Origin of the sequence: Streptomyces sp. NPDC079020 (genome assembly GCF_044542225.1) — a bacterium.
GTDB lineage: Bacteria > Actinomycetota > Actinomycetes > Streptomycetales > Streptomycetaceae > Streptomyces.
On record NZ_JBITUB010000006.1, the window covers coordinates 338,269 to 452,588 of the forward strand.

Here is a 114,320-nt window from a genome sequence, read left to right on the forward strand (position 1 = left end):
CCGCCGTCAGCCGCCGAAGGCGATCATGGTCAGCATCGCCTTCTCCTCCTCGTCGGTCACGCCGCTGACGGTGGCGTGCATGAGCAGGGAGCGCCCGTCCCCGTAGGCCACCAGCGGGTCGGAGAAGCCGCGTTCCACCTGGGCGGCGGACGCCGGATGCCGCAGGACCGGCAGCAGCGCGCCGCCCGTCGGCGCGAGCGCCATGATGCCGCCGCCCCGGCCCTTGGTCGCGCTCAGATACATCAGCACCCTGCCGCCCTCGACCCGCAGCGGCATCAGGGTCTGTCCGGCGGGCGCGGCGGCCCTCCACTTCGACTTGCCGGTGTTCAGGTCGAAGGCCACCACGGCGTTGGTCATGTCCGTGTCGACGTACTCGGGCTTCGTCGCCATGTAGAAGGTGTCCGCCTCGGCCGCGACCCCCACGCAGTTGTCGAGGTTCCTGCCCTGGGAGCGCTGTTCCTTCGTGCAGCGCGGCTCGTAGTCGTCGGTGCCACCGACGAGTTGGGAGCGGTAGGTCCCGTCCGCGTTGAGCACCGCGATGGCCCACTCCTCCTCCCCCTTCTTCAGGGAGACCACGAGCGGGCTGACGGAGTAGAACTGGTCGAGCTGCCAGCCCTTCTTGATCTTGTACGTCCACCGGACCCTGCCGGTGGCCGGGTCGATCCGCTGTACCTGCTGCTCCTTGTGGTCGTCGGCAGCCGTCTGGCAGCTGGTGGCGGCGATCGGGATGTCGCCGCTGACGAAGCCGTACGGCTGGCAGTTGCCGGGCAGCTTGCCCCACAGCACCTTGCCGTCACTGATCCGGTAGGCGTCCGTGCGGCTGGTCCGGCCCACGGTCACGACGTCCCCGTTGATCGCCATGGTGACGTCGGAGAGCCCGTCCCAGGCGCCGGGCCGCGCGTAGCCCTTGCGCCAGCCGGCCTTGCCGGTGGTGAGGTCGATCATCTGGAGGTGGTCGCAGTAGGCGTCCTCGCTGGCGCTGTTGTTGACCCCGATGACGATCTTTCCGTCGTCGGCGGCGCGCGTCGGGGCGGCGCAGACGCTGGACGCCAGGCGCAGACTCCACTTCCGCCTGCCGTCGGCGAGCGAATAGGCGGACACCGTGCGGTACATGGCCTTCACCACGGTGTCGCCCACGATCCAGGGCCCTTGCGCGTCGGCGCCGTTGCGCGGCAGGTCGACACCGTTCTGCTGGACCCAGAGGACCTTGCCCTCACCGGCCTTGCGCCCCGCGTTGAGCGAGTCGGGAGCGGGAGCCGGGCTCACACCGTCCGTGGTCGGGTCGCCCGACGACTCCTCGCCGTTGCCCTTGCCGTCGGTGGGCTTCCCCGTGACGGACTTCCCCGGCCGGCCGTCATCGCCCGACACGGCGAACCAGACTCCGCCGCCGACGGCCAGGACTCCGGCGAGCACGGCGGCGACGAGGGCCCTGGTCCTGCCCCGGGACGGTCCGCCGGGACCGGGGGCACCGGAACCCGGGGGCTGCGACGGGAGCGTCGGGGGCTGCGGGTACGCCGGAGGCTGCGGCTGACCGTACGACTGCTGCGGCTGCTGCGGCTGCTGCGGCTGCTGCGGCTGCTGCGGCTGCTGCGGCTGCTGCGGCTGCTGCGGCTGCTGCGGCTGACCGTACGGCGAGTGGGCCGCGGGAGGCTGCGGGGCCGGTGCGGCCTGCGGGGCCGCGGGGGCCGCGGGGGCTGACCGTACAGGCCGGGCGGCGGATCGTACGGTGCCCCGAAGCCTCCCTGCGGCGGTTGCTGGCCGGGCGGCTGAGTCATCGGTACGTCCCCCTCGTGCGGTCCCGGACCGCGGGGTTCACGTCAACCCCGGGCGGGGCTTCTTTCTACCACCCGCCCCACCCGCACCTTCCGTACCACTGGCCCCGTCTTCACCGGCCCGTCACACCATGGCCGTCAGGCGTCCTCGGCCAGCTCCAGCCAGCGCATCTCCAGCTCATCGCGCTCCGTGACCAGTTCGCGCAGCTCGGCGTCGAGCTTGGCGACCTTCTCGAAGTCGGTGGCATTGTCGGCGATCTGCTTGTGCAGGGCCGTCTCGCGCGTCGACATCTTGTCGAGCTGCCGCTCGACCTTCTGGAGCTCCTTCTTCGCCGCCCGCGCCTCCTGCGGCGACACGGCCGGGGCCGGGGCGGACGTCCCGCCGGACGGGGCGGGCGCGGCGGCGGACGGGGTGGCCGTCTCCTCCATCCGCTGCCTGCGCTCCAGGTACTCGTCGATCCCGCGCGGCAGCATCCGCAGGGTGCGGTCGCCGAGCAGCGCCATCACGCGGTCCGTGGTCCGCTCGACGAAGAACCGGTCGTGGGAGATCACGATCATCGACCCGGGCCAGCCGTCGAGCAGGTCCTCCAGCTGGGTCAGGGTCTCGATGTCCAGGTCGTTGGTCGGCTCGTCGAGGAACAGGACGTTGGGCTCGTCCATCAGCAGCCGCAGGATCTGGAGCCGGCGCCGCTCACCGCCGGAGAGGTCGCCGACCGGGGTCCACTGCTTCTCCTTCGAGAAGCCGAACTGCTCGCAGAGCTGGCCCGCGGTCATCTCGCGGCCCTTGCCCAGGTCGACCCGGTCGCGCACCTGCTGGACGGCTTCCAGCACCCGCAGGTTCGGGGGCAGCTCGCTGACCTCCTGGGAGAGGTAGGCCAGCCGGACGGTCTTGCCGACCACGATCCGGCCGGCGGCCGGCTGCTCCTCGCCCTGCGTGCGGGAGGCCTCGGCCAGCGCCCGCAGCAGCGAGGTCTTGCCGGCGCCGTTGACCCCGACCAGACCGATCCGGTCGCCCGGACCGAGCTGCCAGGTGAGGTGGGTGAGCAGCGTCTTGGGCCCGGCCTGGACGGTCACGTCCTCCAGGTCGAAGACGGTCTTGCCGAGGCGGGCGTTGGCGAACTTCATCAGCTCGCTGGTGTCGCGCGGCGGCGGCACATCGGCGATCAGCTCGTTGGCGGCCTCGATGCGGTAGCGCGGCTTGGACGTACGGGCCGGGGCGCCCCGGCGCAGCCAGGCCAGCTCCTTGCGCATCAGGTTCTGCCGCTTGGACTCCTCGGTCGCGGCGATCCGTTCCCGTTCGGCGCGGGCGAAGACGTAGTCGCTGTAGCCGCCCTCGTACTCGTGGACCGTGCCGCGCTGGACGTCCCACATGCGGGTGCAGACCTGGTCGAGGAACCACCGGTCGTGCGTGACGCAGACGAGCGCGGAGCGGCGGGCCCGCAGATGTCCGGCCAGCCAGGAGATGCCCTCGACGTCGAGGTGGTTGGTGGGCTCGTCCAGGACGATCAGGTCCGGTTCGCCGATGAGCAGCTTGGCGAGCGCGATACGGCGGCGCTCACCGCCGGAGAGCGGGGCGATGACGGTGTCCAGGCCGTGCTCGAAGCCGGGCAGGGCGAGCCCGCCGAACAGGCCGGTGAGCACATCGCGGATCTTGGCGCTGCCCGCCCACTCGTGGTCGGCGAGATCGCCGATGACCTCGTGGCGGATCGTCGCCGACGGGTCGAGGGAGTCGTGCTGGGTGAGGACCCCGAGCCGCAGCCCGCCGTTGTGCGTGACGCGGCCGGTGTCCGCCTCCTCCAGCTTGGCGAGCATCCGGATGAGGGTCGTCTTGCCGTCGCCGTTGCGGCCGACGACACCGATCCGGTCCCCCTCGGACACCCCGAGGGATACGCCGTCGAGCAGGGCACGGGTGCCGTACACCTTGGTGACCTGCTCGACATTGACCAGATTGACGGCCATTTCACTCCTGTCCAGGGGTTCGTTCGACGTTCCCAGGGTACGGCGCGGCGGGAACCCCGAAGCCCCCGTCCCGGGCGGGGGCCGCGCTCACCTGCCCGCCCGTTCCACCAGGAACCAGCCGCCCAGTGCCATCGCGACGGCGGCCGGGGCGCTGACCCGTACCGCGATGAGCAGCGCCGTGTGACCTTCCAGCAGGCCGCCGAAGCCGACCATGGACAGGCCGAGCACACCGAGCAGGCAGAGGGTCGCGCCGAGCGCCGAGACGGCGCCGGAGCCCTTGCCGGGCACGGCGGAGACCGGCCGTTCGAAGGTACGGAAGACGGCGACGAGCCCGGCGGTGAGGGCCGCCGCCGCGGCGAGCCGGAGCGGGACCTGGGCCCACCAGGCGCCGGTGGCCGGTTCGGGCAGCGGGACGTCGAGGGCGAGCATCGCGCCGTACACCCCGAGCATCGCGGTGAGGTGCCACAGGAACGCGGTCATCGCCACCCCGTTGGCGGCGACGACGGTGCGCCAGACCCGGGGGCGGGCGACGAGGCGGGCGCCGGGTCCGCGCAGCAGCTCGACCGCGCCGACCAGCCAGAGGCCGTGGCAGAGCAGGGCGAGGGTGGGCGGGGCCATGTTGCTGACCTTCTCGCCGGGCATGCCGACCATCGACAGGGGGTACGGGCCCAGCGCCACCAGCACCGCGGCCGAGGCCGCCCCGGCACCGGCGAGCAGGGCGGGGCGGCGGATCCGGCCGTCGGCGCGCAGGAACCCGAGCTGGTGGACCGCGAGCCAGACGAAGGCGAAGTTCAGGAACGGGACGTACGGGACCGAGGCGGCGAACCGCAGGACGTCGACGGCGGCCGCGGCACCGGCGAGCGCGGCGAAGGCGCCCCAGCCGTAGCGCTCGTGCAGCCTCAGCAGCGGCGGGGTGAACGCCACCATGGCGAGGTAGATCCCGATGAACCAGAGCGGCTGGGTCACCAGCCGCAGCGTGACCCCGGTCAGCCCGCCGCCCCCGCCGAGCAGCTGGACGATCAGCGCGACCGCGCCCCAGACCAGAATGAAGACCATGGTGGGCCGCAGCAGCCGCTGGAGCCGGGCGCGCAGGAACGCGGAGTAGACGGAGTCCGTGGAGCCCTCGGGGCGCTTGCGGAGCAGCGAGCGGTAGGACAGGGCGTGCGAGAAGCCGCCGACGAAGAAGAACACCGGCATGATCTGGAGCACCCAGGTCAGCAGCTGGAGACCGGGGACGACGGCGAGCAGATTGCCGACGCCGTCGGAGGTGACGGCCGCCATCAGCCAGTGGCCGAGGACGACCGTGCCGAGCGAGGCGACGCGCAGCAGGTCGATGTAGCGGTCCCGGGTGGCGGGCGTCGCCCCGGCCAGGTCACGGACGCTTGATCCCGCACGAACACTTGATCCCATACGGGTACGGTCGCGCCGATCGCCCGGGGGCGGCAGCGCGGCCGTACTCAGTTCCGGTCTGAGTACCCGGTGTCAGAGGACGGTGGCACCGGGCGCGGGGGACACCGCGATCCGCGCGTTCCGGCAGGTGCCGGAGCCGAGCAGGGCGTCGGCCACCTTGCGGGCCGCGCCCTCGTCCGCCACCAGGAACGCGGTGGTCGGCCCGGAGCCGGAGACCAGCGCGGCCAGGGCGCCCGCCCCGGTGCCCGCGGCCAGGGTGCCGGCCAGCGAGGGGCGCAGGGAGAGCGCGGCGGCCTGGAGGTCATTGCTCAGGGCCACCGCGAGTGCGCCGGAGTCGCCGGAGCGCAGGGCGTCCAGCAGCGCCTGGGACGCGGCGGGGGCGGGGACGTCCGTACCGGCGGTGAGCCGGTCGAACTCGCCGTACACCGCCGGTGTGGAGAGCCCCCCGTCGGCAACCGCGAAGACCCAGTGGAAGGTGCCGCCGACCTCGACGGGGGTGAGCTGTTCACCGCGCCCGACGCCGAGGGCCGCCCCGCCGACCAGGCTGAACGGGACGTCGCTGCCGAGCTCGGCGCAGATGCCGAGCAGTTCCTCGCGGGTGGCGCGGGTGCCCCACAGGGTGTCGCAGGCCAGCAGGGCGGCGGCCCCGTCGGCGCTGCCGCCCGCCATGCCGCCCGCGACGGGGATGTCCTTGTCGATGTGCAGGTGTACGCCGGGGGCGATGCCGTGCCGTTCGGCCAGTGCGAGCGCGGCGCGGGCGGCGAGGTTGGTGGTGTCCAGCGGAACCTGGGCGGCGTCCGGGCCCGAGCAGGTGACGGTCAGCTCGTCGGCCGGGGTGGCGGTCACCTCGTCGTACAGGCCGACGGCGAGGAAGACATTGGCCAGGTCGTGGAAGCCGTCGGGGCGCGCGGCACCCACGGCGAGCTGCGCGTTGACCTTGGCCGGTACGCGGACGGTGACGCTCCGGGCCGCCGTACCGACAGTGCCGCTCATGCGTCGCTCCCGGCGTTCGGGGAGGGCGTGCCCTCGGCGGACCTGTCCTCGGAGGACCCGCTCCCGGCGGGCTTGTTCTCGGCGATGGCGGCGAACTCCTCGACGGTCAGCGCCTCGCCCCGGGCCTGCGGGGAGATCCCGGCGGCGACCAGCGCGGCCTCGGCGGCGGGTGCGGACCCGGCCCACCCGGACAGGGCCGCGCGCAGCGTCTTGCGGCGCTGGGCGAAGGCCGCGTCGACGACGGCGAAGACCTCCCGCCGGCTCGCGGTGGTCCTGATCGGTTCGGTGCGCCGGACCAGCGAGACGAGCCCCGAGTCGACGTTCGGCGCGGGCCAGAACACCGTGCGGCCGATGGACCCGGCGCGCTTGACGTCCGCGTACCAGTTGGCCTTCACCGACGGCACGCCGTAGACCTTGTTGCCCGGCCGGGCGGCGAGCCGGTCGGCGACCTCGGCCTGGACCATGACGAGGGTCCGCTCGATGCTCGGGAAGCGCTCCAGCATGGTGAGCAGGACCGGCACCGCCACGTTGTACGGCAGGTTCGCGACGAGCGCGGTGGGCGCCGGGCCGGGCAGCTCGGTCACCAGCATCGCGTCGGAGTGGACCAGGGCGAACCGGTCGGCGCGCTCCGGCATCCGGGCGGCGACGGTGGCCGGGAGGGCGGCGGCGAGCGTGTCGTCGATCTCCACGGCGACGACCCGGTCGGCCGCCTCCAGCAGGGCCAGGGTCAGCGAGCCGAGCCCCGGGCCGACCTCGACGACCACGTCGTCCGGGCGGACCTCCGCGGTGCGCACGATCCTGCGGACCGTGTTGGCGTCGATGACGAAGTTCTGACCCCGCTGCTTGGTGGGGCGTACGCCCAGCTTCGCGGCCAGGTCGCGGATGTCTGCGGGGCCCAGGAGGGCGTCGGGCTCTGTGCTGCTCACCCGGTAAGCCTACGGCCGCGGCGCGGTGCCGCCGTGCCGGTGCGCCCGCGGTGCCGCCGTGCCGTGTTCCGCGGGGCCGCCCGTGCCGTGTGCGGCGGCGCCGCCGTGCCGTGGGTCAGAAGTCGAAGGCCCGAGCGGTGTTGTCGTAGACCGCCGCCGCCAGCGTGTCCTCGTCGAGGCCCTTCACCTCCGCCATGGCGCGCAGGGTGACCGGGATGAGATACGGCGCGTTGGGCCGCCCCCGGTAGGGGGCCGGGGTCAGGAAGGGGGCGTCCGTCTCGACCAGGACCAGCTCGGTCGGCGCGACGGCCAGCGCGTCGCGCAGCGGCTGGGCGTTCTTGAAGGTGACGTTGCCCGCGAAGGACATGAAGTACCCGGCGTCCGCGCAGGTCCGGGCCATGTCGGCGTCGCCGGAGTAGCAGTGGAAGACCGTCCGCTCGGGGGCGCCCGCGTCGGCGAGGACGCGCAGCACATCCGCGTGCGCCTCGCGGTCGTGGATGACGAGCGCCTTGCCGTGGCGCTTGGCGATCTCGATGTGGGCCCGGAAGGACTCCTCCTGGGCGGCCATGCCCTCGGGACCCGTACGGAAGTGGTCGAGACCGGTCTCGCCGACGCCGCGTACGTGGCCGAGGGCGGCCAGCGCGTCGATCTCGGCGAGCGCCTCGTCGAGGGCCGCCCTGCCGCCCGGCGGCCTGACTCCGTGGTGCGACCGGCCGTCGGGGTCGCCGTGCACGATGCGCGGCGCCTCGTTGGGGTGCAGGGCGACCGAGGCGTGCACGGCCGGGTGCGCGGCGGCGGTCTCGGCGGCCCATCGCGAGCCCGCGACGTCGCAGCCCACCTGGACGACCGTGGTGACGTTGACCGCGGCGGCCCTGGCCAGGCCCTCCTCGACCGTTCCGTCCTGCATGTCCAGGTGGGTGTGCGAATCGGCGACCGGAACCCGCAGGGGTTCGGGCAGCGGCGGGGCTTCGGTACGGCTCATGCCCACGATCGTACGAGGGCACGGGCGTACCGGAGCACGGGCCGCGGGCTCACCGGCGGTGGAAGGGGTGCAGCAGGTCGGACAGATGCCAGTGGTGCGATGTCCGCGGGGCGCCGACGGCCACGGCGGCCACCTCGTCCTCCTCGGCGGGCTCCGGGGGCTTGGGGCTCTGCTGGCGCTGGAGCAGTTGCTGAACGGTGGAGACCCGGCCGGCCCGCATGATCCGGACCACGTGTCCACCGCAGTTCGTGCAGGTAGGAGTGGACAGCGGTGAAGGCACGCGCTCCCCGTCCGCCTTGTACACCACGAAGGCATGGCCGGAACCGTCGACGTGGTGCTCTATCTCGTAGGCCTGTTCCCAGCCGTATCCACACCTCATGCAGGCGAAGGCGTACGCCTCATGCACGGTGGTTGCTGCGATCTCGCTCATACCTGCTCCTCTTGTCCGCCGGACAAGCACTCCGGGGATTGCCCGTCACCTTCCAGTGGACACCTCCGTATGGGCGGACGCACCAGCTCAGGGCCAGCATTGATGCGTTCTTGGCCTCCTTTGGCAGCCCTTTGCCCCCGCATGGCCCCGGGCAGGTACGCCCGTGACCGGCCACGCACCGACCGCTCGTGAGCGCCCTCCGCACCGGGCCGAATGCGCCCCGCGCACCACCCACCGTTCGCGTGAACGGAATATGCGTTGCCCCAGGCCATTGCCTTACCGGGAGCCATAGGAATTCATCATTCAATTGAATGAAGAAATTCCATGGCCAATCCGTCCGATTTGCGGCTTTACATTTCCTGTATTTCACTCGGACCGTACGCAGCACCCCACGTCCCGAAGGACGGGGAAACACCCGTGTTCACGACCGAATCCACTGCCACCGACATCGAGCTCGACCTCGACGCGGCCCTCAACCCGGGCGAGGCCGAAGGCTTCTACCGGGACTCGCGCGAGTGCGCGTACCTCGCCCTCCTCGGCGGCGGCTCGTTCCTGCTGCTCGCGCCGCCGACCCCCCGCCCGAAGAAGGGCTAGTCGGTAGCACATGGACCAGTCACATGCCTCGTCCCCGCTCGCGGGTGCCGTGCATGACCTGGCAACAGAGGTGGTCCTCGCTCTTCGGAGCGAGGACCACCTCGCCACGGTATGCGGCGCCGCCGGAATCGACGAGGACAACCGGACAGGAATCGCCGCGGTGCGGGTCATCGGGGCCGATCCGCTGCTTCCCAGTGTTCTGCACGGGCGCAATCCGCATCCCGGCGACATCGCCGTGCTCCACCGTGCCGTGCGGGAATTCCCGCCCCGGCCCGACGCCTCCGACGCGGCGGCCTGGAGCCACTGGGGCATGATGTCCGCCCTGCGCCGGACGGAACCGGCCACCACCGCGCCCGGACAGCCGCCGGCCGCCGCCGGACCCGGCGCCGACGAGCCGGACGCGGCGTGGCTCGAAGGGGCCCCTGGCAGGCCTTCACCCATCAGCTCTCCGTACTGGCGCCGCTTGCCGTCCCGGCCGCCTCGTCGGCCGTGCACCGCGCCGCCGCGCACCGGGTCGTGGACCTGTCCCGGGGATTCGTGCGCGCGGTGCGGCGGCGCAACTGGCTCCAGGCGGCGGGGGCCGGCCGCTGGCTGGCCGCGCTGGAGGGCCGGCCCGAGACCCTGGGCCTGGAACGCGGACTCGACTTCGTCGAGCTCATGGGCGGCCCGGACCCCCGGGTCACGCTGCACGTACGGGCGGCCCGGCTCATGGCCGGGGGGCGGGCGCGGTGACGGCGGCGACGGCCGCCGGTCCCGGCACCCAGCACGGCGGCACGACGGGCGCGGCGCTGTCCGTCCTGCCCCGCGTACTGCGCCAGGCGCTCGGCTGGGCCGACGCCCACCGCTCGGGCTTCGTCCTCCCCCAGGACGTGCTGGAGCCCCACACCCAGGTCAACCACACGCTCAAGCCGCTGGGCGAGCTGGCCCAGCTCTGCGCCACGATCCACCGCAGCACCGTCCCGGGCACCCCGGAGCACGGGACGGCCGGGGAACTCATCGCCTTCGCCTGGGAGCAGCTGCACACCGGCGACCTGCTGCTGGAACTGCTGCGCGGCGAACCCTTCGCCGCCTACCCGTACGAGATCTACGCCGCCTTCGCCGGACACGGGCTGCGCCACGAGGGCTTCGAGCGCCTGGCCGGGACCCTCTCCGCGACCAGGGGCTGGGCCCACACCGAGCAGCACGCCAACCGGGAGCTGGGGCTGATCAACTCGGAGCGGCGGGTCGGCACCGCCCCGCACACCGACCCGGGTCCGGTCCTCGCGCGCACCTGGCTGGGCGGGCTGTCCGAGCCCTGGATGTTCGAGGGGCCCTCCGGCTACGCGCTGACCCACACGGTCTTCCACATCACGGACTGGTGCTGCGTCCCCGAGCGGATGCCCGCCGACATCGACGCCTATCTGCGGGCCTGGCTGCCCCCCTGGATCGACGGCTGCCTGGAGAGCCGGCAGTGGGACCTGACCGGCGAACTGCTCGCGGTCGCCGCCGCCCTGCCGGGCCCGCCGCCCTCGGCCCTGCTGGACGCGGCCTGGCCCGCGCTCGCCGCCGCGCAGGCCGCGGGCGGCGCCGTACCGGAGACGGGTCCGCCGGCCGTCTCCGGGGACGGGGACGGGGACCCGTACCCCTTCCTCGCCTGCTACCACTCCACGCTGGTGACCGCATTCGCCGCCGCGCTGTGCCTGAAGCGGCTCATGGACCACCGTACGAAAGGAGCTGCCGCATGAGCGGCATCCAGCAGATCCATGACGTGGGCGCGCGGGCCCTGGGATGGCTCTACGACCACCGGGCGGGCTTCCGGCTGGACGACGACCCGCCCCCCGAGGTGGGTGTCCTGGACCGGTTCAAGCCGCTCGGTGAGCTGGCGATGATCAGCAAGGTCATCTTCCGGGAGGGGGTCGCCGGTTCCCGGCAGGCCGATCTGGCGCGCAAGCTCCTCGACCACGCCTGGCACGACCTGCTCGGCTCCGGAAGCCGGCTGGTCGACGGCCAGCGGCGCGAACCGCTCTGCCCCATTCCCATGGAGGTCTACGTACCGTTCCGGGAGCTGGGGTTCCGGGCGCCGGAGCTGGAGGCCGCCGTCCGGCTGAACCACCGGCTGACGAGCTGGGGCGCTCTGGAGGTCCAGCCCGCGCGCCGGCTGGGACTCAGCACCGTGGAGCGCCGCTTCGGGCTGGAGCCGAACGTGCCGGTCGACGAGGCGTTCCGGCGCACCTGGCTGTCCCGGCGGCCCGAGCCCTGGACCGTCGAGGGCAACATCGGCTACGACATCACCCACACCGTCTTCCATCTGACGGACTGGGGCGCGAATCCGGCCGGGCTGCCCGCCGAGGTGGCGGACTACCTCGCCCTCTGGCTGCCGGTGTGGCTGGACGACTGGCTCGACCTGGGCCGCTGGGACCTGCTGGGCGAACTGCTCGTCGTCGATGCCTGCCTGCCGGAGCCGACCCTGGACCCGGCCGCCTGGGCGGGATTCGCCGGGGCCCAGACGCCGGACGGGGCGATGCCCGTGATGAAGGCCATGCCGATGCCGGAGGGCGACGAGGAGTCGGTCTTCGACCTCCTCTACCACCCCACGCTGGTGGCCGCCTTCGCCTCGGCGCTGGCACTGTCCCGCGCCCTGTCGGACCTCGCCGCCCCGGCCCCCGCGTGACGGCCCGGCAGGACGTGCGCCGGGCCCCCGCCGGCCGTCCTTCCCAGGACCACGGCGAGCGGGCCCGGCTGCTGGACGGGGCCGCCCGGACCATCGGCTCGCCCGGCCTCGTGATCGCGCTCAGCCACCGGGGCCACCGCACCTTCCGGTTCGGCGGCGCGGAGCCCCGCGACGCGCCCCGCGACCGGCTCCACCACGAGCTCGGCTCCGCGTCGAAGCCCTTCACCGGGCTGCTGCTGGCCTCGCTCGTCGCGGCGGGCCGGCTGCGGTACGAGGACTCGGCGGCCGAGCTGCTGGCCCCGGGGCACCCGGTGCGTCCCGCCGTGCGCGCCATCACCCTGCGCCATCTGATCACCCACACCTCGGGCCTCCCCGGGCTGCCGGCCGACTTCTACCCGCAGGCGCTGCCCCGGTGGTCCACCGCCCCGTACGGCCACTACCCGGCCGACCGGGTCGTCCGGGCCTTCCTCCGCGCCCGCCCGCGCCACCGGCCGGGCACCCGCTGGCACTACTCGAACTTCGCGGTCTCCGTGCTCGGGCACACCCTCGCCGCCGCCACCGGCACACCCTGGGAGGTCCTGCTCCAGCGGGAGGTCCTGGGCCCGCTCGGTCTGGACGGCACGCGCGTGCGACCGGGTCCGCCGGGCAGCGATGCCGTGGGGCACCGACGCGACGGCAGGACGCTGCCCGCGCTGGACACCGGCGGATTCGCCGCCGCCGGGGCGGTGCGGGCGACGCCGCCGGACCTGCTCACGTTCCTGGAGGCGCATCTTCCGCCGGCCCTCGCGCCCACCCGCCCGCTGGCCGCCGCGCTCGCGGACGTACGGCGGCCGCTGCTGCGGCGCGGACTGCGGCACGCCCATACGCACACGCTGACCTGGTTCCGCCATCCGTCACCGCGCGGACCGGTCTGCTTCCATGCCGGAGCCACGCTCGGACAGCAGACGTTCCTCGGCTTCCGCCCGGACACCGGCACCGCCCTGGCCGCCGTGGTCGACCGGCGGGTGAGCAGGGCCGACCCGTTCATCGCGACCATCCACGAACTGCTGACGGAAAAGCTCTGACGGAAAGGCTCCGACGGAACGCCTCCGCCCGGCGCGCTCCGCCCGCACCGACCGGCGCGCCGCGCCCGGAGCGGTCAGGGCTTCGGGGGCCGGGCGGCGTTCTTGGCCGCGACGACCGCGTCGAACACCTCGCGCTTGGGCAGCCCGGCGGCCGCCGCGACCGCCGCGATGGCCTCCTTGCGCCGCTCCCCCGCCTCCTCGCGCACCTGGACCCTGCGGACGAGCTCCTCGGGGTCCAGGTCCTCGTTGCCGGAGTCCGTGGCTCCCTCGACGACCACGGTGATCTCACCGCGTACGCCCTCCGCCGCCCACACGGCGAGATCGCCCAGCGGGCCGCGCTTCACTTCCTCGTACGTCTTGGTCAGCTCCCGGCACACGGCGGCCCGGCGGTCCGCGCCGAACACCTCGGCCATCGCGGCCAGGGTGTCGTCGAGCCGGTGCGGGGCCTCGAAGAAGACCATCGTGCGGCGCTCGTCGGCGACCTCCCGGAGCTTGCCGAGACGCTCGCCCGCCTTGCGGGGCAGGAAGCCCTCGAAGCAGAACCGGTCCACCGGCAGCCCGGACAGGGCGAGCGCCGTCAGCACCGCCGACGGGCCCGGCACCGCCGTGACCCGGATGTCCTTCTCGACGGCCGCGGCGACGAGCCGGTAGCCGGGGTCGGAGACCGACGGCATCCCGGCGTCCGTGACCAGCAGCACCCGGGCACCGCCCGTCAGCGCCTCGACGAGCTCCGGCGTGCGGGCCGACTCGTTGCCCTCGAAGTAGGAGACGACACGCCCCGTGGTGTGGATGCCGAGCGCCTGGGTGAGGCGGCGCAGCCGCCGGGTGTCCTCGGCGGCGACGACGTCGGCCCGCTCCAGCTCGGCGGCGAGCCGTGGCGGGGCGTCCGCCACATCGCCGATGGGGGTCCCTGCGAGTACCAGCGTTCCAGTCGTTCCAGTCACAACAACCATCCTCCCAGCCCGGGAGCGCGCCTCGCACAGATGCGTTCCCTACGATGGCGCGGTGACGAGTACTGCGCCCGAAGCCCAGCAGGGCCAAGACGCCGGGGACCAGCACGGCGAAGAGCCGCATTCCTGGCAGCGGCGGCTGCGCCGCTTCGGCCATTCGCCCCGGCCGGGGATCGGGCTGCGCGAGCGGCTGGTGCCGCCGTACACCCGCCCGGGAGCCCGGCTGTGGGCGGTGCTCGGCGTGCCTCCGACGCTCGCGGACCGGCTGGTGCGCTGGTCGGCCTGGGGCGGGCCGCTGCTGGTGGCGCTGGTCGCCGGGCTGCTGCGGTTCCACAACCTGGGCGAGCCGGACGCGGTGATATTCGATGAGACGTACTACGCCAAGGACGCCTGGGCCCTGGTCAACCAGGGGTACGAGGGGGCGTGGCCCAAGGACATCGACAAGCTGATCCTGAAGAACCCCTCCGCGGTGGAGATCCCCGTCGAGCCCGGCTATGTCGTGCATCCGCCGGTCGGCAAGTGGATCATCGGGCTCGGTGAGCAGATGTTCGGCTTCACACCGTTCGGCTGGCGCTTCATGGTCGCGCTGCTCGGCACGGCGTCCGTCCTGATGCTGTGCCGGATCGGCCGGCGGCTGTTCCGGTCCACGTTCCTGGGCTGTCTGGCGGGCCTGCTCCTCGCGGTGGACGGTCTGCACTTCGTGATGAGCCGCACCGCGCTGCTCGACCTGATCCTGATGTTCTTCGTGCTGGCCGCCTTCGGGTGTCTGGTGATCGACCGCGACTGGGCGCGCCGGAAACTCGTCGCCGCGCTGCCCTACGACGAGGCGGAGGGGGTGCTGCGCCCGGACGCGCACATCGCCGAGAACCTGCGCCTGGGCTGGCGGCCGTGGCGGATCGCCGCCGGTCTGATGCTGGGGCTGGCGTTCGCCACGAAGTGGAACGGCCTCTACATCCTGGCCGCGTTCGGCGTGATGGCGGTGCTGTGGGACGTGGCCGGGCGACGCACGGCGGGCGCGGTGCGGCCCTACCGGGCGGTGGTCCGGCGCGATCTGGTGCCCGCGTTCGTCTCCACGGTGCCGGTCGCGATCGGCACGTACGTGGTCTCGTGGACCGGCTGGATCGTCACGGACAAGGGCTACTACCGCAACTGGGCGGCGACCGAGGGCAGCGGCGGCAGCTGGACCTGGCTGCCGGACTGGCTGCGCAGCCTGTGGCACTACGAGAACCAGGTGTACGACTTCCACGTCGGCCTGACCTCCGGCCACACGTACGAGTCCAACCCCTGGAGCTGGATCGTCCTGGGCCGCCCCGTCTCGTACTTCTACGAGGAGACGAGCGGCTGCAAGGAGTCCTCGACCGGCAAGTGCGCCAGCGAGGTGCTCGCCATCGGTACCCCGCTGCTCTGGTGGGCCGCGTGCTTCGCGCTGCTGTACGTGCTGTGGCGCTGGTTCTTCCGGCGCGACTGGCGGGCGGGCGCGATCGCCTGCGGTGTGGCGGCGGGCTGGCTGCCCTGGTTCTTCTACCAGGAGCGCACGATCTTCCTCTTCTACGCGGTCGTGTTCGTCCCGTTCCTGTGCCTGGCCGTGTCGATGATGGTCGGCGCGCTGCTGGGGCCCGCGGCGGGCACGGGGGCGAAAGCGGAACTGGGCCTGGCGTCCGACGACCCCGGCGGCGAGAGACGCCGGACGCTGGGCGCGGTCGCGGCGGGCGTGCTGATCCTGCTGATCGTGTGGAACTTCATCTACTTCTGGCCGCTGTACACGGGGACGTCGATCCCCGAGGACGCCTGGCGCGACCGGATGTGGCTGGACACCTGGGTGTAGCCACCACCGGACAGCATTCCGGTCCGGTAACAACACACTCACCAGCCGTCACCACCCCTTATCGTTCCTGACAGCTCCCCCTTGAACACGTTCAAGGGGGACTCCTGGGGAGGGGGACTGCACAGATGCGCAGTGGAGCGAAGGTCGCCGTGGTCGGCGGAGTGTTCGTGCTGGCGGCCGGAGGGGTCGGCTACGGGGCGTACAGCATGGTCGGGGGTGGCGACGGCGGTACGGATTCCGGGGCCGCCTCGTCCAGGAGCGCGTCGCGGGAAGTGAAGACGGGACCGCTCAGCGAGGCGGAGATCACCGGGACGTCGAAGGACTTCCTCACGGCGTGGGCGGCCGGGGACGCGGCGGACGCGGCCGCTCTCACGAACAACGAGTCGGCCGCCGAGCCGCTGCTCGCCGGATTCGCCGAGGACGCCCATGTCGGCAGGGCCGTGATCACTCCCGGCCCGGCGGTCGGCTCGAAGGTGCCGTTCACGGTGAAGGCGACCGTCTCCTACAAGGGGAAGACCAAGCCCTGGTCGTACGCCTCGGAGCTGACCGTGGTGCGGGGTGTGACCACCGGAAAGGCCCTGGTCGACTGGGAGCCCTCCGTCGTCCATCCGCAGCTGACGGAGGGTGCGACGCTGAGGACGGGCGAGTCCTCCGTCGCGCGGATCGAGGCGGTGGACCGCAACGGCAAGGTGCTGACCAAGGAGAAGTACCCGTCGCTCGGGCCGGTCCTGGCAACCCTGCGCACCAAGTACGGCTCCACGGCCGGTGGCACGCCCGGCATCGAGACCTGGATCGAGGACGCCGACGCGAACGCCCCGGACCGGACCCTGCTGACCGTGGCCGAGGGCAGGCCCGGCAAACTCCGGACCACCCTGGACGCCGGTGCCCAGGCGGCGGCCGAACAGGCGGTCAAGAAGTTCGGCCAGGCGTCGGTGGTCGCGGTCAAGCCCTCCACCGGCGCGATCCGCGCGGTGGCCAACAATCCGGTGACCGAGTTCAACGTGGCGCTCCAGGGCGAGCAGGCGCCCGGCTCCACGATGAAGATCATGACCGCCGCGCTGCTGATCGAGAAGGGCCTCGCCACCGCGAACGGCGCGGCCGAGTGCCCCAAGGACGTGATGTACCAGGGGAATTCGTTCCACAACCTGAAGTACTTCGACCTGCCGGACGGCAGCACCTTCACCCAGAGCTTCGCCCGGTCCTGCAACACGGCCTTCATCAAGCTGATCGACGACGTGAAGGACGACGCCGCCCTCGCCAAGGAGGCCCGGGACGTCTTCGGGATCGGCCTGGACTGGAAGACCGGCGTCGTCACCACGGACGGCAGCGTCCCGGAGGAGACCGGCGGCGTGGCCGCGGCCCAGTACATAGGCCAGGGCACCGTCCAGATGAACGTCCTCAACATGGCGTCCATCACGGCGACCGCCCGCACCGGCACCTTCCGCCAGCCCGTCATCGTCCCGCAGTCGCTGGACAACCGTCAGCTCGCCACGGCCTCCCGCTCCCTGCCCGCGCACGTGTCCCAGCAGCTCACCACGATGATGCGGGCCACCGCCGCCTGGGGTACGGCCCGGGACGCCATGGCCTCGGTCGGCGGCGACAAGGGCGCCAAGACGGGCTCGGCCGAGGTCGACGGACAGGGCACGTCCAACAGCTGGTTCACCGGCTTCAGCAACGACCTCGCGGCGGCGGCGGTCGTCCAGTCCGGCGGCCACGGCGGCGACGCGGCGGGCCCGGTGGTGGCGGACGTGCTGCGCGCGGGCGGCTGACCCGGCAGGCCCGTCCCCCCGCTCCGGCCGGCCGGCCCGTCCGGTCTCAGCCCCGCGGTTCCGGCGGGCCCCCCGCGTCCCCCGGGTCCCGCGGGTCCGGCCAGTCACCCCGCCCCGCCACATCGAGCACCAGGGCGGCGATGTTCCACGCGTCGTCGTCGCCCCGGTGGTGACGGCCCTCCAGCGGGAGGCCGGCGGTCTGCAGCGCCTGGGCCATGCCGGGACGCCTGCGCAGCCCGTACGAAGAGGTGAAGGCGACCTTCGCGTTGGCGTGCCGGTGACCGAAGGGGTACTCGGTGCCCGTGTGGCGGCACTGGCGGGTGAACTGGTTGCGGTCGTAGTCGCCCCAGCTGGCCCACGGGAGCGCGCCGGTCCGGTGCTCGGCGGCCAGCAGACGGCAGGCCTCGGCGAAGGGCAGGCCCGCGTCCACCTCGGCCTGCGTCAGCCCGGTCAGCTCGGTGCAGAACGGACTGACCCGGGACCTGGCTGGCCGGACCAGCAGCCGGTGCTTGGCCAGGCGTTCGCCCGCGCGGAGATCGACGACGGTGAGCCCGATCTCGATGATCTCGCTCACCTGGCCGGGCGGCGGCTGCCCGTCCCAGCAGGTCGCCTCGACATCGACGACGTTCAGCAGTGTCTCCCCAAAGGTCATGGGGGCGAGGGTAGAAACCCCTCGCCCCCACGTCACCCCGTTTTCACCGCCGGGCGGTGAACCGACCCGCTACGCGGAGAGCTTGATCGAGTTGATCGGGGTCAGGTCCACGTCGATGAACTGCCCCGGAAAGCCCTTGGTACCGCAGTCGCCGCCGTCGTACTTCTTGCAGAGCTGCACGGACGCTCCGCCGGTCTGGTTGTTGAAGACCCGGTGCATCCCGGTGTGGTTGACCAGGTTGTGGGCGCCGTACGTGAAGAACTCAAGCTCCGGATCGTCGCCGTTCCACGACGCCTTCGGGTAGACGCAGACGTACCCGGACCGGCACCCGTGCACCGTGACGGCCTGCGTGCCGGCGTCGGCGGCCTGCGCACCCGCCCCCGTCACCAGTACGGCCCCCGCCGCGAACGTGAGTGCCGCTGCCGCTCGTACGAACCTACGCATGTCGTTCCTTCCCTGTGCCGTGTCCGGTGGACACGGCACTTCCCTGTGGAATCACTGTCGGACCGCCGGACGCCCTCCCCGCAACGCTTCCGTTGCCGTGACGCCCGGCATGGAAAGAGCTTGGCCCCGCAGCCGCTCCGGGCGCCGCACGCTTTCATCCGGATGAAAGCGTCGGGAGAACGGGCGCCGTATCAGGGCCCCGGATCGACGCCCAGGTCGGGTCAGGACCCGCACCGAGACCCGGATCGAGGCCAGGGTCAGGGGCTGGTCGTTTCGAGCAGCGTCAGGCCCAGCGGCGAGGGAATGTGCAGGACGAACCGGCCCTCCCGGCGGCTGGAGGCCAGCCCGGCCTCGCGCAGAATCGCCAGCTGCTGGCTGGTGTTGGGCAGCGACGAGCCGACGGCTTCGGCCAGTTCGGACGTCGTGGCGCAGCCGCGCGCCGCCACCTCGCGCAGCAGCGCGGCCCGCGTCGGCCCGAGCAGCTTGACCAGGGAGGACACGGACCCCGCCCCCTCCGGACCGGCGGGCCTGTCGACGGGCCGCTCGACGGACTTGGCCACCGGGTAGACCAGCATCGGCATCAGCGCGTCGTCGACCAGGGTGATCGGCATGCGCCAGCAGAAGTAGGACGGCACCAGGAGCAGGCCGCGCCCGTCGAGGTACAGGTCCCTCTCGACCGGATACTCCACCTCCAGCACCGGCGGGCTCCACCGGGCCATGGGCCGGAAGGTGCCCAGCAGCGCCCTGGTCCCGCCCGCCGACAGCTCCCGGGACCGCCAGGCGACGTCGAGCGCCACCGCCTCGTCGATCCGGTGCCGGAACGGTGCGACGAACACCTCGTCGTAGGAGCTCAGGAGTCCGCCCAGTGCGCGCAGCGCCGTGGTGTCGCCCCGGGCCAGCTCCGCCCCGGCGAACGGCCGCACCCGCACCCCCGCGACCGCGCTCTCCCCGCCTTCCGCCAGCAGCACCAGCTCGTCGCGCAGACGGCGTCGCGGCGTCGAGAGCACTCCTTCGATGCCCTGCCGGAGGTCGGTGGTGCCACCGTCCACGGCGGGCGTCAGGAAGTCCGGGAAGTACGGGCCGAACGGCACCAGGCTGCGCAGGGCGAGCGCGGCACCGCGCGCGGCGGCGTCACCCTTCAGGCGCGGGGCGACCGCACGCCGCCACGGGCCGAACACGAGCGGCCCTTCCTTGGTCTGTAATCGGCAGACGCTGCAGACGATCTCCCACAGCGGGTCGGGTCGGCGGGCGATGCGGATGTACTCCAGGTCCCGGCCGGTGAAATGGACGCGCAACAAGATTTCCCCCCTTGTCGTACTTCCCCATAGGCCCTTACCCACCGACGCCGGGTCAGGGAGCCTCGGTTGGCACAGGCACCCATCCGGCCACGTTTTGACCGGAAGTCACCGACATCATCCGGAGTGCGGCACTCCGGAAACCGTCTGGTGCCCGCCCGGCACGGTTCAGTAGCGTGCGGCACATGAGCACCCCCGAAACCGCGCCCGAAACCGCCGCGCGGCCCTTACCGGCGTGCTGAACAGCTGATGCCGTGACTCCCCCGCACTTGTCACCGCACCAGGGCGGCGGGGCGGGGGCCTTTCGTCATGTGCCCGCTGCCGGGCACGGACTACCCGAGGGCAGCCAGGGCGGACGCCACGCGAGCACGCGCGACGGCCCCCCGCACCGCACCCTGCGACAGGCGCCCGAAGGCCCTTGCGTACAGGTCCACTTGGCTCGGCTCCGTGAGGGTGGAAGCGGCGTCCAGACTATCCGCGTGCACCCTGGCATCGTCGAACATCGTGAACGTCGGCATGGGCCACACCGCTCGTCGGGCCGAGAACGGCAGGATTCCCACGGCCACGTTCTGGAGATCCATGACCCCCAGCAGATGGCCCAGCTGCGCGGCCATGGTCTCGACCGTGCACAGCCGATAGTGCAGGACCGATTCCTCCAGAACGAACGAGAACCGGTGTGCACCATTGGTCAGCACCGCGTTTCGCCTCATGCGGACCTTGACGGCATCGGTCACATCGTCGGGTGCCCCTCGGAACTCCGCGATGGAAGACAGCAGGGCGGTGGCGTACCCGGGCGTCTGGAGGAATCCGGGGATCACGTCGGAGACGTAGACCCGGAACAGACGGGTTCGCCGGTACAGGCTCTCAGCGGACTCCTGCACCCGGCGGAGGCCGGTGCGCTGGAGTCGCCTCCACTCGATGTGGGAGTCCGCGGATTGCCTGTTCGCAGCGATCAGGTCCGGCGCCTGGCTGTCGGCGTCGCAGGCTCGGCACCATGCCCGGATGTCCGCGTCGGACGGTGGCGTTCTGGCGTTTCCGATGCGGGATGCCTTCGCATCCGACCAGCCGCACCGGACGGCCAGCTCCCGCCCGCTGATTCCGGCATCCCTACGGAGATCGCGCAGCCGGCCCGCCAGTTCTTCGCGGGCCTGCTGAACGCTCGATGAAGGGTGCGGGGGCATGGAGCCGGCTCTCGTCAGATCGCGTACAAGTGGTGCGGAACCGCTCGCTCCCAGACGGCTTCGAAGGCCGACGAGCAGAGCTTCACGGTCTCCTCGTCCGAGGTGATCTCATCCTCGACCACCGCGCCGTCCCCTGAGAAGTGGTGCACCCGCAGGAGCTCACCGTCGAAGAGCCAGAAGTCGTTTCCCGGGAGGGCAATGTCCGTGGCCCGTCGTCGCGGTAGCCATCGGACCTCCTCCCCCGCCGTCACGTTCGCGTGGGTCACGTAATGCTCCCAGCGGATGTACTCCGTCACCGGCTCGGAGACGATGCGTGCCCGACGGATCGACACACCCCGCGCCACGGAGTCCGTGATCAACTGGTCGTACGGGGGCCACCAGGACTGCCGGTCTTCCCAGTTGATCCGCACGCCGCGCTGCCACGCGTCGAACCGGTCGGTGGACGCGTACGAGTCGCGCATCTCCAGGTGGACGGCCGACCGCTCGCACCGGCCGAGCAGCTCAGCGAAGCCGGGCGCGCTCGACGGCATCGCAGGCCTCCCTGATCATCGGAATCATGCGGGCGGGAAGCCGCACGATGGCCTCGCCCTCAGGGACCGACCCGTTCGCCGGGCTGGTCGCCTCGCACTGGGCCTGAGCCCTGCCGCCCGGCTTCCATCCTTGCAACAGAATCTCCTGAGCTTCTGTGCCCGCCCACACCGTCGGGCAGTGATCCCGATCGGTGTTCGGATCGATGCCGACGAACTCTACGGCCATGACCGGCTCCCTGGTCCACGTACGTGCTCGGGTTTGCTCGGGCTTGCACAAGCTTCGCCGAGCAGCAGGAACAGCGTCAATATCAGTCTCAGCCAGGTGAGTTGATGTGCAAACTCGTGCAAGTTCGTAGTGCCCCGGACGGGCGTCCTTCTAGCGTCGACTCGCATCGTCGGCCCCGACCCCCGGTGAGAATCTGCCACCAGTGGCCCCGGCCGGCCGTGGGCCGGGGGCATGCCCCCGCGCACCCCAAGGCTTCCGAGACTCCGCAGAAAGTCCGTAATCGACAAGAGGAGCGATGGCATGGGATGGGGAACGGGAAAGGGCGGAAGCGGTGGCAGCGGGCAGCACTCCGGGGGAAAGGACCCGGGCACGTCCAAGCCGTCGAGCGACACGGTCAAGCCGAAGGACCCGCCGAAGCACAAGAAGGACGAGTAGGTGACGACACCGAATCTCGCAGCGTCCGAGCAGATCGCCATCCGTGACCTGCTCGGCGCAGTGAACAACGACATGGATACGCCGTTGCGCCCTGAGTGGGAGCGAGCGGCATGGTCCATCACCCGGTCCGCCTTCATTCCTGAACGTGTCTATCTGGGTGACCAGTTGGTGCCCTGCGACCGCGCAGGCGCTCCGGAGGCGTGGCTTCGGGCGGTGTACGTCGATGACTCCGTGGTGACACAGATCAACGACGGCGAGGAGCCCACGGACGGAGATCGGTGGGCATCGTCATCCGCTTCGGCTCCGTCCATCGTGTTCCGGATGCTGCACATGCTCGATGTGGCGCCGGAACAAAGAGTCCTGGAGATCGGCACCGGAACAGGGTGGAACGCGGGTCTCTTGGCCTACGTCGCCGGCTCGGAGAACGTGACGACCGTCGAAGTGGACCCCTTGTTGGCGTCCAGAGCGCGGGCCTGTCTGCGGAAGTCGGGGCTCGGCGTGGAAGTCATCGCCGGGGACGGCGCTATGGGACACGCGGACGGCGCGCCGTACGACCGGCTCGTGGCCACGTGTTCCGTGCGGTCCGTCCCTCGCCCGTGGCTCACGCAGGTGAGGCCCGGGGGCATCATCCTCGCTCCGTGGGAGTCGCCGTGGATCTGTTACGGACTGCTGCGCCTGACCGTGGACGACGGTGGGACGGCTTCGGGCCGGTTCTCTCCGCACAGTGCGTTCATGCTCATGCGGCAGCAGCGGACCAACCTGCGGATTTTCCGGGACGTGGTGCGCGACGACCATCAGCCCGACGAGTCGACCACCATCCTGCCGCCGTGGCAGGTGGCCGGGGAAGAACTCGCCGCACGGTTCGCCATGGGGCTGCAGCTCCGTGACGTGTGGTGGACGTGGCACGACAACCCGGACGTGGAAGGGGTGGCATCCCGCCTGTGGCTCGCCACGACCGATGCCACGTCGTGGGCTGCCGTGGACTGGGACGGCAAGTCCGACACCCGGTGGACGGTGTGGCAGCACGGCCGCCGTCGGCTCTGGAACGAGGTGGAAGCGGCGCACGACTGGTGGGCGCTGCATGACCGTCCCGGCCCGGAACGATTCGGTCTGACGGTCACAGCCACAGGAGAGACTCCGTGGCTGGACACCCCTGAACGGCACGTCCCCACAAGTGGCTGATCAGCGAGACCGCCCCGTCCGTGCGCTTCTGCCCGAGGCGTCGGACGGGGCTTGTCGGGGAGGACGGCCCTGCTGATCCGCGCGGTGGCCGCACTGTGGAGCGCTCGCCGGCCCGGATCGACACGGGCACCCATCCGGCCACGTTTTGACCGGAAGTCACCGACATCATCCGGAGTGCGGCACTCCAGAATCCGTCTGGTGCCCGCCCGGCACGGTTCAGTAGCGTGCAGCACATGAGCACCCCCGAAACCGCGCCCGAAACCACGCCCGCGACCGCCGCCTCCCCGTCCGCCGCCGCTTCCGATGCCCACCCCCGGTTCGCCGAAGCGCTGCGCGAGCTGGGCCTCCAGGTGGAGGTACGCCGGTTCCCGGACGCCACCCGCACCGCCGCCGAGGCCGCCGCGGCAATCGGCTGCGAGCTCAGCGAGATCGTCAAGTCGCTGATCTTCGAGGCGGACGGCGTACCGGTCCTGGTCCTGATGGACGGGTCCTCGCGCGTCGATGTGGAGCTCGTACGGAAGGAGCTGGGCGCCGGGAAGGTCAAGCGCGCCGGAGCCGACCTGGTCCGCGAGACCACGGGGTACGCGATCGGCGGCGTACCGCCCTTCGGCCATGTGACGAAGACCCGCGTGCTGGCGGACCGCGGACTGCTGGACCACGCGGTGGTGTGGGCGGCGGCGGGCACCCCGCACACGGTGTTCCCGCTCGACCCCAAGACGCTGATCGCCCACGCGGGCGCCACGGTGGCCGATCTGCGCGAGCAGACCAAGTGACCCCTCTGGTCGCGTTCGCGGTCCTCATGGCCGCGATCACACACGCCTCGTGGAACGCCATCGCGCACGCCATAAAGGACCAGCTCGTCTCCTTCACCCTGATATCCGGGGGCGGCCTGCTGATCGGCGCGGTGGCCGCCCTGTTCGTCCCGTTCCCGGCCGCGGAGGCCTGGCCGTACCTCTTCGTCTCGGCCGCGCTGCACGTGGCGTACATGCTGCTGCTGATGCGCTCGTTCACCCTGGGCGACTTCGGCCAGATGTACCCGATCGCCCGGGGCACGGCCCCGCTCGTGGTGACGGTCCTGGCCGCGGTCTTCGTCGGCGAACGCCCCGACGCCTGGGCCACGGCGGGCGTCGCGGTCGCCTCGGCCGGACTCGTCGGCCTCGCCCTGTGGGGCATCCGCGGCTCCGGGAAACGCCCTCACTGGCCGGCGATCCTGGCAGCCCTCGGCACGGGCCTGGCCATCGCCGGGTACACCACGGTGGACGGTGTCGGCGTACGCGCCTCGGGCACCCCGGTCGGCTACATCGCCTGGCTGATGATCCTGGAGGGCCTGGTCATCCCGGCGTACGCACTCTGGCGCCACCGCGCCGAACTCCTGCCGCAGCTACGGCCGTACGCGGCCCGGGGCCTGCTCGGCGCGGCCCTCTCGGTCTCCGCGTACGGCCTGGTCCTGTGGGCCCAGACAAAGGCCCCGCTCGCCCCGATCGCGGCGTTGCGGGAGTCCTCGATCATCGTGGGCGCGGCGATAGGCACCCTGTTCTTCAAGGAACGTTTCGGCGCCCCGCGCATCGCCGCCGCCGGGCTGATGGTGGTCGGCATCGGGCTGATGCTGCACACGAGTTGACGCACGGCCCGGCACTGCGGTCACCTGCGGAGCCCGATGCTGCGCGCCCCACAGTTCACCCGCCCTCCCTGACGAGCGGATCCCAGCCGAGACCGTGCGGGTCGTCGCCGGTGAAGACGTGCTGGGCGTCGGGGGTCACGTACAGCCCGAAGTCGAACATGCCGGGTCCCCCGCGCCGCTCCCATTCCCGCCAGGCCCGCGCGACCTCCCCGGCGAGGTCCCGCGGACCGCCCCGGCGCCCCTCCACCGCCGCACCGCCCTGGTCGAGCGTGGCCCAGGACGAGCGGCCGTCGCTGAGCCAGGCCCGCGGGGCGCCGGAGCCGGGACGGGTGTCGATCTGCACATCGGGAAGCAGCACACGCAGCGCGAACCGCACGTCTGGATGGTCCAAGCACCGTACGGGCCGGGGGAATTCGACCGGGTCGCCCGCGTGCCCGCCCCGGACCTGCTCGAAAGGGGTACGCGGCGCGGCGCCGCGAGTGGGCATGAAACGGGCGGGTGCCTGTATCCAGCCGACCGCCGAGGCGCCGTCCGGCGCGACGGTGAGCGCCACACACCCCGTGTGCCCCCACGGTGTGACGATCCGGCCGCCGGGACGGGTCTGCTCGACCCATTTCCACGGCACGCTCTCCACAGCGTACGTGGCAATCACCCGGTCGAAGGGCGCGCCGTCCGGCAGCCCCCTGTTGCCGTCACCGACCGCTACACGTACCCGGCGCCCCGCATCCCCGATCCGGCGGCGGGCGCGTGCGGCGAGTTCCGCATCGACCTCGACGCTGGTCACCTCCCCGGCGCGTTCGGCGATCAGAGCAGCGTTCCACCCGGTCCCGGTGCCCAGTTCGAGCACCCGGTGCCCGGACTCCAGGACCAGGGAGTCCAGCATGGTCGCCACGATCGCCGTGCACGAAATGCTGGACGTGGGCATGCCGTCGGTGACCTGCGTGACCGTGGAGCCGTACGGGCCGGGATGGACCGCGGCCGCCCACGCCTCCGGTACCTCGGAACGGCGTACCGCTTCGTAGCGCCCACCCGCCCAGACCCAGACGACCGGAGGGGCGAACAGGTCCCGGGGCAGGGATTCCATGGCCTCACGGACCCAGGGCGAGTCTGCGGGCCACAAGGCCCCGCTGTCCATGTCCATCGCGGTCAGCGAGGACTGCCGGTGGTCTTCCAGCACGAGCCGCTACTTCCGGCGGGTACCGGTCGGCGGAGGAGAGGGCGGAACCTGCCCGTCACTGTTCCCGGGCGGCGGCTTCCCCTGCGACGGATCGGGGCTCGGCTTGCCGTGCGTACCCATGATGACCTCCTGATCACGTTGTGCGAACTGACCCGATTTTCTCGTGAACCGTGTCCTCGTCCGGTCGGGTCCGGGAGGTTGGCCAGAACCAGTCCATGGCAACGTCCGGGGAGCGCAACCAGCGTGGGTCCGGCAGCCGCACACTGCCCCCGCGCTGGGTCCGCCAGGCATACCGTCGTCACATCACGATCTCGGCACCCAGTGGAGCGATACCGACCTCGTAGGCGCCCTGCGCGCATTCGCCGAGGCCACCGGCCTCGCCTCACTGCACGGCGCCGACCAATAGCCCTCGGACGACGACGTGTTCCACGGCATCGCACTGGCCGGCGATCCTGGCGGCCCTCGGCACGGGCCTGGCCATCGCCGGGTACACCACGGTGGACGGAGTCGGCGTACGCGCCTCGGGCACCCCGCTCGGCTACATCGCCTGGCTGATGATCCTGGAGGGCCTGGTCATCCCGGCGTACGCACTCTGGCGCCACCGCGCCGAACTCCTGCCGCAGCTACGGCCGTACGCGGCCCGGGGCCTCCTCGGCGCGGCCCTCTCGGTCTCCGCGTACGGCCTGGTCCTGTGGGCCCAGACAAAGGCCCCGCCCGCCCCGATCGCGGCGTTGCGGGAATCCTCGATCATCGTGGGCGCGGCGATAGGCACCCTGTTCCTCAAGGAACGCTTCGGCGCCCCGCGCATCGCCGCCGCCGGGCTGATGGTGGTCGGCATCGGGCTGATGCTGCACACGAGTTGAGCACACCGCCGTAAAAAGGGTGGGCCGGCGGGACCGATGAGTTCCGCTCCTTTGTGTGGTCAACATCGGTGAAGCAAGCGGACAGACGGGAAGAGCACATGGGACAGCTGGTCGTAGTCAACTTCGTATCGCTGGACGGCGTCATGCAGTCGGTCCTCTCGGCCGACGAGGACCGGGACGGCGGGTTCGATCAAGGCGGTTGGGTGCTGCCTTATGTCGACGAGGTGGTCGAGCGGTTCATGAGCGAGGCCACGGCCAGTGCCGGGGCCCTGCTCCTGGGCCGCAGGACGTATGAGATCTTCGCCGCCACGTGGCCGCATGCCGACATGAACGACCCAGCCGTGGCCGCGATGAACGCGATGCCAAAGTACGTGGCTTCCCGCACGCTCAGGGATCCGAAGTGGGCGAACTCCACTCTCCTCGGCGCTGACCCGGCGGAGGAGGTCACCCGTATCAAGGCCGCGTCCGAGGCCGAGACGGTGGTACTGGGCAGCGGAGGGCTGCTCGGAACCCTGATCGAGCACGACCTCGTCGACGAGTACCGGCTGCTGGTCTTTCCCCTCATCCTGGGAAGTGGGAAGCGGCTCTTCGCCGATGGCAGGACCCCTCGCCGCCTGACGCTCACCGCCACGCGGCCGACACCGTCCGGGGTCCTGATCAACACGTACCGCACCCGCGCCGAAGGCTAGCTTCGCCGTTTCGGCCGGGATGAGGCCGGAAGCGGGGAGGAACGACGAAAGTGCCTTCTGAGCTGGGACGATAAACCTTGTCGAGGGGTTCGGTCGGTCCGAGCGGAAGGCACTTTCTGCGCGCGGGGTATCGGTTCTCGTCCCAAGTTCCGCCTCTCCACCGACGGTTCGGGACTGGTCGGGCGCGCGGGCACCACCCCCGATGGGTCCGCTACCGTGCGTCGCGCATCCCGAGAATGTACGCGGCGGTATGAGCGACGGCACAGTCTTCGTCATGTTGACAGATCTGCGAGGGCACGTGAGGCCGTGATTCCGGGAATATCCGCGAGCGCCTGTGCCAGCCGGCGACGTGCGGACGATTCAACGGTGCCGTGGGCGAGGCGATCAACGAGCCCGGTGGCGATCCGGTCCGCCGACGTGGGACGGCTCTCACGCCGCGAGATCACCGGGCGGACGGTTCCACTGCGCGGAGTCCCACCCGCCTGCCTCGGCCTGCCCGCCAGGAGTAGCGACGGACAGACCGGGGCGGGATCATGAGGTACGGGCTACCCCGGCGGCGGGATACAGCTACACCTCTCCATCACGCGCCGCCCCCTCCTCGTGGCCGCCGGAGACTCGGACGAAGTCCGTGACGATCCGCCGGAAACCTGTGTGCCCGGTCCGCGCCGCGTGATCGACGCACCACACAGGCTGGGCGGACATCGACGGGGACGGCTCGCAGAACTCGCCGCACGAGGCGCACTCGGCCGCGACGACCGACGGTGAACCGGACGCGTCCGCACATACCGCCCAATCCGCCATGCACAGCCCACCCGGCTTCCGCCCGGGCAACGGTCCCGGGTCCGCCGGGGCGGCCACCAGCACCATGGACGCCGCAGGAACCCGGAGCGGGTAGGCCGCCAGGAAGTCCAGGACCACGGCCATACCGCCGGTCGCGTAGCGTTCGAGGCGATTACCCATCACCTCCTGCCACTTCCCCCACACGCACACCTGGTCGCCGCGCCGCACCCGCACGGCGGGCACCTGACGCTCACCGCGCACGACCCGCCTCCTCGGCCACCACATGGGCCCAGACGAACTTCCCCGGCCCGTTCCGCTCCCCGATACCCCAACTCCGCGCCAGCGCCGACACAATGAGAAGCCCCCGCCCGCCCGTGGAATCCGGCGCGGCATGACGCGTGACGGGCGGAGCCTCCGATGCGTCGTGCACCTCGATACGGACCCCACCCCCGACCGGGATGCTCCTGCCGGGCCCTCTATCGTGAAGGGATGACCTCACCTGACCGTAGCTCAGCCGAACGCGAGGCGGCGGAGGCAATCACCTATCGCGTGGCGGAGAGCGAGAGAGACAAGTCCGCCGTCATCACGGGTGAGTTCAGCTCGGATACCGTCTTCGAAGTGGTCGGTTCCGAGGGCGGGTTCACCTTTCGGCCCGTCCGGCTGGACCCGCCGATTCACAAGGTCTTCCCCGACGACGGGCCCGAGGCCGCCGATGAGACATCGGAGGGCAAGCGGCGGTTTGTCGCGCTGGATGGCGAACTCGTATGCGGCTATGCCGATACGGAGTATGAGCCCTGGAACCGGCGGCTGACTATTGCCGATATCGAGGTGGCTGGGCCGTACCAGCGCCGGGGAATCGGGCGGACACTCATGAGTTACGCCATCGGCTGGGCCCGGGAATGCAGTGCCGGGCACGTGTGGCTGGAAGTGACGAACATCAACGCTCCGGCCATCCGCGCCTATCAGCGGATGGGGTTCACCTTCTGCGGTCTGGACACTTCCCTCTACCGCGGTACCGAGTCCGAGGGGGAGACGGCACTGTACATGAGCCTCTTCCTCGACTGATCCGCTGGCCGGTAGCCGGTCCAGCGCTTGGACATGGAGACGCGGATGTCCTCTGAGCTGGGACGATGGGACTTCCTACGGTTCCACGTCCGCAGAGCAAGAGGACACCCGGAAGAGCTGGGCAGACCAGCGGATTCCTCCTACCCGCATCAAGCCCCAACCCCCGACCCCCTGCCCCAACAGCCCCAACAGCCCCGGAAGATCACTTCGAGATCCGGCCGGTGGATCGAGGCTTAGACGTGCTGGATTCCGGTGGGGGCTTTGGGTCAACTCCCCTTGCCCTCGTCGGCAGTCGGAACATGGAGCACCCGGGTGTACGGCAAGTCGGCCGCCGACAGAAAGCGGCGTCCCGTGCCGTTACGAGTGATAGAGCGCGCGGGCGCGGTCGGTGTCGGCCGGTCCGTCCTCCCCGACGGGGAGGCAGTGGTTCAGCTGCCGGGTCTGCGTTCTGCCCGCCTGGCGGTTCGTCGTCGTCGCCCACGGCGGGTAGACGCGGAACCCGCGCTTTCCGCCCGCACCGTTCCTCGACATGATGTCCCGTTCGCCGAGCACCTGGCGCGGGAAGACGAACTGCCCGAAGTGCCCGCCCTGGCCTTATCCGAACCCGCCACGGTCTGTCTCACGAGTCCGGCGACCCCACCGGAGCGGTCCTCCGCACCACACCCGCCGTCTGGGCCACCCTCGTACGCACCCTCAAGGAGAGCGACCACCATGGCTGATGCCCTCTCAAGGGCGCGGCCCCGGAGCGCCTGCTCCAGGTGCGGTGGGCAGTTCGACTCGGACGGTGAGGCCACCGCCGGGACGGGGGGTGGCGATGACTTCGCCGTGGTGGGTCAGGGTGATCGCCCGGACCACGGCCAGTCCTAGCCCGGATCCGTCGCTGCGGTGTTCCCGGCCGCGCTGGAACGGTGCGAAGAGGGCGGGGATTTCGTCCTGGTGCAGCACCGGGCCGGTGTTGCCGACCTCGATGAAGGAAAGGGTGCCGATGGTGCCGGTGGTGACCGTCGCCGTGCCGTCACGGTGGTTGTGCCGCACGGCGTTGGCCAGCAGGTTCAGTGCGATCTGACGGAGCAGTGAGGGGTCGCCCGCGACCGGGGCAGACTCCGGGGCCGCGGTGATCCGGATGCCGGCTGTCCGGGCCTCGTCGGCCAGGTCCGCCAGGGCGTCCCTGGCGGCGTGCCCGAGGTCGACGGGATGCGGCGTCAGCTGTCCGCTCTCGCCGCGTGCCAGTGTGAGCAGAGCCGCGATCAGGCGTTCACTGCGGGCGTTGGCGTCCAGTGCCCGCTGGACGGCGGGCCTCAGGTCGTCCGGGACCCGGCCTTGGGCGAGTGGGATTTCCAGGGCGGTGCGCTGGAGGGTGAGCGGGGTGCGCAGTTCGTGCGAGGCGTGGGAGGTGAAACGGCGCTGGGCGGTGAGGCTGCGGTCCAGGCGGTCGAGCATGACGTCGAAGGTGTCGCCGAGTTCACGGACTTCGTCGTGCGGGCCGGTCAGGCCGAGCCGTTCGTCCAGGGTGCTGCCGGTGCCGATCCGCCGGGCCGCAGCAGTGACCTGGCTGAGGCGGTGCAGTGAGCGGCTGCTGCCCCACCAGGCGAGCAGTCCGGCAAGCGCGGTGAAGACGGCGAGCAACAGCATGGAGCGCAGCAGCAGATCGCTGAGGACGGTGTACTGAAAGTCCTCGAAGCGCTGGGCGGGAGTGGCGAGCGCGGCGGGTATCGAGGGGCCTTGCGGCGCGGTTGTGGGGATCGGCGCCGTCTGGGCGGGAGCCATTTCGCTCGTGGGGACAACGCGGTAGCGGTTGTCCTTCAGGAACTGGCGGGCGCTCAGCCAGTTCAGCAGGAGCAGTCCGCCGCCCAGGGTCGCGAAGACCGCCGTGGTCATCAGGGTCAGCCGGCCGCGCAGGGGCAGCCCGCGCAGCGAGAAGCGACGACCGGTCCGGGCCCGGTTCACAGCCGGTACCCGTAGCCGGGGTCGTTGGTGATCAGTGGCGGTTTGCCGAGCTTGCGGCGCAGCGAGTGGACGGTGACCCGGACGGCGGTGGTGGCCGGGTCCAGCGCCGCGTCCCACAGGCTGTCCCGCAGCTGGTCGGTGTCGACCGGGGCGCCGTCCGCGGCCAGCAGCAGTTCCAGTACTCCGAGTTCCTTGGGTGTCAGTTTCAGTGGCCGGCCGTCGCGTTCGGCGATCCTGCGTACGGTGTCCAGGTTGACGCCGTGCCTGCTCAGCACAGTGGCGCTGCTGCCGGCGGGGGAGCGGCGGCCCAGCGCGCGCAGCCGCGCGACCAGCTCCAGGTACGAGAAGGGTTTGGCCAGGTAGTCGTCGGCGCCCTGGCCGAGGCCGTCGACCAGGTCGGCGAGGGCGCCGGCGGCGGTGAGCATCAGGATTCTGGCCGGGTAGCCGGCGGTGTTCAGGGCCCGGCAGACGGCGTCCCCGCTCAGGGTGGGCAGGTTCCGGTCCAGGAGCAGGACGTCATATTCCGCGGCGGCCGCCATCTCCAGCGCGCGGGCGCCGTCGTGGGCGACCTCGCAGACCATGCCCTCGGCGCGCAGGCCCTCGGCGAGCATCGCGGCCAGGTCCACCTCGTCCTCGACTATCAGCACTCGCATTCTCATCCATTCCACTCGCCGCGCTCCGCGTTCCGCGCCGTCGGGATCTGCCCTGCTCGTGCCAACGATGCCTCGGCGGGTGTTAGCCGGCGGTTAGGCACTCACTCACCCACGCGTAACTCGTCGGTCCGTAGACATGGCGGAGGCAGATACCGACGTCCAGCAGGGAGAGCAAACATGCGTACCAAGACTGTACGGACCGTACTGGCGGCGGCCGCCGTGACGGCGGCGCTGGTGATGACCGGCTGCTCCTCACAGGAATCCGCGCCCAGCGTGGCCGGGGGTGACGGCGCGGGAAAGGGTAAGCCGCAGGACGACGAAGCGGTCCGGCGGGCCTGGGTGGACTGCATGCACAAGCAGGGGCAGACCAGCGTCGAGCAGGACAAGGACGGCAACATCACCTTCCCGGCCACCGGTGTCGACAGTCCCGGCTCGGCCAACGGCCTCGACGCGGCGAGCAAGGTCTGCGACGCCAAGGTCCCCGGCATCCACCAGGTCCAGCAGAAGGGCAACGAGAAAGCCGTCGAGCAAGCGCGCGCCTTTGTCGCGTGCGCGCGGAAGAACGGCTACGCGGACATTCCTGACCCCGACCCCAAGAGCGGCATCCTCAACTTCACGGCGAAATCGTTCAACTCCGCCGCGTGGGACGCCATCCAGCCGGCCTGCGGCAAGCTCCCGATGCCCGGCTACTCGATCGGCCAGTGATCATGAGCCAAACGGTGGAGACCACCACCCCCTCCGGAACCTCGCCCGCCCCCGCGCGAAAGAAGCGCCGCAGGATCGTCGTCCCGCTCGTCCTGATCGCCGTGCTCGGCGGTTCGGGTGCGCTGGCCGTGACGCGCCCCTGGGAGCAGGGCGGCACCGCCTCCCCGCAGCCGGCCGTCAGCCACGGCACCGTCGCGGTGCAGAAGGGCTCGCTGTCCACCGGCATCCAGGTCGGCGGCAAACTCAGCTACAACACCCCGACACCCGTCATCGCCTCCGGCCAGGGAACCATCACCGCCCTGCCGGCCGTCGGTGCCGTCGTCAAGGCGGGGGCGAAGTTCTTCGAGGTCGACGGACGGCCCGTGGTACTGCTCACCGGGGACCGGCCGATGTGGCGCGACCTCGGCCCCGGGGTCAGTGAAGGACCCGACGTCGGACAGCTCAAACGCAACCTGATCAAGCTCGGCCACGCCGACGGACTCGGCCTGACAGCCGACCAGAAGTTCACCCCTGGGACCGTCACCGCCGTCAAGCGCTGGCAGAAGGACCTCGGTGTGAAACAGACGGGGACGGTCACGCGCGGCAGCGTCGTCATGCTGCCCCAGGCGACCGTGCGCGTGCAGCAGCTCGGCGCACAGCTCGGCTCGGCCCTCGGGGCCACCGCCGTCATGACCGTGACCGGCACCGACCTGATAGCCACCGCACAGCCCGCCGACAACCAGCTCTCCCAGTTCAAGCCCAACGGCCGGGTGACGGTGAAACTGACCAACGGCAGCACCATCAACGGACGCATCCGCTCAATGGTCCGCGGCGGTACCGGCAACGACGGGGACAGCGGCTCGGACGACTCCGGCGGCGCGGACAAGACCACTGTCACCATCGCGCTGGACCACCAGCGCCAGGCCAAGCAGGCCGGGCCCTCCTCCGCGACCGTCACCGTCGTCGGCGAGAGCATCAGCGACGCACTCATCGTCCCCGTCACCGCGCTGCTCGCCCTGGACGGCGGCGGCTACGGAGTCCAGGTCGTCAGCGGTACCACCACCCGGCTCGTCAGGATCCAGCTGGGACTCGTCGCCGACGCCAAGGCGCAGATCACCGGGGACATCCGAGCCGGAGCCCAGGTGGTGATCCCGAAGTGACGCCCAGGCAGCCATCCGACAAGGCACCCGTACTGGAACTCTCCGGCATCACCAAGGAATACCCGGGATCACCACCACTGCGCATCCTGCACGACATCGACCTCACCATCGAAGCCGGAGAACTCCTCGCCGTCGTCGGCCCCTCCGGCTCCGGAAAATCCACCCTCCTCGCCCTGCTCGGCTCCCTCGACCGGCCCACCGCAGGGAAGCTGCACTTCGAAGGACGCGACCTGTCCGCACTCTCCGACCCCGAACTGGCCGCCCTGCGCGCCCACCGCATCGGCTTCGTCTTCCAGCAGTTCTTCCTGCTGTCCGGCCTCACCACGGTCGAGAACGTCGCCACCGGCCTCCTCTACAGCGGCGCCCCCGCCTCACGCCGACGCGCCGACGCTACCGAAGCCCTGCACGAGGTGGGCCTCGGGCACCGACTCCACCACCACCCCGACCAACTCTCCGGCGGCGAGAAACAGCGCGTCGCCATCGCCCGCGCCCTCGTCGGCAACCCCGCACTCCTGCTCGCCGACGAACCCACCGGAGCCCTGGACAGCGTCTCCGGCGCCGCCGTCGTCGAGCTGCTGCGCACCCTGAACACCAACGGCACCACAGTCGTCGTCATCACCCACGACCGCGAGCTGGCCGCCTCCTTCCCCCGGCGAATCGCCCTCCACGACGGCCGCATCGACATCGACGAACGCGGCCCGCACCCCGCAGGAGCTGGCCGATGACACCACCCCTGCGACGCACCCGGCTGCGCCCGACCGACACACTGCGCCTCGGCATGATCGGACCACGCACGCGCAAGATGCGCTCCGCCCTGTCCGCGCTCGGCATCTCCCTGGGCATCGCCGCCGTCATCGCCGTGACCGGGATCTCCGCCTCCAACCAGGCGCACCTGCTGGAGCGCCTGGACCGGCTCGGCTCCAACCTGATCACCGTCGCCCCCGGCAGCGGCGCCGACCAGAAGCCGGTGCCACTGCCTCCCACGGCCGAGAAGATGCTCGCCAACATCGCCCCCGTGCAACAAGTCACCGCGACCGGGGCCACCAAAGCCCAGGTCTACCGCAACGACCTCGTCCCACCACAGCAGACCAACAGCCTCACCGTGCTGGCCGCCCGCCTCAACCTGCTCGAAGTCCTGCACGCCACACTGCAGAGCGGGAACTGGCTGGACAAGGCGAGCGAGAACCTCCCGGTGACCGTCCTCGGCGACAAGGCCGCACTCCGGCTCGGCGTCACCGCGCCCGGCGAGCGGGTCTGGCTGGGCGGACAGTGGTTCATCGTCACCGGAATACTGGCCCCGAACGAACTCGCACCCGAACTCGGCACCGCCGCACTGGTCGGCTGGCCCCAGGCCACCGCCCACCTGGGCGCGGACGGCACCGCCGCCATGGCCTACCTCAGGGCCCACCCCGAACGCGTCCCCGACGTACAGTCCGTTGCCGGAGCCACCGCCGACCCCTCCAGCCCGAGCACGGTCGCCGTCAGCCGCCCCTCCGACCTGTACACGGCACGGGCCGAGACCAAGAACTCCCTCACCGGACTCGTCCTCGCCCTCGCCGCGGTCGCCCTGCTCGTGGGCGGCGTCGGCATCGCCAACACCATGGTCGTGGGAGTGATGGAACGCCGCGGCGAGGTCGGACTGCGCCGAGCGCTGGGCGCCCGAGGCGGACAGATCGCCCTTCAGTTCCTCATCGAAGCCGTACTGATGGGCTTTGTCGGAGGAGTCGGAGGACTGCTCGTGGGCGGCCTGACGGTCTACGGCTACGCCCTCGCACAGGGCTGGCCCGCCGCCATCCCGCTCTACACGGTCATCGCCGGCCCCCTGGTATCGGTACTGGTAGCGGCCGTCGCCGGAATCTACCCGGCACTGCGCGCGGCCAGGGTGTCCCCGACAGACGCCCTGCGCTCGGCCTGACCGACGACGCCGAAATCGTCTGCTGGGCCTGACCACACAGCGGCAAACGGGACGGGCGGATTCGCCAACGCCCGTCCCGTCCCGTCCCGGCCACCCGTCCCGTCCCATCCGCCCGTCCCGTCCCGGCCACCCGTCCCGCCCCATCCGCCCGTCCCGTCCCCGGCCTGTTCCTCCGCCCTACCCCTCCGAGAGCGCCCTCCGGAAACCCGTGTTCACGGCCAGCAGCCCGCCGTCCACGCGCAGGGTCGTCCCCGTGATCCAGGACGCTTCGTGCGAGGCGAGGAAGGCGACGGCGGACGCGATGTCGTCGGGTTCACCGACGCGGCCCAGGGGGTAGAGGGTGGCGATCCGGTCCAGGTCGGCTTCGCGGCCCGCCCAGGCGGGGGTGCGGATCGTGCCGGGGGCGACCAGGTTGACGCGGACGCCCCGGGGGCCCGCGTGGCCCGCCAGGGTGCGGGTCAGGCTGGCCAGGCCCGCCTTGGCCGCGCTGTAGGCGTGGCCGCCGAAGTCCTGTTCGCCGTTGACCGAGCCGATGTTGACGATCGCGCCCCGGCCCGAGGCCACCAGATGCGGCAGGGCGGCGCGCGAGCAGCGGTACGGGCCGGTGAGCGTGACATCCAGGTCCCGCTGCCAGACCTCGTCCGTCTCGTCCTCGAAGAGCGGGGTGTCCGCACCGGCCGAGAAGGCGTTGTTGACCAGCACGTCCAGCCCGCCGAAGGCGGTGACGGCGTGGGCGACGGCCGCCTCGACGGCCCGGCGGTCGCCGACGTCGCAGGGCAGGGACTCGGCGGTGCCGCCCGCCGCGCGTATCCCCTCGGCGGTGTTCTCCGCGCGGGCGGCGTCCAGGTCGGTGACGAGTACGGCGGCGCCCTCGGCGGCCAGGCGGCGGGCGGTCGCCGCGCCGATGCCCTGGCCGGCGCCGGTGATGAGGACACGGTGACCGTCGAAGCGGGAAGGAGTCATAGGGCCGACCGTACTGCTCTGACCAGTGCCTGAGCACGGGGATCGGCGGTGACTCCCTTCTGCAGACCGTTCGTCACATAGCCGAGGGCGATGCCGGATTCGGGGTCGGCGAACCCGAGCGAGCCGCCCCGGCCCGGGTGTCCGAAGGAGCCGGGGGCCAGCAGCGGGGCGGCCGGGCCGTGCAGCATGTAGCCGAGGCCGAAGCGGGTGCTGACGACCAGCACCCGGTCCGGGCCCGCGGATTCCTCGGTACGGGCGAGGGTGAGCGTGGCCGGGGCGAACAGCCGGTGGCCGTCGACCTCGCCGATCATCGCGGCATAACAGCGGGCCAGGGCACGGGCGGTGGCGATGCCGTTGGAGGCGGGGAGTTCGGCGGCCCGGTAGGCGGCATCGTTCTCGTCGGGGAACGGGGCGATGGCGCCGAAGGCCCGGCGGGTGAGGGATTCCGGGTCGCGGTAGGCCTCGGTGACACTGCGTTTGGGGCGCACGCGCAAAATGCCGCCCTCGGTCGGGGCGGGCGGCGGTTCGACCGCGCCGATCCGGCCGACGCGGTGCGCCTCCTCGACGGGGAGCCCGAACCAGAAGTCCAGGCCGAGCGGGCGGGCGATCTCCTCGGCGATCCAGCGGCCGATGGTCCGCCCGGTGGCCCGGCGGACCAGTTCGCCGATGAGCCAGCTGTAGGTCTGGGCGTGGTAGCCGTGGTCGGTGCCGGGCTCCCACTGCGGGCGCTGGGCGGCGACGGCCCGCGCCCCGCTGACCCCGTCGGCGGCCTCCGCGGGGGTCAGGACACGGTCCAGCGCGGGCACTCCGGCCCGGTGGGCGAGGAGGTGGCGGACGAGGACGCGTTCCTTGCCGTTCGCCTTGAACTCCGGCCAGTACGTGCCGACCGGGGCGTCCAGGTCGACCTGCCCGCGCTGGTGCAGCATCAGCGGTACGGCGGCGGCGATGCCCTTTCCGGCCGAGCGGACGACCTGCACGGTGTCGACGGCCCACGGTTCGGTGCCGTCGACATCCTTCGTACCGGCCCACAGGTCCACGACCTTGCGCCCGTGGCGGTAGACCGTGACGGCCGCACCGCGCTCCCCGCGCCGCTCGAAGTTGCGGACGAAAGCGTCCCCAACCGGTTCGAATCCGGGTGCCACCGTGCCCCGTACGTCCACGCCTGCTCCTGCGCTCCCGCTCATACCCCCCATGGTGCATCGCGTGGCGGGCCGGACGCGTGGCGGGTCACCCCCCGTTGACGGATACGGAGCGCGGATCGAAGCCGAAGGGCAGCTCCAGCCGGTGCGCGCGCATCAGTTCCCCGTCGCTGAGCAGATCCCGCGTACGGTCGTCGGCGGCGATGACGCCCTCGCTGAGGATGACGGCGCGCGGGCACAGTTCCAGGGCGTACGGCAGGTCGTGCGTGACCATGAGCACGGTGACGTCCAAGGAGCGCAGGATGTCGGCGAGTTCACGGCGCGAGGCGGGGTCGAGGTTGGACGAGGGTTCGTCCAGGACGAGGATCTCCGGCCGCATGGCGAGGACGGTGGCCACGGCGACGCGGCGGCGCTGCCCGAACGACAGATGGTGCGGCGGTCTGTCCGCATACTCCTCCATGCCGACCTGCTTGAGCGCGAAGAGGACCCGCTCCTCCAGTTCGGGGCCGCGCAGCCCGGCCGCCGCGGGCCCGAAGGCGACGTCCTCCCGGACGGTCGGCATGAACAGCTGGTCGTCGGGGTCCTGGAAGACGATGCCGACCCGGCGGCGGATCTCGGCGAGGTTCCGCTTCGCCACGGGGAGCCCGGCGACCCGCACGGTGCCCGCGCCCGCGTCGAGGATGCCGTTGAGGTGGAGTACGAGGGTGGTCTTGCCCGCCCCGTTGGGCCCGAGGAGGGCGACCCGTTCGCCGCGGGCCACGGTGAGGTCGACGCCGAACAGGGCCTGGTGGCCGTCGGGATAGGCGTACGCGAGACCGCTGACCTCCAGCGAGAGGGTGGGGGAGGGGTCCGCGGGCGGGGGGCTGTTCATAGGGACCATCCCAGCAGACAGATGACGAGGGCGAGCACGGGGAGCGCCGAGGCGTGGGCCCACTGGGTGCGGGTGGCCGTCACCTCGTCGATGACCGGCATGGTGCCGGTGTAGCCGCGGCTGACCATCGCGAGGTGGACGCGTTCGCCGCGCTCGTAGGACCGGATGAACAGGGCCCCCGCCGATGTGGCGAGGACACTCCAATGGCGTACGCCGCGCGCCTCGAAGCCCCGGGAGCGCCGGGCGATCGACATCCGCCGCATCTCGTCGGTGATGACGTCCCCGTACCGGATCATGAAGGACGCGATCTGGACGAGCAGGGGCGGCATTCTGAGCCGCTGGAGGCCCAGCAGCAGGGACCGCAGCTCGGTGGTGGACGCGAGGATCACGGACGCGGCGACGCCGAGGGTGCCCTTGGCGAGGACGTTCCAGGCGCCCCAGAGGCCGGGGACGCTGACGGAGAGCCCGAGGACATGGGTCTGCTCACCGGGCACCACGAACGGCATGAGCAGCGCGAACGCGACGAACGGCACCTCGACGACCAGCCGCTTCAGCAGCAATCCGGCGGGGATGCGGGCCGCGGCGGCGACGGCGCCGAGCAGGGCCGCGTACAGCGCGAAGGCCCACATCGCCTCGCGCGGGGTGGTGACGACCACGACGACGAAGCAGAGGACGGCGACGAGCTTGCAGTGCGGGGGCAGACCGTGGACGGGTGAGTGCCCGTGCCGGTAGAGCTTGTGGGCGTGGCCGGCGCCCATGTCAGACGTTCTCCCCGGTGCGGTGGGAGCTGTCGTCGGCCCGGTCGGCGCGCCGTCTGCGTACGGCCCGGAAGACGCCGCTGCCGACGACAATCGTGGCGCTCACGCCGATCACTCCGGCGAGGCCCCCGGAGATCCGGGCGTCGGTGACGTTCCTGACGCCGTAGTCGGCGAGCGGGGAGTCCGCGGCGGCGTGCTCCTCGGCCTTCTTGTCGATGCCCTTGTCGGCGGCGACCTTCTCCAGGCCGTCGGGGCTGGCGGAGGCGTAGTAGGAGACGAAGCCCGCGAGGAGCAGGGCGGTGACCAGCCCGGCGGCCCGGATCCCGCGCGTGGAGCGGGTGGCCGTCGGGGCGGGCGCGGCGGAGGAGCCGGAGGTGACGGGGGCGTCGATCAGCTCGCCGTCGACGCGGAGCTTGAGCGGGGCGGCGAGCCCGCGGGCGGCGTGCACGAGGTCGGGGCGGACGGCGATGACGGCACCCACGGTCAGCGCGGTGATCACGGCCTCCCCCACACCGATCAGTACATGGACGCCGGCCATCGCGGTCAGGACCTTGCCGATCGGGATGTCGGTGGTGCCGCCGATCCAGTAGATCAGGGTGAAGGCGCAGGCCGCGGCGGGTACGGAGACCAGGGCGGCGACGAACGCGGCGGTGGTGGCCGAGCGGCGGGTGCGCGGCAGTATCCCGGTCAGGCCGCGGAACAGGGCGTACGCGACGACCACGGTGACCACCCCCATCACGGTGATGTTCACCCCGAGCGCGGTGAGGCCGCCGTCCGCGAAGAGGATGCCCTGCATCAGCAGGACGACGGAGACACAGAGCACCCCGGTGTACGGCCCGACCAGGATCGCGGCCAGCGCCCCGCCCAGCAGGTGCCCGCTGGTACCCGCGGCGACCGGGAAGTTCAGCATCTGCACGGCGAAGATGAAGGCGGCCACCAGGCCCGCGAGGGGAGCGGTGCGCTCGTCCAGTTCCCGGCGGGCTCCGCGGAGGCTGACGGCGACGGCGCCCGCTGCGACGACTCCCGCGGCCACGGAGACGGGTGCGCCGATGAATCCGTCGGGTACATGCATGAGGTGGCTCCGCTTCCTGCGGTTTCCGCGTCTCTGCGGGCGGGGTCATGAACCCGTCAATGATAGGACCCTGTTGCGAACAGTGTGCAAGAGCAAGCAGGTCACAACTGGATGCCTTACCCCTATCCACTCCCCGCGCATCCGTCGCACCCCCCGGTCCAAAATATGGGACATTGGAGTGCAGACTTCTACATACAGGAGGAGCCGGCTCATGTCCCCCGTGATTGAAGAACGTGCCCGCGCCCGGCTCATCACCGACGGCCCCCTCACCCGCCCCGTCCCCGTGGCCCTGCGCTACGACGCGGCCGTCGACCCCCGCACCGTCCATGTCAGGCTGCCCGGCGGCAGCGACTGGGCGTTCGGCCGCGATCTGCTGGAGCGCGGCCTCCGCTTCCCCGCCGAACGGGGCGCCGTGCGCGTCTGGCCGTGCGGCCGGACGCAGCTGATCGTGGAGCTGCACTCGGCGGACGGCGTCGAGGTGTTCCAGTTCGAGAACGCGACGCTGATCCGCTTCCTCGGCCGGACCCACGAGGAGAACGCGCCCCCGCAGCCGGCCACCCGCGGCGCCTGACGGCCCCCGCGCATGACGAAAGCCCCCGTGCCGCTCGCACGGGGGCTTTCGTTCTGCGCCCGGTCCCCGTCCCCACAGGTACCGGCGCTTCCGGGGCCGCGCTCCGCTCGGACGCGGGCCCCGGGGCTCCTGAGCTCCTGGGCCCCATCCGCCCCGGGAGGGGGGCCGGGGCTCCTGGGCCCATCCGCCCCGGGAGGGGGCGGAGTCACCGGGCTCAGACGCGGGTCAGCTCGCGCTCGTCGTCACCGCCCGGCCCGGACCCGCCCGGCCCGGACCCGCCCTGCCCGGACCCGTCCTGCGCGGCGGACGCGTGCGTCTCGCCGAGCTGCATGCGCAGCCCCTCGCCCTCCACGTCCACATTGGGCAGCGCCCGGTCCAGCCGGCGCGGCAGCCACCAGGCCCGCTTGCCGAGCAGGGCCAGCACCGCGGGCACGATCGCCATCCGCACCACGAAGGCGTCGAAGAAGACGGCGATGGCGAGCGAGAAGCCGATCATCTTGATCATCTGCTCGCTGGAACCGATGAAGCCGGCGAAGACCGCCATCATGATCACGGCCGCGGCCGTGACCACCCGTGCGCCGTGCTTGAAGCCGGTCACGATGGCCTGGCCGGGGCTCTCCCCGTGGATGTACGCCTCCCGCATCCGGGTGACGAGGAAGACCTCGTAGTCCATGGCCAGACCGAAGACCACACCGACCATGAAGATCGGCATCATCGACATGATCGGGCCGGTCTGCTCGACCCCGAAGAGCGAGCCGAGCCAGCCCCACTGGAAGACCGCGACGACCGCGCCGAGTGCCGCGACGACCGAGAGCAGGAAGCCGAGGGCCGCCTTCAGCGGGACGAGGACCGAGCGGAACACCAGCATCAGGAGCAGGAAGGCCAGCCCCACGACGAGCGCCAGGTAGGGCAGCAGCGCGTCGTTCATCTTCTGGGAGAAGTCGATGTTCATCGCGGTGGCGCCGGTGACCAGCACCTCCGCGCCGGAGTCGCTCTTGACCTCGTCCCCCGCGTCACGGATGGCGTGGACCACGTTCTCCGTCTCGGCCGAGCTGGGCCGGTCCTGCGGGATGACGGTGATGGTCGCGGTGTCGCCGGCCTTGTTGAAGGCGGCCGGGGTGACGGCGACGACGTGCGGGAGCGACTCGATCTCCTGGGAGACCTGGCTGACGGTGCTCTTGCCGTCCGAGCTGTTCTTCGTGTCGACGACGACCATCAGCGGCCCGTTGAACCCGGGGCCGAAGCCGTCCGAGAGCATGTCGTACGCCTGACGCTGTGTGGTGCTCTTCGGCTGGGCGCCGTCGTCCGGCAGGCCCATCTCCAGCGAGGCGGCCGGTACGGCGACGACACCGAGGCCGATGACACCGGCCAGCAGCACCCACACCGGCCTGCGCAGCACGAACCGCGCCCAGCGGGTGCCCATGTTCGGCTTCGCGTCGGGGCGGTTCTCCGCCGCGGCGGCCTCGCGCGCCTTGCGTCCCATGACCCGCTTGCCCGCGAAGCCCAGCAGGGCCGGGACCAGGGTGAGCGCGATGAGGACGGCGATGGCGACCGTACCGGCGGCGGCGAAGCCCATCTTCGACAGCATCGGGATGTTCACGACGGCCAGGCCCACCAGGGCGATGATCACGGTCAGGCCCGCGAAGACGACCGCGGATCCGGCCGTTCCGACGGCCCGTCCGGCGGCTTCCTCGCGCTCCCGGCCCTCGGCCAGTTCGGCGCGGTAGCGGGAGACGATGAACAGCGCGTAGTCGATGCCGACCGCGAGGCCGATCATCATCGCGAGCGTCGAGGTGGTGGAGCCCAGGTCCAGGACGTTCGCCAGCGCCGTGATCGTCGAGACACCGATGCCGACGCCGATGAGCGCGGTCAGCAGCGGCAGTCCGGCGGCGATCAGCGAACCGAAGGTGATGACGAGCACCACCGCGGCGACGGCGACCCCGATGACCTCCGTGATGCCGGTCTCCGGGATCACCATGAGCGCGTCACCGCCGATCGCCACGGTCATCCCGCTCTTCTCGGCGGAGGTCCCCGCGTCCTCCAGGGCCTCACGCGTCGGGTCGGTCAGCTCCATCGGGTTGACCTTGTACGAGACCGAGACGTACGCCGTGGAGCCGTCCTTGCTGACGGCGTTGGCCGTGTACGGGTCGGCGACCGAGGCGATCTGGTCCGATCCGGACTTCAGCTCGTCGACGATGCCCAGGACCTCGGCCTTGTTGGCGGCGTCGGTCACCTTCTGCCCGTCGGGTGCCTTGAAGACCACGCGGGCCGTGGCGCCGTCGGCGCTGCTGCCCGGGAAGCGCTGTTCCAGCAGGTCGAAGGCCTTCTGGGCCTCCGTACCCGGAATCGAGAAGGAGCTGGAGGTGGCGGTGGACGCGGAGGCGGCACCGAATCCGGCGAGCGCCAGCAGTGCCACCCAGACAAGGGCGACAAGGCGGCGGCGCCGGAAGGTCAGCCGTCCGAGCTTGTAGAGGAATGTGGCCACGGGGGCGTACTCCCGGTCAGGTCGTGTGCGTGGAAATGGGCGTGCGGAACCGGCCCGACGACGCCGCGAGGTGCGTAGCCGTCGCCGGGCACCCGTCAGGGGTTCCGGGACAGCCCTCGGAGCGGCGTGTCAGGTGGAGCGTCGGGGAGAGGGCCGTGCGTGGGGTGCGGGGAAATCAGACGCCGAGGGCGGGGAGGACCACGGAGTCGACATAATCGATGAGAAACGCCTGGTCGACGGTGCGGTCCTCGACCAGCTGCCGAGCGGCGAACGCGCCGATCAGCATGTGCGGGATGTATTTCAGCGCCGGATTGTCCGGACGCAGCTCACCCCGGTCCACGGCCCGTCGCAGCAGCAGGTCGAAGCCGTTCGTCTCCGGCTCGATCAGCAGTTCGCGCATGGCCTTGTGCAGATCGGGATTGTCGTGGACGGCCCGGCTCAGACCCCGCATCAGCGCGGAGTCCTTCTCCATCTGGCAGTCGTCGCTGCGGTGCAGCACGGCGTGGATGTCCCCGCGCAGCGAACCGGTGTCGATCTCGCCGAGATCCACCGGCTTGTTGTTCCGCAGCGCCTTGACGACCAGTTCGGCCTTGCTGCCCCACTGGCGGTAGAGGGTGGCCTTGCTGGACCGGGTACGGGCGGCGACGGCGTCCATGGTCAGGGCGTCGTAACCGACCTCACGGAGCAGGTCGAGGACGGCGGCGTACATCTCACTCTCACGCTCGGGTGTGAGCCTGGTCCGTGCCATGTGCCGGCCTCCCTCGGGTCTCGCTTCCTCGGCCCCGCTCATCATCGAACGAAACCGTTTCGTACACCTGACCGTACTCCCCCGGCTCAGCGAAACGAAATCGTTTCGCTTGTGCGCTGCACCACAAGTTGCCCCGGGCCCTTCGCGCGGAAAGCATTGGAGGGTGAGTGACGACGTCGCGTATCTCCGTTTCCCGCACCTCCACCAGGACTTGATCTGCTTCGCGGCCGAGGACGACCTCTGGGTCGCCCCCCTCGCCGCGGCAGGGCACCGGCCCGACCGGGCATGGCGGGTCACCGTCGACCGGACCAGGGTCAGCCATCCACGCTTCTCGCCCGACGGCAGCCGCATCGCCTACACCACCTGGCGAACACTGGACCCCGAGATCCATCTCGCCCCGGTCGAGGGCGGCCCGGCCCGGCGGCTCACCCACTGGGGCTCGACCGATGCCCGGGTCTGCGGCTGGAGCCCCGACCCCGGCGACACCTCCCAGATCCTCGCCGTGTCCTCGCACAACCAGCCGTTCTCCTACTTCTCCTGGTCCTACAGCGTCCCCACCGACGGCAGCCCCGGCGGCCGCCTGCCCTGGGGGCCGGTCTCCGACATCGCGGTCGCGGACATCGACGGCGAGCGGCGCACCCTGCTGCTCACCGGAAAGCCACCGCACGAACCGGCCGCCTGGAAGCGCTACCGGGGCGGTGCGACCGGGCGGCTGTGGCTGCACGGTGAACGGCTGCTGCCGGACATCGGCGGCCATCTGGACTCGCCCATGTTCGTCGGCCGCCGGATCGCGTTCCTCTCCGACCACGAGGGCGTCGGCAATCTGTACTCCTGCCTGATGGACGGCTGCGATCTGCGGCGCCACACCGACCACGACGCGTTCTACGCCCGGCACGCCTCCAGCGACGGCCACCGGGTCGTCTACCAGTGCGCGGGAGACGTGTGGCTCGTCGAGGACCTGGAGGCGCCGGACGCCACGCCCCGGAAGCTGGAGGTACGGCTCGGCGGACCCCGGACCGGGCGGCGCACCTACCAGGTGCCCGCCGCCAGCAACGTCGACTCGCTCTCGGTCGACGAGACGGGCCGGGCGAGCGCCGTCTCGGTACGCGGCAGCCTGTACTGGCTCACCCACCGCGACGGCCCCGCCCGCACCATCACCGACGCCCCGGGGGTCCGGGTCCGGCTGCCGGAGATGCTGGGCAGCGGCGGCCAGGTGGCGTACGTGACGGACGCGGACGGCGACGACGCGGTCGAGATCGCCTACCTTCCCCGGGCCAGCGGCGACCGCGAACCGCGCAGGCTCGCCTCCGGGAAGCTCGGCCGGGTGCGGGAACTGATCTCCGACCCGGCGGGCGAACGGCTGGCGATCGCGTCGAACGACGGGCGGCTGCTGCTCCTGGACACGGCGGAGGAACCGGAACCCGTACCCGCGACGGACGCTGAGGCGGACGCGGAGACGGACGCGGAGACGGACGCAGAGGCGGAGAAGGGCGCGGAGACGGACGCGGACGCTGAGGACGTACCGCGCGGTGCCACGCGGGCCGATCTGTACCGTGCGACGCACGCCGAAGACGCGGAGGCGGACGCGGACGGGGTCACCGAACTCATCCGTTCCGTCAACGGCCCCGTCCGCGACCTGGCCTTCTCCCCCGACGGGGCCTGGCTCACCTGGTCGCACCCCGGGGTCGGCCGCTCGCTGCGCCAGATCAAGCTGGCCCGGATCTCCGGCCCCGGTGCCCCGGTGATCGTCGACGTCACCAACGGCCGCTTCGAGGACGAGAACCCGGTCTTCACCGGCGACGGCCGCTATCTGGCGTTCCTGTCCTGGCGCGGGTTCGACCCTGTCTACGACGTCCACACCGGCGACCTCTCCTTCCCGCTGGGCTGCCGCCCGTATCTGGTCCCGCTCTCCTCGGCCACCCCGTCCCCCTTCGCGCTCTCCCCGGACGGCCGCCCGGCGGCGGGCGGCCTGGACCCGGTGGACATCCCCGAGGGCGGTACGGGCGAGGGGGCCACGGTCACCGTCGAGTTCGAGGGCCTGGAGAGCCGGGTCACCCCGTTCCCGGTCTCCGCCTCGAAGTACTCGGCGCTGCGCCCGGTCACCGGCGGCGGGCTCGTCTGGCTGCGCTGGCCGATCTCGGGCGCGCTGGGCGAGACGTTCGCCAACCCGGCGGACATGTCGGGCCGGCCCACCCTGGAGCACTTCAACATCGCCAAGGCCCGCAAGACCGAACTGGTCGACCACCTTGACTGGTTCGCGGTCAGCGGTGACGCGAGCCGGCTCGTCGTCATGGACGACGGCGAACTGCGCGCCGTACCGTCCAACGAACCCGGCGACAACGACTCCACCGTCTACATCGACCTGCGCCGCATCCTGCACGACGTCGACCCGGCGGCGGAGTGGCGGCAGGCGTACGCCGAGGCGGGCCGGATCATCCGCGCGTACTTCTGGGAGCCGGACATGTGCGGCATCGACTGGGACGGGGTGCTCGGCCAGTACCGCCCGCTGGTCGAACGGGTTGCCTCCCCCGACGAGTTCGCCGACCTGCTGCGCGAAGTGCTCGGCGAACTGGGCACCTCGCACGCGTACGTCACCCCCGCCCGCCGCAACGAGGGACCGCCGCACTACCAGCGGGCGATCGGGCTGCTCGGCGCGAACCTGGTCTGCCGCGACGGGGAGTGGCAGGTCCGGCGCATCCTGCCCGGCGACTCCTCCGACTCCAAGGCGCGTTCACCGCTCGCGGGTACGGGGATCAGGGAGGGCGCGGCCCTCACCCATGTCGACGGCCGCCCCGTCGACCCGGTGACCGGCCCCTACCCGCTGCTGACGGCGGCGGGCGGCACAACGGTGGAACTGACGTTCCGCCCGGCGGGCGAGGAGGGCCGGCCCCGGCGCATCGCGGTCGTCCCGCTGGTCGACGAACGGCCGCTGCGCTACCAGGACTGGGTGGCCAAACGCAGGGAAGTCGTACGGGAGTTGAGCGGCGGCCGGTGCGGCTATCTGCACATCCCCGACATGGGCGGCTCGGGCTGGGCACAGTTCAACCGGGACCTGCGGCTGGAGGTCTCGCGCCCGGCGCTGATCGTGGACGTCCGGGGCAACGCGGGCGGCCACATCAGCGAACTGGTCGTCGAGAAGCTGACCCGCAGGATCCTCGGCTGGGACCTGACGCGCAACGCCCAGGCGGTCAGCTACGCCTCGAACGCGCCGAGGGGCCCGGTGGTCGCGCTGGCCGACGAGGCGACGTCCTCCGACGGCGACATGATCACGGCCGCGTTCCGGCTGCTGCGGCTGGGCCCGGTGGTCGGCCAGCGCACCTGGGGCGGCGTGGTCGGCATGACCGGGCGCCACCGGCTGGGCGACGGCACGGTGATCACGGTGCCGATGAACGCCGCGTGGTTCGACACCTACGGCTGGTCCGTGGAGAACCACGGCGTCGAACCCGATCTGGAGGCGCTGCGCACCCCCCTGGACTGGGCGGAGGGCCGGCACGCGGTGCTGGACGACGCGGTGCGGGTGGCGCTGGACCTGCTGGCGAAGCATCCGGCGGCGACCCCGCCGACGTACGACACGGTGCCGGACCTGCGGCGCCCGCCGCTGCCCCCGAGGTAGCCGCTCGCCCCGGCCGCCCTGAGGCGGCCGGGGCGAGCGACTGGAACGGAGCGCGCCCGGCGTCACCCCCCGCCGGGAGCGATACCCGCGGCGGACCGGCTGTCGGAACCGGCCGGTTCGCGCTTCGGCAGCCCCCACCGGACGGGCGCCCCCAGTTCGCACCAGACCGTCTTCCCGTACGGCAGCCGCTCGACGCCCCAGCGCCACGCCACCGCGTCCACGAGCGTCAGCCCCCGCCCCGACTCCTCGCCGTCCGCCGCGGCTCTCAACGTCGGCCAGGCACACGGTTCGGGGTCGCTCAGCTCGACCCGCATCCCCCCGGAGCGGGTAACGAAGACCCTGAGCGTGACCGGGGTGCCCTCGCCGAGATGCACGATCACATTGGCCAGCAACTCACTGACGCAGAGCAGCAGATCGGGCGAGTCCTCGCCCTCGCACCACTCCCTCAGGGAGCGCCGGATCTCCGGTACGGCCTTCGGCACGGCGAGCAGATCCACCGTGTAGGGCAGCGGGGTCATCCACCGGCCGCCGACCGCAGCACCTCGGCCATGCGGCGCGCGGTCGCCACATTGCAGTTGCCGAGCGCGACCAACGGCGGCCGGCTGCCGCGCCCGGCGAGGGTCAGCGGATCGACGCCGAGCGACGGCAGGGTGATGCCGTGGGCCGTGAGCGCGGCACGCAGCGCGTCGATGTCCGCGCCGATGTCGTAGCCGGGGCTGTCTTGAGTGTCGTCCATGGGGGGAGCATCCACCTTCCGTTGCACACTGTGACGAACGCCTCACACGCTGCCGTACATACGTCTACCTTGAAAGGGTTTCCCGCTCCACAACGCACAGCGCGAAAGGTGGTCAACGTGGCTACGCGCAAGGACATCGACGGCTCGGCCGGGGTCCCGCAGTTCTACGGCAAGGAACTCCGCTTCAAACGGGAGGAGGCGGGCCTGACCCTGGAGAAGCTGGTGGCCGGCAGCTTCTACGGCATCACGTATCTGAGCGAGATCGAGCACGGCAACCGCCGGATGCCCGCGGACCTGGCCAAGCATGTGGACCGGGTGCTGGGGACGGACGGGTTCTTCGAGCGGCGGTGCGAGGACGTGCGGCAGGCCCGGCGCAAGGGGCACGCGGAGTATTTCGAGCGCGTGCTGGAGGCAGAAAGGCGCGCCGAGAGCATCGAGCAGTGGTCACCGACAGTCTTCCCTGGGCTGCTCCAGACCGGTCCGTACGCACGGGCCGTTATCTGTGCCGAGCGCATGCCGGAACTCCAGGAGGAGACCACTGAGAAGGTCAATGCACGGCTGGAACGCGCACAGCTCTTCGAGAAGGACCACCGGACCCCGCAGTACTGGAACATCCTGAGCGAGTCCCTGCTGCGCCTACCGATCGTGCCGTCGCAGCAGATGGCCGAGCAGCTCGACCACATCGCCGAGCTCACCAGGCGCGGCCGGATCTTTACGCAGATCATCCCGTGGAACGCGGGAGCGCACACCCTCATGCAGGGCAACGCCTTGGTTCTGGACTTCGCAGACGCCCCTCCGTTCGCCTACACAGAGGGCCAGCACCACGGAGTTACTGTCGATGATCCGGGCCTCGTGAAGCAGTATCAGAGGTCGTACGATCTGCTGAGGGCCACCGCCTTGCCGCCGGAGGTGTCCCTCGCAATGATCGAGAAAGCGGCAGAGGACTACCGAAATGGCGCGCAACCACGTCGACTTGAGCACCGCGATCTGGCGTAGGAGCAGCCACAGCAACTCTTCCGGAGGCGACTGCCTCGAAGTCGCGGATGGCCACCAAGACCTCGTCCCCGTCCGCGACTCCAAGCGCCCCGAGGGGCCGGTGCTCGTTGTGCACGCGTCCGCCTGGTCGCCGTTCGTGGAGTCCGTCAAGGCGTCCTGACGCCGCTGCGGGCTTCCTGAAGTACCTTCCGGGCGACCGCGGTTCGCCCGCGCGCACGCCCACCGCACCCGGGGACCCGGATGCGGTGGGTGAGTCACGGACGACGCGCGAGGGCGCGCAGGCGCGTCAGCGGTCGCGGCGCTCGCCGAGGGCGGTCGCGGCGTCGCGGGCCATGTCGCGGTTGTTCTGTGACGTCTCCGAGGCCTGCTCGGACGCGTCCTGCGCCCGCTCTGCGCCCTCGTCGCGGGCCTGGTTCGCCCTCTTCCGGGCCTGGTCGGCAAGTTCCTGCGCCTTGACCTTGAACTGGTCTGCGATACCCATGCCGTTCACTCCTGTGGGGGGTGTGGGGTATGTGGTGGGGGGAGCCCCTGAAGGGCCCCGCCCAGCCTCGCACGGCACGGCGATCACCGCATTTCGATCACTTACGCAGCGTGCGCGCGTGCTGGTCCGCCGCTCCCCCGGCCCCCACCAGGCCCTTGGGGACGTTCTCCAGCCGGGATCCGAACCGCTTCATCTCCCGCTGCCCGGCCACCCCGATGACCGAGGGCAGATAGCCGCGCACCGACTGCATCCCGCGCAGCCACCACTGGGCGTACACATGCGGGGAGCGCCGTTCGACGCCTGCGACGATCCGGTCCACCGCCGGGCCGAGGGGGTAGGTGCGGTTCGACGGCCAGGGCAGCCGCTGGCGCAGCTCCCGCATCACGTCGTCCGCGTCGGCGCCCCGCACCATGTCGGTGTCCGTCCAGGACAGGTAGCCGACCCCGACCCGGACACCCCGGTGGCCGACCTCGGCGCGCAGGCTGTGCGCGAACGCCTCCACGCCCGACTTGGAGGCGCAGTAGGCGGTCATCATCGGGGCCGGGGTCATCGCGGCCAGCGAAGCTATCTGGAGGTAGTACCCGCGGCTCTCCATCAGCACCGGCAGGAATGCCCGCGCGGTCACCGCGCTGCCGATCAGGTTGACCTCGATGACCCGCCGCCACGCCTCCGGGTCGGAGTCGGCGAACGGTCCGCCCGAGGCGACGCCCGCGTTGGCGACGGCGACGTCGACCTTGCCGAAGCGCTCCTTGACCTCGTGGGCGACCTGGACCATCGCCGTGTGGTCGGTGACGTCGGCGTACCAGTGGTCGCTCTCCCCGTGCAGCCGCCCGGAGACCTTCTTCAGCTCGTCCGGTTCCAGGCCGACCAGTGCCAGGGTCGCGCCGCGTGCCGAGAGTTTGCGGGCGAGCAGTTCGCCCACGCCTCTCGCCGCGCCCGTGACGACGACGACCTGTCCTTCGAGACTCCGCCTGCCGCTCATGCGACTTCCTCCTTCTCGGCCGTGCCGGCCCCGTCCGCCTCGACGTACCGCACCACTAGTTCCCGGATCGCCGCTGTGACCGCTTCCGGCGCCTCCACCGGAGTCATATGTCCCATGCCGGTGAGCTCGGTCAGCCCGAGGCACTGGGGCAGCGCGGCGGCGATGGCGCGCGCGTGGACCGGCGGGGTCAGCCGGTCGGCCGTGCCCGTGATGACCGCGGTCGGTACCCGCAGTCCCCGCACGCCCGCGTCCAGGTCCAGGTCCGCGAGCACATGTCCCCAGGCCACCCTCGCCCGTCTCGGACAGGCGTGCACGATGCGGGAGCATGCCTCGACCCGCTCCGGGGCCGAACCCGCCCCCATCGTGCCGTACTTGAGGATCCGCTTCGAAACGGGCGTGACCGGTCCGAGCGGTGCCCGCGCTCCGAGGACCGCACGGGTCATCCGGGTCCGCAGCGCTCCCGCCCGGAGCGGCACGACGAGCGCCTCGTCGACCAGCCGTGAGCTGCCGGTGCTGCACAGCAGTACGGCGGCCGCGTGCTCGCGCAGTCCGGGCCGGCGGGAGGCGGCCATCAGCGTCATCCCTCCCATGGAGTGACCGGCGAGCACCGCCTTGCGCCCCGGTGCGAGGGTGGCGGCCAGCACGGCTTCGAGGTCGTCGGCCAGCGCGTGGGTGCTGTAGCCGCCGGGCCCCGCCGCGGGCGTCAGCCCATGGCCGCGCTGGTCGTAGGCGATGACGCGGTGGCCGGCGGCCAGGTCCCGGATCTGGGCGGCCCAGAAGCCGGTGTTGCAGGTCCAGCCGTGCGCCAGCACCACCGCGGGGGCGTCCTGGGGGCCGTGCAGTTCGACATGGACCCGGGAGCCGTCCACGGAGACGGCGGTCAGTACGCGGTCCGGCACCGGGGCGGCGGGCGCCTGCCGGGCGGCGTCGCGGCGCAGCGGCCGGCTCATCCCGCGAGCCCCTCGGCGACGGCCGCCCCGGCACGCGCCTGGGCGGGCACGTTCCGCTTCGGGATGCGGATGACCTCGTACTCCGCGAGGTCCATGGTCCGTGTCTCCTTGCGGAATTCACCCGTCGTACCGGGCCAGACCGTGGTGTTGCGCCCCTCGGCGTCCAGGTACCAGCTGGTGCAGCCGCCGGTGTTCCACACGGTCCGCTTCATCCGCTGCTGGACCCGGTGGTTCCACGCGTTGACGGCGGAGGGGCGGGCGCCGAACGCCGCCCTGCCGCCCAGGACGTCCAGCTGGCGCAGGTAGTCGGCCATGTAGTTCAGCTGGGATTCGATCATCAGAATCATGGAGGAGTTGCCGAGACCGGTGTTGGGCCCGATGATCGTCATCCAGTTGGGGAAGCCGTCCGCGGTGGCGCCGCGCAGCGACTTCATGCCCGTCCTCCAGTGCTCTGCGAGCGTGATGCCGGCCGAGCCGACGACCCGGTCGGCGATCGGCATGTCGGTCACATGGAAGCCGGTGCCGAAGATGATGGCGTCGACCTCGGTCTCCGTACCGTCGGCCGCGACGACCGTGGAGCCGCGTACCTCGGCGAGCCCGGAGGCGACCACGTCCACATTGGGCCGGGCGAGCGCCGGGTAGTAGGCGCTGGAGAGCAGTATGCGCTTGCAGCCGATGCGGTACGAGGGGGTCAGCTTGGCCCGCAGCACGGGGTCCTTGATGGACCGGGCGATGTTGGACTTGGCCATCTTCTCCACCAGACCCAGCTGGTCCGGGTGCTTGGTGAAGGCGCTGACCTGCAACTCCCGGATGCCCCACAGCAGTCCGCGGCGCGCGGCGCCGGTGAGGGGGACCGCGCGGTGCAGCCAGCGTTCGGCGCCGCTGATGGTGCGGTCCACGCGCGGCATGACCCAGGGCGGGGTGCGCTGGAAGAGGGTCACCCGGCCGGCCTTCGGCTGGATCGCCGGGACTATCTGGATGGCGGAGGCGCCGGTGCCGATCATGGCGACGCGCTTACCGGTGAGGTCGTAGTCGTGGTCCCAGCGGGCCGAGTGGAAGACCTTGCCCGGGAATTCGGCGAGCCCCGGGATGTCCGGCATCTTCGGGTCGGACAGCGGGCCGGTCGCGGAGACGACGACGTCGGCGACGATCGTGGTCCCGTTCGCGGACTCGATCACCCAGTGCAGTTCGTCGTTGTCCCAGCGCATCATCGTCACCTCGTGGTTGAGGCGCAGGTGCGGGCGCAGCCCGAAGGTGTCCGCGACATGCTCCAGATAGGCGCGGATGTGCCGCTGCCCGGAGAAGGTGCGCGGCCAGTCGGGGTTGGGCGCGAAGGAGAACGAGTAGAGGTGGGACGGTACGTCGCAGGCGCAGCCCGGGTAGCTGTTGTCGCGCCAGGTGCCACCGACCGAGCCGGCCCGTTCCAGCACGACGAAATCGGTGATGCCTTCGCGGCGCAGCCGGACGGCGGCCCCGAGGCCCCCGAATCCGGATCCGATCACCGCCACGCGTACATGCTCGTGCTGGGCCATGCTGCCGCCTCTCGCGATACATCCACGACTCCGCCAGCAATCACTGGCACTGTTGGGAGAGTAGAGCAGCTCCGTACCGATGGGTAGGGGGCGGACCGGGGAAAGTTACCGGCGGTACAACATAGGGTGCCCCTGTGGCTGAAGGACGCGAGCACCGTGAATACCGCATGGAGGAGCTGGCCGGGCTGGCCGGCATCACCGTGCGGACCCTGCGCTTCTACCGGGAGCGCGGCCTGATCCCCCCGCCCCGCCGCGAAGGCCGCATCACCTGGTACGACGACCACCATCTGGCCCGTCTGCGCACCATCGCCGGTCTGCTGGAGCGCGGCCACACCCTCAACGGCATCGCGGATCTGGCCGCCACCTTCGAGAGCGGCCGCGATGTCGCCGAGGTGCTGGGGCTGGGCGAACCGACCGAGGAGACCCCGGTCCGCCTCACCCCGGAACAGCTCGCGGACTACTTCGAGGGCGAGGTCACCCCGGAGAACCTGGCCACCGCGCTCGATCTCGGCTACCTGGCCACCGACGGCGACGAGATCGTGCACATCAGCCGCCGTCTCCTTGAGGTGTCGGCGGAGCTGGTACGGGAAGGGGTGCCGCTCTCCACGGTGCTCTCCTCGGGCCGCCGCGTCCGGGAACACGCGGACGCTCTCGCCGAAATCTTCGTCCGGGTACTGCATGCCCATACGGCGGAGACCGAACCGGCCCAACTCCGGCCATTGGCGCGCGCGGTGGTGGACGCGGAGCTTTCCATGGCACTGGACCGGCGGCTGCGCCGTGAGGACGGCACCCAGCCCCCCAAGGCGCCGGAGGCGGGCGGACCGGCGGACCGGCACACGGCAGACGGGGAGTAGCGCACGCCCGGGTGACAGCGCACGCCCGCGCCGTCACACCTCCGCCTTCACACCCGTTCCTTCACGCCCGTACCGCCGCACCGCCACGTCCGTACCGCCACACCGCCACGTCTGTACCGCCACACCCGCACCGCCACGCCCGTACCCTCGTGTCACGCTCGCGCCCGTCGCCCCCTCACGTCACACCGGCTCACGCCCGCGCCGCTCCGCACCCGAGGGCGCGCAACGGCGCGGCCACCCGTCACTTGTCGTACACGACCGCCACCGGCGCATGGTCGCTCCACCGCTCCTCGTGCGTGGCGGCCCGCTCGACCCAGGCCTTCACCGCGCGACCGGCCAGCCCCGGGGTGGCCATCTGGTAGTCGATGCGCCAGCCGGAGTCGTTGTCGAAGGCCCGCCCCCGGTAGGACCACCAGCTGTAGGGGCCCTCCACGCCGGGGTGCAGCGCGCGCACCACGTCCACATAGGCGGCCTCGCCCAGGACGCGGGTCAGCCACTCCCGCTCCTCGGGGAGGAAGCCGGAGTTCTTCTTGTTGGACTTCCAGTTCTTGAGGTCCGCCTCCTGGTGGGCGATGTTCCAGTCGCCGCACACCACGACCTCGCGCCCCTCCGCGGCGGCCCGCTCCCGGAGCCCCTTCAGATAGGGCAGGAAGGCCGCCATGAAGCGCTCCTTCTCTTCCTGGCGCTCGGTGCCGACCTCACCCGAGGGCAGATAGAGGCTCGCGACCGTGACGCCGGGCAGGTCGATCTCGGCGTACCGCCCGCTCGTGTCGAACTCCTCGCTCCCGGCCACCCCGAAGCCGCCGAAACCGATCTGCGTCCGCTCCGGCGCCTGCCTTGAGTAGAGCGAGACCCCGGCCCGCCCCTTGGCGGCGGCGGGGGCGTGCACGGTGTGCCAGCCGTCGGGATCCCGCACCTCGGCGGGCAGCTGGTCCGCTTCGGCGCGGACCTCCTGGAGGCAGATCACATCGGCGTCGGTCGACGCGAGCCACTCGACGAAGCCCTTCTTCGCGGCGGCACGGAGCCCGTTGACATTCACAGAGGTCACATTGAACATTTAGGCACCATACCGACATCGCCGATCCGCATAGATGTACCATACTCCGTATGAATATCCAGACCCAGCCGTTCGATCACCCCGACGCCGTCAAGCTCAACGATCAGGTGCAGCTTGAGTACGCCGAGCGCTACGGGGACGGCGAGGGCGATGCCACACCCCTCGACGCCACGATGTTCGAACCGCCGAACGGTCTGTATCTCCTCGCCTACGACGCGTCGGGCAACCCCGTGGCCACCGGCGGCTGGCGTGCCCAGGAGCGGAACGAGGAAGGCTACGCCGACGGCGACGCCGAGCTCAAGCGCATGTACGTGGTGCTCGAAGCCCGCGGCAACGGACTGGCGCGGCGTCTGCTCGCCGCCCTGGAGGCCGACGCGCGGGCGGCGGGCCGCACCCGCATGGTGCTGGAGACCGGGGACCAGCAGCCCGAGGCGATAGCCCTGTACACCTCCAGCGGCTACGCGCCCTGCGAGAAGTTCGGCCACTACCGCACGTACGACAGCAGCAGGTGCTTCGCCAAGCCCCTCCAGCAGGCCTGAGCACCGCGAACGCCGCTCCGGCGGGCCCGGCGGCCGCTCCGGCCCCGGGCCCGGGCCCGGGCCCGGACTCCGCGCACGCCGCTCACAGCCGCGCGAGGAACTCCAGCAGCGCGGCGTTGAACTCCTCGGGCCGCTCCAGGTTGGGCATATGGGCGGCCCGCCCGACGACCACGATCCCGGAGTCCGGGACCAGCCGGTGCATGGCCTCCGCCTCCGCGACCGGCGTATAGGTGTCGTCCTCCCCGACGACGATCAGCACGGGGACCCGGGCCCCCGCGAGCGAGTCGCGGTAGTCGGGGCGCTCGGCCCGGCCCCGCAGCGCCGCCGCGGCCCCTTCCGGTGCGGTCGCCCGCATCATGTCCAGGACCCGCGCGGCGACTTCGGGCATCCCCGTCACGTTGTACGGGGCGACCATCTTGTCGATGACCTCGGCCGCGTAGCCGTCCAGCCCCTCGGCGAGCAGCCGGTCGGCCAGCCGGTTGCGGAAGGCCTTGCCGTCCTCGGTCTCGGCGACCGGGGAGGTGTCGGCGAGCACCAGGGCGGCCACCCGGGACCCGTACAGCCGGTGGAACTCCATGGCGATCTGGCCGCCCATGGAGAGCCCGCCGACCACCGCCCGGCCGATGCCCAGGTGGTCCAGCAGCTCGGCGGTGTCCCCGGCGAAGTCGGCGAGCAGGGTGCGGCCCGGGACGACCGCGCTGTCGCCGTACCCGCGCAGATCCGCCGCGATCACCCGGTACCCGGCCCGCACCAGCGCCTCGGCCTGCGGGTTCCACATCGTCCGGTTGAACGGGTGCCCGTGCACCAGGACGACCGGCAGGCCGTCGGAGGGCCCCCGGTCGTCGTACGCGAGGGCGTTGCCGTTCCCGGTCACGAAGTCCATTCCGTCCCCATCCCCACTGTCCCGCCCGTCGCCGGCGGCCGGCCGGCCGTCCCGCCACACCCGATCATCGTGCATGCCGCTCAGCGCACCCGCGCCACACCCACGTAGAAGCCGCTGCGCTCGCTCTCCGGCGCGGGCTCCCGCTGGTACCACTCGGTCGCGGTGACCAGGCCCGGCGCGACGAGGTCCAGCCCCTCGAAGAACGGCTCGACCTCGGCACGGGTACGCATCCGCAGGGCCATGGCGCCCTTCCGGTAGGCGCTCTCGGTCTCCTGGCGGAGCTCCGGGTGCTGGTCGGCGGTGCCGTGCGAGAGGACCAGGAAGCTGCCCGGGGGAAGGGCGTCCACGAGCGTGCGGGTGATGCCGTACGGGTCCTGGCCGTCGGGCAGGAAGTGCATGAGCGCGATCAGCGACAGGGCGACGGGCCGGTCGAAGTCCAGCAGCTCACGGGCGTGTTCGAGGATCGCCTCCGGCTTCGTGACATCGGCGTGGAGGTAGTCGGTGGCGCCTTCGGGGCTGCTGATGAGCAGCGCTTCGGCATGCCGCAGGACGATGGGATCGTTGTCGGCGTAGACGATCCGGGCCGACGGCACGATGTCCTGGACCACCTGGTGCAGATTCGGCGCGGTGGGAATGCCGGTGCCTATGTCGAGGAACTGGTCGATCCCCCGGTGCGCCAGCCAGGCGGAGGCCCGGTGCATGAACGCCCGGTTCCGCGCCGCGTTGGCCCGCGCCTCGGCGGGCAGCTTCTCGCCGACCGCCTGGTCCACCGGGTAGTTGTCCTTGCCGCCGAGGAGCCAGTCGTAGACGCGCGCCGGGTGCGGCTTGCCGGTGTCGACGCGGGGGTGGGGCAGTTCGGCAGTCACGGGACGCTCCTCCGTGCGGTGGTCGCGGGCGGGACGGTGCTCGCCCCGGAGCGAGGCGGCCCGCTCGGCCACCGGCACCGGGAACCCGGGCGAGCGGCACCAGCGTAGGCGAGGGGGCCGGATACGGGGTCCGGATACGGGGTCCGGATACGGGGTCCGGATACGGGGTTCAGCCGCCGGCCGCCCCGGCGGGGATGAGCAGCGCGGTGATGTTGTCGTGTCCCCCGGTGTCGAGGGCGTGATCGACCAACGCGCGGGCGCCGCCCAGAAGTCCGCCGCCCGCCGCCGCCCCGGACCGGCCGCGGGTCAGTACGGCCCGCAGCGCGTCGGGGTCGGGCAGACCACGGGTGAGCCCGTCCGTGCACAGCAGCAGACAGCCCGCCCCGCCCGGCCGGTAGCTGCGGATACGGGCCACCGGCGCACCGGCGTCCGCCCCCAGCCAGGCGGCCAGGGCACCGTGTTCGCCGGTGTCGTCCTCGCTCATCCGCTTCCCCGGGCCCCGGTCCGGCAGCCAGTAGGCACGACTGTCGCCGATCCACGCGCTCCAGATGCCCTCCGGTCCCGCGATGCCCGCGACATACGTGCACGCCGGGGCCGCGTCCACCGACGCCGCGAGGGCCGCGACCGCCCGCCCGGCACGAACGGCCGCGTCGGCGAGCGCGTCCTCGGGCAGAGCACCCGCCGCCAGCCCCGCCACCACGGCGTTCGCTCCTGTCTCGGCCGCGACCTGGGCGGCCCGTTCCGACCGGGGCGACATGGACACACCGTCACAGACGACGCCGACCGTCCAACTGCCCACCCCGGTCAGCACCATGGCGTCCGCGTTGATGTCCCGCCGCCTGCCCCGGTCGCTGACCCCCGCCGCACCGCCGTCCGCGGTGAGCTCCACATGCGCGCGGAAGGACGGCTGTGCCGCACCGCAGTCCCAGCAGCGGCCGTCGGGGGCCACCGTTCCACCACAGGCGACGCAGCCGGGAATCCGGTTCATGGTGACGGATCATGCCAGAACCGGCGGGACGTACCCGTGCCTACCGGCCTCGGCCGGAGCCGCAGAAGGCGGCTTCGAGGAACGCGCCGACCGCCTTGGCCTGTGCGTCCTTCTCGGCCTTGTCGCCGCGCGGGGTGTAGGACAGCGCGACCTGCCGGCCGGCCGTGCCCCAGAGATGGGTGCCGTATCCGAGGACCGTGCCGGAGTGGCCGAGCACGGTGGTGCAGGACAGGGGGGTACTGGCCAGGCCCATCCCGTACGCCAGTTTGTCGGAGCCGGTGCTGAGCATGGTGGTCATCTCACGCTGCTGCTCGGGGGCCAGCAGCTTCCCGTGCAGCAGGGCCTTGTCGAACCGGAGCAGGTCCGCGGTGGTGGAGATGATGCCGCCGCTGGAGCCCGCCCACGAGGCGTTGTGGCGGGTGACGTCGATGTCGGTCTTGACGGGGTTCGGCGTACCGGCGCCGTCGACGGTGGTCCAGTAACCGTGCGCGTGGCGGCCCGGGATGACCGCGGAGGCGCCGGGCAGGCTGGTCTTCGTCATCCCGAGCGGGCGCAGGATGCGGTGGCGGATCTCGTGCGCGTAGGAGTTCCCGGTCGCCGATTCGATGATCATGCCGAGGAGCGTGAAGTTGGTGTTGGAGTACCGGTACTTCGCGCCGGGCTCGAAGTGGGGCGGGTGGGCCACGGACTTGGTCACCAGCTCGCGTGCCGTGAAGGTACGGTTCAGCCCGCCCGCCGCGATCCAGTCCCGGAAGCCCTGGGCGTCGGTGGGCTCGGGAAATATCTCGGTGGTCTCGTTGATGACGTCGAACAGTCCCGTGCGGTGGTTGAGCAGTTGGCGGACGGTGATGTTCTGCCCGTTGGGCACCAGTCCCGGCAGATGACTCTCCACGGAGTCCTCCAGGCCGAGCCGTCCCTCACCGACCAGCTGGAGCGTGGTGGTGGCGACGAACATCTTGGTGACACTGCCGATCCGGAACCGCCCGTCCTCCCGCACCGGCGCCCCACCCACGAGATCGGACACCCCCGTACTCCCCCGCCAGGTCCCGCCCCCGTCCCGGACCTTGGCTATCGCGGACACCGCCCCGGCGTCCGTCACTCCGCGCAGGGCTGCTTGCCGGTCATCCTCACCGGGCCTGGAGGACGGAGCGGCGGCGGCCCCCTCCGCACCGGGCTCCGCGGCGACAGCCGTGGGCGCGGCCACCGCCAGGAAGAGTGTGGCGACAACGGCACAGGTCAAACGACGTGACACGGGAATTCCCCTCGGTCGGACGAACGCGTGTTTGCCGGTTCCACCCTTCCAACTCCTCCACCACCGGTCGTCCGCCCGGATGAGGACTTACGTGTAGGGCACCGGCAGTACCCGGACCGAGGCGCGGGACACCTGAGAGGTATGTCGCAGCCGGGCCGGACCTGCACCCCGTGGAGTCGCGCGCACACGAACGGTGAACAAGATCCGGACACGCAAGTTGTCCTGAGAGCAGGGTGTTTGACGCATCAACGAACCCTCGGGGACACGCGCGCGGGCGGCGACTTGGTCAAGGACGGTTCCATGACCATGAAGACTCACTCAAGAACCGCATGGCGTGCCATGCCTGCGCCATGCCTGCGCCGTGGCGCTGAGCGCCGCGTGCTGGGGCCTCGGAAGTTCAGCAGGCGCGGCACCCTCGGAGCCTGCCGGTGACGGGTACTACGAACTCCGCGTCGCGCACTCGGACATGTGCCTCGATGTCGCGGCCAAGGCCCTGCACCACGGCGCGAAGGTCGTCCAGGCCACCTGCACACCCGGCAACACCAACCAGGCGTGGAACATCAAGCCGCTGGGTGGGGACCGTTTCCACATCAGGACCCTGCACTCGGGCCTGTGCCTCGATGTCGCACATGCCGGCAGCGCTCATGCCGCACGGGTCGTCCAGGCCGACTGCCACGGCGGCGACAACCAGGCCTGGGGATTCTTCGGCGGGCCGCAGTACGAGCGCAGGGCGGACGGCCAGGAAATGCCGAGGATCCACGCGAACTACAAGCTTGAGGCCAAGCACTCCGGGCACTGTCTCGATGTCGCGCACAACAGCGTGAGACACGGCGCGGACGTCGTCCAGGCCCAGTGCTCGGCCCCCGGATACAACCAGCTGTGGCGCCCGGTGCCGCGATAGATCCGGCCGACGGGCGGGCAGCCGGACACAGTGCCGCACAGCTCGCCGGATATCTCACCCAGCGGTGCTCAGTCGACGCCGCTGAGATAGACCCGGCTGGTGCGGTCGTCGACCTGCGCCACCGCGACCTGCAGCCAGTTGAGGTTATCCTCGCACGGCGCGCATACCTGGCCTTCGCGGACCCTCGCCAGCAGATCGGGCTCCGGCAGCCCGAGGTGCGAGAACGGCGTCGTCGGGTTCAACTTACGGGCGAGTGGCTGTTCCCGCAGGCTGAGCGGTTGCTCCGGCTTCAGCTGCGTGAGAAAGCCGTCCACCGCACCGGTGGGCAGAACGAAGGACAAAAGCAGGCCGTCGTCCTGGAAGCCCTTCTGGTAAGCGGCTTTGGCCTCAGTCGCTGTCGAGGGCACCTGCACCTGCAAGGTCTTGGCGACCGATTCCACGGTGACCCCGTCCATCCAGTACGGCACCTGCCGTCCCGGTGAGCGGCTCACGTTCCGACCCCCCTGCTCGGCCGTCGACCCCGTGCATCCGACCAGCAGACCAGCGAGCAATCCCACGCCGACGACAAGCAGCGGGCGCCCGGTCCTCACTCGCGTCAGGCTCACCGGGCGTCCCCGTTCCGGCCGATGTCGGTACGCGTGCCATCCCGCCCCGGCTCCTTCGGGTCGGGCCAGGCGGCGCCCGAACCCATGTCGTGCTGCTGCACCGAGCTGCTCCCCCTCATGTCGAACTCCCTTGCCTGTCCCGTCGTGTGCATGCGGGCCATGTCGGCGTCGGTCACCGTGGTCGGACCGATGGGCGTGGCCTTCCCGGGGTCCCAGTTGTACCGGTCCCACACATTGACCTGATAGTCGATGCTGACCTGCGGCTTGCCGTCCGGGCCGGGGACCGCCGTCACTACACCCGTGGTGTTGGTCATGGCGCTTCCCACGGCCAGGTACCAGTTCGCTGTCCCGTCCGACCCCTTGTCGTGGGTGTAACCCTGACCCGCGGTCTCTACCGGGATCGCGATGGGTTTGCCGCCCGACTGCGCGAAGGCCTCCAGCGCCTGGCGGCGCCACGCGTCCTCCTGTTTGGCACGCGTCGCCGCCGACACGTCCTGCAGGACCGTGTCGTTCTCGTCACTCAGCATCCGGTCGACATCGAGGTCGAGCGTCCTGCCGGTCCCGTTCAGGTAGTGGTCCATATGCCGGGCCGCATCCGTCTTGCCGACGAAGTCACCGCCGTTCGAGATTCCGTTGGCCTGGAACTCCTCCCAGTAGTCCCCGAAGCCCGGTGAATCGACATCGTATGGTCCGGCCCCGTTGTCGGCGGCAACCCGCTTGACCGAAGGGGACAACAGGCCGGCCGCCAACAACTCGTCCTTGTGCTGCGTCCACAGCTGCGCCCGGGACTCGGGGCTCAGGGACTGCCACAGCCGCCGCAGTTCCTTGCGCTGCTTGTCGTCGGCGTCCTCTCCCAGGCCGGCGAGTTTCATGGCGCGGGGCAGCATGTCCTGATCGAGTGACGTGTACGACGCGTGGCCGGCGTTGTTCGGATCACTGCCGTGGCTCCCACGCAGCGCCCGTACCGCAGCTGCGTCCACCTCGGTGGCGTGGCTCACGATCCCGGTCAGTGTGTCGGCGTACCACTGCATCATGTCGCGTTTCCGCTGACCGGGCCCATCCACCTCGCAGATGACGGCGTCCGCGATCACTACGGTTCCGTCCTTGCGTCCGGTGACGCTGAAGCCCTTCTCCTTGGCCTCGGCGGTCACGCTTCTGGCCTTCTGCTGGATGCTCTTCAGCTCGCTGTGCGCATCATCGAGGACACTGAAGATGCTCTGCGCCTCCGCGTGGAGGTCCCCGAACTCCTTCACCGTCTTGTCGACGAAGGCTCGGGTCACGCCCTCGTTGGCACCCGCCCAACGTGCCTTGTCAGCCTTCGCCTTCATACCGTCGCGGGCCTCACCGCCGAGCCGCTGCATCTCCCCGGCCACGCGCTTCCAGTCGGCTACCGCCGTCCCCAGTTTACCGAGGTCGAATTCCATGAGCTCTGTGTAGTTCATGACGTGCTCGTCCTCTACTACTTGAAGTACTCGGCGAGACGGGAAGCGGGCACGGCCGAGCCGTCCCTGTTCCGGAGGGACGCGGCGATCGCGGCGTCGTCCTCGGCGTGTGCCTTCTTCGAGTAGTCCAGGTGGTTCGAAATGTGCGCACAGGCCTGGAGAACGCTCTTGACCTGAGAGGTCCATACAGACACCGTCGTCTGCAGCTCATCACCGAGGGCGAAGCCGCTGCCCTTCAATGCTGCTGCTGCCTGCATCGTGGAGCCGGCCCCCTCCTTGTCGGCGCCGGCTCCGGCGATGTCGGCCTGCTTGCGCAACTGGCTGTGCAGCATGAAGGCCTCGTGGCCGACACCGCCGAGGTCGTCCTGGTTCACGACGAGGTCGGCCTGTCCGCCGCCCCCTGAGCCGCCCGGCAGTTGGTTGAGTCGCATCGAGGCTTGCCGACCGGCGGCCACCGCTGCCTTCGAGTTCTCCCACTCATCCCACGCCATCGCGCCATTCCACCATGTGCCTGCGACAACTTGATCGACTGGCAGCGGAGCGCAGTCGGCTTCCAGCCAACGCTGCAACGTGTCGAGGGTCAGCGATCTCCAGGTCTCCGGCGGCACCCGCGAATACGCCAGTGGCGGATGCGCCGACAGGACAGCCACTGCCTCAGCCAGGCCTGGGAGCGCATCCACAAGCCGATCCGCCGTACCGACGAGGGCCTCGACGGCCGCCTCAAGAGTCCGTTCCGGCTCCACCGGGCCCAGCCGGCAGCACGAATCCGCACCGCACGGCATCGGTCGACATCCGCCGGCCAACCTCTGATCGGTCCGCGTCACAGCCGCACACGAGGCATTCGAGCCGGTCATCTCCCGCAAGGGCACCCCCAGCATCAAGGGCCTGGGAAAGCTCCGCTACGTAGTCGAGCAGCCCTTCGCCCTGCTCGACGAAAGTGGAGCTTCAAGTCCAAAACTGGGGGCGCCCCGGACCGCGCATATCCCGACTACGCCGAGGTGCCCGCACCTTTCGCGCCGCCCTTGCCCAGGTTCCAGCGCTCGACGGTGAACATTCCGGGGGCGAACCGCTCGACCGCGCCGATGATCAGGTCGGGGTGAGTCGGCCTCCGGCGGCTCCAGAGGGACTGTCCGAGGGAGTGGATCAGAACCACTCTCGGCCTGCCGGCGCCGTTCGGCTTCCCCGGGTGCGCGCCCGGCTTCAGTACCAGCAACAGGTAGCTCCGCCTGCTGTTGAACTGAACCTTGTCGATATCAGCCCACCGCACGGTCTCCGTGCGGTGACGCCACACCTTGCTCATACCCGTTGAATCGATACGCAGACCCGGATGCAGCCACACAATCACGAGCAGCGGCAGCAGGGTCACCACTCCTCCGATCACCGGCAGCCCCACGTATCCGCCGACGCCCATCCAGCCCATGGACTCAATGCCTTCACCCATGATCAACACGTTGATCACCAATGAGACGAGTCCTTCGAGGAGCACCAGGCAGAGCATCCCCGCGAGGACCAGAGCGAGGTAGAACCCGCCGCGGCGGAGCCGTTCCGCGGGGAGCGATAGCCCTTCGGTGGAGCTGGAGGGTGTGGACATGATGTTTCCTTCATTGAGGCTCGGGCGGCGCGTGCACGTCGCGCAACTCTCCGCCGGCGAAGCGTGATGGGACATCCCGTATGAACTGTCCAAGGGATGCCTGCTGATCCGAGAAGTCGACGCACCCGGTGCCGGATCGGGCGAAAGCCCGGCACCACGATCGCGGCGCCGGGTGTCGTTGTACCGAGTTCGCAAAGGGGTCATGGGCGGGGTCTTCTTGAGACGTCTCCAGCAGTTGGGGCTGCAGGCCAACGACCTGAAGACGTCGTGGAGTTCGGGTCGGTGTTCCCAGCGGACGGCGAGGCATTTGAACTGGTGGAGCAGGGCGAAGGTCTGTTCGACGACGTACCGGAGCTTACCCAGACCCTTGATGTTCGGTGCGCCCCTGTGGGAGATGACCGGCAGGATCCGGCGTGTGCGGAGTTCACCGCGGACGGCCCGGGAGCCATACGCCTTGTCCCCAAGCAGGGTCTCGGGGCGCATGCGGGGGTGGCCCACGCGTCCGGCCACGGGTGGGATGCTGTCCACGAGGGCGCGGGTCTGGGTGACGTCGTTGACGTTCGCCGCAGTGATCATGACCTTGAGCGGGGTGCCCTTGCCATCGCAGATCAGGTGGCGCTTGCTGCCCGTCTTCCCGCCGGTCGACCGGCGGCGGCCCGGTTGCAGCGCCCCTTTTTTCGCGCGGATGTGGGAGCCGTCCACGCACACACGAGACCAGTCGAGTTCGCCGGCTGCGTTCCGCCCGGCGAGCAGGATGCGGTGCGGCTGGTCGAAGACCCTGGCCCGCTGCCAGCGGCCCAGGCGCCGCCAGCAGGTCTGCCCGGAGCCGAACCCCAGCTCCAGCGGCAGGAGTTGCCGGGCTATGTCGTTGCACAGAACGTACAAGATTCCCTGCAGGCACAGCCGGTCGTCCACCGGCTTCGGCCCCGGTGACCGATCGGGCCAGGGCGGGAGCAACGGTTCAATCAGCGCCCACAAGTCGTCGTGCACGATCCACGGTCGAGTCGTCGCACCCTCCCGAACGACCAGATCGCCACAACGGTCATGCCGGACCGGGGCATTTCAACAAGATCCCGTTACGAGCTCCACGGAATCCATGAATTATTCCCCGCGAAAAGCGCCAGAGCCGCGGCCGTTTCGCCCAGACGCTGTTGAGCGCCATCCGACTCATGGTCGAGAACCTGCGGACATCGAGTCCTTCCTGCGCGACCAGCGCCTGTGAAAGGAAGAGAACTACACCCTCGGCGACATCCCCGAGACTTCGGACCCGTACGAAGACCCTGTCGAGGAGCCGGAGTCGAACAGCTCCGCCCCACCGCCCGCACCATAGAAGCAGCGTCGGCGAAGCAGGCACAACCACACAGCCATCAGCGCGTCGCAGGACCGCTGATAGCGGAGGAATCGCTGTCTTGCCGTGCGCCACCGGTTTCGCTGCGGCGGGAGTCACGACGAGGTCCAGGTCGCCGAACTGCCGGCCACTGCTCGGCTGCGGAGCCGTTGGCCTCGTCCGTGGCATCGCTGTTCAGTGCGCGGTAGCCCCGGACCCGGGCTGCTGGAGTTCACTCTGGAGCGCCAGTCCCCACGCGTCGGCATCCAGAGCCTGTGGCCCGCCTGAACCGCGCCTCCTGCATCAGTCCGGCTCGGCATCCGTGCGAGTCACTGATCAGATGGTCACGGACGTGTGGCTGCGCGTGCTCTCGGGAGCGACTGCCGGGCGGGCTGTCGGTGGCACCGTAGATGATCGGGGGCATGACCCGTGGTTCCCAAGATGCCTTGCGCTCTCTTACCCTGCGGCATCTGCCGCCTGAGGTTGCCGAGAAGTGGCTCGGTCTGCTTCGCCCTGGTACGCGTCTTGAGATAGCGGCTGGCTCCGACGACGTGGTCGGCCGGCTTGGCGGCCTGCCCGCCTTGCCGGCCACCGCGGAGTGGCCGGCATGGGATGGTCACGGTCCGCTCTCCTTCATCGCCTCGATCGACTGCGCGCGCCTGCCGGCTGCTGCGCTGGACATCTCTCTGCCCGCGGCGGGGACGCTGCTGTTCTTCTACTTTGATGGTCAGTTGGACGACGGCGATGCTCTCGTTATCGCTGAGGACAGGGAGAGCTGGGCGGGCGCTCGCGTGCTCCATGTGGCGGCTGCCGAGGAGGTGGCGGAGCGCAGGACGCCTGCGGGGCTCAAGCCGTATCCCGTGGTCCCACTGACCGCTCGGGTGGAGATGACGGCGACCGAGCCCTGGCATCCGTCCGTCCGGGCCGCCTTCGCCCCGGGCGCCCCGCTGGGGAACCGGTACGACCACCCCGTCTGCTCGCAGGAGTTCCTTGAGGCGCTGTGGGAGTTCGACGATGAGGCGGGGCATCAGATCGGCGGGCACGCTCATTCGGTGCAGAACCCTGTGGAGATCGAGATCGCGGAGGCGGTTCTGGACGGCGAGGTGTCCTGGGACGACCCGCGGCTGTCCGAGGAGGCGGGCAACTGGGTGCTGCTGGCCCAGTTCGACAGCGAGGACGCCGCGGACATGATGTGGGGCGATGGCGGAGCCCTGTACTGGCTGATCCGCCCGGAGGATCTGGCCGCGCGGCGCTTCGAGCGGGCGATGTTCACCTGGCAGTGCAGCTGATGGCCCCCACGCCTCCCGCCTCCCGCCTCCCGCCTGGGGAGTCCAGTACACGCTGAGCCTGCCGGGTGAGGACGCTGCCCCGCCGTCTGCGGAGCATCCGCGATCAGCGTCCCCGCCGACGCAGCCGGAGACCTGAAGAAGGCCAGGTTCCGGCAGGACAGCCCCTACCTCAGCCCCACCTGCGAGCGGATTCACCAGCCGGTCCGCTCCCACAACGTGGGCCTCAACGGTCGCCTCAAGAGCGCCGGCATGAACATCGGCAACCCGATGCACCGCCGAGCACCCGAGCAGGCGTCGAACGACTCCTGAAACGACGAAGATCCCGCCCGATCTTACGATCGGACGGGATCTTCTGAACTCTTCCTGAGCAAACTCAAGAACAGTTGCGTTGTGGACCTGTGGGGATTTGAACCCCAGACCCCCTCGATGCGAACGAGGTGCGCTACCAGACTGCGCCACAGGCCCTTGCAACGAGTGAAACTCTAGCACCCCCAAAGGGGTGCTTGGAAATCCGTTCCCCGCTGGTCAGCCGCGTCGGAGTCCCGGGCGCCTCATTCGTTGGCCGCTCGGGGTCGGTCCTCGTCGTCGTACTGGTCGAAGAGGGGGGTCCTGCCCCGGTCGCGGGTGCGGCGGGGCTGGTTCGTGCGCCGGCGTGGTGCCGGGTCCGCGGCGGGGACCGTGGGGTGCGAGGTGCCGGTCTGGGTGGGCTCGGCCGTGCTGGAACGGGCCGCGCTCCAGGTCTCCGGGTCACCGACCTCCACCCCGCCCGTGGCGCGCGGGGCCACCGGGGCGGTGACATAGGTGGGGAGCGGGACCGGGACGGGCTCCCAGCTGTCGCCCTGGGCCGGGCCGCGGTCGCGCTGCTGGTCCACCCACTCCGCGTGGTCCGTCTGCTCGACGAGGGCGCGGCGTCCGGCCTCCTGCGGAGAGACCACGGGCGCGGGTTCCGGCTGGGGGTGGTGCGCTTCGGGCTCCTCGTCGGGCTCGGCGGGAGCCGGTGCCGCGGGCTGGTGCCGGCGCGGGCGGCTCTCGCGCAGACGCTGCGCGGCCACCTCCGCCCGGCGGCGGTCCATGGTGAAGGCGAACCGGCGCCGCTCCTGGGCGCGCAGATGCACGATGTACGTGCTGAGCAGCACAGCGGGCACGGCGGGCGCCCAGAGGAAGCTGAGCCCGCCGACCGCCGCGACGACCGCGCCGAGCGTGAAGCCCAGGAACAGGACGACGGTGGTCCTTCTGCGCCGGGCCAGGACCTGCGAGCGCTTGGCACGCCGCACGCGCTCGGCGTCCGCGCCGCGCGTGCGCTGCTGGGGCGGGCGCGCCGGTTCGGGCCGGTCCATCGCCTGGTGACCGGACGCGGGGCGGTCGTGCGCCTGCCGCTCGGACGCCTGACGGTCCGCAACCGGACGGCCGGGCGAGCGGTCGGGGGCGTGCGCCGGGTCGTGCATCCGGACTTCGGTATGCGCCGGAGGCGCGGAAAAGGCCCGGACGTCAACGGATTCCATTCGGTCCGTTTCCGCGTCCGGGTCGACGTCGGGCCCCGCCTCCTCGGCGGTGCGGTCCCGCAGCTCCTTGGCGTACCGGCGCTCCATCGCCGCCCGTCCGGACAGCAGCCGGATGGCGGTGCTGAAGCGTTCCGTAGGACGGGCTTCATTGAGCTCGTCCTGCCTGCGGAGCCACATCGGCACCAAGTAGGCGGCCCAGGCCCCGACGATGACTGCGTAGATGAGGCCGCTGCTGCTCACGCTCACACCGTAGAGGGGTTTGCACGGAGGGATCCGCCAATTGGGCCGGTGTGTCGCACGATCAGGCTGGTATCAGGGACTTTTTTTGTGATTGTTCAGATCAACCGATGATGTTTGCGGAGACATCGACATCACACCTCGGCCGAATTCGAACACCTATTTCATTCCTTTGGGCTGTGCGGAGCCCTCGGCCGCACCCGACGCCATCGCCGGAGCATCCCGTCAGGCACTTCCTCGGCGGTCAGCGCGAAGATCAGATGGTCCCGCCACGCCCCGTCGATGTGGAGGTAGCGCGGACGCACCCCTTCCGAACGGAATCCGAGTTTCTCCACGACCCTTCGGCTGGGCCGGTTCTCGGGGCGGATGCACACCTCGATCCGGTGCAGGCCGACCGTGCGGAAACAGTGGTCGACGGCGAGTGCGACGGCCGTCGGCATCACACCGCGGCCCGCCACGCTCTGGTCGACCCAGTAGCCCACGTGCCCGGAGCACATCGAGCCCCAGGTGATCCCCGCCACCGTGAGCTGGCCGACGAGCCGGCCCTCGTACTCGATGGCGAACGGCAGCATCCGGCCCGCGTTCGCCTCCGAGCGCAGATGCCGGACCATCTGCCGGTAGGTGGGGCGCTGCGCCACCGGGCCGCCCGGGGCGGGCGGTGGGACGGTCGCCTCCCAGGGGCGCAGCCACTCACGGTTGCGCCGGTTGACCTCACGCCATTCGCGCTGATCGCGCAGTCTGATCGGGCGGAGGACGACCCCGCCGTCGGCCAGGACCACCGGCCAGTTCGACACGTTCAGCTCGGGCTCCCCGGTCGGGGGTGATCGCCGCCGCGCAGCTGGTCGACGGCGTGCACCAGCAGCCGGCTCAGCACCGTGAGGCCGTCGCGCACCCCGCCGGTGGAGCCCGGCAGGTTGACGATCAGGGTGCCGCCCGCGACGCCCGCGAGGCCGCGGGAAAGGGCCGCGGTGGGGACCTTCTCGCGGCCCTCGGCGCGGATCGCCTCGGGGATGCCGGGGATCTCGCGGTCGAGGACGCGGCGGGTGGCCTCGGGGGTGCGGTCGGTGGGCGAGACGCCCGTACCGCCGGTGGTGATGATCACGTCGTACCCGGCCGCCGCCCCGGCCCGCAGGGCTTCCTCGACCGGGTCGCCGTCGGGGACCACCTGCGGCCCGTCCACGGCGAAGCCCAGGGCGGTGAGCGCCTCGGCGACGATCGGTCCGCCCCTGTCCTCGTAGACACCGGCCGCGGCCCGGTTGGACGCGGTCACGACAAGGGCGGCGTACGGGGTCGGCAGGGCGGAGCCGGAGGGGGCGCTTGCCGCGTGCGCACCGGGCGTCGGCGCGGCTCCGCGCGACGGCGTGCCGGGCGCCGTCATGCGCCCGCCTCCTCCGGCGCGGTGCGCCGGTAGTCGCCGGACTTGCCGCCCGACTTCGCCTCGACCCGTACGTCGGTGATCACCGCGCTCTTGTCGACCGCCTTGACCATGTCGATCACGGTGAGCGCGGCGACCGAGACGGCGGTCAGCGCCTCCATCTCCACCCCTGTGCGGTCCGTGGTCCGCACGGTGGCCGTGATCTCCACCGCGTCATCGGCGACGTCCAGATCGACCCGCACGCCGGAGAGCGCGAGCGGATGGCAGAGCGGGATCAGGTCCGGGGTGCGCTTGGCCCCCATGATCCCGGCGATCCTGGCCGTGGCGAGGGCGTCGCCCTTGGGGACTCCCTCGCCGCGGAGCAGTTCGATGACACGCGGCGAGACGAGGACCCGGCCGCCGGCGCGGGCGACGCGCGTGGTGACGTCCTTGTCCGAAACGTCGACCATGCGGGCCGCGCCCGCCTCGTCGAGGTGCGTCAGCCTGTTCTGCGTACTCAACTAACTCCGCCTAGCGGTAGGGCGCCGGTTGCCCGCGCGGCCCGCACCGGGGTGCGGGCCCGGGGCCCGGGGGGTGTCCCCCGGGAAGGCACAGCGGCAGACACCGTACCGCCACCGGCCCGCGGTCAGCGGAGCAGGATCACCTCGGTCTCCGTGCCGGGCTCGGCGGAGGTGACGTCCTCGGGCAGCACGATCAGCGCGTCGGCCTGGGCGAGGGCGGCGATCAGATGCGATCCGGAACCGCCGACGGGCGTGACCGTGCCCTCCTCCGCGTCGTACGTCCCGCGCAGGAACTGGCGCCGGCCGGCCGGGGAGGAGAGGGCCCTGCCGGTCTTCAGCGTGGCCGTGGCGGTGGGCCGGTGAACATCCGTCAGGCCCATCAGCGCACGGATCGCGGGCCGCACGAACAGCTCGAAGGAGACATAGCTGGAGACCGGGTTGCCCGGCAGGGCCAGCAGCGGGGTGTGGTCCGGGCCGATGGAGCCGAAGCCCTGGGGCTTGCCCGGCTGCATGGCGAGCTTCCGGAAGTCGATGCCGCTGCCCGGCTCGTCCTCGTCGCCCACGGAGGACAGGGCCTCCTTGACCACGTCGTAGGCGCCGACGCTGACGCCGCCCGTGGTGACCACGATGTCGGCGCGGATCAGCTGGTCCTCGATCGTGGCCCGCAGGGTCTCCGCGTCGTCGGTCACCGCTCCGACCCGGTAGGCGATGGCTCCGGCGTCCCGGGCGGCCGCGGTCAGCGCGAAACTGTTCGAGTCGTAGATCTGCCCGCCCGTCAGCGTCTCGCCCGGCTGCACCAGTTCGCTGCCGGTGGACAGGACGACGACCCGCGGGCGGGGGCGCACGACGACGGTCGAGCAGCCGATCGCCGCGAGCAGCCCGATCTGCGCCGGGCCGACGATCGACCCGGCGCTCAGGGCCAGATCGCCCGGCCGGACATCGCTGCCCCGGTCCCTGACATGGGCGCGGGCCTCGACCGGCCGGTACACCCGGACCTCGCCGCCGGCCCCCTCGGGAGCGTCACTGTGGGCACGCATGGAGGCGGCCGGGCCCTCGCCCGAGCCGCCGTCGGTCCACTCGACCGGGACGACCGCGTCGGCACCCTCGGGCAGCGGGGCCCCGGTCATGATCCGGGCGGCCTCCCCCGGCCCCACGGCCCGGCCGTCGGCGAGTCCGGCGCTGCCCGCCGCGACATCGCCGATGACCGTGAGGACGGCGGGGAACTCCTCGCTCGCACCCTCGGTGTCGGCCACCCGGACCGCGTAGCCGTCCATCGAGCTGTTGTCGAAGGGCGGCAGGGCGATCTCCACGACGACGTCCTTGACGAGGACGCAGCCCTGGGCGTCGGGCAGCTGCAACTCGATGGGTTCGAGGGGCTTCACTGCGCCGAGGATGTCGTCCAGGTGCTCGTCCACCGACCAGATCGTGCTGCTCAAGGTGCTACATCTCCTCGGTGACGTATCTGCGGAGCCAGGCCCGGAAGTCCGGGCCCAGATCTTCACGTTCGCACGCGAGTCTGACAATGGCACGCAGATAGTCGCCGCGGTCGCCGGTGTCATAGCGGCGGCCCTTGAAGACGACCCCGTGCACCGGACCGCCGATCTTCTCGTCGGCGGCGAGCAGTTGGAGGGCGTCGGTGAGCTGGATCTCGCCGCCGCGGCCCGGCTGGGTGTGCCGCAGTATGTCGAAGATCGCCGGGTCCAGGACATAGCGGCCGATGATCGCCAGATTGCTCGGCGCCTCGGACGGGTCCGGCTTCTCCACGAGATCGGTGATGCGGACGATGTCGCCCTCGACGGTGGCGTCCGCGGCCGCGCATCCGTACTGGTGGATCTGCGACGGGTCGACCTCCATCAGCGCGATGACGCTGCCGCCCTCGCGCTCCTGGATCTCCACCATCCGCGCCAGCAGCGGGTCGCGCGGGTCGATCAGGTCGTCGCCGAGCAGCACCGCGAAGGGCTGGTCGCCGACGTGCGGCGCCGCGCACAGGACCGCGTGCCCCAGACCACGCGGGTCGCCCTGCCGCACATAGTGCATGGTGGCGAGGTCGCTGGACTCCTGGACCTTGGAGAGCCGCGCGGCGTCCCCCTTGCGCGTCAGCGCTGACTCCAGCTCGTAGTTGCGGTCGAAGTGGTCCTCCAGAGGACGCTTGTTGCGGCCGGTGATCATCAGTACGTCGGACAGGCCCGCGGCCACGGCCTCCTCGACGACATACTGGATCGCGGGCTTGTCGACGACCGGCAGCATCTCCTTGGGAGTGGCCTTGGTGGCCGGCAGGAAACGCGTACCGAGACCGGCTGCCGGAATGACGGCCTTGCTGATCCTGGGGGACGGCTCATTCATGCGCAGAACCATAACGGGTGCGGATGGGCAGAAGATGATCCTCCGGTTAACTTTGGCCTTAAATAAGCCCATACGAGAACTGCGTGAGCAACCGTTGAATACCGACAATTCAGGAAAGGCGCCCCTGCGGCGCGAACACCTCGCCGCACGACGGCTCCTGAGCGCGGAGGAGGCCGGCCGCACCGCCCGGCTCCTCTCCGCCGCCGCGCTGCGCGTCCCCGAACTGGCCGAGGCCCGCACGGTCGCCGCCTATGTGTCCGTGGGGCGCGAGCCGGGAACGCGGGTGCTGCTGGACGCGCTGCGCGCGCGGGGCGTACGGGTGCTGCTGCCGGTGCTCCTGCCGGACAACGACCTGGACTGGGCGCCGTACGAGGGCGCGGACCGTCTCGTACCCGCCGGACGCGGGCTGCTGGAACCCGCCGGGGTGCGCCTGGGACCCGCCGCGGTCCTCGACGCCGATACGGTCCTGCTGCCCGGCCTCGCGGTGGACGCGGACGGCATGCGGCTGGGCCGGGGCGGCGGGAGCTACGACCGGGTGCTGGCCAGGCTGTCGGCGGCCGGGGCGCATCCGGTGCTGGTCGTGCTGCTGTACGACGACGAGGTGGTCGCGCGGGTCCCTCAGGAACCGCACGACCACCCCGTGGATGCCGTGGTCACGCCGTCCGGAGTACGGCGCTTCACCCCGCCGCCGAACCCATGAGCCCGGCGGGGCGGTGAGCCCGGCCGGGTGGTGAGCCCGTCGGGGCGGTGAACCCGGCGGGACGGTGAGCCCGTCCGGGTGGTGAACCCGGCGGGACGGTGAGCCCGTCCGGGTGGTGAACCCGTCGGGACGGTGAACCCGTCGGGACGGTGAACCCGTCGGGGCGGTGAACCCGTCGGGGCGGTGAGCTCCGTGGCCGGTCCGGTGTCCGGGCGGGCCGGTCGGCTTCTCGCCGGACCGGCCCGCACCGTCATGGCTTCAGCGTCAGTGTGTCGACCGTGGCCTGGCCGACCGCGTTCGTCCCGAAGGACCAGTCGAGCAGTTCGCCGTCGACCCACTTGTCGGTCTGGTCGGTGTAGTGGGCACTGAACGCGTGGCCGGAGGCGCCGGTCAGGTTGATCCAGCGGGACTTGTCCCAGTCCCCCACGTTGACGACCATCCGCATCGACGGCACCCAGATGACCTCGTAGCCGCCCGCCGCGTTCCAGCCGGTGGCGTTGACCGCGGCCTCGCCGCCGCCGATGTTCCAGGGACCCCGGTTGAGGGCCCGCTGGAGAAGACCGGGGCCTTCGGTACCGAGAGTCTGGTTCCTCAGCGTCAGCTGGTGCAGCCGTCCCCAGCTCCAGGTGCTGATGTCCTTGCCGAGCTTGGCCGTCAGCTCCCAGCGGGCGTCCTCCATGGCGGCGGCGAAGAGGTCGTCGCGGCTTTCGAGCGCCTCGTCACGGCCCCGGGCGGGCACCTTCCACCACTCGTTGTCCGGGTCGTCCACGATGTTCCGGACCACCTGGTACCAGCGGTCGCCGCCGTCCGGCTGCGCCGAGTCCGGGTCGCGCTGACCGCATTCCCGTACGAGCTTGTGCCGCTCGTCCACCGGGCCGGTGCTGTCGGCCGGGCGGACGTTGAGGCAGTCGCCCTCGGCACGCAGCTCCTTGGGCAGCTTGTTGCCGAAGGCCAGCTTGAGGATGTTGCGCCAGACCCCGTTGAAGTACGCGGCGGCGGCCGAGTCGGGCTCCTGGGTGTAGTCCCAGCCCTCCAGCAGCTTCTGCGCCTCGCGCACGCTCTTGTCGGAGATGTTGATCTTCAGCAGCTTGGGCACCAGCAGCGCGGCGATCTCGCTGTTGTTGTCCATCTGCATCTTCTGCATGTCGTCGGTCGAGATCTTCTCGCCGCCCTTGATCTTCGACGCGACGAGGTCGTTGATCCGCTGGCTGCGGGTGCCGTAGCCCCAGTCCTTGGTGAGCAGGTGGGGGTACTTCTTCTCGTCGATGACCGCCTGGTTCGCGGTGACGATGTAGCCGCGCTCCGGGTTGTACTCGTAGGGCAGCGCGGCGAACGGGATCGGGTCCTTCTTCCAGCCGTACTCCGAGGTCCAGCCGGGGGTCGGCAGCGTGCCGTCGCCCTGGACACGGACCGGGATCCGGCCGGGTGCCTGGTAGCCGATGTTGCCCTTGGTGTCCGCGTAGATGAGGTTCTGCGAGGGAACCTCGAAGTGCTCGGCCGCCGCCCGGAAGGACGTGAAGTCCTTGGCGCGGTTGAGCTCGAAGACGGCGTCCATGGACTTGCCGGGCTCCAGCGCGGTCCACTTCAGCGCGACCGCGTAGCCACCGGCGCGGTCGGGGGCGGCGTTGGTGACGGGGGCCTTCTGGCCCACCTTCTCCAGTTCGCGGCTGCGGTCGGAGACGAGCGGCCCGTTGTTGGTCTCCCGCACCGTGATGTGCCGGCTCTTGCCTCCCGCGACCTTGATGGTCTCCTCGCGGGTGGTGAACGGCTTCACCTTGCCGTCGTACTGGTAGCCGTCGCCGGACACCTTCTCCAGGAAGAGGTCGGTGACGTCCGCGCCGAGGTTGGTGAAGCCCCAGGCGATGTCCTGGTTGTGGCCGATGATCACACCGGGCATCCCGGAGAACGTGTAGCCCGCGGTGTCGTACTGGCAGGACTTCGAGATCTCCCGGCAGTGCAGTCCCATCTGGTACCAGAGCGAGGGCAGCATCGGTGCCAGGTGCGGGTCATTGGCCAGCAGCGGCTTGTCGGTGGTCGTGTGCTTCCCGGAGACGACCCAGGAGTTCGACCCGATGCCGTTGCCGTTCGGACCCAGCAGCGCGGGGATCTCGTCGAGGGTGTCGGCGAGCGAGGAGAGCTGGGTGTTCAGGCCCTCCGCGGCGTCCGCCGGGGTGTCCTCGCCGACGCCGTCCGAGGGCTGGGCCTCCGGGTCGAACTTGCCGGTGACCGAGGAGACCGCTCCCTCTCCGACGATCGGCTCGTGCTTCTTGTACGGGTAGGCCGGGTAGAGGTCCTTGATCTGGTCCCCGTCGAGCCTGCTGGTCAGCAGCGAACGGTCGATCTCGTCCTGCATGTTGCCGCGCAGGTCCCAGGCCATCGCCTTGAGCCAGGCCACCGAGTCGACCGGGGTCCACTCCGTGGGCTTGTAGTCGTTGGTCAGGCCCAGCGCCGCGTACTCGACGGAGATGTCCCGGCCGTCCTTGCCCTTCAGGTACGCGTTGACGCCTTCCGCGTACGCCTGGAGGTTCTTCTTGGTGTCCTCGTCCAGAACGTTGTCGTACTCCTTCTGCGCGACCTGCCGCCAGCCGAGCGTGCGCAGGAAGGCATCGGTCTCCACCTGTCCGGAACCGAACATCTCGGAGAGCCGGCCGGACGTCATGTGGCGGCGGACGTCCATCTCCCAGAAGCGGTCCTGCGCCTGGACGAAGCCCTGGGCGCGGAACAGGTCGGCGTCGGAGTCCGCGTAGATCTGCGGGATTCCGTACGCGTCGCGTTTGACGTCGACGTCGGCGGCGAGGCCGTCGAGTCTGATCGATCCGGTCGTCTGCGGGTACGAGGCCCGCACGGTGGACACGGACCAGTAGGCGCCGTACCCGACACCCGCGACAAGCGCCAGCACCAGGACGATCACGAGCAGGCGGGCGCGTCGCCCCTTCTTCCTGCCGGGCTTCTTCGCGTCGGAAGAGCCGGAAGAGGCGGTTGTGTTGGCGGGCATCGCTGTCCTTCGAGGGGCAGGGTGGTCCTGGGAGTGCAGGAGCAACCATAGGCGCAGCGCCGAAGCCACTCGGACGCGGTATCGGGATGCCGCCACTTGCGTGGTGTTCGCACGAACACTCGAACGCGTCAAGAAAACGTTAAAGATTAGGTAAGGTAACGAAGTACTGACCGCCGGAGGCCGATCCGGCAGGCGTACGCAGGGAAGGAACGGACCCTGACTGTCCACGCGCTCAATGAACTCCTGCTCGTCTGCTCACTGGTCCTGCTCGTCGCCGTGGCGGCGGTACGCATCTCCTCGCGCAGCGGGCTTCCCAGCCTGCTCCTGTACCTCGGCATCGGGATCGCCCTGGGGCAGGACGGCATCTTCGACGTCAAGTTCGACAACGCCGAGCTGACCCAGGTGATCGGCTATGCCGCCCTGGTCGTCATCCTGGCCGAGGGCGGACTCGGTACGAAGTGGAAGGAAGTCAAACCCGCGCTGCCGGCTGCCGCGATGCTGTCGACCGTCGGCGTGGGCATCAGCGTGGGCGTCACCGCGAGCGCGGCGCACTATCTCGTCGGGCTGGACTGGCGCCAGGCGCTCATCATCGGAGCGGTCGTCTCGTCCACCGACGCCGCGGCCGTCTTCTCGGTCCTGCGCAAGGTTCCGCTGCCCTCCCGGATCACGGGTGTGCTGGAGGCGGAGTCCGGGTTCAACGACGCCCCGGTGGTCATCCTGGTGGTGGCGTTCTCCGCGGTCGGCCCCGTGGAGCACTGGTACGTCCTGGTGGGCGAGATAGCCCTGGAGCTGGCGATCGGCGCGGCCATCGGCCTCGCGGTGGGCTGGCTCGGCTCCTTCGGGCTGCGGCACGTGGCCCTGCCCGCGTCCGGTCTCTACCCGATCGCCGTGATGGCCATCGCGGTGTCGGCGTACGCGGCCGGCGCCATGGCGCACGGCAGCGGATTCCTGGCCGTCTACCTGGCCGCGATGGTGCTCGGCAACTCCAAGCTGCCGCACTGGCCCGCCACCCGCGGCTTCGCCGACGGGCTCGGCTGGCTGGCCCAGATCGGCATGTTCGTGCTGCTCGGGCTGCTGGTCACGCCGCACGACCTGGTCGACGACTTCTGGCCCGCGGTGGTGGTGGGGCTGGTGCTGACCGTGGTGGCCCGGCCGCTGTCGGTCTTCGTGAGTCTCGCGCCGTTCCGGCTGCCGCACCGCGAGAAGGCCCTGATGTCCTGGGCGGGCCTGCGCGGAGCCGTACCCATCATCCTGGCGACCATTCCGATGGTGTCCGGGATCGAGGGCAGCACCAGGGTCTTCAACATCGTCTTCGTCCTCGTCATCGTCTACACGCTGATCCAGGGGCCGACCCTGCCCTGGCTGGCGAAGGCCCTGAAGATCGCCGACGATCCGTCGGAGGCAGCCGACCTGGGCATCGAGTCCGCGCCGCTGGAGCGGCTGCGCGGGCATCTGCTGTCGGTCGCGATCCCGGCCAGGTCCAAGATGCACGGTGTGGAGGTCGGCGAGCTCCGGCTGCCGGCCGGAGCCGCCGTCACGCTGGTCGTGCGGGACGGGAAGAGCTTCGTCCCGGCGCCGGCCACGGTGCTGCGGCGCGGCGACGAACTGCTGGTCGTGGCGACCGATCCGGTGCGCGACGCGACGGAGGCCCGGCTGCGGGCGGTCGGCGAGGGCGGCAAGCTGGCCGGATGGCTGGCGACGGGCCGCGGACCCGCCACGAAAGCGCGCCACTGATCGCGGGTGACCACCGATGACCGGCGGTCGGTGATCACCGGCGGTCATGGTCACCGGCGGTCATGGTCACCCTGCGCGCGATCGCAGGGAGGCGTGGACTCCTGCCTGTAATATGAGGGAAATCTGATCGACCAACTCTGCCTGATGCAGAGCTGGCGCGACCCGTATGGCGGTCGTGGCACCCTCGCCCTTTGCAGCGAGCGCCCGGCATCTACCGCAGTTCCGCGCGAATGAGGACAGCTCTCGGCGCAGCCTCCGCACGGGCCTCACAAGGGCTCCGAGGAGACGCGGCCACCAGGCGGCAGAAAGGCAAGGACCGTGGCGTCCACGGTCTCCGACCGCCCCGGATACGGGCAACTGCTGCGCACCCCCGGTGCGTGGACCTTCCTCCTCCCGGGCTTCGCCGCACGGCAGCCCTTCGCGATGCTGACCATCGGCATCGTGCTCCTCGTCCAGCACACCACCGGCTCGTACGGCAGCGCGGGCGCCGTCGCCGCCGTCTCCGGCGTGTCCATGGCGCTGTTCGCCCCGCAGAGCGGCAAGCTCGCCGACCGTTTCGGGCAGCGCGCGGTGCTGCTGCCCGGAGTTCTGGTGCACGCCGTCTCCGTGGGCGCGCTCACGGCGCTCGCGCTGGCGGACGCGCCCTTGTGGGCGCTGTTCCTGGCCGCAGTGCCCACCGGTGCCTCGATCCCGCAGATCGGGCCGATGGTGCGGGCCCGCTGGGCGGCGAAGCTGGGGGCCGCGCCCGGCCGGCCGGCCTCTCCGCTGATGGCCACCGCCGCCGCCTTCGAGTCCGTCACGGACGAGTTCACCTTCGTCCTCGGACCGGTCCTCGCCACCGCGCTGTGCACCGGCGTGCACCCGGCGGCCGGGCTGATCACCGAGGCCGCGCTGACCCTCGTCGGCGGACTGCTCTTCGCCGCCCAGCGCTCCACGCAGCCCGCGCCCCGGAACGCCGCCACCGCCGCCGAACCGCACGCCTCCGCGCTCTCCGTGCCGGGCGTCCGGGTGCTCGCGATCACCTTCCTGGGCATCGGCGCCGTATTCGGCGGCATGCAGGTCTCCCTGACCGCGTTCGCCGAGGAGATCGGCCGCCCCGGGGTGAACGGCATGCTGTACGGGATCTTCGCGGCCGGCAACATGCTGGCCGGCATCGCCTGCGGTGCCATCGTGTGGAAGATCAGCCCGCGCCGCCGGCTGATCATCGGCTATCTGGCGCTGACCCTGACCGCGTCCGGGCTGTGGGCCGTGCACTCGGTTCCGCTGCTGGCCGGACTCGGGCTGCTGGTCGGCCTCTCCATCGCTCCCGCGCTGATCAGCGGCTACACCCTGGTCGACGCCCTGGTCCCGGCGTCCGCCCGGACGGAGGCGTTCACCTGGCTGACGGGCTCGGTGGCGCTCGGTCAGGCGGCCGCGGTGACCGTGGCCGGACAGCTCGCGGACGCCCGCGGGGCGAGCACCGGCTTCCTGGTGCCGCTCGTGGGGACCGTACTGGCGCTGGTGACGCTGCTGGCCCTGCGTTCCCGGCTGACTCCGAAGGCCGCGGGACGCACTGTGGCACGTGGGATCGGTCACCGCGAGCCGGTCACGGTGGACTGATCGAGCGGAATACGTCAGTATGGAGCGTCGTTAGCACTCATTGAGTGAGAGTGCCAGGAGGAGCAAGTGCCGACCTATCAGTACCAGTGCACCGAGTGCGGCGAGGGCCTCGAGGCGGTGCAGAAGTTCACCGATGATGCCCTGACCGTGTGCCCGAGCTGCGACGGACGCCTCAAGAAGGTGTTCTCTGCGGTCGGCATCGTCTTCAAGGGTTCCGGTTTCTACCGGAACGACAGCCGTGGCTCCTCGTCGAGCAGCACACCGGCGTCGTCGGGCTCGAAGTCGTCCGATTCCGCATCCACCTCGTCGTCGACGGGTTCGGACGCGAAGTCGACAGCTTCGTCTTCGTCGTCCTCTTCTTCCTCCTCGTCGTCGTCATCCGCGTCGACTTCGTCGAGTGGTACGTCGGCCGCCTGAGCCCTCGTACGACCACACGCTTCACCGGGACCCCGCCGATCGACTCGGCGGGGTCCCGGCGTTTTCCCCCCGATACTGTGGCCGCATGGCGAACGAAGAGGCGCATTCGGGAACAGGCACGGGAACGGGTGGCACGAGCGTGGCCACGGGCACGGGCGTGGGCACCGGCACGGGTACGGGGTCGCTGACCGCCGCGGAATCCGCGACGGCTCCGGGCGCTTCCGCCGGAGGCGCGGAGATCGGTGTCATCGGCGGCTCGGGCTTCTACTCCTTCCTGGAGGACGTCACCGAGGTACGCGTGGACACCCCGTACGGGCAGCCCAGCGACTCGGTCTTCCTCGGTGAGATCGGCGGCCGCCGGGTGGCGTTCCTGCCCCGCCACGGGCGCGGCCACCACTTGCCGCCGCACCGCATCAACTACCGCGCGAACCTCTGGGCACTGCGCTCCGTCGGAGTGCGTCAGGTGCTCGGACCGTGCGCGGTCGGCGGACTGCGGCCGGAGTTCGGCCCCGGGACCCTGCTGATCCCGGACCAGCTGGTCGAGCGCACCAAGGCCCGTGCCCAGACGTATTACGACGGCGAGACCCGCGCCGACGGGGCCGTGCCGAACGTCGTGCATCTGGGGTTCGCGGACCCCTACTGCGCCGAGGGCCGCAAGGCCGCGCTGGCGGCGGCGCGCGGACGCGACTGGGAGCCGGTGGACGGCGGGACCCTGGTCGTCGTCGAGGGGCCGCGCTTCTCCACCCGGGCGGAATCGCGCTGGCACGCATCGATGGGCTGGTCCGTGGTCGGGATGACCGGACACCCCGAGGCCGTGCTCGCCCGCGAACTGGGGCTCTGCTACACCACACTGACCCTCGTGACGGACCTGGACGCGGGCGCCGAGGCGGGCGAGGGCGTCTCCCACGCGGATGTGCTGAAGGTGTTCTCGGCCAACGTGGACCGGCTGCGCTCGGTGCTGTTCGACGCGGTGACCGCGCTGCCGGCCACCGAGCACCGCAACTGCGCGTGCGTCCACGCCCTGGACGGGATCGACACGGGCATCGAGCTGCCGTAGGGCGGGGTGCGCTGAGCGCGGGTGCGGGGCTGCGGGGGCGGTGTTGCGGGCGGCGGGTGCGGGGCTGCGGAGGCGGTGCTGCGGGTGGCGGGTGCCGTGCGGGTGCGGCGCTGCGGGTGGCGGTGCGCGGGGGCGGTGCTGCGGGTGGCGGTGCGGCTGGCGGTGCTGCGGGGGCGCGGGTGCGGTACTGCGGGTGCTCGGCTGCGGCGCCGCGGGGGCGCGGAGCGCGGCTTGCAATGCACGGTGCACGGTGCACGACTTGCGGTGCGCGGTGCGCGTGAATGGGTGTTGTGGTGAATGCGGGTGACGGAGTTTTCCACAACGCCGGAGTTGTCCACAGGGCTCAGCGGAATTCCGGCTGACGGTGGATCGTGAGGGGAGTTCGGCCGGGACGTCCGGCCGGGCTCCCCTCACTCGATTCCAGGTGGCGCCCATGTTTCCGACCGCTCCTTCCACGGCTCCCGTTCCTTCTGCCGCTCCTCACGTTCCGCCCGTTTCTCCTTCCGTTTATCCGCCTGTTTCTCCCTCTCTTTCTCCCTCTGTTTCTCCGCCCGCCTCCCCGCCTGTTTCTCCGCCCGCCTCTCCGCCCGTTTCTCGGTCCGTTTCTCCGTCCGGTCCTCCCCCCGGTCCGCCCTCCCGCTTCCGCCCGGACGCCGGTGTCAGGCCGCCCTGGCCGCCGGTGTCGGCGCCCGCGCCGGTCGGGGTGCCCCCGTTCGCCCCGCTGCGGGTGCGTGGCGGCGGGGTCCACCGGCTGCGGCGGATGCTGCGCGGGCAGCGGCGGGCGATGGCCGCGGGGCTCGCGCTGACGGCTGCCGCGCTCGCGGCCTCCGGTCTGGGCGGCGAGGAGGGGAGGGCCGCTTCCCCGGGTGCGGCTCCGGAGACCGGGCGGCCGTCGGTGCGGCTGGTGTCTGCACCGGTCCGGATCGCGGATGCGGCGACGGTCCGTCTGCTGCGGCCGGGCGACAGGGTCGATGTGATCGCGTCCGACGACGCGCAGAGGGATGCGCGGGTGGTGGCGAGAGACGTACGGGTGGCAAAGGTGCCACGGACCTCCGTGGAGGGCGCGGAGTTCACGGGTGCGGGCGGCGGGGCCGGTTCGGGCGACGGCGGCGCGCTGGTGTTGCTCTCCGTGAAGCGGGAGACGGCGGTGGCGCTGGCCGGGGCGGGCATGACGGGCCGGCTGGCCGTGGCGGTATCACATGCGTACTGACATGCTGCCAAGTCACCCTGGGGAAGTACCGAATTGGACAGTTTTGCCTTCACCCGCCTTAGGTTGCGGAGCAGTTTGCTCCTCCTACGGCACATGCGAAAGAAGGCTCACCTGTGAGCGAGAAGAAGGTCAGTCTGCTCGAAAGCTTCAAGGCCTTCCTGATGCGCGGCAATGTGATCGACCTCGCGGTCGCTGTCGTCATCGGTGCGGCCTTCACCAACATCGTGAACGCGATCGTCAAGGGCGTCATCAGCCCCCTGGTCGGTGCGTTCGGCACCCAGGACCTGGAGAAGTACCGCTACTGCCTGAAGGCCCCCTGCGTCACGGACCCGAAGGCGGGCACGACGGACGGCATCGAGATCCTGTGGGGTTCGGTGCTCAGCGCGGCACTCAGCTTCCTGATCACCGCCACGGTCGTCTACTTCCTGATGGTGCTGCCGATGGCCAAGTACCTCGCCAGGCGGGCAGCGATGCAGGCTGCCAAGGAAGGCGTGCAGGAGACGCTGGAGGTGAGCGAGCTGGAGGTGCTCAAGGAGATCCGCGACGCCCTTGTCGCGCAGCGCGGCAGCGGGCCGGGCGACGGCGGTGGCACGGCCCCCGGACAGGAGCGGGGCCGGTAGCGGCTCAGATGTGGTGGGGCGGCTTCTCGTCGAGGAAGCGCGCCAGATCGGCGGCGCTGCCGCCTGCCGGAGGCCGCTCACCCCACCCCCGGTCCGTATCGTCCGCGGACTGCTGGTCCAGTGGATCGTCGAAGATCAGAACCGGCTTGGGCTTCGGTTCCTGCGGCGGCTGCTCCTGGTGCTGCTGCGACGGCTTCGAATCTCGCGGTCCGGGGGCGGGGGCGGTGCTCATGTTTCCAGGGTACGGCGGCTCCCCGCGGGATGGCGGCCGTCAGCGGTCCTTCGGATCGATCAGCCAGAGCCCCATCACGACGAGGAACGACAGACAGAGGAAACCGGCCCCCCACCAGGCTGTTCCGGTGTTCCCCTCCATCCATTCGTCGATGATCACCGTCAGACCCCAGAGCTGCCCGATGACCACGGTCATGGCGAGGGTGAGGCGGGCCGTCAGTTTCGAGGAGCGCTCGGGTTCCTGGTCGGTTCCCGCGCCGGGGCCGGGGCCGGTGTGCCGGACCCGTGGGTCCCCGTAGCCGCTGGTGGCGCGGATCTGCGGATAGCGCTCATGGACGGGACGGTTCAGTTCGGGGCGGGCGCTGCCCGGGTGGTACTCCGGGTACCGCGGGTCCGAGGGCTGCCGCTGTTCGCTCATGTCCGCCTGCCGGGGGTCTCGGCTCGGGTCGCGCCGTTGTCGGTGTCGGCTGCTGTCGCTGCTCCCGCCGCCGCTGCGGCGGCACGGGACGGCGCCTCCGCGCCGCCCCCGGTACCGGGGCATCCGATGCGGGAGGCGAGGTCCGGGCGGTTTTCACCGAGCTGGCGGCAGAGCCCTTGCTCGATGCTCTCGCCGGAGCGGGTGGTGCCGATCGCCCAGACGCTGCCGTCGGTCTGTTCGGTGAGGACCACCTTGGGCAGTCCGCGGGGCGGCGGTCCGGCGGTGACCTCTCCGGACCGGGCGTCGAAGACGCCCTCGTGGCAGGGGCAGTACAGCTCGCCCTCCGTTCCCCGGTCCTTGCGCCAGAGCACGGCGCAGGCGAGATGGGTGCAGACCGCGGAGTAGCCGACGAGGGTGCCGTCGTTGAGCCGGACGGCGACGGCCCTGTCCTCCTCGCCCGGGTAGCGGAAGGCGATGGATTCGCCGGGCAGGAGCTGGGGGGTGATCCGCTTGGGCTCGGGGGCCTTGCCGTCCTCCCCGTCGCCGTGGCGGTGCAGGATGCCGCTCGCCACTCCGAGGCCGCCGACGGCGAGCCCGCCGGAGACCGTGGCGACGATCCGGAGGTAGTCGCGCCGGGTGGTCAGGGAGTCGGCGGCGATCCGGTCGTGGAGCGCCTCGCGCGGGTCCCCGCCGTTGCCCCGGTCGCCGCCCGGCTGCTGTTCGGTGACGCTCATCGGCGGACGTCCTTCCCGTTGATCTCGACGACGGGAAGACCGCCGGGTACCGGCCACTGGACCTTGTCGGCGGGGACGACCATGGCCACGCCGGTGCGGACCTCGGTCTCGCCGAACACGAAGGTGTCGGCGACCTGGACGCCGGGGCGTTCGGCCTGGAGTTCCTCGAACGTCCCGTAGAAGAGCGCTCCGGTGGGGCAGACGGTGGCGCACATGGGGGCGAGACCGTAGGCGGTCCGGTCGTAGCAGAGGTTGCACTTCATCTGCAGCTTCGCCTGGAGGTCGATCTTCGGGACGCCGAAGGGGCAGGCGTTGACGCAGTTGGCGCAGCCGATGCAGCGGGTGGTGTCGGCCTGCTGCACCACACCGTCGGCGGTGACGAGGATCGCGTCGGCGGGACAGACCTCGGCGCACGGGGCGACCGGGTCCTCGCAGTGCATACAGACCGTGGGGAGGGAGGCGACGGACCGGCCCTCGTCGGTGTAGTCGAGGTGGATCATCGATTTACCGCGGTGCGAGTCGCATTCGCGGCAGGCGGAGACACAGGCCTGGCAGCCGATGCAGCGCCCCGGGTCGATGAAGATCGTTCTGCCCATCATGCGGGGCTCAGCTCCTCTCCGAGGTGCCACGGCCCTGCGGGGCGGTGGGAGGCAGCGGGTCGGTACGGGACACCTGGGTCTCCGGATAGGCGACATGGCCGGGGGCGACCGGAGGCGCGGGGACCTCGTCGATCTTCTCCGCGTGCTCGATGCGGCACGCGCACACCTTGTATTCGGGAATCTTGGAACGGGGGTCGAGGGCATCGATGGTGAGGGCGTTGGCCGAGGTGGGAACCGGCCAGTGGTACGGGATGAAGACGGTGTCGGGGCGGATCGCCTCGGTGACCAGGGCGGGGAAGACCTCGCTGCCGCGCCGGGTGACGACGCGGACGGGTTCGCCGTTGCGGAAGCCGTGGGAGGGGTGGATCTCGGCCCAGGGGCGCGGGGTCTGTTCGACGAGGGCGCCCAGGCGGCGGGTCTGGTTGCCGGAGAGGAAGTGCGCGACGGTGCGTCCGGTGGTGAGCGACATGGGGTGCTCGTCGTCGTACGGGTCCATCGGCGGGTGCCATTCGACGACCTGCATATGGATCTTGCCGTCGGGGTGGTAGGTCTTCCCGTCCTCGAAGAGCCGGGGGGTGCCGGGGTGGTCGGTGGAGGGGCAGGGCCAGACGATACCGCCGGTCTCCTCCAGCCGTTCGTAGGTGATGCCGTAGTAGTCGTTGACCGTTCCGGCGGAGGCGACGCGCAGCTCGTCGAAGACCGCCCGGGAGTCGGCGAAGGCGAACTTGTCCCCCGCGCCGAGGCGCCGGGCGAGCTCGCACATCACCCAGGTGTCGGTGCGTACGCCGGGGGGCGGTTCCTGGGCCTTGTTGTGCTTGACCACCCGGGCCTCGGCGTTGGCCATCACCCCGTCGTCCTCGGCCCAGGTGGTGACGGGGAAGACGACATGAGCGTTGGCGGCGGTCTCGGAGAGGAAGAAGTCGAATTGGGCATGGAATTCGGTGGCGTCGTACCCCTCCTTGACGACCTTGTAGTTGGGCAGGGAGACGAAGGGGTTGTTGCAGATGCCGATCAGGCCGCGGATCTCGCGGCGCTGCATCTGCCAGATCATTTCCATCATCGAGGTACCGGCGGGCGGGAGTTCGGACTCCTCGATGCCCCAGATCTCGCAGATCTGCCGCCGGTGCTCCTCGTTCATGATCGAGCGTCCGCCGGGAAGGAGGTCGGACTTCTGGCCGTGTTCGCGGCCGCCCTGCCCGTTGCCCTGGCCGGTGATGGTGCCGTAGCCGGCTCCGGGCCTGCCGATGTGGCCGGTGGCGGCGCAGAGGTTGATCACGGAGAGGCAGTTCTCGACGCCCTGCGAGTGGTGCTCGATCCCCCGGGCGTGCCAGGCCATGGCCCTGGACGCGCGGGCGAAGGCTCGGGCGACCTGGACGATCTGCTCGGCGGGGACCCCGCAGATCCCGGCGGCGCGGGACGGCGGGTATTCGGCGGCGTTGGCCTTGACCTCCGCCCAGCCGGTGGCGTGGGCGGCGAGATAGTTCTCGTCGGTGAGGCCCTCCTCGATGACCACGTTGAGCACGGAGTTGAAGAAGGCCGAGTCGGTGCCGGGCTTGAGCGCGACATGGATGTCCGCCGTGCGGGCGATCGCGGTCTCGCGGGGGTCGATGACGATGAGGCTGGCGCCGCGGTCCCGGGCCCCCCACACGTACTGGGTCATCACGGGGAAGCACTCGCCGATGTTGGAGCCCGCGATGAGCAGGCAGTCGGTGAGCAGGATGTCGGAGAAGGGGTTGCCGGCCCGGTCGATGCCGAAGGCGAGCTTGTTGGCGCCCGCCGCGCTGACCATGCAGAGCCTGCCGTTGTAGTCGACATGCCGGGACTTGAGGGCGACCCGGGCGAACTTGCCGACCAGATACGTCTTTTCGGAGAAGAGGCTGGCACCGCCGAGAAGCCCGAAGGCATCGTTCCCGTGCGTCTGCTGGATGCGCCTGATCTCGGAGACGGTGAAGTCGAGCGCCTCGTCCCAGGAGACCTCGCGGAAATCCTCGTCGCGGGAGCGGCGCATGAGCGGGGCGGTGAGCCGGTCGGGGTGGTTGACCTGCTGGTAGGCGTTGATGCCCTTGGGGCACAGCCGCATCCGGTTGATGTCGTGGTTGCGGGGTTCGACGCCGAAGACCTTGCCGCCGCGGTCGACCCGGAGATACATCCCGCACTGGATTCCGCAGAAGCAGCAGTGGGTCGGTACGAGCGTCTCGCCGTCCTGGTCGGCGCGCCACCGGTCGGCCGGGATCCCCCCGGCGTCCCGGAAACCGCGGGTGCCGGGCGGTGCGAGGGAGGGGTCGAGGGAGAGATGCGTACGGCGCTCGGCAGCTCGCGGATCCGCGGTCACTGGAAGCCCTTCTTCACATGGGAGAGGTAGGCGCTGCCCCGCAGCACCCGCTTGCATCGCGGGCAGTACTCGGCCCATTCGTCGAAGTCGAGCCGGAGGTCGCGCATGGTGCCGCGCAGGTTCTCGACGTACGGCCCCGTGTCGATGGGCTCCTCGCAGCGGCGGCAGGCGAAGACCTGGTCGTCCTCGCGGCCGGTGTACTTGAACAGCTGCATGCCGACCGCGGCCGGGCGCTGGACGATGTGGAAGAACTTCCCGAAGGGGATGTAGATGAGGGTGAAGACCACCGAGACCATGTGGAGGATCGCGAGGAACTCGTAGCCGCCGCCGTGCAGGAAGATCGAGGAGAAGGTGAGCAGCAGGCCCGTCACGGAGATGACGATCAGAGCGATCAGCGGCACCAGGTCGTAGGCGAAGCGCTGGCCGGTGATGGCACCGCGGTCCTTCATCCGGCGCCAGAGGAAGTACGAGGCGCCGGGGATGACGAGCACGGCGGCGATGTCCAGGCCGTGGAACATCAGCCAGCCGAGGATGTTCAGCGAGTCGAAGCCGAGGATCTTGAAGCCCCAGATCCGCATCTCGTAGCCGGGGCCCGAACCGCTGCCCGAGGTGAAGGTGAACCAGCCCCAGGTCAGCGGGAAGGTGATCAGGGAGGCGAGGACGCAGCCCCAGAAGATCAGCTGGTGGGCGGCCCAGCGGGCGTGCGACCTGGCGCCGAGGAACTTCTGGAAGCCCAGATAGGTGGCGATCATCTTCGGCAGGGCGGTGGGGGCCCTGCGGAAGTTGGCGGCCGAGAAGAGGCTGCGCCAGCCCTGGGTGAAGAGGCGGCGGGCGCCGGGCGCGGAGATCCAGACCGTGTAGCGGTAGGCGACACCGAAGGCGAGGAAGACGGTGGCGACGGCGTACGGGAGGAGCGCCGAGTCGAAGTTGTGGAGCATCCGGCTGCCGAACACGATCGCGAGGATCAGCAGGACGGAGACGGCCACTCCGGCCAGCGTCGCGCGGCTGCTGACGGACGGGGCGTCCGGAGCGAATCCGGCGGTCCCCGGGCCCTCGCCGGGATCGGAGACGGTGCCCGGTCCGGTGGGACCGCCGGGGGTGGGCCGCTCGGCTGCGGCGGAGGCTTCTGGTGGCTCGGTCACCCGGCCACCGTAGGGACATATGAGGAGCTTGGTCCCGTTTTAGTCGACCAGGGGGTGAACGAGTCGCCCGGACAGTCGTAGAACGGCCGGGGAACGGCGAGGGAGGAAACGGAGGGGCGGAGGGGCGCTGTCAGACGGCCCGCAGTCCGTGGGCCTCGAAGAGCGACCGGGCGGCCGCGACCTGCTCGGGCGTGGGAGAGGGGGTCCCGTGCAGTGTGAAGGGCTTGCCCAGCGCCTGCCACTTGGCCTCGCCCAGCTTGTGGAAGGGCAGGACGTCGACGCGGGAGACATTGCCGAGGGAGGCGGCGAACGAGGCGACGCCCTCGATGTTGCCGGGGTCGTCCGTCAGCCCGGGCACCAGCACGAACCGGACGTGCACCTCCTTGCCCAGGCCTGCGAGGCGGCGGGCGAAGTCCAGGGTCGGCTCCAGCTGCCGGCCGGTGACCTTCCGGTAGGTCTCGCGGTCCCAGGACTTGATGTCGAGGAGGACCAGGTCGACATCGCGCAGCATCGCGTCGGTGGCACGGGCGCCGAGGAAGCCGGAGGTGTCCAGGGCCGTGTGCAGGCCGAGCTCGTGCTTGAAGCGGTGGAAGAGCTCACCGGCGAAGACCGGCTGGAGCAGCGGCTCACCCCCGCTGATGGTGGCACCGCCGCCGGCGGCCCGGATGAACGTCGTGTACTTGGCTGCCTCCGCGACCAGGTCACCGGCCGCCATGCGCGTACCGCTGCGCATCCGCATGGTGTCGGGGTTGTGGCAGTACAGACAGGCCAGCGGGCAGCCGGCCAGGAAGGTGACGAAACGCGTGCCGGGTCCGTCGACACCCGTCGACAGGTCCCAGGAATGGACCGAGCCGGAGATCGGCCGGTGGGTGGCCGCACCCGCCGGAGTGACGGGGGTGAGGGAGTTGTCGAGGATCAGGGCCATGGCAGGGGCCTCCTGTGCGGACGGCTGGCAGTGGGCTGCGGAGCGGGGTGGAGGCGCGCGACGCCGGGGCCCTACGGGGGAAGGGCACCCGACGCCGCGCGGTTCTGGGGGCTCGGCCGGGGCCGGTGGACCGGGGCCCGGGCCCCGGGGCCGGTCAGAGCGAGCCGTGGAAGGTGCGGTGGATGACGTCGAGCTGCTGCTCGCGGGTCAGCCGCACGAAGTTGACCGCGTATCCGGAGACCCTGATGGTCAGCTGGGGATAGTTCTCCGGGTGCTCCATGGCGTCCTCCAGGGTCGCCTTGTTGAGCACATTGACGTTCATGTGGAAGCCGTCGCTGGCCATGAAGCCGTCCAGCACACCGGAGAGGTTCGCGATCCGCTCCTCGGGGGTCCGGCCGAGCGCGTCCGGCGTGATGGTGTTGGTCAGCGAGATGCCGTCCTCGGCGTCGTCGTAGGGCAGCTTGGCCACCGACAGCGCGGAGGCGATGTAGCCGTGCTCGTCGCGTCCGTTCATCGGGTTGGCACCGGGGGCGAACGGTTCGCCGGAGCGGCGGCCGTCCGGGGTGTTGCCGGTCTTCTTGCCGTAGACGACGTTGGAGGTGATCGTCAGCACCGACTGGGTGTGCACCGCGTCCCGGTAGGTGGGGTGCTTGCGGACCTTCTCCATGAAGTCGTGGACGATCCCGCGGGCGAGGGAGTCGGCACGGTCGTCGTTGTTGCCGTACGCCGGGTAGGTGCCCTCGATCTCGTAGTCGGTCGCGAGCCCCGTCCCGTCCCGGATCACCCTCACCCGGGCGTACTTGACGGCCGAGAGGGAGTCGGCGGCGACCGAGAGGCCGGCGATGCCGCAGGCCATGGTGCGCAGGATCTCCCGGTCGTGGAGGGCCATCTCCAGCCGCTCGTAGGCGTACTTGTCGTGCATGAAGTGGATGACGTTCAGCGCGTGCACATACGTCCTGGCCAGCCAGTCCAGCATCGCGTCGTACCGCTCGGCGAGGGTCTCGTAGTCGAGGTACTCATCGGTGATCGGCTCGAAGCCGTCCACCACGAGCTTGCCGGACCGTTCGTCGCGGCCGCCGTTGATCGCGTACAGCAGCGCCTTGGCGACATTGACCCGGGCGCCGAAGAACTGCATCTGCTTGCCCACCGCCATGGCGGAGACGCAGCAGGCGATCGCCGTGTCGTCGCCGTACTTCGGGCGCATCAGCTCGTCCGACTCGAACTGGATCGCCGAGGTGTCGATGGCGACCCGCGAGGCGAACTCCTTGAATCCGGCGGGCAGCCGCCGCGACCAGAAGACCGTGAGGTTCGGCTCGGGGGCCGGGCCCAGGTTGTAGAGGGTCTGCAGGGCACGGAAGGTGGTGCGGGACACCAGCGGGCGGCCGTCCTCACCGATCCCGGCCATCGACCAGGTGACCCAGGTCGGGTCGCCGGAGTACAGGTCGTTGTACTCCGGGGTGCGCAGGAAGCGGATGATACGGAGCTTGATGACGAAGTCGTCGATGAACTCCTGCGCCTGCTCCTCGGTCAGCAGCCCGCGCTCGATGTCGCGCTGGAGGTAGATGTCGAGGAAGTTGTCGATGCGGCCGATCGACATGGCCGCGCCGTTCTGCTCCTTCACCGCGCCGAGGTAGCCGAAGTACAGCCACTGCACGGCCTCGCGGCCGGTGCGGGCGGGGCCGGAGATGTCATGGCCGTACGACATCGCCATGACCTTCAGCTCGTTCAGCGCCTTGATCTGCTCGGAGATCTCCTCGCGGTCCCGGATGACGTGCTCGGTCGCCCATTCCTCGCCGAGCGCGGCCTTCTCGGCCTCCTTGGCGGCGATCAGGCGGTCGACACCGTAGAGGGCGACGCGGCGGTAGTCGCCGATGATGCGGCCGCGGCCGTAGGCGTCGGGCAGCCCGGTGATGATGCCGGAGGAGCGGCAGGCACGGATCTCGGGGGTGTAGGCGTCGAACACGCCCTCGTTGTGGGTCTTGCGGAGATGGGTGTAGATCTCCCTGACCTCGGGGTCGGCCTCGTAGCCGTACGCGTCGAGAGCGCCCTCGACCATCCGCCAGCCACCGTTGGGCATGATGGCGCGCTTGAGCGGGGCATCGGTCTGGAGGCCGACGATCAGATCACGGTCGGCGTCGATGTAGCCGGGCTTGAACGCGTCGATCCGGGACGGGGTCCTCACATCCACGTCGAGAACGCCCTTGGCGATCTCCTCCGGGAACAACGCGAGGAGCTTCTCCCAGACCGCCGTGGTCCTGGCGGTGGGGCCGGCGAGGAAGGAACCGTCGCCCTCGTACGGGGTGTAGTTCTGCTGGACGAAGTCGCGGACGTCGATCGCGTCCCGCCACAGCCCGCCCTTGAAGCCGTCCCAGGCTCCGCTGTCCGTCATCGTCTCCGCAGCAGCTGCCGTCATGGCCCGTACCTTCCGATTCCGTCCGTGCGCCTCTTTGTCGCTGCCTCCATTCCACGCCCGATTTCCGCCTCTGGATGGCCGCATTGGTCCCCGGCGAAAGGCCGAAGGTCCCCATTGTTTTCGCGCGGGCGCGAGCACACCCCCTCTGAGCTGCATGTTTCTTAGGGACTTTGGACCATAGTTCGCTTGTGAAAACTTTCACAAGAAATTTCCCGGCCCTTGGCGCCCGCCTCGCCTGTACGTTCGTCCGCACAGCCCGCAGCATCACCGCCGAGCCGCCCGAGGCCCGAGCAGCCCAGTTCCGAGGAGCATGTGATGACCCGTGAAGACCCCCGCCGCGGCCCGGAGCCGCCGAGGATGGACGCGCTGACCGATGTGGCCGGAATTCGCGTCGGCCATGCCCGGGTGGCCGGCGAGGGCGCCCTGAGCGGAACCACCGTCGTACTGGCGCCCGAGGGCGGCGCCGTGGCCGCCGTGGACGTGCGCGGCGGCGGACCGGGCACCCGGGAGACGGACGCGCTGGACCCGCGCAATCTGGTGCAGCGGGTCGACGCGGTGGTCCTCACGGGCGGCAGCGCGTACGGCCTGGACGCCGCGTCCGGTGTGATGGCCTGGCTGGAGGAGCAGGGCCGGGGCGTCAGGGTCGGACCCCGCACTGACCAGGTGGTACCGGTGGTGCCGGCCGCCTGCCTCTTCGACCTGGGGCGCGGCGGCGACTGGCGGGCCCGCCCCGACGCCTCGACCGGCCGCGCCGCGGTGATGGCCGCCGCCGCCTCGGAATCAGGGGCGCCGGTGGCCGAGGGCGCCGTCGGTGCGGGGACCGGGGCGGTGGCCGGGCAGCTCAAGGGCGGCATCGGCACGGCGAGCGTGCGGCTCGCCTCCGGGGTGACCGTGGCCGCGCTCGCCGCGGTCAACGCGGCGGGGTCGGCCCTGGACCCGAGGACCGGGGTGCTCTACGGGGAGTACGGCGCGGGGGAGCCGCCCGCGCATCCGTCGCCCGAGGCGCACAGTGAGGCGCTGAGGCGGCTCGCACGGGCGCAGGAGGCGCATGAGGCGGCCGGGGGCGGCGTCCCGCCCTTCAACACCACCATCGCCGTCGTCGCCACCGACGCCGCCCTTGTACGGGCCCAGGCGCAGAAGCTGGCGGGCACCGCGCACGACGGACTGGCGCGCGCGGTGCGCCCCGTCCATCTGCTGACCGACGGGGACACGGTCTTCGCCCTGGCCACGGGGCAGTTGCCGCTCGCGCCGGAAAATCCGGTAGCGCTGAACGAGATCCTCGCGGCGGGCGCCGACACCCTCGCCCGCGCCATCGTGAAGGCGGTGCGCGCGGCCGAGGGAACCGAGGGCCCGGGGGGCGCGTTCCCCTCGTACACCGACCTCTACGGCGGCTGACGTGAACGGCGCCCAGGGGCAGCGGCACGCGCGAACGGCAGCCGCCGAGACATCGCCACCGAGGGGGCGCACGGCCACCCGACTGACCGCCCCGGCAAGGAAGTTCACCCGAACCTGCCGAAATCGTCCGGGAACTTTCTGCGTGTGCCCTACGTTTTTACGAACCCCGGTCACGATGTCAGACCCAGGGACTACGTTATGCACGCATCAAGTAACACGCGGCGACGGCCTGGAGACAGCACCTTGAGCGATCCGTATGAGACAACCGAGCAGCACCTCGACCGACTCCTGCGACGCGCCCTCAACTCGTTCGACCTGCCCGACATCACGGTCGACCGACTCGGTACGGCTCTGGCGCACAGCAGTGCCCTGCATTCCTCGCACCACAGCTCCGTCCTGCACCGTGAGACCTACCGGCACACCTATCTCCTCTCCGACGGCTCCGCCCTGACCCTGTGGGAGCTGGTCCACAGCGGCGGCCGCGACATCACGGTCCCCCGCCGTCACGAGCTGTACGACGACGAGGCCGACGCCCACGTCGCCGCCACCAGGCTGGCCGGGAGCTTCTCGGACGCCCCGGTCTTCGGCGACGACAGCCCACAGCCGGACCTGGAGGTCCTCACCCTCCTGATGTCCGCTCCCCCGGCCCCGCTGCCCCGGATGTACGCACCGGACAACTCGGCGGACCACGCCCGCCGGGTCCTGCGCCGCGCGGAGAACGGCGACCGGCCGGGCGAGGAGACCGCCCGGATGCTGCGGGCCGCCTTCGCCCACCACATCACCCAGATCTTCGGGCGCCAGTGCCGTGTCGACGGGCAGGACGCGGGCTTCACGCTCTACGAGCACGCCTTCCTGCTGCTGGACGGCAGCGAGACGAGCCTGTGGGAGGTCGAGCACACGGCGACCCCGGACGGCCGCCACATGTGCGAGGTGTACAGGGCCGAGCACGACGCCCGCGCGGCCATGGAGAACCGCACCCGGATCTGCTGACCCACGCACAGCTGCCCGTGCCCCCTGTTGCGAACAGGGGGCACGGGCAGCCGTCGCGGCCGGGACACCGGCCGGACATCGGTGAGGTCGTGTCAGCGCGCCGGGACGCCGGCGTGTTCGGTATGTCCGCGCGCGCCGGTACGTCCGCGCCGGTACATCAGCGCGCCAGTACGTCCGCGCCGGTACATCAGCGCGTCAGCGCCGGCTCCTTGGTGGCCTCCGTGTCACCGGCCCCGGCAGCGGCACCAGCACGACCCGCGACGTCCGCCACGTCCGCGACCTCCACGCCCGCCGCGCCGTCCACCTCCGTGAGGTCGTCCCCCGCGCCCTCCACATGGGCCCGCGGCCTGGCGGGCAGCGCGAACATCACCAGGAAGATCACCGCGAGCACTCCGGCCACCCACCACAGCGACTGCTGGAACGCGTCCACGAACGCCGGGCCCACCGCCTCCGGGCCGAGCCGGTCACCGATCGCCCCGAAGAAGACGACCGACACCAGCCCCAGCCCCAGCGCCGTACCCATCTGCTGGACCGTGTTGATCAGCCCGGACGCCGATCCCGCGTGCTCCTTGGGCACGTCGGAGAGCACCGCGTCCGTCAGCGGGGCCACGATCAGCCCCATCCCCACGCCCATGACCACCAGCGGCAGGGCCATCTGCCATGCCTCGATGCCCATGCCGTACCGCTCCGCCTCCCAGATGTAGTACGGCGATGCCCGCGGCGAAGCTCTTGACGCGGAACAGCGACAGCTCGATGAGCGGCGAGGCGTCCGCACGGGCCTTGTTCCGCTCGTAGGCGATCAGCGCCAGGAACACGAGCAGACTGCCCACCATCGATACGTGGCCCCAGAGCGGCCAGCCCAGCTCACGGCCGCGGGTGAGCGGGTACAGCAGCATCAGCAGGCCCAGCGTGACCAGGACGACGCCCACCAGGTCCAGGCGGAGCGCCTTCGGCGCCTTGGACTCGCTGATGAACCTGCGCCCCAGGATCAGTCCCGCGATGCCGACCGGCAGGTTGATCAGGAAGATCGGCCGCCATTCGAGCCCGAAGAGGTTCCACTCGGTGAGCAGCGCGCCCAGCAGCGGTCCGGAGACGGCGCCGAGTCCGACGATCGCCCCGAACAGGCCGAAGACCTTGCCGCGCTCGTGCGCCGGGAAGGTGGCGTGGACGATCGAGAGCACCTGCGGCACCATCAGCGACGCCATGCCGCCCTGCAGGATGCGGGAGGCGACCAGCATCTCCGGGTTCGCGGCGAAGCCGCAGAGGGCCGAGGCGAGGGTGAAGCCGCCGATGCCGATGAGGAAGAGCCGCTTGCGGCCGTAGATGTCGCCGAGCCGGCCGCCGGTGATCAGCCCGGCGGCGAACGCGAGGGCGTATCCGGCGGTGATCCACTGGATCGAGGTGAAGGAGGCGCCGGTGTCCTCCTTGATGCTCGGGATGGCGATGTTGACGATCGTGACGTCGACCAGGTCCATGAAGGCAGCGGTCATCACGATGGCGAGCGCGAACCAGCGGCGCCTGTCGGCGGGGGCCACCGGGGCTGTCGGCCCCTGCGGCTCCAGGGGTGCGGCCGCCGTGGACGGCAGTGATTCGGAAGAAGGCATGCGGAGAAGCTAGAGGCCCATTAGGTCAGTTCATGACCTGTTGGACCGGCATCCTGAACCCATGACCGATACCCCGGCACGACTGCTGAATCTGCTGTCGCTCCTCCAGACGCCCCGCGAGTGGCCGGGCAGCGAACTTGCCGAACGGCTCGACGTCAGCCCGCGAACGATCCGCCGCGACATCGACCGGCTGCGCGACCTGGGCTATCCGGTCGAGGCCTCGCGCGGTTCGGTCGGCGGCTACCGCCTCGTCGCCGGCGCCGCCATGCCCCCGCTGTTGCTGGACGACGAGGAGGCGGTGGCCATCGCGGTGGGGCTGCGGGCAGGCGCCGGGCATGCCATCGAGGGCGTCGACGAGGCCTCCGTACGCGCCCTGGCGAAGCTGGAACAGGTGCTGCCCTCACGGCTGCGGCACCGGGTCTCGGCGCTTCAGCACGCCACGGTCCCGCTGACCCGGGGCGACGGTTCCCTCATCGATCCGCACACCCTGACGACGCTCGCCTCGGCGGCCACCGGGCAGGAGCGGCTGAGGTTCACCTACCGGAAGGGGGACGGCACCGAGACGAAGCGGCAGGTCGAGCCGTACCGGCTGGTGAGCACCGGGCGGCGCTGGTACCTGGTCGCGTACGACCTCCAGCGCGAGGACTGGCGTACGTTCCGGGTGGACCGGGTCAGTGAGCCGTTCGCGACAGGGGCCCGGTTCGTTCCCCGGCCGCTGCCCGGTGAGGACGGTGAGGACGGGGATGACAGCGGCAACGGCGGCAACGGTGGGAACAGCGTGGCCGGCGGGACGGGCGGGAACAGCGGGAAGGGCAAGGGCGGCGGGAACGGCCGGGGCGGCGAGCCCGGCGGAGGCACGAGGGGCGGCGGGAGCGGGGACGCCGCGAAGTTCCTCGCCCGTTCGATGGCCCGGATGAAGCCGGAGCTGCGTTTCGACGTGAGCTTCGGGGCGCCCGCGGAGTTCGTGGCGGCGCGGCTGCCCGCGACTCTCGGTGCGCCGGAGGTGACCGGGGAGCGGAGCTGCCGGCTGCGCGCCGTCGCCTCCGACTCGCTGGAGTGGCTGGCACTGCGGCTGGCACTGGTGGACTGCGAGTTCTCGGTGCACGGTCCGCCGCAGCTGGTGGAGTACGTCGCCGGGCTGGGCGCCCGCCTGGCACGCGCCGCGCGCCCCGGCCAGGACCCCGCGTCCCCCGCGGAAGCACCGTCGGCACCGGCGGCACCGCCTGCCACATCCTGAGCGCCGAGCCCCGCACACCTGGCGGGAGGCCCCGCACACATGAATGAGCCCCGGCGCCGGGGGGGGTGGGCGCCGGGACTCAGCTCAGGGGACCGGCATGAACCGGTCGGGTGGGCCGGTGCGAACCGGCTTGATTGGGAGGTTACGGGTTATTGGCTCACGCCGCAGCGTCAAAGCCCGTGTCGTGAGCCATTCGCTTCAATTCGAGCAATGCGTGCTTCTCGATCTGGCGGATCCGCTCCCGGGTGAGGCCGTGTTCCTTGCCCACCTCGGTCAGGGTCCGCTCGCGGCCGTCCTCTATGCCGTAGCGCATCTTGATGATCGAAGCCGTCCTGTTGTCCAGCTTGCCGATCAGGTCCTCCAGCTCCTCGCTGCGCAGCAAGGTCATCACGGACTGCTCGGGCGAGACCGCGGAGGTGTCCTCCAGCAGGTCACCGAACTGCGTGTCGCCGTCGTCGTCCACGGACATGTTCAGGCTGACCGGGTCACGGGCCCAGTCCAGGACATTGCCGACCCGCTCGGCGTTGGAGTCGAGCTCGGCGGCGATCTCCGCGTGCTCGGGGTCGCGCCCGTGCTCGCGGTTGAACTCGCGCTGCACCCGGCGTATCCGGCCGAGCTCCTCCACCAGGTGGACGGGGAGCCGGATGGTGCGGGACTGGTCGGCTATGGAACGCGTGATGGCCTGGCGGATCCACCACGTCGCGTACGTGGAGAACTTGAAGCCCTTGGCGTAGTCGAACTTCTCGACCGCGCGCACCAGGCCCGCGTTGCCCTCCTGGATCAGGTCGAGCAGGGGCAGCCCCGCCCGCGGGTAGCGTCGGGCCACGGCAACGACGAGTCGGAGGTTGGAACGGATGAATATGTCCTTGGCGCGCTCGCCCTCGGCGACCAGCGCCTCCAGCTCCTCACGCTTCGCTCCACCGGCTTCGCTCTCCACCTCGCCGTCGAGGATCTTCTGGGCGTAGACGCCCGCCTCGATGGTCTGCGAGAGATCGACTTCCTTCGCGGCGTCGAGCAGTGGTGTGCGTGCGATCTCGTCCAGGTACATGCCGACCAGGTCGCGATCGGCGATCTCGCCTGTGGCGCGAACACTGCTTGCCCGGTCGGTCCCACCGGTGGTGGACGAACGACGGGCGACGGCACGGGTTGCCATGCGTGCTCCCTTGCTATGTAGGTCGCGACACCCTTCCGGGTGCCCTGCATCCGATGGAAACAACGACTGGAATCCGGACAGAATTCCCATGCCACTCATTCATTTTCGCGATCATGCAGTACCCTGTCCGGCGCCGACCGCTGGAGGCATGCCGCCCGCACCCGCGGAAGCGCAGGTCAGGACCGGTACGGAAGCCGATCCGGAGGCGCTCACGGACATCTGCCACCATGTCGCCCGTGAGACCGCGCTCACACGCGAACGGCCCCTTTCACCCGACGCTCCCCACGGCGCCCCCACCCCTGAGGACGGCCCTTAACGTCCACTGGTTGCTCAGGATGTCCGCATTGTCGAGCGGGCGGCCGGAGACCCGGGGCGGCCTTGCGGGCACGCCCACCGCCGCACGGCCCGCGCCCAACCCGCGCACGGCCCGCGTTCCGCCGCCGCACAGCCCGCCCCGGAACGCGCACGGCCCCGGAACCAGGGCCGCGGACCGATACAACCGGGACCGCAGCCCGATCCCGACCGGGACCCCGGACCGATCCCGACCGGGACCACAGCCCGATACACGCCGCCCTGCGGCTCTCTAGCGTGAAGTGGCATGGACGACACCACAGGCACCCTGGACGAAGCCCTGGAACGCCTTCATCTCTCGGGCCCCGAGCGCAACGGCTGGCTCAGCAATCACGGGCCGATGGCCGTGGAGGCGCTGGTACGGCACGGCCAGGCCGCGGCCGTGCACCGCTGGCTCGACCACTACCGGGCGAAGCTGGAGGACATGCCGGACACCGGTTCGCCGGTGACAGCGCACAACTGGCGGGAGGCGCTCGGCGATCCGCGCCGCATCGCCGACTGGACGGCGTACTTCGGGCAGGAGACGGCCGAGCGCCCCTGGCGCGACGTGCTCGCCGAGTGGTGGCCCGCCCTGCTGCCCGGTATCGCGGCGGGCGCCACCCACCCGGTGATCCGGGTCGGCCACTCCGTACGCACCCTGCTGGCCGGGGAGCCGACCGTGCCCCGCATCCAGGAGCTGGCACACGCTCTCGGCTACTGGGCCGCCCGGCACCAGCCGCTGCCGGACCTCGCCACGTTCGCCCCCGCGCCGAGCGCCGCCGCCGCGCTGGACGCGGTCCCCGCGGTGGCCGTGCAGAGCGGCGGCGTACGGGAACGGCTGGCGCAGCTCACCGGGTTCCCGGGCTGGCCCGGGCGGCCCCCCGCCGGCCCGGACGCCGCCCGCACCGCGCTGGAGGAGCTGGTCCGGGCCTCGACCCACCGTTACGCCACTCACGGGTACGGCGAGCCGATCATGCTGGTCCACGCGGCGACCGCCCCCAACGCGGTGCTGCGCACCCTGCCCGCGCTCCCCCGCGAGCTGTGGGCGCCGAGCCTGGCGGCGGCCTGGGCCGCGAGCGCCGCGGTCACCGCCGCCTACACACCCGCCTCCCCCGCCCCCTACGCCCCGGCGGCCACCACGGCCGAGGAACTGTTCGAGCGGGCCGCCGCACACGGCGACGACCACACCATCAAGTTCACCGACACCGCACTGGACGTCGGCGACGCGACCGCCCTCGCGGCGGCCCGGCGCGCGATCGAGCTGAACCCGCCGGTCCTGTAGGAAGAAACTCAGCCGAACTGCACCGAGCGCTTCGCCAGCCCCATCCAGAATCCGTCGATGACGCTGCGCCCCCGGTCGAGCTCGTCCTCCGAGGCACCCAGCGTCACGAACAGGGGCGCGAAGTGCTCGGTGCGCGGGTGCGCCAGCCGGCCCGCCGGGGACTTGTGCTCGAAGTCCAGCAGAGCATCGATATCCTGCTCCTGGAGCGCCCGGTTGCCCCAGTCGTCGAACTCGGCCGACCAGCCGGGAGTGCCGCCGCCCGGGTGCCGCAGGGCCGCCAGGTTGTGCGTGAAGAAGCCGCTGCCGACGATCAGTACGCCCTCGTCGCGCAGAGGGGCGAGTTTGCGCCCGATGTCCATCAGCTTCCGGGGGTCCAGCGTGGGCATGGAGATCTGGAGTACGGGGATGTCGGCGCCCGGGAACATCTCCACCAGCGGTACGTACGCGCCGTGGTCGAGCCCGCGGTCCGGGATGTCCTGCACCGGCGTACCGGCGCCGCGCAGCAGTTTGCGTACGCTCTCCGCCAGCTGCGGAGCGCCCGGCGCGTCGTAGCGCACGGCGTAGTAGTGCTCGGGGAAGCCCCAGAAGTCGTAGACCAGCGGCACGGGCTCGGTGGCGCCCAGCGCGAGCGGGGCCTCCTCCCAGTGCGCGGACACCATCAGGATCGCGCGGGGCCGGGGCAGTCCCGCGGACCAGGCGGCGAGCTGACCGGGCCAGACCGGATCGTCGGCGAGTGGCGGGGCACCGTGCGAGAGGTAGAGGGCGGGCATCCGCTCAGCGGTGACAGTCATGGCACTTCCCCAATCCACGGTGGCTCAAGGCAGGCGCTCCCCGGGTCACACAAGGCCATACTCAGGGGTTCCTTCTTCAGGATTCCTGCGTAACCTTCCGGCGATGCTTCTTGAATCTTCAAGTTCCTATCTCTGGAGACCTTAGCCTCATCTAGTTAAACTTTCAAGAAAAGGTCGTACAGTGGAGTACATGACCACGGCATCCACCAGCGCACCGCGCTGGCTCACCGACGACGAACAGAGCGTCTGGCGTGCCTATCTGCATGCCACCACGCTCCTGGAGGATCACCTCGACCGCCAGTTGCAGCGCGACGCCGGCATGCCGCACATCTATTACGGACTGCTCGTCCAGCTCTCCCAGGCCCCCCGGCGCCAGATGCGGATGACCGAGCTGGCCAGGAACGCGAAGATCACCCGTTCCCGGCTCTCGCACGCCGTCGCGCGGCTGGAGAAGAGCGGCTGGGTGCGGCGCGAGGACTGCCCCTCCGACAAGCGCGGCCAGAACGCGGTGCTCACGGACGAGGGCCACGAGATGCTCCGCCGCTCGGCACCGGGGCACGTCGCCGCCGTACGGCAGGCGATGTTCGAACGGCTCACGCCCGAGCAGGTGCGCAGCCTCGGCGAGATCATGCGGGTGCTCGCCACCGGCCTGGAGCCGGAGGGTACGGACGCGGATCTGCCCTGGCTCCGCTGAGCGGGGCCAGGGCGGATCACGTCCAGCCGAGTACGGGTACCGGCGGGTGTCAGTGCGCGATGACGGGGATCTTGAACTCGTCCTCGGCACCGGCCCCGGAGCCCCGGCCCGAACCGGCCGAACCGGCCGAACCGGCTGACCCCGCCGAACCCGGACCCACGCCCGGCCCGGCGCCCGGACGCCCGGTGTTGATCATCGTCACCGCGATCGCGGAAGCCGCTACGAGGATGCCGACCGCCCACCAGATGGCACTGGCGAAACCGCTGACCATCGCCTGGAGCTCCAGGAGCTTCGGGTCCGTGGCGCGGGCGGCGTGCTCGGCGACGTACGCCGTGGTGGCGCCGGCCGCGATGGTGTTCAGCAGCGCCGTACCGATGGCACCGCCGACCTGCTGCGAGGTGTTGACCATCGCGGAGGCGACACCCGCGTCACGCGGTTCGATGCCGTGCGTGGCCAGGGACATGGCGGGCATGAAGGCCGTGCCCATGCCGAGGCCGAGCAGCAGCTGACCGGGCAGGATGACGCTCGCGTAGCTGGTGTCGATGTCCAGCTGGGTGAGGAACAGCATGCCGAGGGCGGCGACGAGGAAGCCGGGGCCCATCAGCAGGCGCGGGGGCACACGGGTCATCAGCCGGGTGCCGATCTGGGTCGAGCCGGTGATCATGCCCGCGATCATCGGGAGGAACGCGAAACCGGTCTTGACCGGCGAGTACCCCTTCACGACCTGGAGGTAGTAGGTCAGGAACAGGAACAGGCCGAACATCGCGATGACGGCGAGACCCAGCGAGAGGTAGACCCCGCCGCGGTTGCGCTCGGCCAGGACGCGCAGGGGCAGCAGCGGCGACTTCACCCGCGACTCGGTCACGACGAAGGCCAGCAGCAGCGCCCCGGCCGCGACGAACATGGAGACGGTCAGCGTGTCGGACCAGCCGGCCGACTCGGCGCGGGTGAACCCGTACACCAGGGCGACGAGGCCGAGCGTGGACAGGACCACACCGGGGACGTCGAGCGGCGAGCGGTTGCGGCCGCCGGCCGGCTCACGGATGACGAAGTACGCGCCCGCCGCGGCGACCACCGCGAACGGGATGTTGACGAAGAAGGTCCAGCGCCAGTTCAGGTACTCGGTGAGGAAGCCGCCCAGGATCAGGCCGACCGCGCCACCGCCACCGGCGATGGCCCCGTAGATGCCGAACGCCTTGGCGCGCTCCCTGGCATCGGTGAACATCACGGCGAGCAGCGAGAGTGCGGCCGGCGCGAGCAGCGCGCCGAAGGCACCCTGCAGCGCGCGGGAGCCGAACATCATCGCCTCGCCCGTGGCCGCTCCCCCGAGGGCGGAGGCCAGCGCGAAGCCGATCAGGCCGACGACGAACGTGCGCTTGCGGCCCCAGAGGTCGGCGATGCGTCCGCCGAACAGCAGGAGTCCGCCGAAGGCGAGCGCGTAGGCGGTGATGACCCACTGCTTGTTGCCCTCGGAGATCCCGAGGTCCGTCTGGGCGGACGGCAGCGCGATGTTCACGATGGTCGCGTCGAGGACGACCATCAGCTGGGCGAGCGCGATGAAGGCCAGGGCTTTCCAGCGACTCGGGTCGGGAAGCAGGGTGTCGGCCGTTTTGGACATGGGAGTAGCCACCTAGGGACGTGCGAGGACGCGAAAGGAGCGTCGTGAAGGTCTGAAGGTCGTGGGTGTCGTGAAGGTCGTGGGAGTCGTCCGGGCCGCGGAGGCCGTGAACGCCGGGCAGGTCGTGAAAGTCGTGGAGGCCGTGCGGACCATGCAGGTCGTGCGGGCCGTGCGGGTAGTTCAGGCCATGCGGGTAGTCAGCGGGCGGAAATGAGCGCACGCCGGAGCCCGCGCGTGGCACCCGTGCGCACACGGAGGCGTACGAAGGCGTACGAAGGCGTACGGAGGCGTGGGTGAAGTCGTCGGCCGGGCGGCCCCCGGGCCGGAAAGGTCAGATGGGCGCGGGCGTCAGGAACGACGCCGCAGGTCCTCCAAGGTCGCCGCCGATCCGGGCAGTACGGAGCGGGCCGGGGCTTCCAGGCCGTCCAGGAACAGCTGCAGATGGCGGTGGGTGAACCGGTCGATGTCCAGGCAGGCGGTGCCGGGCAGCGGCCGGGTGAGCTGGGAGAGGGCGACGAGTACGTCACCGACGGCGATGTCGGTGCGCAGCCGCCCCGCGGTCATGGCCCGCCGCACAAGCCCTTCGACGGCCTCTTCGAGGCGCCGGCGCTCGGCGAGCAGGTCGGGGTGGTCCTTGTCGAAGACGCCGGAGAGCATCGGACACAGGGCGCCGATCCGTTCGTCGGCGGCCGCGTGCACGAAGCGGCTGAGCGCGGCGAACGGGTCGGACTCCGCCGCCACGGCCTCTTCGGCCCGGTCGGTGGTGCGCGAGGTGACCGCGAGGACGACCTCGTGGGTCAGCGCCGCCCGGTCTGGGAAGTTCCGGTAGAGCGTGGCATTGCCGACTCCGGCCCGGCGCGCGACATCGTCGAGCGGGACATCGGGCCCGAACTCGACGAACATCTCGCGGGCGGCCGTCACGATCCGCTCCCGGTTGCGCAGCGCGTCGGCCCGCGGACGGGGCGTACGGCGCCGGGCTGCCGGTGCTGCGGTTTCGTCGACGGTCTGCACGACTGCGGCCTTCCCTCTGGGTGTCCGGTCGATCCCTCCGGGTAACCGGGGATCATTTCCCCGTTTCGTTGGGGACACAGATGCAAACGGGGAGGGGCTCCCCGGTTATTTCCCTCCACGGAGTGACCCGAGTCACACCACCTGACGGGAAAACCCTCCGATCGGCGCACCCAGCGAGCGGCACCGCACCGCCCGGCACAGGCTGATCGCCAGAGCGCAGTCAGGGGCCGGCCGACTGCCGCGGACCCGAAGGCGCCTGAAATGCAGCAGCCCCGCCACCGGATACGCAGATACCGCCGACCGGCCGCACTCGCCGGAGCGACCGCCCTGGTCATCGCGGCCATGGCCTCGGCCAGCTCCACCCTCCCCGTGTCCGGGCCCGCCGCCGCGGGCCCGGTGGCCACCGTGCCGGAGTCCGGGCACGGCCCCTGCCGGATCCCGGCCACCATGGGCGTACAGATGTCGGAGGGCATGCCGACCCCGCCCGGCTACTCCCGTTCCACCGGCCAGGTCCGAGCGCTCAACCTGATGATCGACTTCCCGGACGCACCGGGGTCCGGGACGGCCGAGGACCGGCTCGCGGAGTTCTTCCCACAGACCTCGGACTGGTTCCGGACCAGCTCCTACGGCCGGCTCGACTACCGGCCCGAGGCCCCGGTGAAGACCTGGCTGCGGATGCCGCTGCCGTTCACGGAGTACGGGATAGAGCGCGGCTCGCCCTACGAACCCGGCTACCGCAAGCTCGTCAAGGACCTCGTCGCCGTCGCCGACCCGAAGGTGGACTTCTCCGCGTACGACCTGGTCAATGTGCTGGTCACCCCGAACGCCGGACCCTCGGCGCTGGACACCGTCCTGTCGGTGACCTTCTCCGGCAACGACGACGCCCCGTACGCGGACGGTGTCCCGCTCGCCAACACCTCGTTCGTCTACAGCCGCCAGGACGACGGCTCCGGCTCGTACGCCGCGACGGGCTACCGCGTCCTGCCGCACGAGAACGGCCATGTCTTCGGGCTGCCCGACCTCTACACCATGGAGGGCGGCGGCTCCGTCGGGCACTGGGACATCATGTCCGAGGACTGGGGGGCCAACAACGACTTCCTCGGCTGGCACAAGTGGAAGCTCGGCTGGCTCGACAACAACCAGATCAGCTGCGCCTCCCGGCCCGGCACCAGCGACCACGTCCTCGGCCCGCTGGCCACCACCGGCGGCACCAAGCTCGCCTTCGTGCCGCTGGGCACCCAGTCCGGCTACGCGGTGGAGGTACGGACGGCCACGGGCAACGACGAGGCGGTCTGCCGGCCCGGCGTACTGGTCTACAAGGTCAGCTCCGACGTGGACACCGGCCAGGGCCCGGTCTCCGTCGCGGACAGCACCGAGGACAGCGGCGGCTGCACCCGGCGGCCCAATGTGCACGCCGAGCTGTCCGACGCGCCGTTCCGGCCCGGCGAGACGTTCACCGACCGGGCCAACGGCATACGGATATCCGTGCTCGGCAAGGACTCGGCGGGCGACTACCGGATACGGATCACCCGCCCCTGACCCCTGGCCCCCGGCCTCTACGCCTGCTCCCGCTCCCGCTCCCGCTCCTGCTCCGCCACCCGGTCGCGGACCGGGCCGCGCAGCTCCCGCTTGAGGATCTTCCCGGTCGCGTTGCGGGGCAGCGGCTCATCGGTGAACAGGACATGGGCCGGCACCTTGAACGCGGCCAGATGCCGCCCGACGTGCTCCCGCAGGCCGTCCGCCGTGACCGCCGCACCGGTACGCAGCCGGACGACGGCCGCGACCTCCTCCCCCAGCACGGGGTGCTCCACGCCGAGCACAGCCGCGTCCTCGACATCGGGGTGGTCGTGCAGCGTGGCCTCGACCTCGATGCAGTACACGTTCTCGCCAGCCCGGATCACCATGTCCTTGATCCGGTCGACGATGCTGATCCGGCCCTCGCACAGCACGGCGAGGTCGCCCGTACGGAACCAGCCGCCGGTGAACGCCGCGGCGGTCGCCGCCTCGTCGCGCCAGTAGCCCCGGACCAGCGCCTGGCCGCGCAGCCACAGTTCTCCGGCCTCACCGTCCGGCAGGGCCTCGCCCCGCGGCCCCGCGACCCGTACCTCGGTGGTCGGGGTCGGGCGGCCGACGCTGTCCGGATGGGCCCGGCAGTCGGCGCCGAAGTTCGCCAGGACACCGCCGCTGGTCTCGGTGAGCCCGTAGCCGTTGCGGGGCTCGATCCGCTCGCCGTACCGGGCGGTGAGCCGGGCGACCAGGTCCGGCGGGGCGGCGGCGCCGCCCGTGTTGAGCATCCTCAGGCTCTCCAGCCCCTCGCCCGCCCCCTCGGAGGCGGCGGCGAGCAGCTGGAGCGCGGTGGCCGGGACTCCGGCGTAGTGCGTGACGCCGTGCTCGCGGATCAGCCGGAGCGCCTCGGACAGGTCCCACTTGCGCATCAGGACGAGCGAGCCGCCCGCCGCCATCGCGGCGTAGAAACCGGTGAACGCGGCGACGTGGAAGAACGGGAACGTCATGAGCGAGACCGGCGCGGGCCCCTGCCCCGGGAGGACCCCGCGCCCCAGCGCGGAGGCCGCGGCGTGAAAGCGCGGGTTCAGGGCGGCTCCGGCCTGGGCGAGATGGGTGGCGACGGCCCCCTTGGGACGCCCGGTGGTGCCGGAGGTGTAGATGATCGTGGCGTCGTCCTCGGGCCGGATCTCCACGTCGGGCGGCGCGGCCAGCGGATCGGGCGCGGGGAAGTCCTCGTACCGCTCCACCCGCACCGGCCGGGCACCCCCGGCGGGCGGCTCGCCGTGGAACAGCACCACGCGCGCCCCGGTCCTCCCCGCCCAGCCCGCCACCCTGGGCAGCCGCTCCCCGTCGACCAGGAGCACACGCGGTTCGCAGTCGTCGAGGGCGTACGCGAACTCCTCCTCGGTCCACCAGGCGTTGAGCGGTACCGCGACCAGCCCGGCCAGCTGCGCGGCCCAGAACGCGATCTGCCACTCGGGGTGGTTGCGCATCGCGACGACGGCCCGGTCGCCGGGGCGCAGCCCGTACGTCCCGCTGAGCCTGCACGCGAGGGCGGAGGCCGCGGCGAAGAACTCGCCGTAGGAGTAACGGCGTTCCCCGGCGATCAGGAACGGCCGGTCGCCGTACGCCCAGGTGGTCTCCACGAACTCGCGGAGCGTGCGCGGCCCGTCCACGTAGACCAGGGGCCCGTGCTCGGCCCGCGCCACGGCGAAGGGGGCGCCGGGCGCGGTGAGGGAGGCTTCGATTCGCGCGGTGGCACCGGGGTCGGCGGAGGCGGGTGCGACCGGGTCCGGGGCAGGCATCGGGTCGGTGTGCGGCACGGACTGCCTCTCCAAGCGCTTGCTCAGTATCCCGGCGACGCTATGCCCGTGCCCCGGCCCCGTCAAGGGAGCCCGTGACGTCGCCCGGCACCCGTACCGCCCCTGACCAGGGGCGGACTGCGAAGGGGCGGCGGACGGTGCTCCAACTGACGCGTGAGACGTCAGATGTCTGACCCTTGATAGCGTGGGAACGCAGCGTGACAGCCGGCGGGGTCAAGAGGTGGGGAGTTCACATATGCCCGGTACGAGGCCCGGCAGACAACTGCTCCGGCAGGAAGTCGTCGACGGCATCAAGCGCTACATCCTCGACGAGAAGCTGCGCCCCGGAGACTCGCTTCCCACCGAGCCCGCCCTGTGCGAGGCGCTCGGCGCCAGCCGCTCCAGCGTTCGCGAGGCGGTCAAGATCCTCAACGCCCTGGACATCGTCGAGGTGCGCCACGGACACGGCACCTACGTCGGCAGGCTGAGCCTGTCCGCGCTGGTGGAGAGCCTCACCTTTCGCGGGCTGCTCTCCCCGGACGACGATGTCCAGGTCCTGGCCGACCTCGTCGACGTACGCGAACTCTTCGAGCGCGGGATGGCCGACCGGATCGTGTCCCTGCTCGCCCCCGACCAGCTCGACGCGCTGGACGGCCTGGTCGCCACCATGCGTGGGACGGGCGCCCAGGACGGGACCGGCTTCGTGGAGGCCGACCGGGCCTTCCACGCGCTGCTCGTCGCGCCGCTCGGCAACAATCTGATCGGCCAGCTCTCGATGGCCTTCTGGGATGTGTACGCGATCGTCGCGCCGCATCTGAGCGGCTTCACGCACGCCGACGAGGCGGCGACGGTCGCCGCCCACCAGAACATCGTGGACGCCGCACGGGCCGGGGACATTCCCGCGTTCATCACCTCGCTCGGCGAGCACTACGCCCCGGTCAGGCGCCGGATCTCCGAGACCCGCGCCCCCGAGGACGGCCAGGGCTGACCCGCCACCGACGGCCCGGGAGAAACGACGCCGGGCCCGGCGGTTCACCGACCGGCCGGCCGGCCGGCCGGAGTCCGGCGGTTCACGGAACGGCCGGTCCCGGTCCGGCCGCTCACGGAACGGCCGGTCCCGGTCCGGCGGCTCCCACTGGCCGGCCGGTCCGAGTCCGGCGGCTCTCACCGACCGTCCGGTTCCAGGCGGGTGCGGATGCCGTCGAAGTGCGTGCGCATGGCCCGTACCGCGCGTTCACCGTCGGCCGCCGCGACCGCCTCGACGATCTCCCGGTGCTGGGCGCACGTGACGGCGGGGTCCTGGTGGCTGTCGTCGAGGTCTTCGCGCACCCGGTCCATGGCCGCCCAGAACGCATCGAGCACCTCGCTGAGCAGGTGGTTGTCCAGCGACGCGTAGAGCGCGAGATGGAAGGCGCGGTCGGTGGAGCGCGCCACCCGGCCGCCGAGGGCCTCGGTCTCCATCGCGGCGACCAGCCCGCGCAGCACGTCGAGGTCCGCAGCGGGGATACCGGCGGCGACCGCGCCGACCAGACCCGTCTCAAGCGCCTCCCGCACCTTCATCAGCTCCAGCAGACCGGGCTGCCCCTGCCGGTGCCGGACCGCGGCGCGGAAGGCGAGCCCCTCGGCGAACGGCTCCAGGGAGAGCGAGCCGACGAAGGTGCCGGAGCCCCGCCGGATCTCGACCACATTCATGGCCTGGAGCGACTTGAGGGCCTCGCGCACCGAGACCCGGCCGACCTCGAAGAGGTCCGTCAACTCGCTCTCGGTGGGCAACGCGTCGCCGGGGGCGAGCCCGCGCTCCAGGATCAGCTCCTTGATCCGGAGCTCGATGTACTGGGCCGTGGTGGGGCGGGCCACAACGTCCTCCTGAGGTGCGTTCGCCCCTTGACCGGTCGCGGGAGCATCTGTTTAAGGTGAGCCAGACATAGGACATCATACGTCTTGTGTCCCGGTCCGACCGCCGCCCGGCGCCACGGACCGGCGCATCGACCGAGCTGGAGTCCTCACCATGTCCCTGACCGCACCGTTGCGCGGCATCGTCCCGCCGGTCTGCACTCCGCTCGACTCCCGCGGGGACATCGACACCGCGTCCCTCGGACGGCTCGTGGAGCACCTGATCGGCGGGGGCGTGCACGGACTGTTCGCCCTCGGCTCGACGAGCGAGGTCGCCTACCTCACCGACGAGCAGCGCGCCACGGTGCTGGAGACCGTGGTCGGTGTGACCGACGGCCGGGTTCCGGTGCTGGCAGGGGTCATCGACACCACGACCGTTCGGGTCGCCGCGCACGCGAAGGCCGCCGAGCGGCTGGGCGCGGACGCGCTCGTGGCGACCGCGCCGTTCTACACCCGCACCCACGGCAAGGAGATCGCCGGGCACTTCCGGCGGCTGCGCGCCACGGTCGGCCTGCCGCTGTTCGCGTACGACATCCCGGTCGCCGTGCACTCCAAGCTCTCCGCCGCGCTCGTGCGCGAACTGGCCGAGGACGGCACGCTCGCGGGGCTGAAGGACAGCAGCGGAGACGAGGGCGGGCTGCGCCGGCTGATCGTCGAACTGGGCGGACGGGGCGGACGTGAGGAGGGCCCGGCACCGCGGTTCAGCGTGCTGACCGGGTCCGAACTCACCGTGGACGCGGCCCTGCTGGCCGGGGCCGACGGGGTCGTACCGGGCATCGGCAATGTGGATCCGGCCGGCTATGTACGGCTGTACGAGGCGGCGCGGGCAGGCGACTGGGCGCTGGCCGCGAAGGAACAGGAGCGGCTCGTCGAGCTGTTCGCCATGGTCGACGTGGGCCCGGAGGCCGACATGGGCCGCAGTTCCTCGGCGCTCGGCTCGTTCAAGGCCGCGCTGCGGCTGCTCGGTGTCATCGAGTGCGGCGACACCGCGTTCCCGCAGATCCAGCTGTCCGCCGAGTCGGTCGCCCTGGTCGCGCGCCGGCTGCGCGCCGCGGGCCTGCCGCCGGTCCGATGAGCACCGGCCCCCCGCCCACCGGCACCGGCACCGGCACCGGAGCACAGTTCGCCGCATCGGCGGCCGCTTCCCCACGGAGAGCGAGGGCGCGGCGCTCGGCTTCACGTACGACGTGGGGACGCCGGCCTGCTTCGACGTACCGGCCCGGCCGAACCGGCTGACGGACCCCGACGCCACAAAGGACCACCTCTCCGAGGACCGTCTCCCGGCGGAACCGGCACCGCGAACGGGGTGACGCACAGGGTCCGGCACACGAGGGCCACGCGTCCGACGGCCGCTGCCCGGGAACCGGCCCACTGACTGTTCGTCACCGGGCGGTTTCTGATAGTTGTGTCTGCGGGGACGGGCGCAGTCCCGCAGCGGTGCCTCACGGGCACCGCAGGGGAGGATGTACATGAGCACCACCACACGCGACGAGGTCATCGCCGTCGAGCAGAAGGCGGTGGACCACGCGTACGACTGCTACGCCACGCGGCTGTCCGAGATGACGGGGGCATCGGCCGCCGCGGCGTCGGCGAGCGGCAAGGACAGCGTGGCCGTCCGGCAGGACGCGGAGGCGCGCGCCGAGGCGTACGGCGGCCTGGGCGACGAGTCGCTGGTCTTCTCCCGTGTCGACGCCCCGGAGGAACCCGGCGGCGCACCGCGCCCCTGGTACATCGGGCGGCGGGGCGTGCGCGACGCCGCGAACGATCCGGTGGTCCTGCTGTGGACCAGCCCGCTGGCGAAGAAGTGGTCCGAGGCGAGGCCCAAGGCGCCCGGGGAGGTGGTCCTGCGGCGGCAGCTGCGGTGCGTGCGGCGCATCGTGGAGGACTACTTCGACGACATCGCACCGGCGGCTCCCACGCCCACCGCCCCTCGCACCGCTCCTCGCGCCACCCCTCGCCCCACGACCGTTCCGGAGCCGAGGCGGACGGCGGAGGACGCGTCCCACGACTCCCCTGCGGACGGCGAGGGCGCGGACGGCGAGAGTGCGGCGGAGGAGTCCGCCACCCCCGGAAGCACCGCGCCGCCGTCCCCCACCACGCCCGGGGATGTCGCCCGCGTCCAGCGCCGCAGGCCGCTCCAGCCGGACGACTTCCTGCTGCGGGAGCTCCAGCGCTCGCGCGGCGGCCGTATGCGGGACATCGTCGAGACCATCCGCCGTGACCAGATGGACCTGGTCACGGGCTCGCCCGCCGACATCCTGGTCGTGCAGGGCGGGCCGGGCACCGGCAAGTCCGCGGTCGGTCTGCACCGGGTCACCTGGCTCGTCAACAACGAGCACTTCAAGGCCCAGGACATCCTGGTCATCGGACCGCACCAGCGGTTTCTGGACTATGTCGGCCAGGTTCTGCCCACGCTCGGCACGCGCGACGTCAACGCCGTCCAGCTGGACCGGCTCTGGGTGGGCGAGATCCTCGGCACCGACACCCCGCGGACCCGTGAGGTGAAGTCCGACGAGCGGATGTCGGCCGTGCTGCGGCGCCGGGTCGAGGACGACTGCCGCCCCGAGGTCCTCGACGACCTCACCACCGCCCCCTCCTTCGAGGGCGACGAACCCGCGATCGTCGTCAACGCCGGGAGTACGACGCTGCGCGTCCCGCGGTCCGAGGTGATCGGGCTCCTCGACGACGCCCGCGGCGGCGACGGCGCCTACCGGGAGCGCCGCGAACGCTTCCGGAGCCTGTTCGTCGACCGCCTCCTCCAGGAGCTCGCCGCCATCGCCCCCCGGCGCGGACAGGGCGGCACGATCCGCCGCGACCTGGAACGCAACCGGCGGGTCGAACGGCTCGTCGACCGCATCTGGCCGTCGCCGGGCGCCCGGGAGGCGCTGCGCAGCCTCTACGACTCGCCCGAACTCCTCCGTACCTGCGCCGAAGGCATCCTCGACGACGAGGAACAGGCCGCTCTGCACCGCCCCCGGGCCGCCTCCGCCGACGCCGATCCCTGGACCGTGGACGACCATGTCTGCCTGGAGGAGCTCCGCCATCTCATCGCCGGTGAGACGCCGCTGCGCTACGGGCACATCGTCGTGGACGAGGCCCAGGACCTCACGCCCATGCAGGCCCGCGCGCTGCGCCGGCGCTGTGCGGTCAACGGTTCCATGACGGTCCTCGGCGACCTCGCCCAGGCCACCGGCCCCCACACCCACACCAGCTGGGACGGCCTGGGCACCGCCCTGTCCGACCACGGGGACTGGCGCGTCGCCGAGCTGAACACCAGTTACCGCGTGCCCGCGGAGATCATGGAGTTCGTCGCGCCGCTCGCCCGCGCGGTCGCGCCGGGGCTGCCGTATCCGAGGGCCGTGCGGGAGGCGGGCGAGGACGCCGTGCGCACCCTGGCGACGGAACCGGAACAGCTTCTCGACGACACCGTCGCCCGGGTGATCAGCCTGGTGGCCACCAGCGACGGGCAGAACCCGCGGTCGGTGGCCGTCATCGTCCCCGACGGCTCGCGGTGGCTCGACGCGGTCAGCGGCCGGCTCGACGGGCACCCCGGCCTCACGGGCCGGAGCCGGAACGCGGTGTCCGTCCTGGCCGCCACCCAGGCCAAGGGCATGGAGTACGACCACGTCCTGGTCGTCGAGCCCGCCGACATCGCCGATGACGGCCCGGCGGGACCGCGCCGGCTCTACATCGCCCTCACGCGCAGCACGCAGAGCCTGACCGTGCTGCACACCTCCCCGCTCCCGGAGATCCTCACCCACACCGACGGCACCGGGGAACCGTCCTCGGCGGGACCGGAGTCCGGTGCGGCACCGGGCGACGTCCCCGAGATCGGAACCGACATCCGGGTGCGGGTCCTGGGTCCCGGGCCGGGCGGCCGCTACAAGGTCAAGGCGCTGTCCACCGACGCCGCCCGCCCCCTGGTCCTCACCGTCCGGCACGGCTCCGCTCCCCCGCGTCCGGGCGATGAACTGGACTGCTGGGTCTTCGCCAACGAGACCAACCAGAGCGTGCTCACCGCCGACCAGCGCGGCCGCCTGCCCATCTCGCCCAGGATGGCGGAGCGGTACGTGGCGGCGCTCACCGTCCTCGGTGAACTGCTCACCCCCGGCGCGGACATCCCCCCGGACGCCCGCGGCCGTCTGTCCGAGCTCCAGGGCATGGCCAACCGCGTCCTGCGCCGGGACCAGGCGGACTGGGTCGACGTACGGCGCGTGCTCGGCGCCCCGGACCGGCACCGGCTGGGCGTGCTCCGCGACCTCGCGGCAGGCGCCAACCGCGCGCTCAAGGACGGCACACCGGACATCGGGCGGCTGCGTGACGAACTGACGGACTCCGGCTGGGCCCCGGCCCTGCACGCGGCACAGCAGACACTCCGGACGAGGCTCGCCACCCCGCCACCACCGTCCCCCGAGCCCGCTCCAGCCCCCGCCCCCGCCATCCCTGCGCAGCAGCCCGAACCGAAGGAAACCATCCCCGTGACCACCGCCGCAGAAGCCCCCGCGTCACCGCCCGCGACCACAAGGGCGGGCTTCCTGCGCGCACTGGAGACCGCGGCGGCCACCGACCGCACATGCAAGAAGCACGAAGCGCTGCGGCACGCCCTGAAGTCGGCCC

At 71.1% G+C, this 114,320-nt stretch carries 101 protein-coding genes, 1 tRNA gene and 5 pseudogenes (1 of these 107 running past the window's edge); 42 read left to right on the forward strand and 65 right to left on the reverse strand.

All coding sequences use genetic code 11. From position 1 onward, the window contains the following. Positions 1-6 precede the first annotated feature (6 nt). From ACIGJO_RS15525 to ACIGJO_RS15555, 7 genes are all read right to left on the reverse strand, one after another. The gene (locus tag ACIGJO_RS15525) at positions 7-1,413 is read right to left on the reverse strand and encodes a PQQ-binding-like beta-propeller repeat protein (protein WP_399957797.1); all 1,407 of its coding nucleotides are present in this window, start codon (positions 1,411-1,413) and stop codon (positions 7-9) included. Between the two features lie 497 nt (positions 1,414-1,910). Next, on the reverse strand, positions 1,911-3,731 hold the full coding sequence (locus ACIGJO_RS15530) for an ABC-F family ATP-binding cassette domain-containing protein (RefSeq protein ID WP_399957800.1): 1,821 nt from the start codon (positions 3,729-3,731) through the stop codon (positions 1,911-1,913). Positions 3,732-3,818: 87 nt separating this feature from the next. Next, on the reverse strand, positions 3,819-5,141 hold the full coding sequence (locus tag ACIGJO_RS15535; RefSeq protein ID WP_399957803.1) for an acyltransferase: 1,323 nt from the start codon (positions 5,139-5,141) through the stop codon (positions 3,819-3,821). 72 nt (positions 5,142-5,213) lie between these two features. Next, positions 5,214-6,134 carry a 4-(cytidine 5'-diphospho)-2-C-methyl-D-erythritol kinase gene (locus tag ACIGJO_RS15540; protein WP_399957806.1) on the reverse strand — a complete coding sequence of 307 codons (921 nt, stop codon included), beginning with the start codon at positions 6,132-6,134 and terminating at the stop codon, positions 5,214-5,216. Beyond that, positions 6,131-7,060, reverse strand: a complete 930-nt coding sequence (gene rsmA, locus ACIGJO_RS15545) for a 16S rRNA (adenine(1518)-N(6)/adenine(1519)-N(6))-dimethyltransferase RsmA (RefSeq protein WP_399957809.1) — start codon at positions 7,058-7,060, stop codon at positions 6,131-6,133. Before rsmA ends, ACIGJO_RS15540 begins: the two co-directional genes overlap by 4 nt. A 115-nt stretch (positions 7,061-7,175) precedes the next feature. Continuing rightward, positions 7,176-8,042: a TatD family hydrolase gene (locus tag ACIGJO_RS15550; RefSeq protein WP_399957812.1), complete on the reverse strand. Its 867-nt coding sequence runs from the start codon at positions 8,040-8,042 to the stop codon at positions 7,176-7,178. A gap of 49 nt (positions 8,043-8,091) precedes the next feature. Continuing rightward, complete coding sequence (locus tag ACIGJO_RS15555; RefSeq protein ID WP_399957814.1) at positions 8,092-8,472, reverse strand: hypothetical protein; 381 nt, start codon at positions 8,470-8,472, stop codon at positions 8,092-8,094. 417 nt (positions 8,473-8,889) lie between these two features. Between ACIGJO_RS15555 and ACIGJO_RS15560 the strand changes: the two genes are divergently transcribed. The 5 genes and pseudogenes from ACIGJO_RS15560 (at position 8,890) to ACIGJO_RS15580 (ending at position 12,780) form a co-directional block, all read left to right on the forward strand. Beyond that, complete coding sequence (locus tag ACIGJO_RS15560; RefSeq protein WP_399957817.1) at positions 8,890-9,066, forward strand: hypothetical protein; 177 nt, start codon at positions 8,890-8,892, stop codon at positions 9,064-9,066. 10 nt (positions 9,067-9,076) lie between these two features. Next, a pseudogene (locus ACIGJO_RS15565) lies at positions 9,077-9,798 on the forward strand (hypothetical protein). Further along, positions 9,795-10,790: a DUF6895 family protein gene (locus ACIGJO_RS15570; RefSeq protein WP_399957820.1), complete on the forward strand. Its 996-nt coding sequence runs from the start codon at positions 9,795-9,797 to the stop codon at positions 10,788-10,790. Before ACIGJO_RS15565 ends, ACIGJO_RS15570 begins: the two are co-directional and overlap by 4 nt. After that, positions 10,787-11,716, forward strand: a complete 930-nt coding sequence (locus ACIGJO_RS15575) for a DUF6895 family protein (protein ID WP_399957823.1) — start codon at positions 10,787-10,789, stop codon at positions 11,714-11,716. Before ACIGJO_RS15570 ends, ACIGJO_RS15575 begins: the two co-directional genes overlap by 4 nt. A 14-nt stretch (positions 11,717-11,730) precedes the next feature. After that, the gene (locus ACIGJO_RS15580; RefSeq protein ID WP_399958165.1) at positions 11,731-12,780 is read left to right on the forward strand and encodes a serine hydrolase domain-containing protein; all 1,050 of its coding nucleotides are present in this window, start codon (positions 11,731-11,733) and stop codon (positions 12,778-12,780) included. 74 nt (positions 12,781-12,854) lie between these two features. Here the strand turns inward: ACIGJO_RS15580 and rsmI are convergent, their stop codons facing one another. Then, on the reverse strand, positions 12,855-13,733 hold the full coding sequence (gene rsmI, locus ACIGJO_RS15585; protein ID WP_399957826.1) for a 16S rRNA (cytidine(1402)-2'-O)-methyltransferase: 879 nt from the start codon (positions 13,731-13,733) through the stop codon (positions 12,855-12,857). Positions 13,734-13,785: 52 nt separating this feature from the next. Between rsmI and ACIGJO_RS15590 the strand changes: the two genes are divergently transcribed. Continuing rightward, the gene (locus ACIGJO_RS15590) at positions 13,786-15,555 is read left to right on the forward strand and encodes a dolichyl-phosphate-mannose--protein mannosyltransferase (protein ID WP_399957829.1); all 1,770 of its coding nucleotides are present in this window, start codon (positions 13,786-13,788) and stop codon (positions 15,553-15,555) included. A 125-nt stretch (positions 15,556-15,680) separates the two neighbouring features. Then, the gene (locus tag ACIGJO_RS15595) at positions 15,681-17,324 is read left to right on the forward strand and encodes a penicillin-binding transpeptidase domain-containing protein (RefSeq protein ID WP_399957832.1); all 1,644 of its coding nucleotides are present in this window, start codon (positions 15,681-15,683) and stop codon (positions 17,322-17,324) included. Positions 17,325-17,370: 46 nt separating this feature from the next. On the opposite strand, the gene ACIGJO_RS15600 is transcribed toward ACIGJO_RS15595, so the two are convergent. The 6 genes from ACIGJO_RS15600 to ACIGJO_RS15625 form a co-directional block, all read right to left on the reverse strand. Next, complete coding sequence (locus ACIGJO_RS15600; protein ID WP_399957834.1) at positions 17,371-17,976, reverse strand: exonuclease domain-containing protein; 606 nt, start codon at positions 17,974-17,976, stop codon at positions 17,371-17,373. Positions 17,977-18,045: 69 nt separating this feature from the next. Further along, entirely contained in the window at positions 18,046-18,420 is a 375-nt protein-coding gene (locus tag ACIGJO_RS15605; RefSeq protein ID WP_399957837.1) for a hypothetical protein, read from the reverse strand. A gap of 257 nt (positions 18,421-18,677) precedes the next feature. Then, the gene (locus tag ACIGJO_RS15610; protein ID WP_399957840.1) at positions 18,678-19,718 is read right to left on the reverse strand and encodes an ArsR/SmtB family transcription factor; all 1,041 of its coding nucleotides are present in this window, start codon (positions 19,716-19,718) and stop codon (positions 18,678-18,680) included. 329 nt (positions 19,719-20,047) lie between these two features. Then, entirely contained in the window at positions 20,048-20,896 is an 849-nt protein-coding gene (locus ACIGJO_RS15615; RefSeq protein WP_399957843.1) for a helix-turn-helix domain-containing protein, read from the reverse strand. A gap of 14 nt (positions 20,897-20,910) precedes the next feature. After that, positions 20,911-21,426, reverse strand: a complete 516-nt coding sequence (locus tag ACIGJO_RS15620) for a DUF6879 family protein (protein ID WP_399957846.1) — start codon at positions 21,424-21,426, stop codon at positions 20,911-20,913. Continuing rightward, a complete protein-coding gene (locus ACIGJO_RS15625; RefSeq protein WP_399957849.1) occupies positions 21,398-21,652 on the reverse strand; it encodes a hypothetical protein in 255 nt (84 codons plus the stop codon). The genes ACIGJO_RS15620 and ACIGJO_RS15625 overlap by 29 nt, the downstream gene beginning before the upstream one ends. A 300-nt stretch (positions 21,653-21,952) precedes the next feature. On the opposite strand from ACIGJO_RS15625, the gene ACIGJO_RS15630 reads away from it, so the two are divergent. From ACIGJO_RS15630 to ACIGJO_RS15645, 4 genes are all read left to right on the forward strand, one after another. Beyond that, positions 21,953-22,087: a hypothetical protein gene (locus ACIGJO_RS15630; RefSeq protein WP_399957852.1), complete on the forward strand. Its 135-nt coding sequence runs from the start codon at positions 21,953-21,955 to the stop codon at positions 22,085-22,087. Further along, positions 22,088-23,269, forward strand: a complete 1,182-nt coding sequence (locus tag ACIGJO_RS15635; RefSeq protein ID WP_399957855.1) for a methyltransferase domain-containing protein — start codon at positions 22,088-22,090, stop codon at positions 23,267-23,269. 233 nt (positions 23,270-23,502) lie between these two features. After that, a complete protein-coding gene (locus tag ACIGJO_RS15640; RefSeq protein WP_399957858.1) occupies positions 23,503-24,042 on the forward strand; it encodes a YbaK/EbsC family protein in 540 nt (179 codons plus the stop codon). Beyond that, positions 24,039-24,890, forward strand: a complete 852-nt coding sequence (locus tag ACIGJO_RS15645; protein WP_399957861.1) for an EamA family transporter — start codon at positions 24,039-24,041, stop codon at positions 24,888-24,890. Before ACIGJO_RS15640 ends, ACIGJO_RS15645 begins: the two co-directional genes overlap by 4 nt. 55 nt (positions 24,891-24,945) lie before the next feature. Here ACIGJO_RS15645 and ACIGJO_RS15650 read toward each other — a convergent pair whose 3' ends face one another. Further along, complete coding sequence (locus ACIGJO_RS15650; protein WP_399957864.1) at positions 24,946-26,067, reverse strand: methyltransferase domain-containing protein; 1,122 nt, start codon at positions 26,065-26,067, stop codon at positions 24,946-24,948. Positions 26,068-26,504: 437 nt separating this feature from the next. Here ACIGJO_RS15650 and ACIGJO_RS15655 point away from each other — a divergent pair. Both ACIGJO_RS15655 and ACIGJO_RS15660 read left to right on the forward strand, forming a co-directional pair. After that, positions 26,505-26,930: pseudogene (locus tag ACIGJO_RS15655) on the forward strand (DMT family transporter); the annotation flags it as partial. A gap of 98 nt (positions 26,931-27,028) precedes the next feature. Beyond that, entirely contained in the window at positions 27,029-27,619 is a 591-nt protein-coding gene (locus ACIGJO_RS15660; protein WP_399957866.1) for a dihydrofolate reductase family protein, read from the forward strand. A gap of 211 nt (positions 27,620-27,830) precedes the next feature. Here the strand turns inward: ACIGJO_RS15660 and ACIGJO_RS15665 are convergent. Together ACIGJO_RS15665 and ACIGJO_RS15670 are read right to left on the reverse strand one after the other, a co-directional pair. Next, positions 27,831-28,041, reverse strand: a pseudogene (locus ACIGJO_RS15665) (MerR family transcriptional regulator); the annotation flags it as partial. Between the two features lie 145 nt (positions 28,042-28,186). Continuing rightward, on the reverse strand, positions 28,187-28,660 hold the full coding sequence (locus tag ACIGJO_RS15670) for a hypothetical protein (protein WP_399957869.1): 474 nt from the start codon (positions 28,658-28,660) through the stop codon (positions 28,187-28,189). Positions 28,661-28,888: 228 nt separating this feature from the next. Here ACIGJO_RS15670 and ACIGJO_RS15675 point away from each other — a divergent pair, with 228 nt between their 5' ends. Beyond that, positions 28,889-29,464, forward strand: a complete 576-nt coding sequence (locus ACIGJO_RS15675) for a GNAT family N-acetyltransferase (RefSeq protein WP_399957872.1) — start codon at positions 28,889-28,891, stop codon at positions 29,462-29,464. A 357-nt stretch (positions 29,465-29,821) separates the two neighbouring features. Here the strand turns inward: ACIGJO_RS15675 and ACIGJO_RS15680 are convergent. The 3 genes and pseudogenes from ACIGJO_RS15680 to ACIGJO_RS15690 form a co-directional block, all read right to left on the reverse strand. Next, positions 29,822-30,049: pseudogene (locus ACIGJO_RS15680) on the reverse strand (MepB family protein); the annotation flags it as partial. A gap of 141 nt (positions 30,050-30,190) precedes the next feature. Continuing rightward, a complete protein-coding gene (locus ACIGJO_RS15685) occupies positions 30,191-31,411 on the reverse strand; it encodes a sensor histidine kinase (protein ID WP_399957875.1) in 1,221 nt (406 codons plus the stop codon). Continuing rightward, the gene (locus tag ACIGJO_RS15690) at positions 31,408-32,064 is read right to left on the reverse strand and encodes a response regulator transcription factor (protein ID WP_399957878.1); all 657 of its coding nucleotides are present in this window, start codon (positions 32,062-32,064) and stop codon (positions 31,408-31,410) included. Before ACIGJO_RS15690 ends, ACIGJO_RS15685 begins: the two co-directional genes overlap by 4 nt. Positions 32,065-32,241: 177 nt before the next feature. Here ACIGJO_RS15690 and ACIGJO_RS15695 point away from each other — a divergent pair, with 177 nt between their 5' ends. From ACIGJO_RS15695 to ACIGJO_RS15710, 4 genes are read left to right on the forward strand one after another with little or no spacing between them, the layout of a single operon-like run. Continuing rightward, entirely contained in the window at positions 32,242-32,769 is a 528-nt protein-coding gene (locus ACIGJO_RS15695) for a hypothetical protein (RefSeq protein ID WP_399957880.1), read from the forward strand. A 14-nt stretch (positions 32,770-32,783) separates the two neighbouring features. After that, complete coding sequence (locus tag ACIGJO_RS15700; protein WP_399957884.1) at positions 32,784-33,908, forward strand: peptidoglycan-binding protein; 1,125 nt, start codon at positions 32,784-32,786, stop codon at positions 33,906-33,908. Next, the gene (locus tag ACIGJO_RS15705) at positions 33,905-34,633 is read left to right on the forward strand and encodes an ABC transporter ATP-binding protein (RefSeq protein WP_399957887.1); all 729 of its coding nucleotides are present in this window, start codon (positions 33,905-33,907) and stop codon (positions 34,631-34,633) included. The genes ACIGJO_RS15700 and ACIGJO_RS15705 overlap by 4 nt, the downstream gene beginning before the upstream one ends. Continuing rightward, on the forward strand, positions 34,630-35,823 hold the full coding sequence (locus ACIGJO_RS15710; protein WP_399957890.1) for an ABC transporter permease: 1,194 nt from the start codon (positions 34,630-34,632) through the stop codon (positions 35,821-35,823). The genes ACIGJO_RS15705 and ACIGJO_RS15710 overlap by 4 nt, the downstream gene beginning before the upstream one ends. 177 nt (positions 35,824-36,000) lie before the next feature. Here ACIGJO_RS15710 and ACIGJO_RS15715 read toward each other — a convergent pair whose 3' ends face one another. The 5 genes from ACIGJO_RS15715 to ACIGJO_RS15735 form a co-directional block, all read right to left on the reverse strand. Continuing rightward, entirely contained in the window at positions 36,001-36,786 is a 786-nt protein-coding gene (locus ACIGJO_RS15715) for an SDR family NAD(P)-dependent oxidoreductase (RefSeq protein ID WP_399957892.1), read from the reverse strand. After that, complete coding sequence (locus ACIGJO_RS15720) at positions 36,783-37,946, reverse strand: serine hydrolase domain-containing protein (protein WP_399958168.1); 1,164 nt, start codon at positions 37,944-37,946, stop codon at positions 36,783-36,785. The genes ACIGJO_RS15715 and ACIGJO_RS15720 overlap by 4 nt, the downstream gene beginning before the upstream one ends. Before the next feature lie 67 nt (positions 37,947-38,013). Next, on the reverse strand, positions 38,014-38,796 hold the full coding sequence (locus ACIGJO_RS15725; RefSeq protein WP_399957894.1) for an energy-coupling factor ABC transporter ATP-binding protein: 783 nt from the start codon (positions 38,794-38,796) through the stop codon (positions 38,014-38,016). After that, positions 38,793-39,554 (reverse strand): cobalt ECF transporter T component CbiQ, encoded by a 762-nt coding sequence (gene cbiQ / locus ACIGJO_RS15730; RefSeq protein WP_399957897.1) that lies wholly within the window; start codon positions 39,552-39,554, stop codon positions 38,793-38,795. The genes ACIGJO_RS15725 and cbiQ overlap by 4 nt, the downstream gene beginning before the upstream one ends. Before the next feature lies 1 nt (position 39,555). Next, a complete protein-coding gene (locus ACIGJO_RS15735; RefSeq protein ID WP_399957900.1) occupies positions 39,556-40,626 on the reverse strand; it encodes an energy-coupling factor ABC transporter permease in 1,071 nt (356 codons plus the stop codon). Positions 40,627-40,837: 211 nt separating this feature from the next. On the opposite strand from ACIGJO_RS15735, the gene ACIGJO_RS15740 reads away from it, so the two are divergent. Further along, entirely contained in the window at positions 40,838-41,197 is a 360-nt protein-coding gene (locus ACIGJO_RS15740) for an SsgA family sporulation/cell division regulator (protein WP_399957903.1), read from the forward strand. A gap of 214 nt (positions 41,198-41,411) precedes the next feature. On the opposite strand, the gene ACIGJO_RS15745 is transcribed toward ACIGJO_RS15740, so the two are convergent. After that, entirely contained in the window at positions 41,412-43,682 is a 2,271-nt protein-coding gene (locus tag ACIGJO_RS15745) for an MMPL family transporter (RefSeq protein ID WP_399957906.1), read from the reverse strand. A 175-nt stretch (positions 43,683-43,857) separates the two neighbouring features. Continuing rightward, a complete protein-coding gene (locus ACIGJO_RS15750; protein WP_399957909.1) occupies positions 43,858-44,430 on the reverse strand; it encodes a TetR/AcrR family transcriptional regulator in 573 nt (190 codons plus the stop codon). Positions 44,431-44,593: 163 nt separating this feature from the next. On the opposite strand from ACIGJO_RS15750, the gene ACIGJO_RS15755 reads away from it, so the two are divergent. Continuing rightward, positions 44,594-48,043 carry a S41 family peptidase gene (locus tag ACIGJO_RS15755; RefSeq protein ID WP_399957912.1) on the forward strand — a complete coding sequence of 1,150 codons (3,450 nt, stop codon included), beginning with the start codon at positions 44,594-44,596 and terminating at the stop codon, positions 48,041-48,043. Between the two features lie 62 nt (positions 48,044-48,105). On the opposite strand, the gene ACIGJO_RS15760 is transcribed toward ACIGJO_RS15755, so the two are convergent. Together ACIGJO_RS15760 and ACIGJO_RS15765 are read right to left on the reverse strand one after the other, a co-directional pair. Beyond that, the gene (locus ACIGJO_RS15760) at positions 48,106-48,561 is read right to left on the reverse strand and encodes an ATP-binding protein (protein WP_399957915.1); all 456 of its coding nucleotides are present in this window, start codon (positions 48,559-48,561) and stop codon (positions 48,106-48,108) included. After that, entirely contained in the window at positions 48,558-48,779 is a 222-nt protein-coding gene (locus ACIGJO_RS15765) for a hypothetical protein (RefSeq protein ID WP_399957918.1), read from the reverse strand. The genes ACIGJO_RS15760 and ACIGJO_RS15765 overlap by 4 nt, the downstream gene beginning before the upstream one ends. A 117-nt stretch (positions 48,780-48,896) precedes the next feature. Here ACIGJO_RS15765 and ACIGJO_RS15770 point away from each other — a divergent pair, with 117 nt between their 5' ends. Further along, on the forward strand, positions 48,897-49,775 hold the full coding sequence (locus tag ACIGJO_RS15770; protein ID WP_399957921.1) for a helix-turn-helix domain-containing protein: 879 nt from the start codon (positions 48,897-48,899) through the stop codon (positions 49,773-49,775). Further along, positions 49,732-49,935, forward strand: coding sequence for a DUF397 domain-containing protein (locus tag ACIGJO_RS15775; RefSeq protein WP_399957924.1), 204 nt, complete (start codon positions 49,732-49,734; stop codon positions 49,933-49,935). The genes ACIGJO_RS15770 and ACIGJO_RS15775 overlap by 44 nt, the downstream gene beginning before the upstream one ends. Before the next feature lie 126 nt (positions 49,936-50,061). On the opposite strand, the gene ACIGJO_RS15780 is transcribed toward ACIGJO_RS15775, so the two are convergent. The 4 genes from ACIGJO_RS15780 to ACIGJO_RS15795 form a co-directional block, all read right to left on the reverse strand. After that, entirely contained in the window at positions 50,062-50,256 is a 195-nt protein-coding gene (locus ACIGJO_RS15780; protein ID WP_399957927.1) for a hypothetical protein, read from the reverse strand. Positions 50,257-50,353: 97 nt separating this feature from the next. Beyond that, a complete protein-coding gene (locus tag ACIGJO_RS15785) occupies positions 50,354-51,238 on the reverse strand; it encodes an SDR family oxidoreductase (protein ID WP_399957930.1) in 885 nt (294 codons plus the stop codon). After that, positions 51,235-52,188, reverse strand: coding sequence for an alpha/beta fold hydrolase (locus ACIGJO_RS15790; RefSeq protein ID WP_399957933.1), 954 nt, complete (start codon positions 52,186-52,188; stop codon positions 51,235-51,237). Before ACIGJO_RS15790 ends, ACIGJO_RS15785 begins: the two co-directional genes overlap by 4 nt. Beyond that, positions 52,185-53,720 carry a flavin-containing monooxygenase gene (locus ACIGJO_RS15795; protein ID WP_399957936.1) on the reverse strand — a complete coding sequence of 512 codons (1,536 nt, stop codon included), beginning with the start codon at positions 53,718-53,720 and terminating at the stop codon, positions 52,185-52,187. The genes ACIGJO_RS15790 and ACIGJO_RS15795 overlap by 4 nt, the downstream gene beginning before the upstream one ends. 167 nt (positions 53,721-53,887) lie before the next feature. Between ACIGJO_RS15795 and ACIGJO_RS15800 the strand changes: the two genes are divergently transcribed. After that, a complete protein-coding gene (locus tag ACIGJO_RS15800; RefSeq protein ID WP_399958171.1) occupies positions 53,888-54,574 on the forward strand; it encodes a MerR family transcriptional regulator in 687 nt (228 codons plus the stop codon). Positions 54,575-54,815: 241 nt separating this feature from the next. On the opposite strand, the gene ACIGJO_RS15805 is transcribed toward ACIGJO_RS15800, so the two are convergent. Next, a complete protein-coding gene (locus ACIGJO_RS15805) occupies positions 54,816-55,631 on the reverse strand; it encodes an exodeoxyribonuclease III (RefSeq protein ID WP_399957939.1) in 816 nt (271 codons plus the stop codon). A gap of 50 nt (positions 55,632-55,681) precedes the next feature. On the opposite strand from ACIGJO_RS15805, the gene ACIGJO_RS15810 reads away from it, so the two are divergent. After that, positions 55,682-56,170, forward strand: a complete 489-nt coding sequence (locus ACIGJO_RS15810) for a GNAT family N-acetyltransferase (protein ID WP_399957942.1) — start codon at positions 55,682-55,684, stop codon at positions 56,168-56,170. Positions 56,171-56,252: 82 nt separating this feature from the next. Here ACIGJO_RS15810 and ACIGJO_RS15815 read toward each other — a convergent pair whose 3' ends face one another. The 4 genes from ACIGJO_RS15815 to ACIGJO_RS15830 form a co-directional block, all read right to left on the reverse strand. Next, a complete protein-coding gene (locus ACIGJO_RS15815; RefSeq protein WP_399957945.1) occupies positions 56,253-57,053 on the reverse strand; it encodes an alpha/beta fold hydrolase in 801 nt (266 codons plus the stop codon). Between the two features lie 80 nt (positions 57,054-57,133). After that, on the reverse strand, positions 57,134-57,919 hold the full coding sequence (locus ACIGJO_RS15820; RefSeq protein WP_399957948.1) for an SAM-dependent methyltransferase: 786 nt from the start codon (positions 57,917-57,919) through the stop codon (positions 57,134-57,136). Positions 57,920-58,088: 169 nt separating this feature from the next. Continuing rightward, positions 58,089-58,907: a PP2C family protein-serine/threonine phosphatase gene (locus ACIGJO_RS15825; RefSeq protein WP_399957951.1), complete on the reverse strand. Its 819-nt coding sequence runs from the start codon at positions 58,905-58,907 to the stop codon at positions 58,089-58,091. Between the two features lie 40 nt (positions 58,908-58,947). Beyond that, entirely contained in the window at positions 58,948-60,159 is a 1,212-nt protein-coding gene (locus ACIGJO_RS15830) for a serine hydrolase domain-containing protein (RefSeq protein WP_399957954.1), read from the reverse strand. 334 nt (positions 60,160-60,493) lie between these two features. Here ACIGJO_RS15830 and ACIGJO_RS15835 point away from each other — a divergent pair, with 334 nt between their 5' ends. Beyond that, positions 60,494-61,060, forward strand: a complete 567-nt coding sequence (locus ACIGJO_RS15835) for an RICIN domain-containing protein (RefSeq protein WP_399957957.1) — start codon at positions 60,494-60,496, stop codon at positions 61,058-61,060. 68 nt (positions 61,061-61,128) lie between these two features. Here the strand turns inward: ACIGJO_RS15835 and ACIGJO_RS15840 are convergent, their stop codons facing one another. The 4 genes from ACIGJO_RS15840 to ACIGJO_RS15855 all read right to left on the reverse strand — a co-directional run bounded on the left by ACIGJO_RS15840 (position 61,129) and on the right by ACIGJO_RS15855 (position 65,688). Then, a complete protein-coding gene (locus tag ACIGJO_RS15840; protein ID WP_399957960.1) occupies positions 61,129-61,515 on the reverse strand; it encodes a hypothetical protein in 387 nt (128 codons plus the stop codon). Positions 61,516-61,661: 146 nt separating this feature from the next. Further along, positions 61,662-63,107, reverse strand: a complete 1,446-nt coding sequence (locus tag ACIGJO_RS15845) for a hypothetical protein (protein ID WP_399957963.1) — start codon at positions 63,105-63,107, stop codon at positions 61,662-61,664. A 17-nt stretch (positions 63,108-63,124) separates the two neighbouring features. Continuing rightward, complete coding sequence (locus ACIGJO_RS15850; RefSeq protein ID WP_399957966.1) at positions 63,125-63,598, reverse strand: hypothetical protein; 474 nt, start codon at positions 63,596-63,598, stop codon at positions 63,125-63,127. 497 nt (positions 63,599-64,095) lie between these two features. After that, positions 64,096-65,688 carry an IS5 family transposase gene (locus ACIGJO_RS15855; protein WP_399957969.1) on the reverse strand — a complete coding sequence of 531 codons (1,593 nt, stop codon included), beginning with the start codon at positions 65,686-65,688 and terminating at the stop codon, positions 64,096-64,098. Positions 65,689-66,447: 759 nt separating this feature from the next. Between ACIGJO_RS15855 and ACIGJO_RS15860 the strand changes: the two genes are divergently transcribed. Further along, positions 66,448-67,314 carry a YwqG family protein gene (locus ACIGJO_RS15860; protein ID WP_399957972.1) on the forward strand — a complete coding sequence of 289 codons (867 nt, stop codon included), beginning with the start codon at positions 66,448-66,450 and terminating at the stop codon, positions 67,312-67,314. A gap of 391 nt (positions 67,315-67,705) precedes the next feature. Here ACIGJO_RS15860 and ACIGJO_RS15865 read toward each other — a convergent pair. The 7 genes from ACIGJO_RS15865 to galU form a co-directional block, all read right to left on the reverse strand. Continuing rightward, a tRNA-Ala gene (locus ACIGJO_RS15865) sits at positions 67,706-67,779 on the reverse strand. An 86-nt stretch (positions 67,780-67,865) separates the two neighbouring features. After that, complete coding sequence (gene glpR / locus ACIGJO_RS15870) at positions 67,866-69,056, reverse strand: gephyrin-like molybdotransferase receptor GlpR (RefSeq protein ID WP_399957975.1); 1,191 nt, start codon at positions 69,054-69,056, stop codon at positions 67,866-67,868. Positions 69,057-69,217: 161 nt separating this feature from the next. Further along, positions 69,218-69,832 (reverse strand): GNAT family N-acetyltransferase, encoded by a 615-nt coding sequence (locus ACIGJO_RS15875; protein WP_399958175.1) that lies wholly within the window; start codon positions 69,830-69,832, stop codon positions 69,218-69,220. 17 nt (positions 69,833-69,849) lie between these two features. Continuing rightward, entirely contained in the window at positions 69,850-70,431 is a 582-nt protein-coding gene (locus ACIGJO_RS15880; protein ID WP_399957978.1) for a molybdenum cofactor biosynthesis protein B, read from the reverse strand. Beyond that, positions 70,428-70,928, reverse strand: coding sequence for a cyclic pyranopterin monophosphate synthase MoaC (gene moaC, locus ACIGJO_RS15885; protein WP_399957981.1), 501 nt, complete (start codon positions 70,926-70,928; stop codon positions 70,428-70,430). Before moaC ends, ACIGJO_RS15880 begins: the two co-directional genes overlap by 4 nt. Positions 70,929-71,053: 125 nt before the next feature. Then, entirely contained in the window at positions 71,054-72,364 is a 1,311-nt protein-coding gene (glp, locus tag ACIGJO_RS15890) for a gephyrin-like molybdotransferase Glp (RefSeq protein ID WP_399957984.1), read from the reverse strand. 4 nt (positions 72,365-72,368) lie between these two features. Beyond that, a complete protein-coding gene (galU, locus tag ACIGJO_RS15895) occupies positions 72,369-73,271 on the reverse strand; it encodes a UTP--glucose-1-phosphate uridylyltransferase GalU (protein ID WP_399957987.1) in 903 nt (300 codons plus the stop codon). 94 nt (positions 73,272-73,365) lie between these two features. Between galU and ACIGJO_RS15900 the strand changes: the two genes are divergently transcribed. Next, positions 73,366-73,971 (forward strand): 5-formyltetrahydrofolate cyclo-ligase, encoded by a 606-nt coding sequence (locus ACIGJO_RS15900; protein ID WP_399957990.1) that lies wholly within the window; start codon positions 73,366-73,368, stop codon positions 73,969-73,971. A gap of 250 nt (positions 73,972-74,221) precedes the next feature. Here ACIGJO_RS15900 and ACIGJO_RS15905 read toward each other — a convergent pair whose 3' ends face one another. Then, entirely contained in the window at positions 74,222-76,966 is a 2,745-nt protein-coding gene (locus ACIGJO_RS15905) for a penicillin acylase family protein (RefSeq protein ID WP_399957993.1), read from the reverse strand. 276 nt (positions 76,967-77,242) lie between these two features. Here ACIGJO_RS15905 and ACIGJO_RS15910 point away from each other — a divergent pair, with 276 nt between their 5' ends. The 6 genes from ACIGJO_RS15910 to mscL all read left to right on the forward strand — a co-directional run bounded on the left by ACIGJO_RS15910 (position 77,243) and on the right by mscL (position 83,603). Then, complete coding sequence (locus ACIGJO_RS15910; protein ID WP_399957996.1) at positions 77,243-78,700, forward strand: potassium/proton antiporter; 1,458 nt, start codon at positions 77,243-77,245, stop codon at positions 78,698-78,700. A gap of 318 nt (positions 78,701-79,018) precedes the next feature. Next, positions 79,019-80,299, forward strand: coding sequence for an MFS transporter (locus ACIGJO_RS15915; RefSeq protein WP_399957999.1), 1,281 nt, complete (start codon positions 79,019-79,021; stop codon positions 80,297-80,299). Between the two features lie 66 nt (positions 80,300-80,365). Beyond that, entirely contained in the window at positions 80,366-80,716 is a 351-nt protein-coding gene (locus ACIGJO_RS15920; RefSeq protein ID WP_399958002.1) for an FmdB family zinc ribbon protein, read from the forward strand. An 85-nt stretch (positions 80,717-80,801) separates the two neighbouring features. Continuing rightward, entirely contained in the window at positions 80,802-81,773 is a 972-nt protein-coding gene (locus ACIGJO_RS15925; RefSeq protein WP_399958005.1) for an S-methyl-5'-thioadenosine phosphorylase, read from the forward strand. Positions 81,774-82,452: 679 nt separating this feature from the next. After that, positions 82,453-82,983 (forward strand): RcpC/CpaB family pilus assembly protein, encoded by a 531-nt coding sequence (locus tag ACIGJO_RS15930; protein WP_399958008.1) that lies wholly within the window; start codon positions 82,453-82,455, stop codon positions 82,981-82,983. 113 nt (positions 82,984-83,096) lie between these two features. After that, positions 83,097-83,603 (forward strand): large conductance mechanosensitive channel protein MscL, encoded by a 507-nt coding sequence (mscL, locus tag ACIGJO_RS15935; protein WP_399958009.1) that lies wholly within the window; start codon positions 83,097-83,099, stop codon positions 83,601-83,603. 4 nt (positions 83,604-83,607) lie between these two features. On the opposite strand, the gene ACIGJO_RS15940 is transcribed toward mscL, so the two are convergent. From ACIGJO_RS15940 to pflB, 8 genes are all read right to left on the reverse strand, one after another. Next, a complete protein-coding gene (locus tag ACIGJO_RS15940) occupies positions 83,608-83,835 on the reverse strand; it encodes a hypothetical protein (protein WP_399958011.1) in 228 nt (75 codons plus the stop codon). Between the two features lie 39 nt (positions 83,836-83,874). Beyond that, entirely contained in the window at positions 83,875-84,252 is a 378-nt protein-coding gene (locus tag ACIGJO_RS15945; RefSeq protein ID WP_399958013.1) for a hypothetical protein, read from the reverse strand. Further along, positions 84,249-84,986: a ubiquinol-cytochrome c reductase iron-sulfur subunit gene (locus tag ACIGJO_RS15950; protein WP_399958015.1), complete on the reverse strand. Its 738-nt coding sequence runs from the start codon at positions 84,984-84,986 to the stop codon at positions 84,249-84,251. Before ACIGJO_RS15950 ends, ACIGJO_RS15945 begins: the two co-directional genes overlap by 4 nt. Then, positions 84,983-85,585, reverse strand: coding sequence for a 4Fe-4S dicluster domain-containing protein (locus tag ACIGJO_RS15955; protein WP_329943854.1), 603 nt, complete (start codon positions 85,583-85,585; stop codon positions 84,983-84,985). The genes ACIGJO_RS15950 and ACIGJO_RS15955 overlap by 4 nt, the downstream gene beginning before the upstream one ends. A 7-nt stretch (positions 85,586-85,592) precedes the next feature. Next, positions 85,593-87,917, reverse strand: coding sequence for a molybdopterin oxidoreductase family protein (locus ACIGJO_RS15960; RefSeq protein ID WP_399958020.1), 2,325 nt, complete (start codon positions 87,915-87,917; stop codon positions 85,593-85,595). Next, a complete protein-coding gene (locus ACIGJO_RS15965; RefSeq protein ID WP_399958023.1) occupies positions 87,914-89,059 on the reverse strand; it encodes an MFS transporter in 1,146 nt (381 codons plus the stop codon). The genes ACIGJO_RS15960 and ACIGJO_RS15965 overlap by 4 nt, the downstream gene beginning before the upstream one ends. 130 nt (positions 89,060-89,189) lie before the next feature. Continuing rightward, positions 89,190-89,984, reverse strand: a complete 795-nt coding sequence (gene pflA / locus ACIGJO_RS15970) for a pyruvate formate-lyase-activating protein (RefSeq protein WP_266922803.1) — start codon at positions 89,982-89,984, stop codon at positions 89,190-89,192. A 154-nt stretch (positions 89,985-90,138) separates the two neighbouring features. After that, the gene (pflB, locus tag ACIGJO_RS15975; protein WP_399958027.1) at positions 90,139-92,397 is read right to left on the reverse strand and encodes a formate C-acetyltransferase; all 2,259 of its coding nucleotides are present in this window, start codon (positions 92,395-92,397) and stop codon (positions 90,139-90,141) included. A gap of 315 nt (positions 92,398-92,712) precedes the next feature. Between pflB and ACIGJO_RS15980 the strand changes: the two genes are divergently transcribed. Beyond that, on the forward strand, positions 92,713-93,792 hold the full coding sequence (locus tag ACIGJO_RS15980; RefSeq protein ID WP_399958030.1) for a P1 family peptidase: 1,080 nt from the start codon (positions 92,713-92,715) through the stop codon (positions 93,790-93,792). 243 nt (positions 93,793-94,035) lie between these two features. After that, positions 94,036-94,782 (forward strand): DUF6227 family protein, encoded by a 747-nt coding sequence (locus ACIGJO_RS15985; protein WP_399958033.1) that lies wholly within the window; start codon positions 94,036-94,038, stop codon positions 94,780-94,782. A 187-nt stretch (positions 94,783-94,969) separates the two neighbouring features. On the opposite strand, the pseudogene ACIGJO_RS15990 reads toward ACIGJO_RS15985, so the two are convergent. Then, positions 94,970-96,386: pseudogene (locus tag ACIGJO_RS15990) on the reverse strand (MFS transporter). A gap of 61 nt (positions 96,387-96,447) precedes the next feature. Here ACIGJO_RS15990 and ACIGJO_RS15995 point away from each other — a divergent pair. Continuing rightward, positions 96,448-97,623 (forward strand): helix-turn-helix transcriptional regulator, encoded by a 1,176-nt coding sequence (locus ACIGJO_RS15995; protein WP_399958036.1) that lies wholly within the window; start codon positions 96,448-96,450, stop codon positions 97,621-97,623. 157 nt (positions 97,624-97,780) lie between these two features. On the opposite strand, the gene ACIGJO_RS16000 is transcribed toward ACIGJO_RS15995, so the two are convergent. After that, a complete protein-coding gene (locus ACIGJO_RS16000; RefSeq protein ID WP_399958039.1) occupies positions 97,781-98,776 on the reverse strand; it encodes an RNA polymerase sigma factor RpoD/SigA in 996 nt (331 codons plus the stop codon). A gap of 598 nt (positions 98,777-99,374) precedes the next feature. Between ACIGJO_RS16000 and ACIGJO_RS16005 the strand changes: the two genes are divergently transcribed. Next, positions 99,375-100,388, forward strand: coding sequence for a questin oxidase family protein (locus ACIGJO_RS16005; RefSeq protein ID WP_399958042.1), 1,014 nt, complete (start codon positions 99,375-99,377; stop codon positions 100,386-100,388). Between the two features lie 8 nt (positions 100,389-100,396). On the opposite strand, the gene ACIGJO_RS16010 is transcribed toward ACIGJO_RS16005, so the two are convergent. Next, positions 100,397-101,179, reverse strand: coding sequence for a dioxygenase (locus tag ACIGJO_RS16010; protein ID WP_399958045.1), 783 nt, complete (start codon positions 101,177-101,179; stop codon positions 100,397-100,399). Between the two features lie 181 nt (positions 101,180-101,360). Between ACIGJO_RS16010 and ACIGJO_RS16015 the strand changes: the two genes are divergently transcribed. Continuing rightward, entirely contained in the window at positions 101,361-101,873 is a 513-nt protein-coding gene (locus ACIGJO_RS16015; RefSeq protein ID WP_399958048.1) for a MarR family winged helix-turn-helix transcriptional regulator, read from the forward strand. A gap of 49 nt (positions 101,874-101,922) precedes the next feature. On the opposite strand, the gene ACIGJO_RS16020 is transcribed toward ACIGJO_RS16015, so the two are convergent. Together ACIGJO_RS16020 and ACIGJO_RS16025 are read right to left on the reverse strand one after the other, a co-directional pair. Beyond that, positions 101,923-103,491, reverse strand: a complete 1,569-nt coding sequence (locus ACIGJO_RS16020) for an MFS transporter (RefSeq protein ID WP_399958051.1) — start codon at positions 103,489-103,491, stop codon at positions 101,923-101,925. Positions 103,492-103,839: 348 nt separating this feature from the next. Further along, entirely contained in the window at positions 103,840-104,502 is a 663-nt protein-coding gene (locus ACIGJO_RS16025; protein ID WP_399958054.1) for a TetR/AcrR family transcriptional regulator, read from the reverse strand. A 261-nt stretch (positions 104,503-104,763) separates the two neighbouring features. Here ACIGJO_RS16025 and ACIGJO_RS16030 point away from each other — a divergent pair, with 261 nt between their 5' ends. Then, on the forward strand, positions 104,764-106,041 hold the full coding sequence (locus ACIGJO_RS16030; RefSeq protein WP_399958057.1) for a M6 family metalloprotease domain-containing protein: 1,278 nt from the start codon (positions 104,764-104,766) through the stop codon (positions 106,039-106,041). A 17-nt stretch (positions 106,042-106,058) separates the two neighbouring features. Here the strand turns inward: ACIGJO_RS16030 and ACIGJO_RS16035 are convergent, their stop codons facing one another. Then, a complete protein-coding gene (locus ACIGJO_RS16035; RefSeq protein WP_399958060.1) occupies positions 106,059-107,813 on the reverse strand; it encodes a class I adenylate-forming enzyme family protein in 1,755 nt (584 codons plus the stop codon). Between the two features lie 253 nt (positions 107,814-108,066). On the opposite strand from ACIGJO_RS16035, the gene ACIGJO_RS16040 reads away from it, so the two are divergent. Beyond that, a complete protein-coding gene (locus ACIGJO_RS16040) occupies positions 108,067-108,798 on the forward strand; it encodes a FadR/GntR family transcriptional regulator (RefSeq protein ID WP_399958063.1) in 732 nt (243 codons plus the stop codon). Between the two features lie 176 nt (positions 108,799-108,974). On the opposite strand, the gene ACIGJO_RS16045 is transcribed toward ACIGJO_RS16040, so the two are convergent. Then, positions 108,975-109,667, reverse strand: coding sequence for a FadR/GntR family transcriptional regulator (locus ACIGJO_RS16045; protein WP_399958066.1), 693 nt, complete (start codon positions 109,665-109,667; stop codon positions 108,975-108,977). 151 nt (positions 109,668-109,818) lie between these two features. Here ACIGJO_RS16045 and ACIGJO_RS16050 point away from each other — a divergent pair, with 151 nt between their 5' ends. Continuing rightward, a complete protein-coding gene (locus ACIGJO_RS16050) occupies positions 109,819-110,778 on the forward strand; it encodes a dihydrodipicolinate synthase family protein (protein WP_399958069.1) in 960 nt (319 codons plus the stop codon). 394 nt (positions 110,779-111,172) lie between these two features. Further along, positions 111,173-114,320: the 5' portion of an AAA family ATPase gene (locus tag ACIGJO_RS16055; protein WP_399958071.1), read on the forward strand. 326 nt of this gene lie beyond the right edge of the window; 3,148 of the gene's 3,474 nt are visible here — the first part of the coding sequence; the start codon lies at positions 111,173-111,175; the stop codon falls past the right edge of the window.

Coding starts and splice junctions, on each gene's coding strand:
- ACIGJO_RS15735 (WP_399957900.1), bottom strand. CDS start 40,626: ATGCATGTACCCGACGGATTCATCGGCGCACCCGTCTCCGTGGCCGCG.
- ACIGJO_RS15620 (WP_399957846.1), bottom strand. CDS start 21,426: ATGCCGTCGAGCGCGCCCGGCTTCGCTGAGCTGCTCGGCCGGTGCGAG.
- ACIGJO_RS15575 (WP_399957823.1), top strand. CDS start 10,787: ATGAGCGGCATCCAGCAGATCCATGACGTGGGCGCGCGGGCCCTGGGA.
- ACIGJO_RS15940 (WP_399958011.1), bottom strand. CDS start 83,835: ATGAGCACCGCCCCCGCCCCCGGACCGCGAGATTCGAAGCCGTCGCAG.
- ACIGJO_RS15785 (WP_399957930.1), bottom strand. CDS start 51,238: ATGAGCGGCAGGCGGAGTCTCGAAGGACAGGTCGTCGTCGTCACGGGC.
- ACIGJO_RS15675 (WP_399957872.1), top strand. CDS start 28,889: ATGACCTCACCTGACCGTAGCTCAGCCGAACGCGAGGCGGCGGAGGCA.
- ACIGJO_RS15925 (WP_399958005.1), top strand. CDS start 80,802: ATGGCGAACGAAGAGGCGCATTCGGGAACAGGCACGGGAACGGGTGGC.
- ACIGJO_RS15825 (WP_399957951.1), bottom strand. CDS start 58,907: ATGAACCGGATTCCCGGCTGCGTCGCCTGTGGTGGAACGGTGGCCCCC.
- ACIGJO_RS15535 (WP_399957803.1), bottom strand. CDS start 5,141: ATGGGATCAAGTGTTCGTGCGGGATCAAGCGTCCGTGACCTGGCCGGG.
- ACIGJO_RS15810 (WP_399957942.1), top strand. CDS start 55,682: ATGAATATCCAGACCCAGCCGTTCGATCACCCCGACGCCGTCAAGCTC.
- ACIGJO_RS15760 (WP_399957915.1), bottom strand. CDS start 48,561: ATGACCCCGCTGCCCTACACGGTGGATCTGCTCGCCGTGCCGAAGGCC.
- ACIGJO_RS15790 (WP_399957933.1), bottom strand. CDS start 52,188: ATGAGCCGGCCGCTGCGCCGCGACGCCGCCCGGCAGGCGCCCGCCGCC.
- ACIGJO_RS15530 (WP_399957800.1), bottom strand. CDS start 3,731: ATGGCCGTCAATCTGGTCAATGTCGAGCAGGTCACCAAGGTGTACGGC.
- ACIGJO_RS15595 (WP_399957832.1), top strand. CDS start 15,681: ATGCGCAGTGGAGCGAAGGTCGCCGTGGTCGGCGGAGTGTTCGTGCTG.
- ACIGJO_RS15765 (WP_399957918.1), bottom strand. CDS start 48,779: ATGGACGACACTCAAGACAGCCCCGGCTACGACATCGGCGCGGACATC.
- ACIGJO_RS15945 (WP_399958013.1), bottom strand. CDS start 84,252: ATGAGCGAACAGCGGCAGCCCTCGGACCCGCGGTACCCGGAGTACCAC.
- ACIGJO_RS15600 (WP_399957834.1), bottom strand. CDS start 17,976: ATGACCTTTGGGGAGACACTGCTGAACGTCGTCGATGTCGAGGCGACC.
- ACIGJO_RS15625 (WP_399957849.1), bottom strand. CDS start 21,652: ATGGCCGTAGAGTTCGTCGGCATCGATCCGAACACCGATCGGGATCAC.
- ACIGJO_RS15805 (WP_399957939.1), bottom strand. CDS start 55,631: ATGTTCAATGTGACCTCTGTGAATGTCAACGGGCTCCGTGCCGCCGCG.
- ACIGJO_RS15640 (WP_399957858.1), top strand. CDS start 23,503: ATGAGCACCCCCGAAACCGCGCCCGAAACCACGCCCGCGACCGCCGCC.
- ACIGJO_RS16020 (WP_399958051.1), bottom strand. CDS start 103,491: ATGTCCAAAACGGCCGACACCCTGCTTCCCGACCCGAGTCGCTGGAAA.
- ACIGJO_RS15605 (WP_399957837.1), bottom strand. CDS start 18,420: ATGCGTAGGTTCGTACGAGCGGCAGCGGCACTCACGTTCGCGGCGGGG.
- ACIGJO_RS16050 (WP_399958069.1), top strand. CDS start 109,819: ATGTCCCTGACCGCACCGTTGCGCGGCATCGTCCCGCCGGTCTGCACT.
- ACIGJO_RS15995 (WP_399958036.1), top strand. CDS start 96,448: ATGACCGATACCCCGGCACGACTGCTGAATCTGCTGTCGCTCCTCCAG.
- ACIGJO_RS15695 (WP_399957880.1), top strand. CDS start 32,242: ATGCGTACCAAGACTGTACGGACCGTACTGGCGGCGGCCGCCGTGACG.
- ACIGJO_RS16035 (WP_399958060.1), bottom strand. CDS start 107,813: ATGCCTGCCCCGGACCCGGTCGCACCCGCCTCCGCCGACCCCGGTGCC.
- ACIGJO_RS15615 (WP_399957843.1), bottom strand. CDS start 20,896: ATGCCCCCGCACCCTTCATCGAGCGTTCAGCAGGCCCGCGAAGAACTG.
- ACIGJO_RS15660 (WP_399957866.1), top strand. CDS start 27,029: ATGGGACAGCTGGTCGTAGTCAACTTCGTATCGCTGGACGGCGTCATG.
- ACIGJO_RS16000 (WP_399958039.1), bottom strand. CDS start 98,776: ATGGCAACCCGTGCCGTCGCCCGTCGTTCGTCCACCACCGGTGGGACC.
- ACIGJO_RS15905 (WP_399957993.1), bottom strand. CDS start 76,966: ATGCCCGCCAACACAACCGCCTCTTCCGGCTCTTCCGACGCGAAGAAG.
- ACIGJO_RS16010 (WP_399958045.1), bottom strand. CDS start 101,179: ATGACTGTCACCGCTGAGCGGATGCCCGCCCTCTACCTCTCGCACGGT.
- ACIGJO_RS15780 (WP_399957927.1), bottom strand. CDS start 50,256: ATGGGTATCGCAGACCAGTTCAAGGTCAAGGCGCAGGAACTTGCCGAC.
- ACIGJO_RS15775 (WP_399957924.1), top strand. CDS start 49,732: ATGGCGCGCAACCACGTCGACTTGAGCACCGCGATCTGGCGTAGGAGC.
- ACIGJO_RS15740 (WP_399957903.1), top strand. CDS start 40,838: ATGTCCCCCGTGATTGAAGAACGTGCCCGCGCCCGGCTCATCACCGAC.
- ACIGJO_RS15815 (WP_399957945.1), bottom strand. CDS start 57,053: ATGGACTTCGTGACCGGGAACGGCAACGCCCTCGCGTACGACGACCGG.
- galU (WP_399957987.1), bottom strand. CDS start 73,271: ATGAATGAGCCGTCCCCCAGGATCAGCAAGGCCGTCATTCCGGCAGCC.
- ACIGJO_RS15710 (WP_399957890.1), top strand. CDS start 34,630: ATGACACCACCCCTGCGACGCACCCGGCTGCGCCCGACCGACACACTG.
- ACIGJO_RS16040 (WP_399958063.1), top strand. CDS start 108,067: ATGCCCGGTACGAGGCCCGGCAGACAACTGCTCCGGCAGGAAGTCGTC.
- ACIGJO_RS15715 (WP_399957892.1), bottom strand. CDS start 36,786: ATGACTCCTTCCCGCTTCGACGGTCACCGTGTCCTCATCACCGGCGCC.
- ACIGJO_RS15955 (WP_329943854.1), bottom strand. CDS start 85,585: ATGATGGGCAGAACGATCTTCATCGACCCGGGGCGCTGCATCGGCTGC.
- rsmI (WP_399957826.1), bottom strand. CDS start 13,733: ATGGTTGTTGTGACTGGAACGACTGGAACGCTGGTACTCGCAGGGACC.
- ACIGJO_RS15800 (WP_399958171.1), top strand. CDS start 53,888: ATGGAGGAGCTGGCCGGGCTGGCCGGCATCACCGTGCGGACCCTGCGC.
- ACIGJO_RS15795 (WP_399957936.1), bottom strand. CDS start 53,720: ATGGCCCAGCACGAGCATGTACGCGTGGCGGTGATCGGATCCGGATTC.
- ACIGJO_RS15980 (WP_399958030.1), top strand. CDS start 92,713: ATGACCCGTGAAGACCCCCGCCGCGGCCCGGAGCCGCCGAGGATGGAC.
- ACIGJO_RS15540 (WP_399957806.1), bottom strand. CDS start 6,134: ATGAGCGGCACTGTCGGTACGGCGGCCCGGAGCGTCACCGTCCGCGTA.
- ACIGJO_RS15880 (WP_399957978.1), bottom strand. CDS start 70,431: ATGACGGCGCCCGGCACGCCGTCGCGCGGAGCCGCGCCGACGCCCGGT.
- pflB (WP_399958027.1), bottom strand. CDS start 92,397: ATGACGGCAGCTGCTGCGGAGACGATGACGGACAGCGGAGCCTGGGAC.
- ACIGJO_RS15725 (WP_399957894.1), bottom strand. CDS start 38,796: ATGAACAGCCCCCCGCCCGCGGACCCCTCCCCCACCCTCTCGCTGGAG.
- ACIGJO_RS15750 (WP_399957909.1), bottom strand. CDS start 44,430: ATGGCACGGACCAGGCTCACACCCGAGCGTGAGAGTGAGATGTACGCC.
- ACIGJO_RS15555 (WP_399957814.1), bottom strand. CDS start 8,472: ATGAGCGAGATCGCAGCAACCACCGTGCATGAGGCGTACGCCTTCGCC.
- ACIGJO_RS15845 (WP_399957963.1), bottom strand. CDS start 63,107: ATGAACTACACAGAGCTCATGGAATTCGACCTCGGTAAACTGGGGACG.
- ACIGJO_RS15950 (WP_399958015.1), bottom strand. CDS start 84,986: ATGAGCGTCACCGAACAGCAGCCGGGCGGCGACCGGGGCAACGGCGGG.
- ACIGJO_RS15550 (WP_399957812.1), bottom strand. CDS start 8,042: ATGAGCCGTACCGAAGCCCCGCCGCTGCCCGAACCCCTGCGGGTTCCG.
- ACIGJO_RS15860 (WP_399957972.1), top strand. CDS start 66,448: ATGACCCGTGGTTCCCAAGATGCCTTGCGCTCTCTTACCCTGCGGCAT.
- ACIGJO_RS15690 (WP_399957878.1), bottom strand. CDS start 32,064: ATGCGAGTGCTGATAGTCGAGGACGAGGTGGACCTGGCCGCGATGCTC.
- ACIGJO_RS15840 (WP_399957960.1), bottom strand. CDS start 61,515: ATGGACGGGGTCACCGTGGAATCGGTCGCCAAGACCTTGCAGGTGCAG.
- pflA (WP_266922803.1), bottom strand. CDS start 89,984: ATGGCCCTGATCCTCGACAACTCCCTCACCCCCGTCACTCCGGCGGGT.
- ACIGJO_RS15630 (WP_399957852.1), top strand. CDS start 21,953: ATGGGATGGGGAACGGGAAAGGGCGGAAGCGGTGGCAGCGGGCAGCAC.
- cbiQ (WP_399957897.1), bottom strand. CDS start 39,554: ATGGGCGCCGGCCACGCCCACAAGCTCTACCGGCACGGGCACTCACCC.
- ACIGJO_RS15850 (WP_399957966.1), bottom strand. CDS start 63,598: ATGGCGTGGGATGAGTGGGAGAACTCGAAGGCAGCGGTGGCCGCCGGT.
- ACIGJO_RS16005 (WP_399958042.1), top strand. CDS start 99,375: ATGGACGACACCACAGGCACCCTGGACGAAGCCCTGGAACGCCTTCAT.
- ACIGJO_RS16030 (WP_399958057.1), top strand. CDS start 104,764: ATGCAGCAGCCCCGCCACCGGATACGCAGATACCGCCGACCGGCCGCA.